General features: G+C 39.7%; 101 protein-coding genes (2 of these 101 cut by a window edge). 42 read left to right on the forward strand and 59 right to left on the reverse strand.

Annotation, left to right across the window (positions count from 1 at the left end; genetic code table 11):
- The 4 genes from AC04Q1_RS06385 to AC04Q1_RS06400 form a co-directional block, all read right to left on the reverse strand.
- Positions 1 to 419, reverse strand: partial view of an ROK family protein gene (locus tag AC04Q1_RS06385; RefSeq protein WP_478362930.1) — the start only. Its footprint begins 475 nt before the window's first position; 419 of the gene's 894 nt are visible here — the first part of the coding sequence; the start codon lies at positions 417 to 419; the stop codon falls past the left edge of the window.
- 132 nt (positions 420 to 551) lie between these two features.
- Positions 552 to 1,202: a glycoside hydrolase family 18 protein gene (locus AC04Q1_RS06390; RefSeq protein ID WP_478363458.1), complete on the reverse strand. Its 651-nt coding sequence runs from the start codon at positions 1,200 to 1,202 to the stop codon at positions 552 to 554.
- Positions 1,203 to 1,204: 2 nt separating this feature from the next.
- Entirely contained in the window at positions 1,205 to 1,582 is a 378-nt protein-coding gene (locus AC04Q1_RS06395) for a glycosyl hydrolase family 18 protein (protein WP_478362932.1), read from the reverse strand.
- Positions 1,579 to 2,445, reverse strand: coding sequence for a ThuA domain-containing protein (locus AC04Q1_RS06400; protein ID WP_478362934.1), 867 nt, complete (start codon positions 2,443 to 2,445; stop codon positions 1,579 to 1,581). Before AC04Q1_RS06400 ends, AC04Q1_RS06395 begins: the two co-directional genes overlap by 4 nt.
- Before the next feature lie 297 nt (positions 2,446 to 2,742).
- On the opposite strand from AC04Q1_RS06400, the gene AC04Q1_RS06405 reads away from it, so the two are divergent.
- Complete coding sequence (locus tag AC04Q1_RS06405; protein ID WP_478362936.1) at positions 2,743 to 3,693, forward strand: alpha/beta hydrolase; 951 nt, start codon at positions 2,743 to 2,745, stop codon at positions 3,691 to 3,693.
- Positions 3,694 to 3,710: 17 nt separating this feature from the next.
- Here AC04Q1_RS06405 and AC04Q1_RS06410 read toward each other — a convergent pair whose 3' ends face one another.
- Genes AC04Q1_RS06410 through AC04Q1_RS06425 form a run of 4 tightly spaced genes read right to left on the reverse strand, consistent with a single transcriptional unit; the run spans position 3,711 to position 10,836 of the window.
- Positions 3,711 to 4,526 (reverse strand): endonuclease/exonuclease/phosphatase family protein, encoded by an 816-nt coding sequence (locus AC04Q1_RS06410; protein WP_478362938.1) that lies wholly within the window; start codon positions 4,524 to 4,526, stop codon positions 3,711 to 3,713.
- 56 nt (positions 4,527 to 4,582) lie between these two features.
- Positions 4,583 to 6,289, reverse strand: coding sequence for a RagB/SusD family nutrient uptake outer membrane protein (locus tag AC04Q1_RS06415; RefSeq protein WP_478362940.1), 1,707 nt, complete (start codon positions 6,287 to 6,289; stop codon positions 4,583 to 4,585).
- A 6-nt stretch (positions 6,290 to 6,295) separates the two neighbouring features.
- Positions 6,296 to 9,664, reverse strand: coding sequence for a TonB-dependent receptor (locus AC04Q1_RS06420; protein WP_478362942.1), 3,369 nt, complete (start codon positions 9,662 to 9,664; stop codon positions 6,296 to 6,298).
- A gap of 50 nt (positions 9,665 to 9,714) precedes the next feature.
- The gene (locus tag AC04Q1_RS06425; RefSeq protein WP_478362944.1) at positions 9,715 to 10,836 is read right to left on the reverse strand and encodes a FecR family protein; all 1,122 of its coding nucleotides are present in this window, start codon (positions 10,834 to 10,836) and stop codon (positions 9,715 to 9,717) included.
- Positions 10,837 to 10,997: 161 nt separating this feature from the next.
- Here AC04Q1_RS06425 and AC04Q1_RS06430 point away from each other — a divergent pair, with 161 nt between their 5' ends.
- Positions 10,998 to 11,678, forward strand: coding sequence for an RNA polymerase sigma-70 factor (locus tag AC04Q1_RS06430; protein ID WP_478362946.1), 681 nt, complete (start codon positions 10,998 to 11,000; stop codon positions 11,676 to 11,678).
- A 14-nt stretch (positions 11,679 to 11,692) separates the two neighbouring features.
- Here AC04Q1_RS06430 and AC04Q1_RS06435 read toward each other — a convergent pair whose 3' ends face one another.
- Entirely contained in the window at positions 11,693 to 11,890 is a 198-nt protein-coding gene (locus AC04Q1_RS06435) for a hypothetical protein (RefSeq protein WP_316848298.1), read from the reverse strand.
- Positions 11,891 to 12,199: 309 nt separating this feature from the next.
- The gene (locus tag AC04Q1_RS06440; RefSeq protein ID WP_478362948.1) at positions 12,200 to 13,084 is read right to left on the reverse strand and encodes an NAD(P)H-binding protein; all 885 of its coding nucleotides are present in this window, start codon (positions 13,082 to 13,084) and stop codon (positions 12,200 to 12,202) included.
- Positions 13,085 to 13,163: 79 nt separating this feature from the next.
- Between AC04Q1_RS06440 and AC04Q1_RS06445 the strand changes: the two genes are divergently transcribed.
- From AC04Q1_RS06445 to AC04Q1_RS06455, 3 genes are all read left to right on the forward strand, one after another.
- Positions 13,164 to 13,523 carry a winged helix-turn-helix transcriptional regulator gene (locus AC04Q1_RS06445; protein WP_478362950.1) on the forward strand — a complete coding sequence of 120 codons (360 nt, stop codon included), beginning with the start codon at positions 13,164 to 13,166 and terminating at the stop codon, positions 13,521 to 13,523.
- A gap of 278 nt (positions 13,524 to 13,801) precedes the next feature.
- Positions 13,802 to 14,776: a Gfo/Idh/MocA family protein gene (locus tag AC04Q1_RS06450; RefSeq protein ID WP_478362952.1), complete on the forward strand. Its 975-nt coding sequence runs from the start codon at positions 13,802 to 13,804 to the stop codon at positions 14,774 to 14,776.
- 365 nt (positions 14,777 to 15,141) lie between these two features.
- Positions 15,142 to 16,884 carry an ABC transporter ATP-binding protein gene (locus tag AC04Q1_RS06455; protein WP_478362953.1) on the forward strand — a complete coding sequence of 581 codons (1,743 nt, stop codon included), beginning with the start codon at positions 15,142 to 15,144 and terminating at the stop codon, positions 16,882 to 16,884.
- Positions 16,885 to 17,267: 383 nt separating this feature from the next.
- On the opposite strand, the gene AC04Q1_RS06460 is transcribed toward AC04Q1_RS06455, so the two are convergent.
- The 9 genes from AC04Q1_RS06460 to AC04Q1_RS06500 form a co-directional block, all read right to left on the reverse strand.
- On the reverse strand, positions 17,268 to 19,667 hold the full coding sequence (locus AC04Q1_RS06460) for a glycoside hydrolase family 95 protein (protein WP_478362955.1): 2,400 nt from the start codon (positions 19,665 to 19,667) through the stop codon (positions 17,268 to 17,270).
- A 90-nt stretch (positions 19,668 to 19,757) separates the two neighbouring features.
- Positions 19,758 to 21,557 (reverse strand): right-handed parallel beta-helix repeat-containing protein, encoded by a 1,800-nt coding sequence (locus AC04Q1_RS06465; protein WP_478362957.1) that lies wholly within the window; start codon positions 21,555 to 21,557, stop codon positions 19,758 to 19,760.
- Positions 21,558 to 21,678: 121 nt separating this feature from the next.
- Entirely contained in the window at positions 21,679 to 22,785 is a 1,107-nt protein-coding gene (locus AC04Q1_RS06470) for a sialate O-acetylesterase (RefSeq protein ID WP_478362959.1), read from the reverse strand.
- The gene (locus AC04Q1_RS06475; RefSeq protein WP_478362961.1) at positions 22,785 to 23,084 is read right to left on the reverse strand and encodes a hypothetical protein; all 300 of its coding nucleotides are present in this window, start codon (positions 23,082 to 23,084) and stop codon (positions 22,785 to 22,787) included. Before AC04Q1_RS06475 ends, AC04Q1_RS06470 begins: the two co-directional genes overlap by 1 nt.
- 46 nt (positions 23,085 to 23,130) lie before the next feature.
- Positions 23,131 to 24,546, reverse strand: coding sequence for a prolyl oligopeptidase family serine peptidase (locus AC04Q1_RS06480; RefSeq protein WP_478362963.1), 1,416 nt, complete (start codon positions 24,544 to 24,546; stop codon positions 23,131 to 23,133).
- A gap of 309 nt (positions 24,547 to 24,855) precedes the next feature.
- The gene (locus tag AC04Q1_RS06485; RefSeq protein WP_478362965.1) at positions 24,856 to 25,437 is read right to left on the reverse strand and encodes a peroxiredoxin family protein; all 582 of its coding nucleotides are present in this window, start codon (positions 25,435 to 25,437) and stop codon (positions 24,856 to 24,858) included.
- A gap of 53 nt (positions 25,438 to 25,490) precedes the next feature.
- Positions 25,491 to 25,754, reverse strand: a complete 264-nt coding sequence (locus AC04Q1_RS06490) for a hypothetical protein (protein WP_478362967.1) — start codon at positions 25,752 to 25,754, stop codon at positions 25,491 to 25,493.
- A 60-nt stretch (positions 25,755 to 25,814) separates the two neighbouring features.
- The gene (locus AC04Q1_RS06495; RefSeq protein ID WP_478362969.1) at positions 25,815 to 26,081 is read right to left on the reverse strand and encodes a zf-HC2 domain-containing protein; all 267 of its coding nucleotides are present in this window, start codon (positions 26,079 to 26,081) and stop codon (positions 25,815 to 25,817) included.
- A 1-nt stretch (position 26,082) separates the two neighbouring features.
- Positions 26,083 to 26,682 (reverse strand): sigma-70 family RNA polymerase sigma factor, encoded by a 600-nt coding sequence (locus AC04Q1_RS06500; RefSeq protein WP_478362971.1) that lies wholly within the window; start codon positions 26,680 to 26,682, stop codon positions 26,083 to 26,085.
- A 129-nt stretch (positions 26,683 to 26,811) separates the two neighbouring features.
- On the opposite strand from AC04Q1_RS06500, the gene AC04Q1_RS06505 reads away from it, so the two are divergent.
- From AC04Q1_RS06505 to AC04Q1_RS06515, 3 genes are read left to right on the forward strand one after another with little or no spacing between them, the layout of a single operon-like run.
- Positions 26,812 to 27,603, forward strand: a complete 792-nt coding sequence (locus AC04Q1_RS06505) for a DUF1223 domain-containing protein (protein WP_478362973.1) — start codon at positions 26,812 to 26,814, stop codon at positions 27,601 to 27,603.
- Positions 27,604 to 27,640: 37 nt separating this feature from the next.
- On the forward strand, positions 27,641 to 28,360 hold the full coding sequence (locus AC04Q1_RS06510) for a cytochrome b/b6 domain-containing protein (RefSeq protein ID WP_478362975.1): 720 nt from the start codon (positions 27,641 to 27,643) through the stop codon (positions 28,358 to 28,360).
- The gene (locus AC04Q1_RS06515) at positions 28,344 to 29,135 is read left to right on the forward strand and encodes a molybdopterin-dependent oxidoreductase (RefSeq protein WP_478362977.1); all 792 of its coding nucleotides are present in this window, start codon (positions 28,344 to 28,346) and stop codon (positions 29,133 to 29,135) included. Before AC04Q1_RS06510 ends, AC04Q1_RS06515 begins: the two co-directional genes overlap by 17 nt.
- Positions 29,136 to 29,143: 8 nt before the next feature.
- On the opposite strand, the gene msrA is transcribed toward AC04Q1_RS06515, so the two are convergent.
- From msrA to AC04Q1_RS06530, 3 genes are all read right to left on the reverse strand, one after another.
- The gene (gene msrA / locus AC04Q1_RS06520) at positions 29,144 to 29,803 is read right to left on the reverse strand and encodes a peptide-methionine (S)-S-oxide reductase MsrA (RefSeq protein ID WP_478362979.1); all 660 of its coding nucleotides are present in this window, start codon (positions 29,801 to 29,803) and stop codon (positions 29,144 to 29,146) included.
- A gap of 6 nt (positions 29,804 to 29,809) precedes the next feature.
- A complete protein-coding gene (gene msrB, locus AC04Q1_RS06525; RefSeq protein ID WP_478362981.1) occupies positions 29,810 to 30,286 on the reverse strand; it encodes a peptide-methionine (R)-S-oxide reductase MsrB in 477 nt (158 codons plus the stop codon).
- Positions 30,287 to 30,403: 117 nt separating this feature from the next.
- On the reverse strand, positions 30,404 to 30,586 hold the full coding sequence (locus AC04Q1_RS06530; protein WP_316848273.1) for a Sec-independent protein translocase subunit TatA/TatB: 183 nt from the start codon (positions 30,584 to 30,586) through the stop codon (positions 30,404 to 30,406).
- A 157-nt stretch (positions 30,587 to 30,743) separates the two neighbouring features.
- Here AC04Q1_RS06530 and AC04Q1_RS06535 point away from each other — a divergent pair, with 157 nt between their 5' ends.
- The 11 genes from AC04Q1_RS06535 (at position 30,744) to moaCB (ending at position 39,025) form a co-directional block, all read left to right on the forward strand.
- Entirely contained in the window at positions 30,744 to 30,974 is a 231-nt protein-coding gene (locus tag AC04Q1_RS06535; protein ID WP_025142808.1) for a hypothetical protein, read from the forward strand.
- A gap of 238 nt (positions 30,975 to 31,212) precedes the next feature.
- On the forward strand, positions 31,213 to 32,328 hold the full coding sequence (locus AC04Q1_RS06540; protein ID WP_478362983.1) for an XdhC family protein: 1,116 nt from the start codon (positions 31,213 to 31,215) through the stop codon (positions 32,326 to 32,328).
- Complete coding sequence (locus AC04Q1_RS06545) at positions 32,329 to 32,919, forward strand: nucleotidyltransferase family protein (protein WP_478362984.1); 591 nt, start codon at positions 32,329 to 32,331, stop codon at positions 32,917 to 32,919.
- A complete protein-coding gene (gene moaA, locus AC04Q1_RS06550; protein WP_478362985.1) occupies positions 32,916 to 33,896 on the forward strand; it encodes a GTP 3',8-cyclase MoaA in 981 nt (326 codons plus the stop codon). The genes AC04Q1_RS06545 and moaA overlap by 4 nt, the downstream gene beginning before the upstream one ends.
- Positions 33,897 to 33,902: 6 nt before the next feature.
- Positions 33,903 to 35,081, forward strand: a complete 1,179-nt coding sequence (locus AC04Q1_RS06555) for a molybdopterin molybdotransferase MoeA (protein ID WP_478362987.1) — start codon at positions 33,903 to 33,905, stop codon at positions 35,079 to 35,081.
- 1 nt (position 35,082) lies between these two features.
- Positions 35,083 to 35,823 carry a sulfite exporter TauE/SafE family protein gene (locus AC04Q1_RS06560; RefSeq protein ID WP_478362989.1) on the forward strand — a complete coding sequence of 247 codons (741 nt, stop codon included), beginning with the start codon at positions 35,083 to 35,085 and terminating at the stop codon, positions 35,821 to 35,823.
- 1 nt (position 35,824) lies between these two features.
- A complete protein-coding gene (locus AC04Q1_RS06565) occupies positions 35,825 to 36,322 on the forward strand; it encodes a molybdopterin-binding protein (RefSeq protein WP_478362991.1) in 498 nt (165 codons plus the stop codon).
- Between the two features lie 4 nt (positions 36,323 to 36,326).
- Positions 36,327 to 36,560 (forward strand): MoaD/ThiS family protein, encoded by a 234-nt coding sequence (locus AC04Q1_RS06570; RefSeq protein ID WP_478362993.1) that lies wholly within the window; start codon positions 36,327 to 36,329, stop codon positions 36,558 to 36,560.
- A gap of 5 nt (positions 36,561 to 36,565) precedes the next feature.
- Positions 36,566 to 37,669, forward strand: coding sequence for a ThiF family adenylyltransferase (locus AC04Q1_RS06575; protein WP_478362994.1), 1,104 nt, complete (start codon positions 36,566 to 36,568; stop codon positions 37,667 to 37,669).
- Between the two features lie 2 nt (positions 37,670 to 37,671).
- Positions 37,672 to 38,115, forward strand: a complete 444-nt coding sequence (locus AC04Q1_RS06580) for a molybdenum cofactor biosynthesis protein MoaE (RefSeq protein WP_478362996.1) — start codon at positions 37,672 to 37,674, stop codon at positions 38,113 to 38,115.
- A gap of 1 nt (position 38,116) precedes the next feature.
- Positions 38,117 to 39,025 (forward strand): bifunctional molybdenum cofactor biosynthesis protein MoaC/MoaB, encoded by a 909-nt coding sequence (moaCB, locus tag AC04Q1_RS06585; RefSeq protein ID WP_478362998.1) that lies wholly within the window; start codon positions 38,117 to 38,119, stop codon positions 39,023 to 39,025.
- A 383-nt stretch (positions 39,026 to 39,408) separates the two neighbouring features.
- Here moaCB and AC04Q1_RS06590 read toward each other — a convergent pair whose 3' ends face one another.
- The 9 genes from AC04Q1_RS06590 to AC04Q1_RS06630 form a co-directional block, all read right to left on the reverse strand.
- Complete coding sequence (locus AC04Q1_RS06590; RefSeq protein WP_478362999.1) at positions 39,409 to 40,278, reverse strand: S1 family peptidase; 870 nt, start codon at positions 40,276 to 40,278, stop codon at positions 39,409 to 39,411.
- A gap of 170 nt (positions 40,279 to 40,448) precedes the next feature.
- The gene (locus AC04Q1_RS06595; RefSeq protein WP_478363001.1) at positions 40,449 to 40,871 is read right to left on the reverse strand and encodes a hypothetical protein; all 423 of its coding nucleotides are present in this window, start codon (positions 40,869 to 40,871) and stop codon (positions 40,449 to 40,451) included.
- 57 nt (positions 40,872 to 40,928) lie between these two features.
- Positions 40,929 to 42,029: a redoxin domain-containing protein gene (locus AC04Q1_RS06600; RefSeq protein WP_478363003.1), complete on the reverse strand. Its 1,101-nt coding sequence runs from the start codon at positions 42,027 to 42,029 to the stop codon at positions 40,929 to 40,931.
- 17 nt (positions 42,030 to 42,046) lie between these two features.
- Positions 42,047 to 43,600 (reverse strand): PKD-like family lipoprotein, encoded by a 1,554-nt coding sequence (locus AC04Q1_RS06605; RefSeq protein ID WP_478363005.1) that lies wholly within the window; start codon positions 43,598 to 43,600, stop codon positions 42,047 to 42,049.
- 21 nt (positions 43,601 to 43,621) lie between these two features.
- Positions 43,622 to 44,311 carry a DUF4843 domain-containing protein gene (locus AC04Q1_RS06610; protein WP_478363007.1) on the reverse strand — a complete coding sequence of 230 codons (690 nt, stop codon included), beginning with the start codon at positions 44,309 to 44,311 and terminating at the stop codon, positions 43,622 to 43,624.
- Positions 44,312 to 44,321: 10 nt separating this feature from the next.
- Positions 44,322 to 45,797 carry a RagB/SusD family nutrient uptake outer membrane protein gene (locus AC04Q1_RS06615; RefSeq protein ID WP_478363008.1) on the reverse strand — a complete coding sequence of 492 codons (1,476 nt, stop codon included), beginning with the start codon at positions 45,795 to 45,797 and terminating at the stop codon, positions 44,322 to 44,324.
- A gap of 22 nt (positions 45,798 to 45,819) precedes the next feature.
- Positions 45,820 to 49,245: a SusC/RagA family TonB-linked outer membrane protein gene (locus AC04Q1_RS06620; protein ID WP_478363010.1), complete on the reverse strand. Its 3,426-nt coding sequence runs from the start codon at positions 49,243 to 49,245 to the stop codon at positions 45,820 to 45,822.
- Between the two features lie 158 nt (positions 49,246 to 49,403).
- The gene (locus AC04Q1_RS06625) at positions 49,404 to 50,546 is read right to left on the reverse strand and encodes a FecR family protein (protein WP_478363012.1); all 1,143 of its coding nucleotides are present in this window, start codon (positions 50,544 to 50,546) and stop codon (positions 49,404 to 49,406) included.
- Between the two features lie 145 nt (positions 50,547 to 50,691).
- Complete coding sequence (locus AC04Q1_RS06630) at positions 50,692 to 51,270, reverse strand: RNA polymerase sigma factor (protein ID WP_478363013.1); 579 nt, start codon at positions 51,268 to 51,270, stop codon at positions 50,692 to 50,694.
- A 395-nt stretch (positions 51,271 to 51,665) separates the two neighbouring features.
- Between AC04Q1_RS06630 and AC04Q1_RS06635 the strand changes: the two genes are divergently transcribed.
- On the forward strand, positions 51,666 to 52,007 hold the full coding sequence (locus AC04Q1_RS06635) for a hypothetical protein (protein ID WP_478363015.1): 342 nt from the start codon (positions 51,666 to 51,668) through the stop codon (positions 52,005 to 52,007).
- A 1-nt stretch (position 52,008) separates the two neighbouring features.
- On the opposite strand, the gene AC04Q1_RS06640 is transcribed toward AC04Q1_RS06635, so the two are convergent.
- The 9 genes from AC04Q1_RS06640 to AC04Q1_RS06680 all read right to left on the reverse strand — a co-directional run bounded on the left by AC04Q1_RS06640 (position 52,009) and on the right by AC04Q1_RS06680 (position 66,039).
- Positions 52,009 to 52,680, reverse strand: coding sequence for a hypothetical protein (locus AC04Q1_RS06640; RefSeq protein WP_478363017.1), 672 nt, complete (start codon positions 52,678 to 52,680; stop codon positions 52,009 to 52,011).
- 245 nt (positions 52,681 to 52,925) lie between these two features.
- On the reverse strand, positions 52,926 to 53,114 hold the full coding sequence (locus AC04Q1_RS06645; protein ID WP_055906587.1) for a cold-shock protein: 189 nt from the start codon (positions 53,112 to 53,114) through the stop codon (positions 52,926 to 52,928).
- Positions 53,115 to 53,279: 165 nt separating this feature from the next.
- Positions 53,280 to 53,570: a hypothetical protein gene (locus AC04Q1_RS06650; RefSeq protein WP_478363020.1), complete on the reverse strand. Its 291-nt coding sequence runs from the start codon at positions 53,568 to 53,570 to the stop codon at positions 53,280 to 53,282.
- A gap of 359 nt (positions 53,571 to 53,929) precedes the next feature.
- On the reverse strand, positions 53,930 to 56,365 hold the full coding sequence (locus tag AC04Q1_RS06655; RefSeq protein ID WP_478363021.1) for a DUF4982 domain-containing protein: 2,436 nt from the start codon (positions 56,363 to 56,365) through the stop codon (positions 53,930 to 53,932).
- An 11-nt stretch (positions 56,366 to 56,376) separates the two neighbouring features.
- Positions 56,377 to 58,917, reverse strand: a complete 2,541-nt coding sequence (locus AC04Q1_RS06660; protein ID WP_478363023.1) for a membrane or secreted protein — start codon at positions 58,915 to 58,917, stop codon at positions 56,377 to 56,379.
- 196 nt (positions 58,918 to 59,113) lie between these two features.
- Entirely contained in the window at positions 59,114 to 60,166 is a 1,053-nt protein-coding gene (locus AC04Q1_RS06665) for a glycoside hydrolase family 53 protein (protein ID WP_478363025.1), read from the reverse strand.
- Between the two features lie 128 nt (positions 60,167 to 60,294).
- A complete protein-coding gene (locus AC04Q1_RS06670) occupies positions 60,295 to 61,407 on the reverse strand; it encodes a SusE domain-containing protein (protein WP_478363027.1) in 1,113 nt (370 codons plus the stop codon).
- A gap of 11 nt (positions 61,408 to 61,418) precedes the next feature.
- Complete coding sequence (locus AC04Q1_RS06675; RefSeq protein WP_478363029.1) at positions 61,419 to 63,026, reverse strand: RagB/SusD family nutrient uptake outer membrane protein; 1,608 nt, start codon at positions 63,024 to 63,026, stop codon at positions 61,419 to 61,421.
- A gap of 28 nt (positions 63,027 to 63,054) precedes the next feature.
- Complete coding sequence (locus tag AC04Q1_RS06680; protein ID WP_478363031.1) at positions 63,055 to 66,039, reverse strand: SusC/RagA family TonB-linked outer membrane protein; 2,985 nt, start codon at positions 66,037 to 66,039, stop codon at positions 63,055 to 63,057.
- 192 nt (positions 66,040 to 66,231) lie between these two features.
- Here AC04Q1_RS06680 and AC04Q1_RS06685 point away from each other — a divergent pair, with 192 nt between their 5' ends.
- Positions 66,232 to 70,314, forward strand: coding sequence for a hybrid sensor histidine kinase/response regulator transcription factor (locus AC04Q1_RS06685; RefSeq protein WP_478363033.1), 4,083 nt, complete (start codon positions 66,232 to 66,234; stop codon positions 70,312 to 70,314).
- A 277-nt stretch (positions 70,315 to 70,591) separates the two neighbouring features.
- On the opposite strand, the gene AC04Q1_RS06690 is transcribed toward AC04Q1_RS06685, so the two are convergent.
- From AC04Q1_RS06690 to AC04Q1_RS06705, 4 genes are all read right to left on the reverse strand, one after another.
- Positions 70,592 to 71,482, reverse strand: a complete 891-nt coding sequence (locus AC04Q1_RS06690) for an SMP-30/gluconolactonase/LRE family protein (RefSeq protein ID WP_478363035.1) — start codon at positions 71,480 to 71,482, stop codon at positions 70,592 to 70,594.
- A 69-nt stretch (positions 71,483 to 71,551) separates the two neighbouring features.
- Entirely contained in the window at positions 71,552 to 73,312 is a 1,761-nt protein-coding gene (locus AC04Q1_RS06695) for an ABC transporter ATP-binding protein (RefSeq protein ID WP_478363037.1), read from the reverse strand.
- Positions 73,296 to 75,032 (reverse strand): ABC transporter ATP-binding protein, encoded by a 1,737-nt coding sequence (locus AC04Q1_RS06700; protein WP_478363039.1) that lies wholly within the window; start codon positions 75,030 to 75,032, stop codon positions 73,296 to 73,298. The genes AC04Q1_RS06695 and AC04Q1_RS06700 overlap by 17 nt, the downstream gene beginning before the upstream one ends.
- A 138-nt stretch (positions 75,033 to 75,170) precedes the next feature.
- Positions 75,171 to 75,773, reverse strand: coding sequence for an LURP-one-related/scramblase family protein (locus AC04Q1_RS06705; RefSeq protein WP_478363040.1), 603 nt, complete (start codon positions 75,771 to 75,773; stop codon positions 75,171 to 75,173).
- Between the two features lie 271 nt (positions 75,774 to 76,044).
- On the opposite strand from AC04Q1_RS06705, the gene AC04Q1_RS06710 reads away from it, so the two are divergent.
- The gene (locus AC04Q1_RS06710; protein WP_478363042.1) at positions 76,045 to 76,890 is read left to right on the forward strand and encodes a CvfB family protein; all 846 of its coding nucleotides are present in this window, start codon (positions 76,045 to 76,047) and stop codon (positions 76,888 to 76,890) included.
- Between the two features lie 438 nt (positions 76,891 to 77,328).
- On the opposite strand, the gene AC04Q1_RS06715 is transcribed toward AC04Q1_RS06710, so the two are convergent.
- The 3 genes from AC04Q1_RS06715 to AC04Q1_RS06725 all read right to left on the reverse strand — a co-directional run bounded on the left by AC04Q1_RS06715 (position 77,329) and on the right by AC04Q1_RS06725 (position 80,891).
- Positions 77,329 to 78,000: an MCP four helix bundle domain-containing protein gene (locus tag AC04Q1_RS06715; RefSeq protein WP_478363044.1), complete on the reverse strand. Its 672-nt coding sequence runs from the start codon at positions 77,998 to 78,000 to the stop codon at positions 77,329 to 77,331.
- 96 nt (positions 78,001 to 78,096) lie between these two features.
- Positions 78,097 to 79,530 (reverse strand): ATP-dependent DNA helicase, encoded by a 1,434-nt coding sequence (locus AC04Q1_RS06720; RefSeq protein WP_478363046.1) that lies wholly within the window; start codon positions 79,528 to 79,530, stop codon positions 78,097 to 78,099.
- Positions 79,531 to 79,751: 221 nt separating this feature from the next.
- Positions 79,752 to 80,891 carry a putative sensor domain DACNV-containing protein gene (locus AC04Q1_RS06725; RefSeq protein WP_478363047.1) on the reverse strand — a complete coding sequence of 380 codons (1,140 nt, stop codon included), beginning with the start codon at positions 80,889 to 80,891 and terminating at the stop codon, positions 79,752 to 79,754.
- 230 nt (positions 80,892 to 81,121) lie between these two features.
- Here AC04Q1_RS06725 and AC04Q1_RS06730 point away from each other — a divergent pair, with 230 nt between their 5' ends.
- From AC04Q1_RS06730 to AC04Q1_RS06750, 5 genes are all read left to right on the forward strand, one after another.
- The gene (locus AC04Q1_RS06730; protein ID WP_478363048.1) at positions 81,122 to 81,928 is read left to right on the forward strand and encodes a DUF3822 family protein; all 807 of its coding nucleotides are present in this window, start codon (positions 81,122 to 81,124) and stop codon (positions 81,926 to 81,928) included.
- A complete protein-coding gene (rsmD, locus tag AC04Q1_RS06735; RefSeq protein WP_478363050.1) occupies positions 81,919 to 82,455 on the forward strand; it encodes a 16S rRNA (guanine(966)-N(2))-methyltransferase RsmD in 537 nt (178 codons plus the stop codon). The genes AC04Q1_RS06730 and rsmD overlap by 10 nt, the downstream gene beginning before the upstream one ends.
- Positions 82,456 to 82,578: 123 nt before the next feature.
- Positions 82,579 to 83,040: a pantetheine-phosphate adenylyltransferase gene (gene coaD, locus AC04Q1_RS06740; protein ID WP_478363052.1), complete on the forward strand. Its 462-nt coding sequence runs from the start codon at positions 82,579 to 82,581 to the stop codon at positions 83,038 to 83,040.
- Between the two features lie 191 nt (positions 83,041 to 83,231).
- The gene (locus tag AC04Q1_RS06745) at positions 83,232 to 83,735 is read left to right on the forward strand and encodes an RNA polymerase sigma factor (RefSeq protein WP_478363053.1); all 504 of its coding nucleotides are present in this window, start codon (positions 83,232 to 83,234) and stop codon (positions 83,733 to 83,735) included.
- Positions 83,725 to 84,330, forward strand: a complete 606-nt coding sequence (locus tag AC04Q1_RS06750; RefSeq protein WP_478363055.1) for a hypothetical protein — start codon at positions 83,725 to 83,727, stop codon at positions 84,328 to 84,330. Before AC04Q1_RS06745 ends, AC04Q1_RS06750 begins: the two co-directional genes overlap by 11 nt.
- 99 nt (positions 84,331 to 84,429) lie before the next feature.
- Here AC04Q1_RS06750 and AC04Q1_RS06755 read toward each other — a convergent pair whose 3' ends face one another.
- Complete coding sequence (locus AC04Q1_RS06755) at positions 84,430 to 85,041, reverse strand: NUDIX hydrolase (RefSeq protein WP_478363057.1); 612 nt, start codon at positions 85,039 to 85,041, stop codon at positions 84,430 to 84,432.
- A 656-nt stretch (positions 85,042 to 85,697) separates the two neighbouring features.
- Here AC04Q1_RS06755 and AC04Q1_RS06760 point away from each other — a divergent pair.
- Positions 85,698 to 86,561 carry a hypothetical protein gene (locus AC04Q1_RS06760; RefSeq protein WP_478363059.1) on the forward strand — a complete coding sequence of 288 codons (864 nt, stop codon included), beginning with the start codon at positions 85,698 to 85,700 and terminating at the stop codon, positions 86,559 to 86,561.
- 86 nt (positions 86,562 to 86,647) lie between these two features.
- Here the strand turns inward: AC04Q1_RS06760 and AC04Q1_RS06765 are convergent, their stop codons facing one another.
- From AC04Q1_RS06765 to AC04Q1_RS06790, 6 genes are all read right to left on the reverse strand, one after another.
- A complete protein-coding gene (locus tag AC04Q1_RS06765) occupies positions 86,648 to 87,691 on the reverse strand; it encodes an NAD(P)-dependent alcohol dehydrogenase (protein WP_478363061.1) in 1,044 nt (347 codons plus the stop codon).
- Positions 87,692 to 87,835: 144 nt separating this feature from the next.
- Entirely contained in the window at positions 87,836 to 88,012 is a 177-nt protein-coding gene (locus tag AC04Q1_RS06770; protein ID WP_478363062.1) for a hypothetical protein, read from the reverse strand.
- A 41-nt stretch (positions 88,013 to 88,053) separates the two neighbouring features.
- The gene (locus AC04Q1_RS06775; RefSeq protein WP_478363064.1) at positions 88,054 to 88,428 is read right to left on the reverse strand and encodes a hypothetical protein; all 375 of its coding nucleotides are present in this window, start codon (positions 88,426 to 88,428) and stop codon (positions 88,054 to 88,056) included.
- Positions 88,429 to 88,719: 291 nt separating this feature from the next.
- Positions 88,720 to 89,103: a YybH family protein gene (locus AC04Q1_RS06780; RefSeq protein ID WP_478363066.1), complete on the reverse strand. Its 384-nt coding sequence runs from the start codon at positions 89,101 to 89,103 to the stop codon at positions 88,720 to 88,722.
- Between the two features lie 15 nt (positions 89,104 to 89,118).
- Positions 89,119 to 89,889 (reverse strand): isocitrate lyase/PEP mutase family protein, encoded by a 771-nt coding sequence (locus AC04Q1_RS06785; RefSeq protein WP_478363068.1) that lies wholly within the window; start codon positions 89,887 to 89,889, stop codon positions 89,119 to 89,121.
- A gap of 86 nt (positions 89,890 to 89,975) precedes the next feature.
- A complete protein-coding gene (locus AC04Q1_RS06790) occupies positions 89,976 to 90,788 on the reverse strand; it encodes a DUF6597 domain-containing transcriptional factor (RefSeq protein WP_478363069.1) in 813 nt (270 codons plus the stop codon).
- A 359-nt stretch (positions 90,789 to 91,147) separates the two neighbouring features.
- Here AC04Q1_RS06790 and pyrE point away from each other — a divergent pair, with 359 nt between their 5' ends.
- From pyrE to AC04Q1_RS06830, 8 genes are all read left to right on the forward strand, one after another.
- Positions 91,148 to 91,807 carry an orotate phosphoribosyltransferase gene (pyrE, locus tag AC04Q1_RS06795; RefSeq protein ID WP_478363071.1) on the forward strand — a complete coding sequence of 220 codons (660 nt, stop codon included), beginning with the start codon at positions 91,148 to 91,150 and terminating at the stop codon, positions 91,805 to 91,807.
- A 33-nt stretch (positions 91,808 to 91,840) separates the two neighbouring features.
- Positions 91,841 to 92,239, forward strand: a complete 399-nt coding sequence (locus tag AC04Q1_RS06800; protein ID WP_138821944.1) for an SRPBCC family protein — start codon at positions 91,841 to 91,843, stop codon at positions 92,237 to 92,239.
- Positions 92,240 to 92,379: 140 nt separating this feature from the next.
- Positions 92,380 to 95,049 (forward strand): alpha-L-rhamnosidase, encoded by a 2,670-nt coding sequence (locus tag AC04Q1_RS06805; protein ID WP_478363074.1) that lies wholly within the window; start codon positions 92,380 to 92,382, stop codon positions 95,047 to 95,049.
- 1 nt (position 95,050) lies between these two features.
- Positions 95,051 to 96,757, forward strand: a complete 1,707-nt coding sequence (locus AC04Q1_RS06810) for an alpha-L-rhamnosidase-related protein (protein WP_478363076.1) — start codon at positions 95,051 to 95,053, stop codon at positions 96,755 to 96,757.
- 547 nt (positions 96,758 to 97,304) lie between these two features.
- Positions 97,305 to 99,905, forward strand: a complete 2,601-nt coding sequence (gene clpB, locus AC04Q1_RS06815) for an ATP-dependent chaperone ClpB (protein ID WP_478363078.1) — start codon at positions 97,305 to 97,307, stop codon at positions 99,903 to 99,905.
- 147 nt (positions 99,906 to 100,052) lie between these two features.
- Complete coding sequence (locus tag AC04Q1_RS06820; RefSeq protein WP_478363080.1) at positions 100,053 to 100,721, forward strand: hypothetical protein; 669 nt, start codon at positions 100,053 to 100,055, stop codon at positions 100,719 to 100,721.
- 35 nt (positions 100,722 to 100,756) lie between these two features.
- Positions 100,757 to 101,215, forward strand: a complete 459-nt coding sequence (locus AC04Q1_RS06825; protein WP_478363082.1) for a hypothetical protein — start codon at positions 100,757 to 100,759, stop codon at positions 101,213 to 101,215.
- 154 nt (positions 101,216 to 101,369) lie between these two features.
- On the forward strand, positions 101,370 to 102,005 hold the full coding sequence (locus tag AC04Q1_RS06830) for an outer membrane beta-barrel protein (protein ID WP_478363084.1): 636 nt from the start codon (positions 101,370 to 101,372) through the stop codon (positions 102,003 to 102,005).
- 52 nt (positions 102,006 to 102,057) lie between these two features.
- Here the strand turns inward: AC04Q1_RS06830 and AC04Q1_RS06835 are convergent, their stop codons facing one another.
- Positions 102,058 to 103,260, reverse strand: a complete 1,203-nt coding sequence (locus tag AC04Q1_RS06835; RefSeq protein ID WP_478363086.1) for an MFS transporter — start codon at positions 103,258 to 103,260, stop codon at positions 102,058 to 102,060.
- Positions 103,261 to 103,363: 103 nt separating this feature from the next.
- On the opposite strand from AC04Q1_RS06835, the gene AC04Q1_RS06840 reads away from it, so the two are divergent.
- Positions 103,364 to 103,921: an NADPH-dependent FMN reductase gene (locus tag AC04Q1_RS06840; protein WP_478363087.1), complete on the forward strand. Its 558-nt coding sequence runs from the start codon at positions 103,364 to 103,366 to the stop codon at positions 103,919 to 103,921.
- Between the two features lie 319 nt (positions 103,922 to 104,240).
- A complete protein-coding gene (locus AC04Q1_RS06845; RefSeq protein WP_478363089.1) occupies positions 104,241 to 104,843 on the forward strand; it encodes an outer membrane beta-barrel protein in 603 nt (200 codons plus the stop codon).
- Between the two features lie 82 nt (positions 104,844 to 104,925).
- On the opposite strand, the gene AC04Q1_RS06850 is transcribed toward AC04Q1_RS06845, so the two are convergent.
- The 3 genes from AC04Q1_RS06850 to AC04Q1_RS06860 form a co-directional block, all read right to left on the reverse strand.
- Positions 104,926 to 106,578 carry a M28 family metallopeptidase gene (locus tag AC04Q1_RS06850; RefSeq protein WP_478363091.1) on the reverse strand — a complete coding sequence of 551 codons (1,653 nt, stop codon included), beginning with the start codon at positions 106,576 to 106,578 and terminating at the stop codon, positions 104,926 to 104,928.
- Positions 106,579 to 106,767: 189 nt separating this feature from the next.
- A complete protein-coding gene (locus AC04Q1_RS06855; RefSeq protein ID WP_478363094.1) occupies positions 106,768 to 108,105 on the reverse strand; it encodes an HlyD family secretion protein in 1,338 nt (445 codons plus the stop codon).
- A gap of 93 nt (positions 108,106 to 108,198) precedes the next feature.
- Positions 108,199 to 110,475: a peptidase domain-containing ABC transporter gene (locus tag AC04Q1_RS06860; RefSeq protein WP_478363096.1), complete on the reverse strand. Its 2,277-nt coding sequence runs from the start codon at positions 110,473 to 110,475 to the stop codon at positions 108,199 to 108,201.
- Between the two features lie 296 nt (positions 110,476 to 110,771).
- Between AC04Q1_RS06860 and AC04Q1_RS06865 the strand changes: the two genes are divergently transcribed.
- From AC04Q1_RS06865 to AC04Q1_RS06880, 4 genes are all read left to right on the forward strand, one after another.
- Positions 110,772 to 111,710 carry a hypothetical protein gene (locus AC04Q1_RS06865; protein ID WP_478363098.1) on the forward strand — a complete coding sequence of 313 codons (939 nt, stop codon included), beginning with the start codon at positions 110,772 to 110,774 and terminating at the stop codon, positions 111,708 to 111,710.
- Positions 111,707 to 112,138, forward strand: a complete 432-nt coding sequence (locus AC04Q1_RS06870) for a hypothetical protein (protein WP_478363100.1) — start codon at positions 111,707 to 111,709, stop codon at positions 112,136 to 112,138. The genes AC04Q1_RS06865 and AC04Q1_RS06870 overlap by 4 nt, the downstream gene beginning before the upstream one ends.
- A 46-nt stretch (positions 112,139 to 112,184) precedes the next feature.
- The gene (locus tag AC04Q1_RS06875; protein WP_478363102.1) at positions 112,185 to 113,132 is read left to right on the forward strand and encodes a hypothetical protein; all 948 of its coding nucleotides are present in this window, start codon (positions 112,185 to 112,187) and stop codon (positions 113,130 to 113,132) included.
- A 185-nt stretch (positions 113,133 to 113,317) separates the two neighbouring features.
- Positions 113,318 to 113,788, forward strand: coding sequence for a hypothetical protein (locus AC04Q1_RS06880; RefSeq protein WP_478363104.1), 471 nt, complete (start codon positions 113,318 to 113,320; stop codon positions 113,786 to 113,788).
- 103 nt (positions 113,789 to 113,891) lie between these two features.
- Here AC04Q1_RS06880 and AC04Q1_RS06885 read toward each other — a convergent pair whose 3' ends face one another.
- On the reverse strand, positions 113,892 to 115,343 hold the 3' portion of the coding sequence (locus tag AC04Q1_RS06885; RefSeq protein WP_478363106.1) for a S8 family serine peptidase. 1,332 nt of this gene lie beyond the right edge of the window; only the last 1,452 of its 2,784 coding nucleotides appear in the window; its start codon lies beyond the right edge, outside the window; its stop codon occupies positions 113,892 to 113,894.

Genomic DNA, 115,343 nt, shown 5'->3' on the forward strand with positions numbered 1-115,343 from the left:
TCGAAACCAACAGCTGCACCGGCTACCGCCTCACCGAGAATGAAACATTTTGCATCGTTAAAAAAGTGGATATTGGCAGGCTGAACAGATAATTGTGCAGCAAAAATTTCCCTGATATTTAAACCGTAAAGCGATTCGTATTTATTCATGCCGGTAATTAAACTGATGCCATTTTCATAATCGAAAGGCCCTGGCATAGCAACCGCTACACATTTATCTCCAGTTGTCTGTACAAACACATTTTTAATAGTACTGACCCAATTGGCTATAATGACATCTGCGTCAAGGCCCGAATCGATCTTAGCCAGCGTATATGTTCCTGGGACGAGCTTATTTTGTTCTACAGCTGCCGCAGCAATGTGAGATCCGCCAATATCTACCCCTACCGTAAGATTACTTTTAATATTTACAAAGCCCATTGAAATGATCTGCTTTTAAAAAAATGGAATATCTGGTTATAAATCGTTTTAGCAAAAATAGTATTTTAATTTGCAAATGCAAATTTTGCAACATTTAAGCTTTAGGAATAAATTGTTGAGAGGCACCATGGCTTAGCTCCTGCATTTCTCCATCACCGATTTTTCATCATCAAAGGTCATAAACTCCTTTGTTTCACTATTAAAAATGTAAGGCGCTTTTGCCGATTTATCTACATAATGCTTAAATCCTTTTTTGTTGATCAGGCTATCGCGGATAAAAGTATAACCTTTCCCATAAACCGTAGATTGAACACTGTCTGCCAGCCCGTTTTTCGCTTCTCCTTTTAGCTTAATCATGCGGCCATAAAACGCAATCCCCATTACCAATTTACCGGCAGGTACGCCTGCTTTGTTAAAAGCCTGAAATGCTGCATCGGCACTATTACCTTTATATTTTTGAGAATTGTACAGGTTGGTATGGTGCACCGCTAAGCCATCTCCGGGGTAAAAATCATAGGTCATCAGGTTAACAAAATCCAGATAGGCTTGCACTTTATCCATTTCGGTGTGCGAAATATAATTACTAAAGCCGCCTACAGCAATGGTAAGTAGTTTTTTCGCTCCTGTTTCACTTTCCAGTTTATTCAGTTCATCACGAAGTGCGGCCATTAATAAAGTAAAATTCTTTTTATCTTCCGGCCGGAATATATTCCCTTGTTCTCCGGCCATCCCAGGATATTCCCAGTCGATATCCAGCCCATCAAGCTTAGACTTTCGGGCAATTTCTACCGCACTTTTTGCAAACCTACCCTTGCAGTATCGGTAAGTGCAGCATCAGAAAAATTCTCACTCCAGGCCCATCCTCCTATGGAAATCAGCACTTTAAGTTTAGGGTTTTGCGTTTTAAGCGAAACCAGGTTTCTCAGGTTCACGGTATCTGTTTCAGGCCTGTTGATAAACGCCCTGCTATTCTTCACATTAATAAACGCATAATTAATGTGGCTGAGTTTTTTTGGCGAAATCAGCGTTACATCAACCAAACCACGGTAACCGCCCACATAACCGATAATTACCTTCTCGGATTTGTCTTTTGAGGTCGACATCACCATTAGCACCATAATCAGCAATGGAAAAACGGTTAAAAGCCTTAAATTTCTTTTCATTTTATAGATTTTAAAATTGATGACTTGTGTTTTTTACCATGTCCAAGCCACAAAAGCGCATTGATCAGTAATTTATCCTGGTAAGGGTTTCCGAAAGAGGAGGAAAGTGCCTTATTGGTATTATCATATTGATGTTCATAATCCATATCGTTATGCCCCATATTTACATAAAGCATTTTAAACTTTTTGTTGCGCCACACTACGGGATAAAAGCCACTGTGCCAGATTTCATTTGGCTTTGGCCCCGTACCAAGTGGAAAACTTGCCGGATCGATCGACAACAGGATATCGATATCAGGATTTTTACGCAAATCGTTTTTCCAGCGGTACCATTCGTTGGGCTGTGCTGTAAAGGTTTGTGGCAGGTTTGCCGTAACCGGGTGTTTACTTGTAACCCTTAAAATAGCGCTGGTTGGCCTCCAGGTATTGCTTCCATATTCTCCAGACCCTAAAAATGTATTGTGGTACCAGTCCCAATTCTGTGGCACAGCAGAATGATCTAAACTAAAAGCAGCAAAGTGGAAACCCATCCAGCCACCACCTTTTTCCATGTATTTTTGGAAAGCTTCGCGTTGCTCCTTCTTTTCGGGGCGGGTATCTAAAAAAAGTACCACCTGGTAGTTGGCAAGAAACTTTTCGTTTAAATTTTCCCAGTTTGAAGTAGAATCGTATTCAAAATGATATGCTTTAGCCATTTTCAGAAACCACACATTGGCTTCGTGTACAAAACTGATGTGGGCCAGATCGCTCTTGGCCGTATAAAAAGCAATAACCTTAAATTTCTTTTTCTGCAAGGCCATCACTCTATTTCCATAAAGCAGGGAAATAATCAGGCAGCAGGTTAATAAAAATGCCTTTTTCATAATCATGATTTTATTGACAGATAAGGTTGATATAGCCAATGATGACGAGCAGGAGAAAATTAAAAACAAATTTTATCTTTCTGATAAACATCATGGAGCGCTAAATTCTGGTTAGAAAATAAAACTAAGTTACAGATCCAAATTGGCTTTTTGGATACCTTAAAAAGGTATTTATAAGTCTGTTTTTAAATAACTTCATTCAATCCGTTGTTCGGTAATCGAAAATGCAATAAATTAGCTTAGAAATTCATAGCCGATCTATTTTGGCGAAATAGCGAACCCTTCAAATTAATCGAGATGCCCAGTATCAAAATATATCCGCTAAATATTCTTTTCCTGCTGTTTTTATTCAGTTCGTCATCCTCTTTTGGACAGATTGTACTAAAAGACAAAAAGTACCGCGTTGAAACCAAAACATTTTCTCAAACGGATTCCAATACGCTCAAACTGGATATCTATTACCGCGGCGAACTTACTGAGAACAAACCAACAGTGCTTTTTGTATTTGGTGGCGGTTTTGTAACGGGCCGTAGAGACAGTAAATTATTCGAACAATATTTTAACACCTTAATTGAGCATAATTTCAAGGTGGTTTCCGTTGATTACAGGCTTGGGCTCAAAGGCAAGAAATTCCCTACCCCCTTTAATACTTCCAATTTAAAAGCAGCAATTGATACGGCCACAAAAGATGTTTTTAGTGCAACCTGTTACCTCATCAAAAATGCAAAACCACTGGGTATCGATACGGCAATGATCATCCTTTCAGGCTCCAGTGCAGGTGCCATTACCGCGCTGCACGCCGATTACAATAAAAGGAATGCAACACCGTTATCAGCATTGCTTCCAGCCAATTTCCAATACAAAGGTGTAATTTCTTTTGCGGGTGCAATTTTGAGTTATCATGGCGCGCTAAAATATGCGATTCCACCTGCACCTACCATGTTATTTCATGGCACAGCAGATAATCTCGTGCCCTTCAATAAGGTAAGATTGCTTAACCGGGGCTTCTTTGGATCAAAATATCTTGCACGCACCTTCAAAAAAAATGGATATCCATATTATTTCCAGTATGTGCAAGATATGGGACATGAGATAGCGGGTTCGCCAATGGCAGAGAACCTTCCCGATATTTTATGGTTTATTGAAAATTATATCATGAAACGTAAGCGGTATTTTATGGAAGTAGATTTTAAAGATGCCGACAAAAAGCGTACTTTCAGCATACCGCCCTCCTTTAAAAAACCATAGCTTTTCACGTATTTCGTTTAATGTTTCAGCTCAAGCACCGCCACAACCGGCAAATGATCTGAGGCATAACGTTCAGGAATAACCTCGTGTGAGATCACAGTAAACGGATTTCCCTTTTTAAAACCAATATGATCGATGGTTTTCTTTGGATTGATCACCGGAATGGTAAAACCACAATCGCTACAGGTCCTGGTAAAAGCAGTATCCAATATTTTAATACTTTCCGAACTGGGATCAGCGTTAAGATCTCCGGCAACAATAACTGGCAAAGTTTCTTTTTCTGCCAAACGATTGATTTCTTTAGCTTGTAAAATGCGGTTTTCTTCCGGATGTTGTGCATCAAGATGGGTAGAAGCAAAACGGATAAACACGCCTTTGGCAATTTCGGCAGTTGCAATAGCCAAAACCCTTTGTTCAGCTTTTATATCATTATTTTTAGGGAGCATAAAAGTTTGTTGTGCGGATAAGGGAAAACGTGATAAAATGGCCACACCATAATCACCTCCATCGTGGTCGATAGCCTTACCAAAATAAAAATTCATCTTCAGCTTGGTGGCCAATAACACCGCTTCGTTGATATTGCCCGATCTTTTGGTATTTACATCTACTTCCTGCAGTGCTACCAGATCAGGCTTTTGCAATGCTATCGCCTTAGCAATGGCATCAACATCAATCAAGCCTTCCTTCTCCTTCGATGGTGGATTGCAATGGTGGAGGTTATACGACATGATACGTAGTCTGTTATCGTCTTTTGTTCCCGATGGCGAACTAAGCTTAGGGGAACAAGCGCCTAAAAGGCAAATGCATAATGTTAAAAAAGAATATAATTTCATAGCTGTTAAATTATTATAAAAAGCGTTCTCTACCAAAAAGAGAACGCTTAAATTTACTACCAGCCTGGATTTTGGCCCAATACCGGATTGCGTTGTAATTGTGTAATGGGAATTGGCCAGAGATAATTTTTAGGGGCCACAAATTTTCTTCCTGTGTTTACCACGAAATAACCATTGGCATCCGTCGCAATGGTAGCCACATATTGCTGGTTAAAACTTTCTACCAGGCTTTTTTTGATGCCTTTTACATCCTGCGCCAATAAATCTCCCTGTTTCCACCGAAGAATATCATAGTAACGCTGCCCCTCAAGAGCCAGCTCTATCCTTCTTTCACGTCTGATTTCCGTTCTCAAATCCAACCCTGCTGCTGTAATTTCGGTAATCACCATCCTTTTCATATCTACACGGTCTCTTAATTTATTGATGGTATTGTCTATATCGCCCTGGGTTAATATGCCTTGTTCAAATCTTGCTTCAGCATAAGTAAGCAATACCTCCGCATAACGGATATGATGGATGTCGTTCGAATCCTGACTTACCGTACCAACCGCAGCAACTTCTACATATTTGCTAAAGTAAAACCCGGTGCCGGTGATGCAGCCCTTTTTATCGGCATTCCATTTAGGTGTATTAAAGATTGGGCTCACCGTTGCATCAGTATCGCCATCATCCTGCCCGCCCCAAGCCGATCCAGGTGTTAATATGGTCTGGTTCATGCGTGGATCTCTGTTTTTAAAGATGTCGGCATAGGTACTTTCACTGTAAAGTGGCGATTTATCAATTGGAAGCCCATCCGAGCACAGGTAACTATCTACCAAAGATTTTGTTGGCGAATAACGGCTGGTTTGATCGGGTACCTGTATTTCGCGACTGGTATTGTGCACACTTACCCCTGCAACATTGGGACGTGCAAGGATCGTTTCTTTATTGGCACCCGCCGCTAACTTTCCTTTATAGGTAAAAAGGTCATTATAACATTTCTCAGGACCACCCGTGGTATACAACTGATAAATATTCAGATCCATTACGGCTTTAGCAGCAGTTTCGGCAATATTCCATTTTTCGAAGAATAAGGCCACCCTGGCTTTCCAGGCCAATGCAGCACCTTTTGTAATCCGTCCTAAATCTGCTGCCGTATAAGCAGTTGGTAAGCCCGCTGCCGCAGCATCTAAATCCGCAAAGACAAATTCGAGTACTTCTGCCCTTTTATTCCGTGGACCAAAAACTTCCTCATCACCAATATCGAGTGTTTTGGAAATTAAAGGCACGTCGCCAAAAAGAAAGATCAGATAGGTATACATAAAAGCCCTTAAAAACCTTACCTCACCGGCATATTGCGCCAATGCAGTAGCACTGATATTTGTTGCTTTGGTATAATTTTCGAGAAAATGGTTACAGCGTCTGATTGCGGCATATAAATTTACCCACTCGGAGTTTAGTGTTCCGGAGGTAAAATCGTAATTGCCGGCAGAAATGGCCTGATATTCTGAATTTGGCGGATAAATAGTATTGTCGCCCATGTTTTCCATGGCGATGGTATTGTTGTTTCTTAAATTGCTATAACAGGCATTTGCTGCCAATTTTAACTGTTCTTCTGTTTTCCAGAAACTGATATCTGTTACCGAATCTAAAGGTTCACGGTCAAGAAATCCTTTTTTACAGCTGGCTAAAAAAAAAGATGGGAGGAGTGCCGCACCACTTAACAGGCCTGTTGCTTTTAAAAATGAGCGGCGGCTGTTTATATATTGAGTTTGATTTTTCATGGGGATTTATTTTAACTTAATAGAAAGACCGAAAATGAATGTTTTAACCTGCGGATATAATCCTCCACTGGTGGCCTGCGATTCGGGATCATAAGCATAAAAGAAATTGGTATCAGTAAACAGGTTATCAGCCGAAGCATAAACCCTAAGCCTCTCTACATGGATTTTTTGCAAGAAATTACCCGGGATCGTATAACCCAGTTGCAGGTTCTTCACCCTTAAATAAGCTGCATCCTGAAGCCAGTAATCGGCAAACCTTCCCGTATTACGGGTATCCTTATACACAAAACGCGGATAGGATCCACCAGTATTCTGAGGTGTCCACCTATCTAAATGCACTTCCTGAGGAAATGCAGCATCTGCATTATACGCATGTAAACCGGCTCCGGTAATGTAACCATTGGCCTCACCCACGCCTTGTAAAAATACACTTATATCAAAATTATGATATGCAGCATCAAATCTGAACGAATAATTATATCGTGGATAAGCATCCCCGATTACCTCGCGGTCCAAATCGGCACTGATGATTCCATCGCCATTTAGATCACGGTATTTTAAATCACCTGGAGCCACTTTACCGGCATCAGCACTAAAGATTGGAAACTTTGGCACATATCTTCCTGATGCATCTTTGGTAAAATCTGCTTCCTGAGCCAATCCATCCGTCCGGTAACCGTAAAAAGCATCCAGTGGTTGCCCTACCTGACGGATCCTATCGCCAATTGTTGGTGGCACACCGCCCAGGTCGGTAACCGTATTTTTGATATCGAAAAATTGTCCCGCAATACCATATTTAAAGTTCCCGATTTTATCATTCCAGCCTAAGCTCAGCTCATACCCCTTATTTGATATGGCACCTGCATTCTGATCAGGAACGGTAAGTCCAATCACATCCGGCTGTGGCACTTTAAGTTGAATATCAACTGTTTTCTTGTTAAAAATATCTCCCGTAAAAGTAAGCCGGTTGTTAAAAAAGGCAAGATCCATACCCACGTTGAGCATGGTCGCTTTTTCCCACCTCAAAAATGGGTTAGAAAGTATGGTCTGTGCAAAACCGGTGGTGAGGATATTACCAATCGGCATCGTACCTACACTGGTTAAAACTTTAATATATGGGTACCATTCAGAATAGGCCGGTCCGTCTGCACCATACTGATTGCCCAGTGATCCGTAAGAAGCGCGGATTTTACCATCGCTAAACCAGGCCTGTTTACTATCTTTTATAAAACTTTCTTCGCTAAACCTCCATCCTGCAGAAACCGAAGGGAATAACCCCCATTTTTTACCCGGTGCATATCTTGACGATCCATCATAACGCATATTAAACTCTACCAGATATTTCCCATCGTAATCATAATTAATCCTCGAAAAAAGCGATTGCAGCGCATATTGATAGGCATCGCCCGATGCGGTAGGATTTAATGAACCAATGTTAAGTACAGGTACATCATCACTCACCAGGTTGGTTTTCGCTGCGATAAAGGCATCAAAACGATACGTCTCCTGCTGATAGCCGCCGAGCAATTTAATATGATGTTTGTCTAAATTAAGCGAATAATCGGCCTGCATCGAGAAATTTTGCAGTGTGATAGTGGTGGCCACTTCCCTCAATGAGTTGTTCGGACTGGTGGTATAAATAATGGCATTGGTTACCGGATTAAAATAATCGATCCTTCTGTTAAAGGTTCTCCTTTTTTGAGAAGTGGCAATTAATCCATACTGAGCTTTTAGATCCAATCCTTTTAACAGGTGTGCAGTCCCGGTAACATTACTCGTAAACTCTTTGGAGAAAAAGTTATTGAAACCACCATCAGTTGCTATAGCTAATGGATTGCTGGATCCGCCGCCGTAACCCCAGGTACCTGTTGTAAAACGAACGGGAGTTAAGGGCGAACTGGTAAATGCCGTATATATCGCACCCCCACCGCCTTCAGTATCGGCGGCAGGCTGGTTCTGGTTACGGTCTAAATAACCCAGATTTACGTCAACATCCAAAAAAGATAAGAGCTTAACAGCCGATAACTTCATACGGGCATTGTTTTTGGCAAATTTATATTGGTCTCCGGCAATTAGCCCATCCTGGTTTTCCCTTCCATAAGAAAAATAGTAATTAAAATCACTGCTCCCGCCACTCACATTCACACTGTGGTTCTGTTGTGGCGCATAATCTTTAATCAAAGCATCTGTCCAGTTGGTGTTGGCAAAATAATTTGGATCAGAACCGTTCCGGGCCACCTCTATCTGTGCGTCAGTATACGATTTTGGAAGTCCGGCATTTACCTGCGCTTCACCAAGTAAGGTCATGTAGTCTACCGAGCCCAACATTTTTGGCAGGCGTGTTGGCGTTTGAAAACCGTAATAACCATTGTAAGAAATGATCGCTTTCTGATTAAATTTCCCCTTTTTGGTCGTTACTAAAATAACGCCATTAGCTGCCCTGGAGCCATATATAGATGAGGATGCGGCATCTTTTAAAACGGTTACACTTTCAATATCATCCGGATTGATCCAGTTCATATCGCCCGGTACCCCATCAATCAGAATAAAAGGGTTCGGATTATTGGTGGTACCCGTACCGCGTATACGCAATGAAGAGTGTGTAGCACCCGGCTGACCACTACCACCAATAGTGGTTAAACCTGTAATGGTACCCTGCAAGCCGGTTGATACGGCCGTAATTGGCCTGTCGGCTAAAACTTTGGCATCTACCTGCGATATGGCACCGGTAACATTGACTTTCTTTTGAGTGCCATAACCCACCACTACAACGTCGTTCAAACCCATGCTTGATGGCTTCAGGTTTATCGTAAATACCGTTTTATCACCAACCGTAAAGGTAAAATCTTCATAGCCAATCATCCTTAACCTGATTTTGTCGCCAGCAACGGCGGTAATTTTAAATTTCCCATCACTGTCGGCCGAAACGGTTTTTTTGGAGCTTTCATTTACAATACTTACACCGGGTATCGCTACACCATTCTCATCCAATACCGTTCCCGTGATATCTATTTTTTGTGCAAAAAGCTTTCTTTTGATCACAATGGTATTCCCTTCGATGGCATAACTTAGGGGTAGGTTTTCCAGGCTTTTGTCGAGCGCCTGCTCAATGGTTGCGTTTTTAACATTAACCGTTAAGGTACCGATATGGTTAAACATCTGGTTGTTATATAAAAAACCATATCCGCTCTGTTTTTTAATTTCGAGAAAGATCTCCTTTAGCGGAGCATCTTTAAAGGCCAGATTGATATTCTGTGCATAGAGCGAGGCCCTTACCTGAACACAGAACATAAATAATATAACAGCTGTTAATTTCATAATCTTAAATGGAAATGAAAGGTGAAGCTTATTTCTTTTTGGATAAAAAAATTTCATTTTGTTTAGTTTGTTTTATGGATGGTTAGTCCTTTTTTACTCAGATAGGGTTAGTTAATTGCGGTGATCCTCCTTTCTTCGACATTAAAGTTTACGGTTCCGGTGAGGCTGAGCACTTTTAATACTTCAGCAATATTTTTAAACCGGGAAATCGATCCGGTATAAGTGAGGTTTTGATTGTGCGTACTGTAGGCAATATCCACGTCGTACCAGCGTGATATTTTACGCATTACGGATTGTAGGTTCTCTTCGTTAAAAATAAAATATCCGTTTTTCCAGGCCATTTCCTGATCGATATCCGCTTTACTCACTGTAAATCCGTTGGAAGCCCATACCCCCTGCTCCCCTGGATTTAAATAAGCTGTTGCTGAGCCGGAAGAGAGCATTACCCTTCCTTCCAACAAAGTGGTTTTGGTAAAAACCTCATCACGATAAGCCATCACATTAAAATGTGTACCCAGCACTTTTACTTTCATGTCGTGGGTGTTGACGTAAAATGGCATCTGTTTATTTTTTGCCACTTCAAAGTAGCCTTCACCATCAAGTTCCACCTCCCTGCTGTCGCCGCTAAAGCGTGTTGGGAACCTTAAACTACTCGCTGCGTTTAACCATACTTTTGATCCATCTGGTAAGGTTAAGCTATACTGCCCGCCCCTTGGTATCGTGATGGTATTAAAAACAATCTTTTCAGAAGCTGTAGCAACCACATTATAGGCCAGTTCATCATTTTTGGTTTTGCTTACTGCGGTACCGTTTTCAGAAGCAATCTGACCTTCACCTGTACGGTTCAGGATAATGGTATGCCCATCGCCAAGAGTAAGTGTGGCTTTGTTAGAACCTGGCAGAATAAGCGAACGTTTGGTTGTGGCATAACTTTCTGCCTGAGGAACCGTTTTCTGTCTTGTAAAATATAGCAGGGCAGCCAGCATGAATATCAGGATTGCCGCTGCAGCCGATAATTTTTTCCAGTTAAAAAATGAACGGGGCTTTTCGCGTTCGGCTATAGCTTTCATCAGACTTACATACATATGCGCTTGCTTTTCCAGGTCAACTGCACCGGGTTCAATAAGTTCAAAATCGTCTGTATAATTCTGCAACTGTACCAGTTCATCAGGTGTACAATTTCCCTGAAGTGATTTCTGATATAAAATAATGTATTCTTCTTTTGTCATAGCTGAGCGCTTTTAAGCATAGAGACAAAAAGTTAAGCACACACACATCCTTTTGAAAAAAAATATTTAATTTGGTATTTATCAGTAGCCGATCCCTCCCGTATCAATATGTTCACATTTACTTAACAAATTCTTTATCGCGATTAATGAACTTTGAATAAATGAAACTGATCAATTTTAATGCAAGTGATGATGAACTTTGGGAAAGCATTAAATGCGGCAATCATCAGGCATTTAAAATACTGTTCGAAAGATATGTGCCAACCTTACTCGCCACCGCCAATCATTATTTAAAGGACGGACATAGCTGCGAAAATATTGTACAGGATATATTTTTAAACATCTGGCTTAAAAGGGAACGGTTGGAAATCAGAGATTTTAAAAATTACCTAAAATCGGCAACGCGATATCACGTGTACAAGGAATTAAGGGATAAAAAACTAAACAGCAAACTTGTTTTTACGGATGAGGATTTAGAAAATGAATCAGTCCATACGCTAAATAATGGCGAAGAATGGTTTAATGTGGCTTCACTCAAACTGCAGATCAATACTTATCTACAGCAGCTGCCAAAACGGTGCAGGGAAATCTTCCTCCTCAGCAGAGAGGAAAACCTAAGCAATAGCGAAATCGCCGAGAAACTCAATATCTCTAAACGGAGCGTAGAAAACCAGATCACAGCGGCACTTCATCACCTGAGGGTTAACCTCAAAAACTATCTTCTTGTGAGTGGTACTACCTATTTTTATATAATGCAAACACCTTCAGCAAACAAGAATATTCATTTTGTTGTGGAGTCGCTGCTCTTATACCTGCCAACATTTACCGCACCGGTAATGTAGCAGATATAACCTTATCAATCTTCATGTTCTCCGGCTTGCTCGCTTAATATCCTTTCTATTTCCAGCATCATCTGTTCAGCAAGCCGTTGTTTTGCCAACGATTTGGAGAGGTAAGCATCAGCAAAAGTAGCTTCCAGTTCATCCATAATAAAGGCATATTTGGCCTTAAGTTCGATGAGATCAATCTGAAGCTTCTTGGAAAGATTTTGCATGATACAAAGCTAAAAAAAGCGGAACGTAATTTCGGATAACCGCACTTATTTTTTCCTTAAAAAAATTGCAGTTCGTTAAAACAAACTGATCACGCTTTCGTTTATATCATGATTCCGGCGTGGTTTCCGGAATACATTTGTTTGGTTAGTTGATTAGGGATCAATCTCAAATTGAATCCCTTTTCTTTTTTATCGCCAGTCTACCAGGATTTTAGGCCTGTCATTATTCAATAAAAAATCTGTAGAATCAGCAGTCACTGTATCATCCACCAATCAGAAAACTGATGGATGATATTGAACAGATTAATTTTAGCTATTGTAGGCCAGCGCAAATTGTACTGCGAAATCTTCAAGCTTGGTTTTACCAACAGGCGTGATTTTTTTAGCTTCAAAATCTTCCCACAATACAGTGCTTCTAATGGCAGTTCCCATTTCTACATAGTTATTGGCTATTTCTGCTGGTAAACCCGCTCCAACCATTCCATCAAATGCCTGTGTATCATCAAAAGCTACCCAGGGTAAATCTGTTTTTCCGATCGCTGTACCCAGTGCCAGGGCAACCTCGCTAAGTTTACGCTGATCACTGGCGATATAAAGAATGTTTTTTCCGGTAAATCCTTCATTCACTTTATTGGCCGCTGCCGCGGCAATATCTTTCGGATCAACCAAAACAATCGATTGGTCGGCACCATAATTAGAACCGATAATGCCCATATGTTTGATCAGATCGATGTTCGCATAAAAATTATTGTAAAAGAAAGCGGGGCGAAGGATTAATATATCCAGGTTTTCTAAGGAATCGAAAATCTGTTCCACATCGTGTAAGCCTGCAATTGGTCCTGTACCATTCTCCAAATGGGCACCTATGCTACTTAATAGCACTACCTTTTTCACTCCGCTTGTCTCAACTGCATTTGCATAATGCTGCCCAACACTTTTAATATATCCCCTAAAATCGCTTACCGAAAAATCAGGCGGAACCATGAGGTAAACCAGATCTGCACCTGTAAATGTGTTTACCAGAAAACTTTCGTCGCTTACCGAACCTATGGCTGCCTGCGCACCGAGTTGGGTTATTTCTGCCGATTTTTCTGGGTTGCTGCTGATTACGGTTACTTCCTGCCCATCGGCAATTAATTGTGTTGCAAGTGGTCTGCTGATATTACCAAGCGAACCTGTTATAATTATTTTCATGATTTATGGTGTTTTAATATACAGACAAAGTTATATTTGCACTTACTTTTATACAAGTACTTACCCCAAAGTATGTATCATGACAGCCATTAAAGAAAACTCGACTCTAAACGAAAATAAAAAAAGCAGCCAGGCCTCCTGTCCGGTAAGTTTTGTGATGAGCAAAATCGGTGGCCATTGGAAACCGATTATCCTCTACCACCTGCTAAGCGGCACCAAAAGATACAGCGAACTGAAAAAACTGATACCGGCTATCACCGAAAAAATGCTGATCCAGCACCTCAAACAGATGCAAGAGGATAACCTGGTGATCCGCGCGTCGCAAAATGTGGTACCACCATTTGTAACCTACAGTCTGAGCAACGAGGGTGAACAATTACGGACTGTGCTCGACGCGATGGTTGAATGGGCTTTTGCACAGGATTTTAAAATGGATTAATTATTCCGATACCTGTTGCAATACCCTTCACTAAAAGCTTTGTAGTTTCCTCTTTTTCGAAAACACAATTTATTATTCAAAAAAATAAATCACTACTAAAACAATTTAGTAATGTCTGCGTTTATACTATAATTCCGGCGTGGTTTCCGGAATTCATTTGTTTGGTTAGTTGATAAGGGATCAATCTCAAATTGAGTCCCTTTTCTTTTTTATAAAGCTTTCTGAATCCTTTTCCCAACAATATTTTCTAAATTCAAAGCTTTTAAATTAAGGATACAATGGAAGAAATCAGATGGGGCATTATTGGCTGTGGAGATGTAACGGAAGTAAAAAGCGGACCTGCTTTTAATAAGGTAGCCAATTCAAAATTGGTGGCGGTAATGCGGCGTGATGGCGCCAAAGCTGCCGATTACGCAAAACGCCACAATGTTCCTAAATGGTACAATGACGCTTCTAAACTGATCAATGATCCTGAAGTGAACGCCATTTACATTGCCACTCCACCCCTACAGCACGAAGCTTATACCATCGAAGCTTTACAGGCAGGGAAACCCGTGTATGTAGAAAAACCCATGACTTTAGATGCGGCCGCTGCGCAACGCATGAAGGACGCCGCAAGCCAATTTAATGTGAAACTAAGCGTTGCCCATTACCGCCGTGCACAACCGATGTTCTTAAGAGTTAAGGAGTTGTTGGCCAACAATACCATTGGCGATATCCGCCTCGTGCGGTTAAAAATGCTCCAGCCGCCAAATCCGGCGCTCATTGCCAAAACAGACGATAACTGGCGGATCAATCCGGCCATTTCGGGTGGTGGCCTATTCCACGATCTGGCACCTCATCAGTTAGATTTAATGACCTATTATTTCGGAGCGGTAAAAAACGCAATGGGTATCGCGACCAGGCAACAGCAAAATACTGAGGTCGACGATCTGGTTACAGGAAATATTCTTTTCGAAAACGGAATTGTTTTCAGCGGTAGCTGGTGTTTCTCTGTAGCACCGCAAGATCAGGCCGATAATTGTGTGATTTATGGCTCGGCAGGCCACATCAGTTTTCCGATGTTTGGCAATAAAATTACGGTTACCACCAGTCAAACAAAAGAATATGTCTTTGAACCCTTGCAACACGTACAACAACCCATGATCGAAAAAGTAGTGGATTACTTTTTAGGTAAAGGCGAAAATCCGTGCAGTGGTGAAGATGCACTGATTACAATGAAATTGATGGATGATTTTACGACAAATAAATGATGAAAAGGACAATAATCTTTATTGCGACAGCCATTGCATTCTCAATATTTCTTTAGGTTTTTTACAATTTCCATCGGATTTTTTAAAACTTAAGTTCACATAATTTATATTGAGAACTAACATTCAAACTATTGAAATGTTACTTTGTGAAACAGCTACTATCACCGAAGTTTTAAAAACCTGGCTTTGACTTTTCATAATTATCATTGAGATTTTCAACTTTATCGCGCACAACTCATGATCACTTAAGTTTTACCGGTATTTTATTAAAATTGTTCTGAAGGAAAGGGTTAGAAAGCAATCTTATTGAAACTATTACCATCCATTCACGTTTATTCATTGCCGAATCATACCGGTATCAGCAAATGAAGATACTTTTAAAATACCTGCAACCTCACCGGAAGCTCATTATATTATCGCTGCTTTTAGCCGCAGCGGCACAGCTCTTAAGTTTACTCGATCCCATCATTTTCGGTAAAATTATCGATGATTATTCTACCAATAAACATCATTTAAGCGAGCGCAGGTTAATTAGCGAAGTTTTTTACTGGCTGCTTATTGCGCTTGCCATTGCATTGGTGGCCAGACTTTGCCGTTCGGTGCAGGAATTTACCACGCGTAAAGCCGTGGCCCGTTTTGGCATGAATATTTTCAACGATGGTTTAAAACAAACCCTTCGCCTCTCCTTCCAGGAATTTGAAGAAAGCCGCAGCGGCACCACGCTTTCGGTATTGCAAAAAGTAAAAACCGATGCCGAACGTTTCATTAATGCATTTATCAATATTCTTTTTTCTTCCCTGGTTGGGATCGGTTTTTTATTGTGGTACAGCTTAAACAAAAACTGGCTTTTGGTACCTGTCTTTTTTATCGGTGTATTGGTATTGGGTTCTTTAACCGGTCTCTTGTCTAAAAAGATAAAAGCCATACAACGTTCCATTAACCGCCAGGCCGATAAACAGGCTGGTGTAATTACCGAAAGTCTGCGCAACATCGAACTGGTAAAAAGCCTGGGTTTAACCTTTGCCGAAATCAGAAGGCTGAACGTACAGACCTTGAAAATTTTCGACCTTGAAATGTTAAAGGCGCGAAAAGTAAGTATGCTCTCCTTTTTACAGGGCAATCTGCTCAACCTGTTAAAACAATCGGTACTTTTTATTTTACTGTGGTTAATCTTTCGCAAAATTCTCAGCACCGGAGAATTGATTGCGATGCAGTTTATTTCCACCGCCATTTTTACACCATTACAGGATTTGGGCAATATGATTATCTTATACCGGGAGGCCGATGCTTCCCTAAAAACCTTTGATCTTTTAATGCAAAAACCGATAGAAACCCGTCCGGATAATGCGGTAGAATTGGATGCGCTGAAGCGCCTTGAATTTAAAAACGTTGTTTTCAGACATAAAACTGCTGGGTATAATGCCATTGATGATATTTCTTTCGAAATCCAGAATGGTGAGACAGTAGCTTTTGTTGGCCCGTCGGGCTCGGGTAAATCAACGTTGGTAAAACTTTTGGTCGGGCTTTATCTTCCTGTTGAAGGTGAGATCCTCTTTAACGAAACCAGTTCCAAGCGCATCCGCTACAATCCCTTGCGCCGGCAGATTGGCTTTGTTACGCAAGATACCCAACTTTATGCCGGGTCAATCAGGGATAACATGCGTTTTGTAAATCCTACGGCCAGCGAAGAAGATATTATGGAAGCTTTACGAAAGGCCTCAGCCACTGCACTTATTGCCAAAGCTGCACAGGGGATTGATACCATTTTGGGCGAAAACGGCATGAAATTATCGGGTGGCGAAAAACAACGGATTTCTATTGCGCGGGCATTATTAAGAAAACCCCGGCTGTTGATCTTCGATGAGGCCACCTCTGCGCTCGATTCGCTCACGGAAGAAGAAATATCGGCCACCATCCGCGAAATTTCCGATAGAAGAGAACAAATGACCATCCTCATTGCGCACCGCTTATCCACCATTATGCATGCCGATAAAATCTATGTACTCGAAAAGGGAAAGGTATCTGAAACAGGCAACCATACCGAACTACTCGAAAAGAAAGGACTATATTATTCCATGTGGCGGCAACAGATCGGTGAACGCCGGTAAATTCAATAGATTTAATACCGTATAAAATAGCTTTTGGTCCGTTGTAAAAAACCAAACAATGAGAAATTTTATTTCTTTCGGAGCGCAATTGTTCTGCAGCTAAGTCAATTGGTTCCTGTGTTCTGCTTTTACACTTTCCCGAAGGTTCGGGATACCCCGTTGCTGCAGGGTAACGCTTCACCAGGGCTAAATCGCCATTACGGTATTTCATTTGGACGGTTGCAGGGTGCAGAACCTCTGTTCCTAAACCGACAGTAGCGGCACTCTCCGATTTTTCCATGGAAGCTATAGTAAATGGCGCGAGTAAAAGCGGCCAGGAAATTACAGCCCTTCCCCTTCCAACTCATAAAATATTAGCCGCCATCAGCTTAATCGGAGGTTGATTAAAACTTGACCTCATAACTTTTACCGGCAAGGGTATTTATCTCTTTAAATCTCCCATTATAGCTCACCTTACAAATCCCTCCCTTAGGGGCCAGTATTTTCGCGCCCGTTAATTTTCCGTCGATCCAGTTCATATCCACCACGAAATTACCTCGGGTTACAAAACCTTTAATGGCGCCAGTTTTCCATTCGACAGGAAGTGCAGGCAACAATTCAATGTAACCCTGGTGGCTTTGCAACAACATTTCCGAAATACCAGCCCCACCACCAAAGTTTCCATCGATCTGGAAAGGCGGATGGGCACCAAATAAATTGGCATAAACGCCACCACCACCATATTTCACTTCGGCATCTTTCCCTACAAAACGCATTAATTTTTTTACGGCATCGTAAGCACGCTCGGCATTTTGCATCCTGGCCCATAAATTTATGCGCCAGGTAATGGCCCAGCCTGTACCTTCGTTTGTACGCATTTCGAGCGATTTACGTACTGCATCGGCCAGTTCTGGTGTAGCAGCCGTTGTAATGCTATAACCCGGATAGGCTGAAAATAAATGTGATAAATGACGGTGATGCGGTTCTTTATCTTTCCAATCGTGATACCATTCCTGCAGATTACCTGCTTTGCCAATTTGATATGGATACAGTTTGGCCATTGCCAGCTTCACTTTGGCTTGCATAGGCATATCAACCTTTAATATTTCGGCAGTTTTTAAATAATCGGCAAATAATTCCCTGATCATGGCCATATCTGCAGTACTACCATACAAGGTTTGCCCCACATATCCTTTATCCGTAATGTACACATTTTCGGGAGAGGTTGAAGGTGCGGTTACCAGATAACCTTTAGGGTCAGCAGTTAAAAAATCTAAACAAAATTCCACCGAGCCTTTCATTGAAGGATAAGCCTGTTTTTTAAGAAAATCCAAATCCTTGGTAAAGGCATAATGTTCCCATAAATGCGTACTTAGCCAAACACCGCCCATCGGCCAGTTGGCCCAGCACGGATCACCTTCCCCACTATCGCCTACCGGATTGGTCATGGCCCACATGTTACTGTTATGGTGACACACCCAGCCACCTGTTCCGTAAAAGTTTTTTGCGGTAATCGTTCCCGGCTTCACCAGTCTATCGATAAAATCCAGTAATGGCTGGTGCATTTCTGAAAGGTTTGCAGCCTCTGCTCCCCAGTAGTTCATCTCTGCATTAATATTGGTGGTATAATTACTACTCCATGGCGGACGGACAGCTTCGTTCCAGATGCCCTGTAAATTGGCAGGTAAACCACCCTGCCTGGAAGAACTGATCAATAAATACCTGCTGTATTGATAAAAAAGTGCAATTAAACTGTTATCGGTTTTACCAGAAGCAAAACGGTTGAGCCTGTCTATGGTGGATAACTTCTCATTTTCAGTATCACCCAACTGCAAGGAAACACGGTCAAAATACTTTTTAAAGTCATTAAGGTGTGCCGTTTTGATACTTTGATAATTTTTATTTGCCACATTTCCGAAATATGCGGCAGCTATCGTATTTTCAGCTTTACCTGCTAAACCAGGGTTTTTATCGATACCATTATAACTGGTGGCCATAGAAAGTGCCAGCACCACTTCGGTAGCACTATTAATTTTTAAGGTTGTATCTGATAAATTTTGTTTTCCATCCGTTTTTAAAACCCTTAACATCGATACAAAACGCATGGCATTTGTGGTATCATTCACGATGGCATGGGCAATATCCCCTCTATAATTCGGTTCGGTATGTACTGGTGCCCAACCTTTCATTATCAACATCCCCTGTTTAACCAAACTCCTGGCCAGCAGTTTACTATCGAAATTGCACGAAAAGTTAAGTTTATCTTTCCCGGTTGCAGTTAATCTAAATATAATCAGCTGATGTGGATGAGAGGCAAAGGTTTCGCGGGTATAGGTAGTACCGTTAATGGTGTAAGTTACTTTTGATATGGCATTTTGAATATCCAGTTCCCGTTTATAATGGCTAACCTCACCTTTGTTATTGAAATTAAAATACAGATTACCCAAAGGCATAAAGGCTTCAGAATATGGCCCCTGCATAAAATGAGCAAGTGAATCGGCTTTTTGGTAATTCTCCGAAAAAAGTGCGGTTCTGATGGGTCCGAGATAATTTTTAGCATTTGGATTCACTTTCGAAGCATCGATCGGCCCGCCCGACCATAAGGTGGCCTCGTTTAAAGAAATACGCTCATTGTGCACGCCACCATAAACCATAGCACCCAAACGCCCATTACCCAATGGCACAGCTTCTTCAAACTGTGTTGCCGGCTTGGTATACCAGAGTTTAAACGCGTTATTTTCCTGGGCGATAACAAGTGTACAAATACAAGCTAAAAGAGCAGTTAAACAAAATTTCATCTTCATTTGATTCGGAAATAAAATATGCTGTAAATAAAACAAAAAAACAGCCCTAACAATAAGCTGATTTTTGCAAATACATAAACTTAATTATCATTAGTTAAACCTAATGTCTGATTTAATATCATGCTCAAACATTTCTTTTAATGCTATTTCAGGTTTTTCGGCACCAAACTGATTTCCTTTAATCAGCACACCTGTACAAGCTAAAAAGTTAAACGCAGGGCGTTTTTTACCAGCAGGCATAAAATCAGAATTTTCGATCTTGTTATTGATAAAGCTTAATCCACTTGTACTTTTAGCCGATAACAAGGGCGAATCGAAAAGTTTAAAAGTATTGTTTTCGATTCTGATATTTCGGTGGACATAATAATTTTTCAGCAGCTCACGGCTTTCGGGATTGATCTTAATGGCATAACTATCTGGTGCACTGTTAAAACCACATTCGATAAACTGATTATTGCGGATGGTTACATCGGTTACCGGTCCCGATTCGTACCAGCCCATCGCATCATTTTCGATCAAAATGGCATGCATCCCCGTACGGTAATATACATTGTTTTCAATCAGTACCTTGCGCCGTGTGGTAATCAGGGTTCCGCGCGAGATCGTCCCCTCGAACCTGGAATTCGTAATTTTTACAGCCGGTGTCCAGGTTACATTTTCCAAGGCATCACCTACTTTCAGTTTAGCTGAAAAGGGTTTTTCCATTTCTACCAGCATTTCCCTTTCTGAAATTAATTTAGCGGTTTTGATTACACCCTGGTCAAAAATCTGTAATGCGGCACTGTGGAGATAAGCTACCGTATCGCCTTTTATAAAAGCATTAAAGCCATAACTCTGGTGGTGCATAAACTTTAACTTTAAGGTGTTTGGTGATACGATTTCGCTTACTTTTAAATGGGTACCATGCACATTAACCGGATCATCGTGCAGGCCGTTAAACCGGCAATTATTGATCGTGATCTGCCCCTTACATCCCGAAAAGTGCATTCCATCTGCCGAAGAAGCAATTACACGGCCACTTCCAGCTTCCGGAGCTATGAAAACACGATCGTAACTCAGGTTTTCGCAAAACTGCGAAACAATGCCTAAACCATGCATGGAGTACATATTGATATGGTTTAAACTGATATTTTTAGAACGGTTGTTAAAGGCGCCTACATAATCACGATAACGGTCTCTAACCGTTAATACATCGCCAGGCTGGGCATCGAATTTCGAAAAATCACCAGCAAACCTCACTTTAAGCGGTGCAATTTTCTCCGCTTTGCTTTTTAAAAAAGGTTCCCAACTGCTATATGATAAAGTGCCCTGGCTTGGCCTTACCTGTACGGCGTGATGGTTTCTAGCGATCCATTTTTCACCATACCACTCCAATCGGCCATCAACGATGGCAAATTTACTATCGGGGTGGATATTGGCGATAACTGATGTTGGCGTAATTTCCTGTAAGGTCATTTCCGACATCCCCGGCCGCTCATAGTTAATGGATATATTTTGGAGACGGATATTTTCACTGCCATCAATTACCCAGGTGATCATTTTACCGTGAAAAACAAAAACAGATCCGTTTCCTTCTAAAGTCACATTTTTTAAGTCTTTTAGGTACAGTCCGACTTTCTGTTTTTTCACCGGAAATTCTTCTTCCGAAGAGGTATTCGAAATATAGTAGTTTGTTTCGGTAGCACTATCGGGCCAGAAATCGTAGCGTCCCTTTGGGAAGTTTAACACGGATACCGACTGATTTTTAGTGGCATCTATAGCTTTCTTCACACTTGCTGTAGCATCGGCAAAACTGTTTGGCCGGGCACCGTACCGGCTAACATCAATCGTTTGGGCGTTTAATTGCAGATAGCAGCTTAGTAGCGCCAGAATAAAGTATTTTCTCATCATATAATCCAACTTGCAAGATACCATGTGCTAAGCGGTCTGCATAATATAGATAATTGTCTTTTGAAATTTCTATAGATATTATTTGTTTTCCTGTTCCAGCACTGGATTAAATTCTAATGCACTATTTCACCTTACTGGTATCAACCACCCAATTATCAGTTCTAAAAGGCACTACGGGTAAACCTGCATGGCTAAAAAGATTGCCTATACCTGCATTGCTAAACTGGTAGCGTACAGCGATGGGGCTTTTTACCAGTTTACTTGAAACGAAAAGTTTATTCCCTTTTATTTTAACCTTCGCTGGATAAAACACCTTATTTTCATCTGCTATAAAAATCTCTTTTGCGGCTTCCCCTTTTATTGTTAATCCTTTTTCGGCATTTTCAAATTCAATGATGATATTATTTTTATCTATTGTAAACGATTTAAAGACCGGGCTTTTATAGCCTGGTTTTTTCACTTGGTAGGTCTCGGCCAAAGCCAGATTAGCGAGGCGGATACCTACATCCTTTTTATTGGAAGGATGAATATTTAAGGTATCTTCAACCAGGTCGGAAACCACAACCATTCCGGTTTTTGGGGTAGAAAGGTTTTTGCTTTGAGCCTCTCTTAATAATGCACCAACATTATATTTCTCATATTTAAATGGCGCGATCTGAACATAATAAAATGGAAGTTCGGTATTCCATGCCTTACGCCAGGCGCCGATCATGGTATTAATGAGCTCGGTATAACTTGCCGAAGTGTTTTTGTTGCTCTCCCCCTGATACCAGATGGCACCTGCAATATTGTAATTCACGATTGGCGCAATCATGGCGTTATAAGCATAACCAGGGGCTACCGGCCACCAGGCAGTAGGTTCGTTTTTTGCAGCTGCATCTTTTAGAACATCATTACTTTCTACCAGACCGTCGGGCGTCCATACTTCTGCAGGAGTACCGCCCCAATTGCTGTTAATTAATCCTATCGGAACATTTAAATTCTGATTAAGGTGTTTACCAAAATAATAACCAACTGCACTAAAGGCCTTTAACGCAGTACTGTCGCAAACGGCCCAGCTGCTACTGATCTCGTTCTGCGGCGATTTTGAGGTTCTTTTTGGCACATTAAACAACCTGATGTTCAATTTATTCAGCTGCCCGAATTCATTTTTAACACTTTTAATCCCCAGGTTGTAACTCCATTCCATATTCGATTGGCCGCTACAGATCCATACCTCTCCAATCATTACATTTTCGAGTACAATTTTATTTTCGCTTCAAACACAATTGTGTACGGACCGCCCGCCTGTGGCACCCGAATATCAACTTTCCAGTTTGCATTACCATCAGCCGAAGTTGTGATGGTTTTATTGTCCCAGGAAGTGTTAATCTTAATTTTTTCACCGGGCGTAGCCCAGCCCCATAATTTGGTATTTGCCTTTTGTTGCAATACCATGCCGCTACTCAATATACCAGGAAGCTGGATATTGGCATAAAGTGAAAAATTGATAAAGAATGAGAAGAGAAAGAAAAAGTACTTTTTCATTTTGTTTGATTCTGGTTTTGTTGGTTCTATTTAATTATTCCCTTTATTACTTATTTATGACCATAGCTCCGAGTATAAAATTAGTAATCGGCGTAGGATCTTGTAAACTATGCGGATGATGGTTTACACCGGGCTTATGTATTACTTTAATGTTCCCCCCGGCACCTAAAATTCTTTGCTCAAAAGGGCCGGTATTTTCGGCAACAGGTACCACATTATCTGCATCTCCCACTACATGTAACATCGGGAAACCCAGTTTTGCGATCTTTTCGGTATTGTTTAAAGGACTGTTACTGAAGGCTAAAGCCTGTTCTTCTGTCAGTTTATAATCCTGTTTAAATTCTGCCCAGGCTTGTTCTGCTCCATCATTTCTTTTGCCTCCCGGCCAGCTTCTTAAATCAAGAACAGGTGCATCAGCATAAATACAAGCCACTTTACCCGGATTAGCCAAAGCCCAATTGTATACGTATACCCCTCCCCGGCTCATGCCTTCTAAAACTACTTTTTCGGAAAGTCCGGATTGATGCATCCGCTTGTAAAATTTGTTCCACAACTCAATAGCCTCGGCATTGCCAAACAGCTCCGCAACATCACAATATACCACATGAAAACCCCGCTCCAGCAGGGATACATCTGTTTGTGGTTCGTGGCCCCAGAAACGGGCTCTCCACATCCATGGATTACCTTTTGTTGCTTTTTTCGGTTTAACCACCTTGCAGTTCCTGCCGCTGAAAGTAAAATCGGCACACTCAAAACCATAGAAATTACTGATCTTTTTTTCTTCTTTAATTTCAGAAAAGATATCAAAGTCTTTATTTTCCTTTTGCTTAAGCGCTTCATATAACCGGGAAGCCACAAGGGCAGTGCCCGATGAAGAAAGATGTATTTTATCTGGAAACAGCTCTGGCTTATCTATAAATAATGGGTATAGGTTGATTATTTCCAGTTTTTCGTCGAAAGCCACTTGCTGCACTATTGGAATAATGTTCGCCAAAAGAATTTTGTTTGAAATATGATTACTATCCACACGGAAAGCTGGTAACGGTGATAACAATAGGATACGGGGTTTTATAGGCAACTGCTTAAAATCGCTGATCAACGCCCTGTACTTCGCTTCAAATTCACCATAACTACTCCCGGTTGGTGGTTTAATATGGTTAACATCCAGGTTAATGATTACAATATCAGGCCTACTCGCCATCGCATCTCTTTTGGTTTTTGAATAACCTTTATCATTTGGCACATTAGGTGCACTGTGGACAAAGTTTATTAGCTGATATTCATTACCTAACATGTTCTGTAATTGCGCCGGATAGGCATTTTTACCATGCTCAGCTAAACCAATGCAAGCAACCCTAACCTTACGTTGTGCAGAAATGGATGTACAAATGCTTAAAAGCAGTAAAAATATAACTGTAAGCTTTTTTTCATTTATGATCCCTTTATTAATTAATATCTGCATATAGTTTTTGGAATTCTTAAATACATCGTTACAAACAGGGAATATTGACAGCTACCTCTAAATAATTTTTATTGGTTTCTTCCATTAGGGAGATGGATCCACCAAAATTTAAACAGATATTTTCCATAATCATATTTTTAATTAAAATTATGGGACGATGATCTAAGGTATAAAAGAAAGTTTTAATATAAAACACCTAACGGTAAATCCATGCAAAAGAATTTATGCACATAAAAAAAACACCCAGCCTCGTTGTATGAGGGTACTGAGTGTTTTTTCAATTGATCAAAAATTTATTTGATCTTCTGATTAAAGTTTCGACAGTAAAAGTTTTACCGATGCCCGTTTTTGATAATTTGGATCGAAATGAACATATTTAATTTTCCCCGATCGGTCGATGACATAAGTAGCCGGAACAGGTAAAGTATGGCGGTTATTGCCATTATTGGCCTCCAAATCTATTCCATAACCTTTATATTTGGTGAAGGTGGCCTCATCCATCATGAAATTAACCTTATAGGCTTTCATAATCTCATCATCTTTATCCTGAAGAATGGAAAAATCGGCACTTGTTTTTTTAATGGTTTTAACGATATTTTCTTTGCTTTCAGGGGTAATGCCAATAACACTGGCATTTTTTCCCTGCAATAAACTCAACGAATCCTGCAGCTCCTTAATATGTTTATTGCAATATGGACACCACTGTCCGCGGTAAAAAAATAAAACCACAGATTGATGTGTTTTCAAAATATCTTTTAAACTTACTGTTTTCCCATTCTGATCAACACCAGTAAACATCGGGGCTTTATCTCCCTCTTTTAATCCTGTTTGTGCGTTTACCTGAAAGGATAGCGCAACAATTAAGGCGGCAAATAGTATAACTCTTTTCATTTTAGATTTATTTAAAAAGGCAGGAAAGATCAAACTTTCCCGCCCGGTTTTTTCTACATTTTACCTTTCGACATTTTTCCTTTAGCCATTTTAGATTTTTCCATTTTGGCTTTTTTCATCGAATCGGTTTTCATTTTGTCCATCTTATTCTTTTCCATTTTGTCCGATTTCTTTTTGTCCATTTTGTCTTGTTTCATTTTAGACATCTTTTCCTGTAAGGGACTATTAGCCGAAGCAAAACCTGGTAACGAAAGGCTAGCCACAACTAAAGCGGCCATAAACAATTTTCCTGCTGATTTTAAGATTTGATTTTTCATGTTTTGATATGTTTTATTTACCGCTTAGTCGAAGCAACTGCTATAACCTTACAAGAAAAATCAATTTTTATTGATTTCTTTTTCAATCTGCTCTGTTAAGTTTTTTTTAAAGGCTTCATCCAGTTTAAAATCAGTATTTTCAAAGCCTACGAATACCCTGTTGATTAAGATGCTCTGTTGTTGATAAATTTTGCATACCGAACAGCCCGCAAGATGCACATGCAATTGTAGTGTTTCTGCAGCTGTAATTTTCCCGGCAATTCTTTTTTCGATCAGAAAGGTAGCCTGTTTACAATTATAGATAATGTTTTTTAGCGCGTTCGTCATATCAGTTCCAGTTTTTTTGAAGGCAGGCCCTCAGGTTTAGTTTTGTGCGGTGCATAATTACCCAAAAATTTGCTGCCGTGAGTTTAAGTTCGGTGCAGATCAGCTCGGAAGCCAGATCGTCCATGTGTTTCATCGAGAATACCGAAAACCATAATCCGGGTAGTTTGGCCAGACATTCATTTAATATGCTGCCCAGTTCTTTCATCATTAAAGGATTGTCTAACTCTAAACCAAAAGTCTGCGGACGGTATCTTTCATTCCAGTGCCCCGTTTCGGCATCAAAAAAATCTTGCTGTTCGCCTTCAGCATCTGTTATCCTTAAATCGCTCAGCCTTCTGGATGATTGTTTTCGATAAAAATCGGCAATCTTGTTTTTAAGAATGGCCGTTAACCATGTTTTTTCCTCACTGTTCCCTTCAAAACGATCTAAACGCTGCAATCCTGCCAAAAAGGTATCCTGCACCAGATCTTTGGCTACATCTGGATCCCTCAATCTCGACATGGCAAATCCATAGAGGTAATCGGCATATTTTTCGACCCAGCTAAGCGGATCTGACTGAAGACTTTTGGCGGCAAGGCCGCTGCCTGTTCCGTTCTGCATTTTTTTCGTATCTTATATAAATATAGTGCTTAATTGATTAGTCGCGCGGTACAGAGCATCCTTACAAATTATTTTATTTTTTCTGTAAGGATTGCAAACTTCAAACGACTAAGCTTAAAATTGATGATCATGATCAGAAAAATAGCATTCCCTCTTTTGGTAATAAACCTCCTCAGTTCGGCCTTTATCGCAGACCATAAAACTACACCCAAACCTCTTGCAAAAACAAATTTTGCCGTTGTGGAACTTTTCACCTCAGAAGGTTGCTCCAGTTGCCCTCCTGCCGATGCATTATTGGCAGAGATCGAAAAAGAAAACCAGAACAAACCTGTATACTTAATGGCTTTTCACGTAGACTATTGGGACAGGCTAGGCTGGAAAGATAGTTTTAGCAGTGCAAAATTTTCTGCACGACAAAACCAATATGCTGACTGGTTAAGGCTAAAAACCGTTTATACGCCACAGGTTGTGGTAAATGGAAGCAAAGAATTTGTAGGTTCGGAAGGAAACATGCTTCGTAATAGCATTAAAACAGAGTTAGCAAAAGCACCCACAGGCAACTTAGCTGTTTCAATCAGCAAAAGCGAAAATGGAAAACTAAAGCTAAATTATAACACCGATCAGCGGACCGATGATTACGCGCTCGCAGTGGCTCTGGTAATGGCAAAAGCAAGCAATCAGGTTTTAAAGGGCGAAAATAGAAACAAAACGCTAAGGCATGTGCAGATTGTAAGGCAGTTTGAAACCTTTGCCCTGAGAGGAAAAAGCAGTGGGTCGGTAAATTTGCAGATGAACCATTTGAACGGACAACAGCCGACGGAGCTGATTGCCTTTTTACAAAACAATAAAACGGGCAAAATAACTGAAGCGACAAGTCTAAGCAGCTTGCTAGCCATTGAGTTAGGTCATAAATCCGAATAATCTTCGTTTGCGTTTGTACCATAAAAATAGCCACAGCATGAAAGTAATTAAAAAAAAACATTCGCTTTTAATGCGATGGACACACTGGGTTAGTTTCCCGGTCCTGACAGTGATGATATGGAGCGGACTTTTTATTTACTGGGCCAACGATGCTTATGGTATTTCTATTTTTGGTTTCAGCCTGATCAAGTTTTTCCCTGAATGGTTTTACGATTATTTTCACATTTCAGGCCGCCTTGCAGAAGGAATGGCTTTTCACTTTCTGTTTATGTGGTTTTTTTTTATTAATGGGCTGCTATACATTCTTTATACCATATTTTCGGGTGCCTGGCGTGAGTTATTACCAAACAAATATTCTTTTAAAGAAGCCTGGCTGGTATTGCTTCACGATCTCCATATCCGTAAAACTATTCCACCGCAGAAGAAATATAATGCAGCACAGCGCATCGCTTATACCGCCATCATATTGATGGGCATGGGCTCTGTAGCAACAGGCCTGGCCATTTACAAACCAGTACAATTTTACTGGCTCTGCTGGTTATGTGGCGGTTATCACTTCGCCAGGATTCTCCACTTTACTTTAACCATTGGTTATGTATTTTTCTTTTTAATCCACATTGTCCAGGTAATGCTTGCCGGATGGAATAATTTCAGGGCGGTAGTAGCCGGATTTGAAGTTGCGGAAGAACAACCTCGACTTAAACACGAACCTTTAATAGCTGAAAAAACCGAAGATCAGAATGAAAGCAAATCATAACAAGAAAGTTAAGGCTCCGCTAACGGTTGAGCAGAAGATCAGGAGACGCACCTTTATATCATTTGGGGCATTCGCGGCGCTTGGTGCTGGTGCAGTTACCGGCTGGAATTGGCTTTTAGATGCACCTGAAGAAACGGCTGGCATTACAGGAGGTACAAGGGCACCTTTGCGCAGAGCGTTGAATAAAACCGAGCTCTTTTTCCGCAATTTCTTTAGCAACAAACACCTGGTTAAAACTTATCCGATAACTTATGCTGTTAAAACACCCAGGGTAAACAGTCTGATTGGTATTGAAGACGATGAAGACTTCGATGTCCGCAATTGGAAACTCAAGGTAAAACTCAACAACCAGAAAATCCAATACATTAGTATCGAAGAAATAAAAGCATTGCCCAAAACAGAAATTGTTTACGATTTTAAATGTGTAGAGGGCTGGGACGAAATCCAACACTGGGCAGGTGTAAAACTAAGTGATTTTTTAGCACATTTTAAGCTTGAGGAAGCGGCCCAAAAACCATATATGGGATTGGAAACACCCAATGGAGCGTATTATGTAGGATTGGAACGAGAAAGTATCCTGCATCCGCAAACGCTATTGGCTTATGAAATGAACGGCAAGCCGATCAGTCTTGACCATGGAGCTCCTTTGAGGCTCATAGTGCCCGTTAAGTATGGCATTAAAAATCTGAAAAGAATCGGAACCATGAGTTTTAGCAACAGCAGACCAAAAGATTACTGGGCAGAACAGGGTTATGATTACTATTCAGGTTTATAAAAATTACATTATCTTTTAAATTCGGGTTTTAAATATGCGTTCATATTTTTTCTAAGTTTCATCACTTTGGGTACCGATACACCTTGAATATACGAATCGCCGGGATGGAGCTTATAATAATCCTGGTGGTAATTTTCTGCCGGATAAAAAACTTTAATCGGCATTACCGCTGTTACAATTGCATCGGGATAATGATGGCTGCTATTTACCTTGGCAATTACGGCTTTTAGTTCCTGTTGTTCTTCAGGCGTTCGGTAAAAAGCTACAGATCGGTAATCTTCACCTTCGTCGGGTCCTTGTCTGTTTAAGGTTGTAGGGTCGTGCGCATAAAAAAAGGCTTCTGCCAGTTCGGTATAACTGATCACTTTAGGATCGTAATACACTTGTACAGATTCGGCATGCCCGGTACGGTCGCTACAAACTTCTTCATAGCTTGGATTTTTAACGGTACCTCCGGCGTAACCTGAAACCACTTCGTTCACACCATTGAGCTCACCAAGTCCTTCTGAAAGTGCCCAAAAACAACCTCCAGCAAAGGTGGCTACTTTTTCACCAGGCTTTGCAACCGGTAATTTTGCAAAAGCATTTTCACTTTTATGATTTTGGCCATTGGCACAAGCGCTTAGAAAAATCAGTCCAAGTAGCCATATATTATTCCTTTTCATCATGGCAGCTTATTTAGCAGGAATAAACTTCAATGCGTAAGAATTTATACAGTACCGTTTACCAGTTGGCTCAGGTCCATCATCAAATACATGGCCTAAATGTAAACCCGTACCGGCCTCTACCACCTCATCGCGCACCATACCATCAGAGGCATCGCTTACGATTTTAATGGCTTTTGGATCGATCGGCTTGAAAAAACTAGGCCAGCCTGTGCCAGATTCGAATTTGGTATCCGAAGTAAATAATGGTTTACCGGTTGCAGCGCTTACGTAAGTCCCTTTTTTATGGTTGTTCCAGTAAGGGTTTTTATAAGGCGTTTCCGTTCCGCTGTTTACCATAATTTCGTACGCATTTGCAGAAAGTATTTTTTCCCAATAAACAGCAGGTTTAGCTTCTGGATACAAACTGACTTTGCTGTCCATTTTTATTCCGGTTGTTTTACCCTGGCTACAGGCATTCAGCGCGAGTGCCAGGAGTGGTATCATCAATAATTTTAACATTTTCATATTACTTTAGTCGTATGGCAAGGAAAATCCTTACAAATGAGTTAAACTTAAAATTGAATACCTATCGAATCAGCAAATGCAGATGAAAAGTAGAAATTAAACGCTCTTTGGCACTTCAGGTTTTTCTTCTTCCTGACCTGCCTTAAATTCTTTTATGCCCTTACCCAGGCCTTTCATTAATTCGGGGATTTTTTTTCCGCCGAACAATAATAAAACAGCAACTCCGACAAGGATCATTTCAGGGCCTCCAAGCAAGGCAGCGATGGTTGTATTCAACATTTTGTTTTTAATTTATGGATATGTTACACTTACGCATAAACCAGGCCTTTGGTTCTTTGACCGCAACATTTAAAATAGTTAAAAAAATCTGCTTCTATTTAAAGTAATTTTTAAAGTTGTACGTCTACTGCTGATAACAAACCTAAAATTCTTCTTTATGATAGCCGTTTTCAAAACAAATGTATCCTCAGATAGCGAGTTAAATGAAATTAGCCCGCTGTTAAACAGTCGTTTCAAGGAAATCAAATGGAACATCGATCTGTGGGATTCCGATAAGATCCTGCGCGTAGATTCGCCAAGAGATTGGACAAAAGAAATAACCGAACTCTTTAACAGTATTGGTTTACGCTGCATTAATCTGGAAATTTTCCATTCGGAGCCTTTTTAAGCATGTAAAAACGGTTTACCTAGGGAAAATTTATCTTTTAATGGTGTCAGATATTACAATCTGACACAGCATTTCATCTCTAATTTAATCGTACTGCATTTCATTAAGATTATATTTATTAATCAGTCAGATGGTAACATCTGACTGAACAAATTAAACCCACCTTCATATCATTCCTCTTTCTTATCATTTTCTGATAGATTATCGTTAAATTGCCTTTCTATTGCATCAATCCCTAATGAAAGAAATTACCGATATCGTCAAGGCGTACCAAAAGGCAACGAAGGAAAAGAAGAAAACGGCTCTGGCTACGGTAGTTAAGGTAGAGGGTTCTTCTTACCGCAGGCCAGGTGCGAGGATGCTCATCACCGAAGATGGCCAGCTAACGGGTGCTATTAGTGGTGGTTGCTTAGAGGGAGATGCGCTCAGAAAAGCACTTTCAGCAATTGTACAGCAAGAAAACAAACTGATTACTTACGATACTACAGACGAAGATGATGCCAAATTTGGTATTCAGTTGGGTTGTAACGGCATTGTACATATCCTGTTCGAACCCATTATCAAAGAAGATGACTTAAATCCAATATCGATTTTAATTGCATTGCAAAGCACGAGAGAAATTGCGGTCTTGGCAACGCTTTTTTCTTTGAGGGATAAACAACAATTGGGCACAAGCCTGCTATTTAAGCGTGAGATTATACAATCAAAAGTTCCTGCAGCCATTCAGGATGAGATCATTAAAGATGCAGAAGCGGTTTTCACCAATAAAACAACTGCCTTTAAAGTTTACGCCACTGGCAATCAACAGGTTGATGTTTTTCTGGAGTTTATCCAGCCTCCTATTTCATTAATTATTGCCGGTGCAGGCAATGATGCACAACCTTTAGCCGAAATGGCTTACCTTTTAGGCTGGGAGGTGACCGTAGTTGACGGAAGACCTACCCACGCCACCGCACAACGTTTCGCAAACGCTTCCCGCATACTGGTCAGTAAACCCGCAAATGTGTTGGCTCAAGTGCATATAGATGAGCAAACGGCCTTTGTGCTGATGACGCACAATTACAATTATGACCTGGAACTGCTTAAATATTTATTGGACACAAATGCACCATATATCGGAACGCTAGGTCCTAAGAAAAAACTGCTTCGGATGTTAGATGAATTGGAATTAGCAACACCCGAAAATGAAAAACGGGTTCACGGACCAATCGGACTGGATATTGGTGCTGAAACAGCTGAGGAAATTGCCATTTCTATTCTGGCAGAGATCAAATCGGTTTTTACAGGTGCTTCGGCAACTTTCCTGAAAGAGAAAAAGAGTCCGATCCACGTTTACGGATTAACCAATAACTAAATGCAAACGGGCATCATCATATTGGCAGCAGGCAGTTCTTCACGAATGGGAAGACCAAAGCAACTTTTAGATTATAAAGGAAAAACACTATTGCAAAGCGTGATAGACGAAGCCTTAAAAACAGATTGTAAACCAATTGTGGTAGTTTTGGGTGCAAATGCGGACGAAATAGCCGCCAAGCATCAAAATGATTGGGTCAGTTTCGTAATCAATGAAAACTGGCAAAACGGAATGGCATCGGGCATTGTGGCCGGACTTTCGACGATCATCAAAAATGACAGCGAAATCGAAAGTATCATTATTGCTGTCGCCGACCAGGTTTTTATTAAAATGATTAACTTTAAGAACTTAATCGAAAAGCAAGCAGAAACCGGTAAAAACATCATTGCCAGTAAATATGCCGAAACGGTTGGGACACCTGTTCTATTCAAAAAAGATTATTTTGAAGCGCTTTTATTGCTCAAAGGTGCCGACGGAGCAAAAAAGATATTAAAAGAGTATCCTCAAGATGTAGAAACTGTAGTTTTCGAAGGTGGAGAAATTGATATTGATACGGAAACAGATTACAACAATTTAATTAGTCAGCAATGATAGCAGATTCTTTTGGAAGAATACACGATTACCTGCGGATATCGCTCACTGATAACTGCAATTTTCGCTGCTTTTATTGCATGCCGGAAGAAGATTACGACTTTACCCCAGCTTCAAGGCTCATGCAAACCGATGAGATTATTAAACTGGCAGAAATTTTTGTGGCCAATGGCGTAAAAAAAATCAGACTTACCGGTGGTGAACCTTTGGTGAGAAAAGATGCAGCCGAGATTATTGCTGCGTTAGGTAAACTTCCGGTCGAATTGGTGATCACCACCAATGGGACCCGCATTGCTGAAATGCTCCCGATATTAATAGAAGCAGGCATTAAAACCATTAATATTAGTCTTGACACGCTACAGCCTGAAAAGTTTTTTATGATTACGCGGCGGGATGTTTTCCATCAGGTACGCAGCAACATTGAATTACTTTTACAGCACAAAATCAAGGTGAAGGTAAATATGGTGGTCATGAAAGGCCTTAATGATAACGAAATCAATGATTTCATCACCTGGACCAAGCACAACCCCATTCAGATCAGGTTTATTGAATTTATGCCCTTTAGCGGCAATAAATGGACGAGCAACAAAATGTTTTCTTTAGATGAAATACTGGCGGCCGTTGAAAAGGATTTTGCTGTTCTACCCGTTAAAGGGGAACCGCATGATACTGCCAAAAGTTTCATGATCCCCGGGCACGAGGGTTCATTTGCCATCATCAGCACCATGACCAACCCCTTTTGCGACACTTGTAACCGCATGCGTTTAACTGCTGATGGCAAAATAAAGAACTGCCTGTTCTCTGATAGTGAAACGGATCTGCTTACCGCCTTAAGGAAAGGTGAAGAAGTATTGCCATTAATCCAATCGGCCATTTGGAGTAAAAAGAAAGCACTGGGTGGGCAATTGGTACCCGATTTCGAAAAAATCGATACCACTACCATTCAAAACAGAAGTATGATTACCATTGGAGGATAAATTTTCATGATCAGCGTTAAAGAAGCAAAAGCCCTCATTTCTCAACATATAACAGCACTAAATCCCATAACAATAGACTTGGCAAAGGCTTCAGGGCATGTTTTGGCTACCGATATTTACGCACAATACGATATTCCGGCATTTAGTCAATCCTCAATGGATGGTTATGCGTTAAAGTTTACTGATCACGAAAAAGAACTCACTTTAGTTGGCGAAATGGCCGCTGGAACAGCAACCAATATCACCATCCAAAAGGGCGAAGCCAGTCGGATATTTACAGGCGCTCCACTACCTCAAGGTGCCGATACGGTGGTGATGCAGGAAAAAATTACGCGGCTAAACGGAAAAATCAGTATACAGGATCCAAATTTAAAACTGGCTTTAAATGTAAGGGATAAAGGTTCTGAAGTTAAAGCCGGAGCTTTAGCCATGGAAAAAGGCAGCATACTTAGTCCCGCAGCCATCGGTTTTCTGGCCGGAATTGGCGTTAACAAATTAAGTGTCTATCCAATGCCAAAGGTTGCCATTATTGTAACCGGAAAAGAGTTACAACAGCCTGGAAAAATGCTTGAGTTTGGACAGGTATACGAATCAAACTCCTATTCCCTTTCCGCAGCCCTAAAACAGGAAAACATTGAACAGATAGTGATTTACGAAGCCGATGATGACTTAGATATCCTTAAAAACATATTGCAAACCGCAGTAGAAAGCAGTGATCTAGTGTTGTTAACAGGTGGAGTGAGCGTAGGCGATTACGACTTTGTAATCGAAGCAGCAACGCATTGCGGCATTAAAAAGATTTTTCATAAAGTAAAACAGAAACCTGGTAAGCCATTGTTTTTCGGCACAAAAGATCAGAAACTAATCTTTGGTCTTCCGGGCAACCCTTCATCCGTACTCAGCTGTTACTATAACTATGTGTTGCCGGCGCTTAAATCTTTATCCCTTAAAAACAACAGTGTAATGGAGGTCGAGGCCGAACTTACCCACCCCTATAGCAAACCTGCCGGACTGGCGCACTTTCTGAAAGGGAGATATGAAAACGGGAAAGTTACGCCCTTGAGCGCCCAGGAGTCTTACCGCTTGAGTTCTTTTGCGCAGGCCAATTGCCTGATCTGCCTCAACGAAACACAAGAACACTTCGAAAAAGGCGATACCCTAACTGTAATGATTTTACCAAACTAATATGCAAGAAAGTTTTATCTTATTTTACTGCCTACTCTTTATTGTAGCCTTTTTATATGCTTCTGTAGGGCATGGTGGGGCCAGCGGTTACCTGGCATTGATGGCTATTTTTGCCATTTCACCTGCGGTGATGAAACCTACTGCATTATTGCTCAACCTGTTTGTTTCTTCCACTTCCTTTATCCAGTTTTACCGTGGTGGCCATTTTAAGTGGAAAACCTTTTGGCCTTTTGCGCTTGCCTCTATCCCGCTCTCCTTTGTTGGTGGCATGATGGCGATCGAAAGTTCCATTTATAAAAAGATTTTGGGCCTGCTTTTACTTATTCCGGTTATCCGTTTTTTCTTTTTTAAAAACACCGATCCAAAAGATTTTAAACCATCAAACATTTCCTTATCGCTAGCCATTGGAGGCATAATCGGTTTACTTTCGGGCATGATCGGTATCGGCGGTGGCATTATCCTTTCACCTATCCTGTTACTCTTAAAATGGACCGATCAAAAACAAACTGCGGCCATTAGTGCTGCATTTATCTTCGTAAATTCGGTTGCGGGCTTGGGCGGTCAGCTCATCAAAGGTTTCGAGTTTAACAGCCATATGCTCGCCTATGTTGGGGTCGCTTTTGTTGGCGGCATCTGTGGTGCTTATTTTGGTGCTTTAAAATTCCCGCAAACTGTTTTAAAAAACGTGCTGGCCTGTGTATTGGCACTGGCTGCTTATAAATTATTATTTACACATGCATAATATGAAATACACCCTTATCGCCCTATTATTTTTAGCTTTTACCGCAAAAGCCCAAGAAAGCAAGCAATTTATTATCGAAGGAAAAGTTAAAACGCCATTAACAATCACTTTAGATAATTTAAGTGCTTACAAAACCGTTAGATTGGATAGCATGACAATTTTCAACCACTTGCTGCAACGTAAAAGCAGTATTAAAAATATCAAGGGCGTACTTTTAAAAGACATTTTGGCCAAAGTAGAGATCGATGCTGCTTCGCCGAAAACACTTAGCGAATACTACCTTGTTTTTACCGCAACGGATAACTATAAAGTAGTGTATTCCTGGAACGAAATATTTAATTCACCAACAGGAAATCAAATATTGGTCTTACAGGATTACGATGCCGATCCTGCCAAGGCCGAAAAAGGAAATATTGCCATTATTACACCAAGCGATTTTGCTACAGGAAGAAGATTTGTAAAAGGATTGAGTAAAATCAGCATCTTACAGGTAAATTAGCCGCATGAAAATCAAAATGATCAGTTTTGGCCAAATTGCCGAGTTTATCAACAATCAAAAAATTGATGTTGATGGTATTTCGGATACTGATGCCTTTAAACAATATCTCGAAAATCAGTTTCCTGCTTTAAAAGGCATGAAGTACAAACTGGCACTGAACAAAAACATCGTTCAGGAGAATACCGAAATCACCAGCAATGCTACAATAGCTATAATGCCGCCTTTTTCTGGGGGATAAACGATATGAGTGCAGAAAGATATAATAGGCAGATCATCCTGAAAGGATTTGGAGAGGAAGCACAACAACTGCTTTTAAGGGCAAAGGTGCTGGTAATCGGTGCAGGCGGTTTGGGCTGCCCGGCATTACAGTATCTCGCAGCAGCCGGAATCGGCCATATCGGTATTGTTGATGACGACACCATTTCTCTATCCAATCTGCACAGGCAGATTTTGTTTACCACGACCGATATCGGAAAGTTAAAAGTTGAGGTTGCGGCAAAGCGCCTGCAGGAAATGAATACCCAGATCGGAATTATCCGCCACCCGATCCGTTTGCAAAAAAACAATATCCTTGATATTATATCCAGATACGACTACATATTGGATGGTACTGACAATTTCGAATCGAGATACCTCATTAACGATGCCTGTGCCCTACTCAATAAGCCGCTCATATTTGCTGCTGTATCAGGTTTCGAAGGTCAGTTGGCCATATTTAACGCACCAGACTATTTACCCAGCACCAATTATCGTGATATTTTCCCCATTCCACCAGATAAGGGTGAAATACCAAATTGTGCTGAAAATGGTGTTTTAGGCGTATTACCTGGCATACTGGGTACAATGGCCGCAGCAGAAACTATTAAATTAATTGCGGGGATCGGGCAGCCCCTCAGCAATCAAATATTAAATTATAATTTACTTACACAAGAACAATATACCATCAACGTCAGTCATGGCGGAGGTTACACCCTACCCAAAACTGTTGATGAATTTTTAAATATGGATTATCAGGATACCAGTGAAGGACCACAGGGATATATAGAAATTGATGCCAGCGAACTGGTTAAAATTCAACAGCTAGAGTCAGTTATTTTAATAGATGTACGCGAAAGACACGAACTGCCGGTATTGGATAAACAGATTTTTACACAGATACCAATGTCGGAGTTTGGTGCTTTTATGAGCAAGGAATTTTACCAAAAACACGTGGTTTTAATCTGCCAGCACGGAATCAGAAGTGTAGCCGCAGCTGAGGCATTGCAGGAAAAATATGGTGATGCAAAAAAAATATACAGTTTAAAAGGTGGCATTGTAAAGTGGAGAGATCATTTTCTCCGATCATAAATATGAGCGAAAAGAAGATAAAAAATATATTTGTAAACGGCCGGATAGAACCTGCTTTTATAGCCGCGAGCATCGCCAAACACAGCAGTAAAACAGCGATTGGGGGCCACAGTATATTTATGGGCCAGGTGAGAAAGGATGAAATTGAAGGCAAATTTGTTGCTGCAATCGAATATACCGCTTATGAAGAGCTTGCGCTCAAAAAAATGCACCAGATCAGGGAAGATATTTTCGCGAAATACCCGCTAAACTGTATGCATATTCATCACAGTTTGGGCACGGTAAAAGCTGGCGAAATCTGCCTCTTTGTTTTTACTTCATCCGCGCACCGCAAACCTGCAATTGAGGCTTGCAGCGAAGTGGTAGACCGTTTAAAGGCAGAATTGCCGATATGGGGCAAAGAAATATTCGAAGACGAAACACACCAATGGAAAGAAAATACATAAAATGGTAAACATCACAAAAAAATCCAACACCTTAAGGATTGCTATTGCAACTGCTACCGTTAAGGCATCGAAACAGGAAACTATTGATGCCATTGAGCAACGTAAAATACCCAAAGGTGATGTGTTTGAATTTGCCCGTGCAGCAGGCTTATTCGGTGTAAAAAAAACCAGCGATGTCATCCCTGATTGCCACCCGCTCCCAATAGAATATACAGCTATTACCTACGAAATTGTGGGTTTAACGATTATCATTACCGTAGAGGTACATACCATTTACAAAACGGGTGTTGAAGTTGAAGCCATGCATGGCGCTTCGGTAACGGCTTTAACGATATACGATATGCTGAAGCCAATTGATAAAGGCGTTGAGATTGAAAATATCAGGTTACTGAAAAAATCTGGGGGAAAATCAGACCTTAAAAACGCGAGGTTCCCCGAAATAAAAGCTGCAGTTGTGGTATGTTCAGATGCTGTTTTCGAAAATAAAGCACAGGATAGTTCAGGAAAAGCGATTGTCTCACATTTAACACAATGGGACATCAATGCCGAAAAATATGAAATCGTACCTGATGAGCTGAATATCATCAGGGATAAGGCCAGCGAGTTAAGCAAAAGTGGTTATCAACTGATTATTTTTACAGGAGGAACGGGGCTTTCGCCACGCGATGTAACGCCTGAAGCCATTGCACCGCTAATCGACCGGAACATTGAAGGCATTATGGAAACCACCCGCCGTTATGGGCAGGAACGTATGCCCTATGCCATGCTTTCGCGCGGTGTAGCAGGATTTATCGGAGAAACTTTGGTGCTTACCTTCCCAGGTTCGAAAAGAGGCGTAGAAGAAAGTATGGATGCGTTATTTCCACAAGTGTTGCACTTGTTTAAGGTGATAAAGGGAGAAAAACATTAAATCGCTAGTCGGGATTTGCAATCCCGTCTCAAGAGCTAAGGATTTGTAATCCTTAATAAGATATAAGTCAAAAATGCGGATTGAAAATCCGCAGCACGGAAGGTCGGGATTATAAATCCAGACCAACAATATATTTAAGCTAAAATTTATTCCGCCAGCAACCCCACTCCCATGGCTGGTGGCTCGCCAGCAAATCCAGCATCCAATTATTAGGTTGGTGAGCCACCAACCTTGAATACAGTTAGTCGGGATTTGCAATCCCGTCTCAAGAGCTAAGGATTTGTAATCCTTAAATAAGATATAAGTCAAAAATGCGGATTGAAAATCCGCAGCACAGAAGGTCCGGATGATAAATCCGGACCAACAATATATTAAGCTAAAATTTATTCCGCCAGCAATCTCTTAATGGCAATTACCGGAATCGCATTTTTAAAGGACATCTGAGGATTAACCTTTTGTTGTGGATTTCCATACAAAGCCAGGGCCGAAGAAACTAAACCGATCAGGTTTCCACTGCTATCTACTATTGGCCCACCGCTCATTCCTAAACTGTAATCGGCCGTTACCGCCATTCTGAAATCTTCATCTTCTTTTTGGTTTGATGGATTTCGGATAAAATTCCGGGCAACAATTCCTTTGCTAAAAAAGTAGGTAATATGTGCGGGATGTCCCATAACGTAAATGTCCGCGCCTTCCGGGGCTGTATCTCCAAGGGATACCGCATTCAGTTTAAGCTTTCCTAAATTACCTATTTTAACAATGGCCAGATCATTTACTTTTGAGCAGGCCAAAATCCGGGTAATGGGGTAAAAGATACCCTCACTCGTCATGGCGAACATGGGTTGATTGTTCTTTCTTAGGGTATCACCAAACATTTCCAATACGTGATAATTGGTTAATAATATACCATCCTCATCCAATATAACAGCCGTTGCACGCAATCCACTCGAGATCAACACCAAAGTAGAAAGTTTCAAACTTGGGTAAATCTCTTTACCCGAAAGTTCCTTTTTCGAAGGTTTGATAGGGGTTATTTTAATTTTAGTATTGACTGTTTTGTTCAATTGGCCTGCTACATCGGCCGATTTCAGGTAAGCACCACTTTGTGCTAATTCTTTAATCAAAGGTGCTACACGATCGAAACTAATCGCCCCCATTTCGTTCTCTACTTTTGTAATCTGGGCAAAGCCGGTAGAAGCCAAAGCCGAAAGAAGAAAGATGGTGATCAGTTTAATGCTTAATTTATTTTTCATGCCCTATAAAAAGTAATTGTATCATCAATATATAATTGTCATCCTGAGCCCGTGGAAGGACGAACTTCAATATCTTATAAAGCGTTTCGACTATTTGCCCCGATTCTTCTGTAAGCTCAACCTGACAAATTTATATGAGATTTTAATTAGCCAGGATTTGTAATCCTTAATTAAGATTCAGGATCTAAAAGATCCGGTAATCGAGCTAAAAGCATCAATAACGCATCTAAAAGCTCCGATCGACCACTTAAAAGCTCCGATGCACCACCTAAAAGCATCGATGCACCACCTAAAAGCATCGATTCGCCACTCAAAAGCATCGACTTGCCACTTAAAAGCTCCGATCGACCACCTAAAAGCTCCGATGCACCACCTAAAAGCATCGATTCGCCACTCAAAAGCATCGACATGCCACTCAAAAGCTTCGATGCACCACTTAAATGCTCCGATCGGCCACCTAAAAGCTCCGATGCACCACCTAAAAGCATCGATTCGCCACTCAAAAGCATCGATGCACCACTTAAAAGCTTCGATCGGCCACTTAAAAGCTCCGACGTCGGACCTAAAAGCTTCGATAGACTAGCTAAAAGCATCAGCGATGAACCTAATCACACCAAATTGGGGTGATTAGGTAATTCAGACATCAACCATTATTTCAAAATGCTTTCCAATTTCTTATCCAGTTGATCACCTCTTAAATCTTTTGCGATGATTTTTCCTGATGCATCAACCAGGAAACTCGTTGGGATTGATTTAATACCATATTCAGCGGCCAGATCGCTTTTCCAGCCTTTAAGATCAGAAACATGCATCCAACCCAACTGATCCGCCTCAATTGCTTTCAGCCAGGCATCTTTTTTATTATCCAAAGAAACACCGATTATCTCAAAACCTTTGTTATGATACTTGGCGTAAGCTTTTACCAAATTCGGATTTTCCTTACGACATGGTGCACACCAGCTTGCCCAAAAATCGACCAATACTACTTTTCCTTTTAAAGAGGAAAGCGTCACGTTTTTCCCATCGCGATCTGGCAAGGTAAAATCAGGCTTTACACCAATTCCCGTTTTAGCGCTAATGGCTAAAGATGCCGCGATTTCCTTTCCATAAACAGAATTTTTTCCTGCTGTTGTTAAGGCTGCGTAGGTACTCTTTGCTTTTTCCAGGTTTGGGTAATTGATAAACCTATCGATGATGATATAAGGTGTGACCCCAGAAGATGGGTATTTTTTCACCATTGCTTCCACTGAATCCACTAATCTTTGATTTAGTTTACTAAACTCAGCATCAACATAGGTCCGATCGCCATCCTTACCTAAACTATCCAGCTTTTTATATAATTGCCCGGCCCGGGCTGTTATCGTTTGCCAGCCTTTAGTCCACTCCTGCCAGATGTGCTGGTCTTTTGCTCCAGTAATCGAAACTTCATTCAATTTTGCAAGGCTACCATTAATCACGACCTTTTCATTAGGCTGAACAGCCAATACCAGATGTTTTTTTTCTGCGCGGATGGCATAAATTAAAGTACCGGGAGCCGTTCCTTTAAAAGTAAAACTTCCGTTCTGTGCAACAACCGAATCGGTTATATTTTTATTATCGTAAGAGGTGCTTAAAAAAACCTTATTGTTACCAAGACCGTCTAATTTTCCGCTGATCTGATAGGTACCCGCAGTTTGCGCGATAGCAGTTGATCCGATCAGGCATAAAGCGCTGAATAAGATCGATTTGAATGTTGTATTGTATAATTTCATTTTTTTAAGGTTTTAGATTAATATTTATAAGCTACATCAACAATTTTCCCAAAGCCGGTAAATTGTTTGGTGGGTTCGCCCATGGCCCCTGTTTGACTAATGGCAAAGTAATAAAGCTTGCCTTCGGTACCATTCCAGGTACCTACAACCAGGCGGGATTTTTTAACTGCATCTTTATCGTTAAAATTGTATTTGGCATACTTAACTACCGTAACCTGTTCGTTGGCGGGGAAACTGTAAGTTTCTACAATGGTATTTGATCCGGTTTCATATCTGGATAATACATTGTTATTGCTATAATAAATGTGTCCGGTATTGGTAGAACCGGCAGCAGCAGTATAATTTAAAATACCCGGTGCGTTCATCAAGGTTTTGCTCACCGATAGGTTTGGGGTTGCTGTACTGGTATTGATAGTTTTGAAGCGCAACAGGTAAGCATCACTTCCGCTTTTCATAATGGCATTGTAGTTATGCACCACATCGGCCGAATCCTGAAAAATCATCGTCATACCCACATTGTTCATATCAAAGGCAGGCGAACTTGCATTTGCAGGCAGTGGTGTTAACGATCCTGCAGCAGGTGTGGCACTAAAGGCAATAATGGTATAGAAACGCTGTGCGGTGTTATCATAAACAATAGAGGCTACATTTGGTCCGCCAGCGGTGTACGGTGCCAGAGCATAATTGGTATTGCCCTGATCGTTTAAAGCAATATCTCCCCATTTTTTCACGCCCGGAAAACCGCCCACCAGGTTTGAATGTGCTTTTCCATTGTTGATTACAATACCGATGTTTGGTGATCGTGTAGCTCCAGACGTGGTGGAAAGCCAGGTCATTACTTGCGGTTTGATGATACCCGGCGCACTAAAAAACTCAAAGCTGTAATCGAACTTTTTAACCATCGTTAAATAATTATACTCCTGGCTTCCGCTTTCCGCAAGGATATACAGCCTTTTCCCAACAGCAGAAATATCATCCGTGACCACAAAAGGGGTTAATTCCAGCTTTTTCGGGCCAAGTAAAGGCGTAGTATTTCTACTGCTATAAATCTGGTGTTCTACTGTACTATCGGGAAAAATGAACGACATATCGCCTTTTCCCGCCTGATCTTCAAGCACGAGCCAGCCATTTCCATATTTATTACCGATCGTAACCCGGTAGTTAAAATACGAGCTTACCCCTGTTTCAGTGTCTTTCACCTGTAAGCGCAGTACATAGGGCTCGCCAAGGATAAAGGGATCGCCTTTTATTGGATATTTGAGCTCATACTGATCGGATATTTGAGTGCGCGGAGAAGCTAAACTGATGGCGCCATTGCTATTGTATACTAACCAGGAAAACTGAAGTTTATTTATTTTCTCCGCCATGCTTAGGGTTAATGCAGGCTTTAATTTAAGGGTGTCGCCCTGAAAAACGGTGATATTGGTTAATGAAAGCGGATCGCTGATCAATACGGTATTGATCGGTGTAAGCCCTTCATTACTTTCATCTTTAGTACAACTTTGCAGCATTGTGGCCACCATGCATAGCAAAGTGCCAACTAACTTATAGTTTTTTATATTGATCTTCATGTTATGTTTGATAGTGGTTGATTAAGGAAAATAAACCTGTGCGCCGTTCTCGTCAATCAACGGACCATTTTGCTGGTTATATTCTAACAGGGCATTTCTGGCTCGCTGCGATAGGTATCGCGAATCTTGTGGAAGCGGCGAACTGTTCCAGTTGGTTTTACCGGTAACCGTAAGCAAAAATCTAAATTTCACCTGTGAATATTCGCCGAAATAGTTTTTCCAGGTGGTTTCCCAATTGGTCGGTTTCGATAAAATATCTGTAATGGTTAATTTGTAACGTAGTTTTGTAGGAAAACCAGCTTTAAGCTCGGTATTGTCTTTGATATCGAAAATCACCTGAACCGTACTATCCTTTAAACCAGCTTTACGGTACACATATACTGGCACCGTTGCTGCAAACTCATTGGCTTTCACAATTGCAGGTCCTAATTTATAATGATAACCTGCTTTTGCGGTTGCCCCGTTTCTCACGACTAAGTTTATGGCCCGGTCTACAGGAGCAGCATTGCCAATAATCCTGTAAGTCATGAGTACAGTATCGGTTACCTTTGAGGTTGGCGCCGTTGCAAAGGTATATTCGGTACTATCAGGTAAGGAATATACATAAATAGCCGTTGACTCATCAAACAAGAGTGTTTTATCTTTACTACAGGAAACAATAATGGATAAAATCACCAATATTGCAAGCCCGTTTTTTAAAATTGATTTCATAGTCATAATCTTAATTTCCAGATGATCCAAATTCCAATTCTGTGTTAGGCAGAGGGAAGATATATTTAGCCTTCGTCATTGCTACCATACCGCTGCCATTGGCTATAGATGCCAGATTTTTGCGTTTATAGTAAAACCAGAGCTGCCCTTCTGCATAAAACTCTTTTCTATACTCCAGTAAAATCTGTGTGTCTAAGGCTTCGGTAGATGCAGGGACAGTAATCTCCGGGATCAAACGGTTTGTGCGTACCACATTCAGGTATTTTGCTGCATCCGTAAGTGTTGCTGCCGATTCTGCTGCGATATAGTACATTTCGGATAATTTAATAACCGGAATAATCCTTTGCGCCACATTGCTTGCATTATCACTATAGTATTTTTTGGTGTAAACAATGTTAGCCGAAACTTCGTTCCACAAACTTTTTGATGCCGTGATGGATCTGATATCGGTGCCATGGTTAGGGAGCGTTGGCTGATAAATGGTGGTTAGGTTTGCCTTTGTGGTCCATAAATCTGTTGTCTCTCCCGTTGCCCCGGTATTTTTAAATACATCATCAGCAACCGCCTTTAAACCTGAAACGTAAATTGAAAAAACATGTTCCCTGCTAAAGGTAAGATCGGAAGTAGTGGCTGTAGGATCTATATTTAGCGTGCTCTGGTTTGTGAAAGTAAATTTCGCGCTATTAATAACATCGGTAGCATATTTAAGCGCATTCACTTTATCGCCTTTATATAAATATAACCTCGCCAATACTGCTTTTACAGCCCAATAGTTTAAATGGTTCTGACGGAACTGCAAAAACACATCAGGGTTGGTGCTTCCCTGATTATCGGGAATGGGATCTATCGTTTGATTGATAGACAACAACTGTTCTGCTTCTTTAAGATCGGCTTCGCAAAGCAACAACGCTGCACCAACCGAAACCCTCGAAGTGGGTGACACCGTAAAAGCTTTTAAATAGGAAATGGATTGTGCATTTGCATTTGTCCCATCTGCATACACATCAGAAAAAAGGCGGATCAGATCAAAGTGTAAAAACCCGCGCATGCCAAGTGACTCGCCTTTAACTATTCTTTTGGTGGTTTCATCCAATACTCCATTATCTACATTTTTAAGCACATAATTGGCCTGTGCAATACTGGAATAACTGTTGGCAAAAGTGGCGTCAACAATGGCTTGAACCTCCGCATCGGTATAATTATAAGCAGCCAGTTTTGCGTATAAGCTGGTTCCTATAGATTTGTTCTCATATTGTTGTGCAAGAATGTCCAACAGTCCAAAGGTTAAATTGCGGCCATAACCCGACGATTTTGCCGAATTTTGATAGATCCCAAATAAGGCATCTGTAAAGCCCTGTTTAGTACTAAATTGGGCATCCTCTTTAATCTGTGTTTTTGGTGTTACATCAAGCCATTTTTTGCAGGATGTAAACAACAACAGCACCGCCAGGATAAATGCCGGAAATAGTTGTTTAATAGATTTCATATCATTTAAAATTAATGGTCGGTTAAAATGTGGTTTGCAACTGTAGCGTATAACTTCTGCTGAAAGGATAGTCTAAACCGCGTTCGCGTTTGATACTGGCTATCCTGAATACATCACTTGTAAACAGCGTGATTTTGGTATTCTGCAAGCCTAAACGTTTATTCAGTTTGTCTGGTAAGCGATAATAAGCCGACATACTTTCTCCTGTAATGAAGTTGTTTTTCTGCACAAAGCGCGAAGTAACATAAGTAATGTTGGTGTTTACAGCACCCGCAAAATTCACAATTGCACGGTAAAGCGCTACATCACCCGGCTTTTGCCAGCGTTCTTCTGCAACTCTTCTATCCACATTGTACTGGTTTACATTCACATTCTCAACCCGGTCTACAAGCGTTTGGTTATAAGCATCGCCACCCACATTAAAGCGGAGGTAAACATTTAATCCAATCCCTTTAATTTCTAAATTGGTTCCAAAAGTACCTGATAACGTTGGTGTTGCATCTCCGATAATCACCTGATCGGCAGGATCGTAAGTGGTGGTGATGGTGCCATCGCGTTTTTTAAACAGTTCATTTCCAGATGCCGGGTCAATGCCCAATGATTCTACGCCCCAGATTACATTAACCGATTGCCCCTCGGCATATCGTGGTAGCGGCGTAGCGGATAACGTGGTATTTGCCCTATCGTTTAAGGCTTTTATGGTAGAAGAAATCTTTTCAATTTTATTGGTTACATGGAATACATTGGCAAATACCGAGAGATTGTTCCTGCTGGATGGAGTGGCAATGATATTGTAACGGCCATAAAGCTCATATCCCTTGTTCACCACATCGCCCATATTATCGTAGTAACCTGTAAAACCACTTGAGGGTGCACTCGAAATGAAGGCAATACTGCCTTTAGTACGCTCGTTAAAGTAATTGGCATTTAAGGTAAACCTGTTAAACAAGGTGATATCTAAACCGATATTGCTTTTTAGCGTTTTTTGCCAGGCCAGTGCCGAATTACCATAACCCAGTAAATAAGAGGCTATCACACCACGGTAATCGCGATCGGTATAATATTGGCTTGTGGTTATCCCCTTATAACTTTCGAAACTTTCAGAGCCGGTTGTACCAATGGTATACCTTAACCTTAACTCGTTTACGGAACTGTTTCCTTTTAAAAACGCTTCATTGTGTGCGTTCCATCCCGCGCCCAACGACCAAAAAGGCGCAAATCTTTTGTCTGATCCAAATAGTGAAGATCCATCCAAACGATAAGTTGCATCTACCAAATACCTGTTATCGTACGCGTATGCCAAACGTGCAAGCGTACCAACCGATCTGGAGAGGCTTTCGGTACCAGTTGGGTGGGTATTGGCGGGATATTGGTTCCCTAAAATCAATTCACTTAAATTTGGGTTCGGAAAACCGATTACACGGATACTTTGTGTATTGTAAGAATTTTCCTGAATGTTAAGCGTTGCCGAAGCCGAGAAGAAATGTTTACCAAAACTTTTATTCGCCTCACCGGTTAAAAAGCCTTCCACACGTTGCGTTTTACCATAACCTTTGGTGTAAGAACCTTTTTCGAAGGTAGTTACATTGGCAAAAGAACTGTGTTGGGCCGGCAAGAAAATATCCGATTCATCCGACTGTTGGTTATAAGATAACCGGGCGGTTAATCTTAACCAATCTTTTGGTTGCCAACGGGTTTCAAAATTATTGGTTATCCTTTTATACGAAGTCTGATCTGTTATATTAAGTGATGCATTGTAAAGCGGATTTACCGGACGGCCAACATATCCGTTTAAATTATCATAAAAATCGGTTAAATTTGATCCAACCCTTAATCCTGTTTGAGGATCGATCACTTCTTCCAGATAAACCTTAAGATTTCCGGCGTCATCATAGGGGCTCCAATAAGGGTTAAGTTGCGCATATTGTCTAAAAGAACCATATGGCGAGTTATTCGATTTGTTAAATGCCAGTGTTAAATCGTTTCTAAACTGAAAATTCTTGATCCTATAGCTTAAAAAAGAATTGCCAGTTGTAGTCGTTCTATCTGATCCTTTCATGGCACCACTTTTCTGGTCGTAGGTAAGATTTAGGCCATAGGTAACGGCTTCAGCCCCACCTTCTACATAAATATTATGCTTTTGGCCAACGCCTGTTTGCAAAGGTTTAGCAATCCAATCGGTGTTAACCCCTTTTCTGATGGCAGCCAAACGATTTTCCCTTACCAGATCGAGTGCATTTTGAGTGGTGTTAAACGTATTCTTAAATACACCGGTGCGGTCTTCCAGATCGAATTTCTCCTGTGCGTTTAATAAATCGTAACCGCTTATATCCGGCTGCTCTACCACTACGCTTGCGTTGTACGAAACGCGGAGTTTACCTTCGGCAGGCCTCACCTGTTCAATTACAATTACACCGTTTGCTCCTCTGGATCCGTAAATCGCTGTTGCACCTGCATCCTTTAAGATGGTTACACTGGCAATCCGGTTCATATCGAGATCGTTTATTCTTTGTAGAGAGGTTTCAAAACCATCTAATATGAACAGCGGTGCATTTGGTGCTGACTGATAATTAAACGGATCGGCCTGTGCGCTCTGTCTGATATCAACTAAAGTATTTCCTCCGCGTAAAACAACATCAGGCAGCACATTCGGATTAGAACCTGTATTTAGGTTTTCGGGCAACTGAAAAGATGGATCGAGCGATTTTAACGCCGTAAGCACATTATTATTCGAAACTTTCGACAGCTCTTGCGCACCAAAGGTTTTTGCTGCACCTGTAAAGGTAGATTTAGATTGCGCAAAAATACCGGTTACCACCACTCCGCTTAGCGATTGAGCCGTTTCATTAAGTGCAATATCCAGTTTGGTACCGGTAACAGTCACTTCTTTCGATTCGTACCCTACATAACTCACCTGTAATATGGCTCCTCTAACGGCCGTAATCCGGAAATTACCACGCGCATCGGTAACTGTTTTTGCGCCCGAGTTTTTTAGCTTTAGGTTAACACCAGGGAGACGATCTTTCGTTTTGGCATCGTAAACCGTTCCGCTAATTACAGAATCTACTACGGCTGATGGAGATCGGTCTAATTTTCTGATCACCACGATGCGGTTATCAACAGAAAAGGTTAAGGGCAAACCGGAAAGTGTTTTTTGAATGGCCTGTTCGATAGATGCATTTTTGATGCTCAGTTCATTGATATTTATATTACGGACAAGATCCTGGTTATAAAAAAAATCATATCCGCTCTGCAGCCTGATTTGCTTTAACACCTTCTCCAGCGGAACATTTTTTTCAGTAATATTAATGTTCTGGGCAAAAGTTACGGCAGCACTGGTTTGCATTATCGTTATAATAAGGATAACAACGCTTAACTTCATAATAAGCAGTAATTTAAGGGCATAGCCGGGCGGCTTACCGATATTTCCGATAAAATTTTTATACATTTGAATAGTTTGGTCTCTACGTGTTACCGCCTATTTTAAGGTTCGCGGTAAACGTAATTGGTTGATAATCTTCACAAATTTTCAGTCTGGTTCCAATCTGTCGCCGGGTGATGTTTGCAGCATTCCCGGCTTTTTTATTGAACCATTATAACGTAACATTATTTAATCATAATGATCCTCCTTCCTTCAACTTTAAATTTCAGGTCGCCGGTGGCTTGCAACATCTTGATTACAGCCGATAGGTTCTGCGATCGGGAAACTACGCCACCAAAATGTAGGTTTTTGAGGTTTTCAGAATCATCGATCTCTACATCATACCAACGGCTTAACATCCGTAATGAAGTTTCCCCATCCTGACCGTTGAAAACAAAATCGCCGTTTTTCCAGGCAACAGCTGCCTCTGGGTCTGCTTCGGAGATTTTAATCTTATTGTTTTCAAAAACCGATTGATAACCAGGTTTTAACAGTTGTTCGTTCACTTTTACCGATCCTACCAACAAAGTGGTTATAATGGCAGGTTCATCAGCGTAAGCGTTGATGTTAAAATGTGTTCCCAATACTTCAACCTCATGTGCTTTACCATTGGTTTTTAAAGCCGGGGTAACTACTAAAAATGGCTGCGCTTTATTGTGTGCAACTTCAAAATAAGCTTCACCTTTTAATTCCACCTGCCTTTTATCAGCGCCTAAAAATGTAGTTGGGTATTTTAGCGACGAAGCCGCATTCAGCCAAACTTTAGTCCCATCAGGTAATAAAATCTGGTATTGCCCACCGCGTGGGGTTTCTATCGTATTGTAAGCCACCATTTGAGCGTCTTTTTCAACGGAGGCATGGTCATTTTCAATGGTGTAAACCAACTGACCATCGGCTGCTTTGGTAATCTTTATGCCCGCCTGTTCCGCGAGTTCTCCATTGCCAACATCGGTTAAACTAATTTTCCGGCCATCCGCAAGGGTTAAAAATGCCTTATTGCCACCAGGTGTAATTTCTTGCACGACATCTGCCCTGGGTGTTTGTACGTTGTGGTTAATTACATAAAAATAAATGCCAATGCTCAACATGAAAAGCACAAGTGCCGCAGCAGAAATACTTAACCACAAAGGCCTGGGTTTATGTTTAATACTGGAATTGATAAGCGCCCAGTTGTTTGTACGATCCTCAGCGAGTACAACCGAAGGCACACTTTCTTTGGAAGTTTCGTTTAGGGTTAAATACCAGGATTCTAACCAAGCCTCTTCTTCATCAGTGCATAGGCCTGACTGATATTTTTTTAAGAGATCTTTAAATTTATTGTCTTCCATAACGGAGCATTTGTTGGCTGCTTTATAGTAAGACTGTTCAGAAATATAAATCGGGGATATAAAATGTTAAAAAAGATGGATTTATTTATTTAGTGTTTCAAAAACAAGAATAATAGACCCGTTATGCAATAATATTTAAATAAAATTATCTATTTAGCAAATAAAAAATGATGATTGCAGGCCCACCAACCTTTAATCTCAATTGTTTTAGTGCTTTTTTAATCTGATCAGCAACGGTGTGCTCTGATAAATTTAATTTTTCGGCTATTTGTTTATTGCTTAGGTAATCTTTTCTGCTTAATTCAAAAATTTCGCGCATTCTTGGTGGTAAAGCGGCAATTTCTCTATTAATAATTTCGTTAAGCTGTTTTTCGCGGATCAGATAATCTGCTTCCATCGATCCGCTTTCTTTAAAATCCTGAAAAGATTTGCTGTAAACACTTACTACTTCCTTGTGTTGGATTAAAGAAAAAATCTGATTTCTAACCATCGTATACAAGTAAGCTGACAGATTTTGCACCTGAGTACCGGCCTTCATGTTCCAGAGTTTTACAAAAACCTCCTGAATCACATCATTTGCTTCGTCCCTATCCCTTAGTTTATTATAAGCATGTTGATAAAGAAGATCATGATAACGCTCAAAAATCTCAGCAAAGGCTTTTCTATCGCCTTCCATCGAAGAAGCCAGTAATGCTAAATCTGTACGCAACTGTAAATTATCCAAAATGGGATGTTTAGAATTTATAGGGATAATAAGCTCATCATAGGGGGTAGACTAAGAGCGTTGCTACGGTAAAACTAATAAATTTATAGACTTTACCATATTTTAAAGTGTCATTTTTTAAAACAAGCTTAAAATAATGAAATATTTTAAGCGAATTAGTCCATTAAGCCGGTAAAAATAAACACAGCAAAGAAATTAACCTATTTATTAGTAACCGATATAATATATTTCAACCTACAAAAAAAAACTGTATTGTCATTTTACGCATACAGAAATCCGATGGCATATAATTAATTGGACAAAGAAATTGTTGATATAAATCAAAGATCAAGAATATTAAATCTAAACAGTAAAAATCTCTTTTGTGATAAAAAATTAAGTCCTATTTTTGCGGCATGTCGTCTAAATATAAGATTTTATACTTTTTCCAGAATACAGATACTGCTATATTAGAAATCAAGCGTTTGGACCTGCCCAACAATGCAGATGCCGAAGCAACTTTTCATTGGCTTTATTTCGATAAAATCACAGGCTCTTTAATCAAGCTATGGTTTAGATCGATGGATTCTTCTACCGAAATTGAAGAACGTTATTTTGAACAGGGTTATCTAAAATTTAATAAAACAGAGGCTACCTATATCGAAAAACACAATTCTTCGCAACAAAAACTTAATAATATGGGCAATAGGGCGATTGGTGACGACATCAGCGAATTATTGGAAAATTACCTGAAATAATTCAGGCCATTTCTGGCAATTCCAATGCTAAACCAATTTTACTTAAAGGATACCGCGAAGCATGGAAGGTTTTAAGCGATGCACAAAAGCCAGGATACCATTCTTGCTTTTGCATACTTTCTAATAGCTGTGCGCAGGCCAGTACATCAGCATCTGCCTGGTTGATGGCATGGGCTACAAAATTAACGACGTCCCAAATGCCATCCATCATAAAAAACCTGAAGGTGGAGAGGATTGCAGACCATTGTACTTTTTTAGCCTGTAGCAAAAAGAACCGCGACACAGGACTGCACAAACGTTTAAAGGCCATATAATCTTCTTCTGCACCCTCCAGATTTAAAAGCCCATCGCTATAGGGAAGATTTACAATTTCTGCAGCAATTTTATCGCGGCCGTAGAAATAAGCACTTCCCGCACAGATGGAAGAAATCGATATCAGGGCTAAATGATCATAAATTTGAGGATGCATTTTCAATTTGCCATTACGCACAAAAACTAACCCACCTTTTTTGGCATTACCCAATTGATTATTCATTGCCGAAAGACTCAAAAGTTCAAATTCGCCAGCAAAATTAAGTGCGGTTACAAACTGCGCCGCAGCCATAAAAGTACCGCGATCAAGAGCTTTGTTGTTGATAACGGGTTCCTGAATTGAAAAAATAGAGAGTTGCAAAAATATTTAATTTGTTTGGTTCTGGCCGATTATACCGACACTAGCAAAAATAAAAATCCAGTCCAGAAAATAGCCATTCAAAACCTTTTTAAGGCGAATCAAAGCGGTAATTAACTAGAAATCAGCAGGAAATTTTTTCAACCTTTTTGTTCAGTAAATGATGTGTGCGGGTTAGCTATGGTTTTACCAAAATGCGGGCAAAAAAAAAGCAGGACTAAATCCTGCTCAAAATCTTTTGGGAAGAATTAAACAACTCTTACTTTCACTGCATTAAGGCCTTTTTTGCCTTCCTGAACTTCGTATTCAACTGTATCATTCTCTCTGATTTCATCAATCAGGCCTGATGCATGCACAAAAATCTCAGATCCGCTGTCTTCTTTAATAAAGCCAAAGCCTTTTTCTGAGTTAAAAAATTTTACTGTTCCGTTTTTCATTATACTGGATGTTTTTAAATTAAAAATCAAAAATAAGATTAAAACCCAAAAACCAAAATTACTGACAAAATAAAATTGAGAATTAAACATAAAAATATTTACAGCTGCGAAAATTGTTACGGCTATTTCACAGCTCCCGTATTTAAACACGAATATTTACCGAACTTATAAAGATTTCCTTTGTGCGATGGAAGAGTACCAATTAATGGGGTGCGATCTTAAATTCATGCCATCACTTTCGATGTGGTATAAAATGATCGGCATACTGAAATCGACAAAACGCTCTACCTGCCTGGAAAGTTTACCGAGAAAATCCATACTGGATATACCTTCTTTTAGATGAACATAAATTACACTGCCTGTCTTAAACTCAAAGCGCTCAACAACTCCTGGCCACTCTGCTTTTATCCTGGTGAGGAAAGCTTTGATTTTGGTCTCTTCTTTTAGATTTTCCATAAGCTTATCAGGTTTTTTGATATATGCTAATTTAAAAAATTATTCCTAATAAGATTAATTGTAACAGGACCTATACAATGACGTGGCAAAAAAACAATAAAAACAAAAAATTAAATTAAAACCAAGTGACTTGAGGGTAGTTTTTAAGAAAAAACATCCCTAATCAACTAAAAAACAAATACAGTATAAATAGCAGCTACTGTTCTTTCTTTTTGTCATTCTGAGCGTAACAAAGAATCTTTACATTTTAACCCTACAATAAACATCATACCATGTAAGCCTATACGATACAAAAGCTTCAAAACCTGTATGGATTGCATGGAGATTCTTTATTGCATTCAGAATGACAGTACAAAAACTTAATTTATAACCGAAACAATTTCTATATTTCCGCTTTCTACCCCTTTTCCTTTAACGCTCAGTTGTATTGCCCCATCCTTTTTACCTGATTGCAGCACTACCACCAGTTTTCCACTAAATAGTTTCATGGTTGGTTTTACAAACGATTCTAAAGAAGTGGCGTCACCGTTACAAACTGCTTTAAATAGCCCAGCTCCTTTTACCTCAAAACTTAAGGCATTGGTAGCTGTAGGACAAGGAATTCCATCTTTATCAACCACCGATACCGTTACAAAAGATAAATCTTTTCCATCGGCCGTAATTTGCTTTCTATCCGGCGTAAGTACAATTTTATAAGGTTTGCCTGCTGTGGTGATTTTTTCTTCTGCTACAGGTTTTCCATTGCCATCAAGGGCAACTACTTTTAATGTTCCGGGTTCGTATTTTACATCCATCCACATCAACCTGTAGCGGTTCTGTGGTGATGATTTATCTTTTTTCCGTATGCCCAGACTTTTACCATTCAAAAAAAGTTCGGCACTATCATAACTGGTATACACAAAAACAGGCGTAGTTTGACCTTCTCTTCCCGCCCAGTTCCAATGCGGAAGCAAATGCAGTGTTGGCTTTGTTTTATTCCAGCGGCTTCTGTATAAGTAATAGCGGTCTTTAGGTAAACCCGCAAGATCGGAAATCCCAAAATACGAGCTCCGCGACGGCCAGCTGTTATCGTAAGGCGTAGGTTCGCCAAGATAATCGAAACCTGTCCAAACAAATTCCCCGATTACCCATGGCTTATCGTCCTGCATTACAAAATCATCATCAGGTACGTTAGACCAGCTACAATATTCGAGATCATACGATGAAGACTGAAAATCAGGATACTGCTTATCAAATCCTTTTACCACCGGAAATTTATAAATACCTCTCGAGCTTACTGTTGACGCCGTTTCGGATCCCAAAATAAATCCCTGCGGAAAAACCTTGTTGGCTTCTTCATACAAATGCACCCTGTAGTTTAGTCCTGGAATATCCATAAGCGCACCAAAACCCGATTGCATGGTGGCCTTCACCTGGTCCATCCCTACGGTAACAGGGCGTGTAGGATCTTCGCGGTGAAAAATTTCCTGAAGCCATTTGGCCCTTTTTACACCTTCGGCACCAAACTGATCCGGCACTTCATTTCCAGAGCTCCACATCACGATACAGGGGTGATTTTTGGTCGCCTTTACCAGGTTAACAATATCTTTTTCAGCATCGGTATCAAAGTAAAGGTGATAACCATTTTCTACTTTCGCCTTTGCCCATTCATCGAAACTTTCGGCAAGGAACATAAATCCCATTTCATCACAGAGTTCCAGTTGCTCTGGCGAGGGCATATTGTGCGAACTCCTGATGGCATCGCAGCCCATCTCTTTCAAAATTGTTAATTGCCTTCTTAAAGCTGCTGTATTGATGGCAGCACCAAGCGGCCCCAGATCATGGTGCAAACAAACACCCTTAAATTTTCTCACCTGACCATTCAAACTAAATCCCGTTGCTGCGCTAAAGCTGATTGATCTGATTCCTACTCTTGTTTTCACCACATCCTTTAAAACAGTCCCCTCATACACACTCGATACTGCCGTATACAGGTAAGGCCTTTCCGGACTCCAAAGATTAGGCTTTTGGATTTCTATATTCTGATCAGTTTCATTGCCAAAGCTATTTTTGGCTGTATCAATCGCCACTTGTTTTCCCAAACTATCTATAATCTGCGTCACCAGGCGAAGGCCTTTACCGCTCAGTTTGGTTTTGATATTTATTTTAGCAAATTCTTTATTTACGATTGGCGTGGTAACAGTAATACCCCATTGCTCGATGCTTTTTTCGTCTTTGATGATCAAATGCACATTCCGGTACAAACCTGCACCCGGGTACCAGCGCGAAGATTTGGGCATATTCATCAAGTGAATGGCCAATACATTTTCATTCGCTTTTAAATCGTTGGTGATGTCGATATAAAAGTAATTGTAACCATAATTCCACTGTCCAACCTGTTTTCCATTCAGGTAAACGCGTGGCTTGCTCATGGCGCCATCTATCTGGAGCAACACCTTTTGGTTTGCCTGAAGTGCTGGCAGATTCAGTTTCTTCCTATACCAGCCCTCGCCGATATAAGGTAAAGCTCCGGTCCTGCCCGTTTTCTCACTCGCCTTGGTTTCATTATTCTGCGTGATGGCAATAAGCTGTTTGTCTATTTCTTTGTCGAAAGGTCCGCTAATGGCCCAATCGTGCGGAACAGAAACAGTTTCCCAGCGTGTATCATTAAAGGTAGCTTCGGCAGCATTTGGAAAATTTCCTTTCGAAAATTTCCAGCCTTCATCTAACAAGATTTCGGTTCTTTGCGCAATGGCTGTTAAATGGGAAAGCGCAGCTATAAAAAAGAGTGTGAATATTTTTTTCAATCGGAACATGTAACTGACGGTTATTTTAAATAGATAGATTCGATACTGATATTGACTGGTTTGGTATTAACACCATAACCAAAAGTAACTTCAAGTTTCTCGGCATTTTTTATACTGAATGCCATTTGATTTGATGATGGATAATAAAGTGGCAAAAAGCCTGGATAAGGACGCGGCAACAACAGTTGTGAATCGTTTTTAAGTTGATTTAAAGGGATTTCGATCAATTTAAAATCTTTTCCGGCAAGAATTTCAGTTGCAAAGAAATGTGCATCTGTATCGATTAAACCGACCTTAACTTTTGTATTTTCAATATTCGCCTTAACTTTAACGACTAATGTTTTTAAACGATTCAGTTCTGTAATCCTGCCTGTCATTTTATCTGCAAAGAAACTTTGGAAACCCATTAAGCGGTCTTTTTTAGGCATATTTATGGATAGTTTCATCTGCAATACAGATGGATTTTCTGCGGAAACATAATCGACCTTATTATTCCCCCAATCGGGACTATAGATGTTGCTGTTTTTTCCATCGATACCCGCATTGAAGATTTCCAAAAGGGCATCCTTTGCAGCTACATCAGTTTGGTAACTTTCTGTTTCGAGTTTATCCCAGGCATTGGGATTCCCCTTTACATCGGCAGGAAAAGTAACATCATCACCATTTGCTTTATGAACAATGATCTGGTATTTGAGTAAACCATTTTTCACCAGCTCGGCTGGGACCGATGCAGCATATCGGTATTCCTGCGTTTTTTGCAATGGGATATTTTTCCAGCGGTTTGCGTTATTGAATTGAATAAAAGCAGAATCTTTTAAGCTTAAACCTGTTATCTCTGCATTTACCTGAAAGGAAACATCTTCTGAAACCGTTGATAATGGCTGATGTTTAACGAACACCTCCGCTTGTGAAGCTTTAGGGGCAACAAATTCGCCTAAAGTGATGTTTTGATAGATGTTCTGACCGTTTAAGTTGCTTTTCAGGTTTTTCCTTACCAGTAAATATACACCAGGGCTAACCATGAAATGATGTCGCGCTGCTTTCGAATCGAAAGTATTGCCTGTGTTTAATCCTTTGACCGTAAAATCAGAACCTAAATCAGGAAGATCAATTTCGATTGGTAAATTGGCCCAAATAATCCGTGTGACTTCTTTTTTGGGTGATGCCTTTTCAAAAGGATCTCTGATCTGAATGGCATCCGGCATCACTTCCAAACGCCAAATCCCTGTAGTAACTCGATCAATAAAGTAGGCTCCCCTGCCCTGATACTGAACAATTTCGGAACTTCCAACGCCAGCAATATGTTTTAGTTTTTTGACATCGATTATTTTCGAGGGAGTTGTATTCGAATAATAAAATTCCTCCGGGCTATTCATTTCGCTTAACGAACTTTTGTAATCGATTTTGAAAGGGCCAAAAACATTGCCGTTGTTCAAACTATCTATACGGGTAGCTTGGTGAAAAACCTTTGAAGCAATCAACATACTGATTGCCTTTGACGGTGTGTATGCAAGGTTTAAATAGTGCGTTTGATATTCGGTATTCGCATAGGCTGTTGCCATCGGATCGTAGGCAAACTGGGTCGCCCATTGAAAACCCGCAGTCCTGAAACTTCTGGCCATTGCAGGGTACATGATCGGAGCCATAACATCGCCTGCATCAAATTCATATACCGCTTTAGCACGGTTTTTAAAAACAGGAATGGTATCAAAAGGAATTTTATATTTCGCCACGTTCGGCAGATAATTCCCCTGTAAAGTATGTCCGGCAACCAAACCTGTTGGATACCACTGGAAGGTATGGCCCTGAACATCCGCTTTTACAATGGCATCGGCATACCAGGGCGATTCGCTGATGTTATAAAAAATGGGTTTCGTCCAACCGGTACTTTTAATGGCTGCCGTCATGCGGTTAACGTATTCGGTTGCTCTTTCTTTAGGGCCGCTGTGATGCGGTTCGTTATTGATCTCAGTGGCTAAAACATCAACATCCTGTTGGTAGGTTAAACCGGTATAAGGGTTTTTATGTTTAAAAAATTGTTTCAGGTAATTTTCCTGCGCTTTAAAAGCTTCTTCACTCACTACTGATTTATCCTTACCGTATTTATTGGCAAAGCTGCCTGTGCTTTCATCTTTCTCCGGATAACCATTTCCCCAAAAGGCTATTGGTGTAACCAGGGTTTTAATCTTGCGTTTTTTAAGTTCCGCTAACAAGAAATCAAATAAACGTAAATGTTCATTATTGATCAGATTACCTTCAGCATCTGATATTTCCTGATCCCAAACATGCACGCGGAAGGCATCTAAACCCAATCTGGAGAAATGATATACATCGTCTTTTATCGCTTGCTCAGCTGTAATGCCCATTCTCAAAATGGCCCGATTACCATAAGCAAAAGGTGCGGTATAATTTGTACCGAAAAAAGCGGCCTCTTTATGGTCTTTCTCCCAGCGGATTACACCTGAGGCATCTACATAAATACCTTGTTTATTTTGGGCATGGGTAACCATTGCCATAAATGTAAAAGCAGCTGAAAGAGATAGTTTTTTGAGTGAAATCATAAATAAAGTTTGTTGGTCGGGATTTGTAATCCCGACTTTATTAATATACGATTCATTTCGACCAGACTAGCCGAAATGATGCTTTCTGCCTGTGAATATATGTCTTTTTGTTAGTCGGGATTTGCAATCCCGACGCCTTTACTGCGGATTTTAAATCCGTGTCCTGCTAAGTCCGGATTGCAAATCCAGACCAACTCTAAGGCAGAAACGCATCCATGGCAACTGTTGGTTTGCCTGAATCATCAAAGGCACCCAATTTATAACCGCTCCAGCTGTTGTAAGATTGCGGTTCCCAATAAAAAACGCCTAAGCCTTTGTTATTTGGCAAGGATTTATTTTTCGCGATTAAATCTTTGATAAAGGCTTTGCAGGCCACTGCTTCAGAAACCGGCATCCCCAACTCACAAATCATCACTTCTGATCCATAACGCGAAACCATATCCGTCATATTGGCCAAACATTGTGTGTTTTTTGCCGACCAATCTGTAGCTCCAGGATACATCGACATGCCGATAACATCCCATTTGGCGCCATTATTTTTTAATCCATCGAACATCCATCTAAATAAACTGTTATCATAACCATTAGAGATATGCACCACCACTTTCGAACTTGGATTTACTGCTTTTACGCCATTATAACCCGAAAGCACAAGTTCTGCAAAGTTTTTCATGTTTACAGATGCTTTTCCATCGTTCCATAACATACCATTATTCGTTTCGTTACCTACCTGCACCCATTCCGGCACAATTTTATTGTTTTTTAAAACCGTTAAAACGTCAACGGTGTGGTTGTATACGGAAGCTTTTAAGGCAACAAAATCTTGAGATACCCATGCGGCCGGTTTATTTTGTTGGCCCGGATCAGCCCAGGAATCACTATAATGAAAATCGATCAGCAAACGCATGTTCATGGCTTTTGCCCTTTTCGCTTTGGCCAAAACGTCAGCAGTATTGCAATAACCTGCAGCTGGATTTACCCAAACCCTCAGGCGGATGGTGTTGATGCCCTTGTCTTTCAAAATCTGTAGCAGATCTTGTTGTGTTCCTGCAGCATTATAAAACTTTTTACCAGCCGCTTCCATTTCTGTGAGCCAGCTTACATCGGCACCCAAAGCATAAGTACCTATGGGATCTGGAGCTGGATAAAGCTGCGTTTCACCTTTGATTGATTTTTTGCAGCCTGCATTAATCAGGCTAAGCAGTAAAATAAGGCCTAGCCAGTTTATGGTTTTTATTTTTTTAAACATCTTTATATTCTTAAGCAAGTTTGAACTTAATTTTCAGTTGTTCTTATTTCAACTTTTCGCGATGTATTTAACCACAGATGCTTAGGATAAGTACAGATAAAACATCTGTGGTTAAATTCCATCTTTATTTATTTAACGGAATAGGTATAATTTCCATCACCCGCACTTAAATCCAAAGTAACCGTGAAAACACCTGTTTTGGCAACTGGGATATTGATACCGCCCCAGGTTGGCGCACCGGCATAAACCAATGCACCATTGGCATCAACTTTATAACTGATATCATATCCACCATTACAGGTAAATACAAATGTTTTGCCCGCAGTTAACGAAACATTGGCAGCAACCCATTTATCGGTTGTAGCATTGTAAATTAATGGTGTTGATGAGGTGCTCCAGGCATTGTCATCACCTGAAATAAAGAATTTAACAGGTGTATAGGTGATGGTTAACGCGTCTACATCGGCATTTACTTTCATATAGGCAGGTGCGGGCGAAAGATATAAATTACCTCCTGTTAAACTCATTGTGGTTGAAGTGCCTCCCCAACCGTAAACTTTACTGGCATCTTTGGTTGATACCAATTGAAAGGCATCTCCTCCATATCCATCCGCATTTGGAAGATTTAAGTATCCCTCATATTTAGAATTGAATTTGGCCGAGGTTAACACAAAACCATTGGTCCGTGTTGTTGGTGTTTTCCAGGAGTTGCCACCTTTTACGATTAGTGCAGGATATTCTATAGTGGCTTTGTATGGGTTAACCACCATGCTTAAACTAGAATAAATGGGTTTGATGGTAGAAGCTGTTCCGGTATTCTGTGTTACTTCGGCTTTTAAGCGTACCACTAGCGTGCTTGCAACGCCTGTTGGCAACAATAACTGATTGGCCAAAAGAGAATTGAAATCTGTTCCTAAATATGCCTTTTCAAAAGTACCCACAGCAAGTTTAACCACTACGGCATTCGCCCAGGCATTTGCGCCAACAGTATCAGCAGGCACATCAAATTCGAGAGAATAGGTTGGGATAACGCTTACGCCAAAATTTGCAGCCTTAAAGCTGAAAGTAGCTACATGGCTTGCATCATTGGCAGATGTTAATACCACATTGGCCGCCGAACTTTTAAAAGCCAGACTAGCCGCATCTGGCAGGCTAACTATATTTGTACTTTCTTCTTTTTTACAACCAAAAAACAGGCTGATTAAAAACAAAGTATAGATGATCTGAATAAATTTTTTCATAATAATTTAGATTAATAACCTGTATTCTGATGAAGATTTGGATTGGCCGAAAGATCGGTTGGCGGCAATGGATAAAGGTTGTATTTGCCATTTACAGCAGTCCCACCTTTAACACCACCTTTCCATGCCCATAAATAGGCCGCAGTAGTAAATTTTCCGTAACGGATTAAATCTGTTCTGCGACTGGCTTCGTACCAAAGTTCACGTCCGCGTTCATCTAAGATAAAATCGGTAGTTAAAGCACTCAAGGCAACGTTTCCGGCATTACTTCCATTGTAGGCACGGGTGCGCAACTGGTTGATGTAGGATAAAGCCTGTGTTAAACTACCACCGCTACCACCACGCAAAACAGCTTCGGCATACGTTAAATAGGTTTCGCCTAAACGAAATAACGGAAAATCGATATCTGAAAAGTCTTTCGCAACATCCTGATGTGGCGCGGGACCGCCTGAGCGTGTTTTATTGCGGAATTTGGTGCTTGAATATCCATCGTTAGAAGTATATAAATCGTTCACTTCCATATTTTGGCCCGACATATAGAACTGCGCCCTTGCATCTGTTGCGCCTGTCTTATCGTCAAACAGATTGACAAACTGCTGAGTAATCCTTAAACCGCCCCAATCGCCGTTCGATCCTGAAACTTCAGCAGGAACATGTGCCGGACCATGCATCAGGTAAGTTGTACCACCAAAATTTTGGGTACTTGTACCATCGTAATTGATGGTGAAAATATTCTCGTCGGTGTTTAAATGGTTATCGGCAATGGTCAATTCACGGTAGTTGCCATGTAGCGTATAACCTGCAGCAGTAATTTTGTTGCAGTAAGTAATCGCATCAGTATACCTGGCAGTACCTGTATATATTGCTGCATTCAGATAAATTCTTGATAACAAGGCCCAGGATGCAGCCCTGTCTGCACGGCCATATTCGTTGGTTTTTGGTGCAGCCAGATCATTTTCAATGGCCTTAAGCTCTGATTCCACATAGGCGAATAAATCTTTACGGGCAATCTGTTTTGGCAAATCCTTGCCCCCAATTTCAGTAGTTTCGGTAACGAGTGGCGGATTGCCATAAATATCCATCAATACCGCATATTGATAAGCCCTGATAAAACGGGCTTCGGCCCTAAAACTGCGCACCTGATCTGCATCGGCCCCCACAATTCCCCTTTTACTTAAATTATCCTCAGAAGATTGATTGATAAAATCGTTACAAAGTGTAATCTGAAAAAACGAACGGTAATATAAACCATTAATAATCGAATTGATTGACGACCAGCTCATTTCGTGCAAACCCTGAATGCCTGCATCGTTTTGCCACGACCAAACCGCCTCATCGGTTGTTAATTCCTGCAGATTCCAGTACAGACGGAGAAAATCGGAGTTGCCTTCATCTTTGATAATTTCGACAGGGATATCTGGCTGACCAACCGATGCATTTCCGGTAAGGGCAAAAGCACCATAAACCTTTGCCAGCGATTGTTTGTAACCAGCTGCCGAGGTGTACACTTTATCTGCGGTAAGATCATTCGTAGGTACTAAATCTAATTTGTTGCACGACGTGGCAAGCATACCGATGGCACAAACGAGTGTGAATAATTGTAAAACACTTGGTTTCATATATTTTGTATTAAAGCAGTTCATCATCTTAGAAATTAACATTTAAGCCTAAAGAAAATATTCTTGGTCGTGGATAGATGTTGTTATCCACCCCTGAGGCTACCTCTGGATCCAGACCTTTGTATTTGGTCATTACAAACACATTCTGCACACTGGCGGTTAAGCCTAAATTTGCTTTGGTTTTTAAGATCTTACCAAAGGCATAACCCAGATTAACATTGTCCATCCTTAAAAAAGAAGCATTTTGAACATAATAATCGCTCAATAACTGCTGTGTTTTAAAATTGGTAGTCAGATAATTTGGTGAAGCGTTTAAAATAACTGCCGTACCCAAAATCTGGTTTAAATTTCCGTTTTGGCTATAATTATTGTTGTACACATAATTGCCTAAGTTGGCCCTCAAAGTGAAAGACAGGTTCCATTTTTTGTAGCTTAAATTGTTGCTAAAACCCAGAAATACTTTGGGATCGGCCTGTTTTCCTTTTTTGAAATCATTCTGATTGATTACCCCATCACCATTCTGATCTACATATACCCCCTCAATTGGATTTCCGCTCTGATCGTAAGTCTGTTCAAACAGATTGAAAGTATTTTTAGGTCCACCAACGGCATTAATAAAGGCATTTTGCCCCCCAACACCACCAGCAATGGTTCCACTCGGAAAGCCAGCATAATTTGGATCATTTGGTACAACCGTTAAATTGGTGATGGTATTTTTGTTATAAGTGGCATTAAAGCTAAAATCCCAGTTGAAATCTTTCTCTCTGATGGGGTTAAAATTCAGGGTTAACTCCGCACCTTTATTTTCCATATCGCCCACATTCACAATTGCCGTTGCGGCAAAATTGGTTCCTGCAGGCTGGGGAATTAAATTCAACAAATCGCTGGTTTTCTTGCGGTAAACTTCGAGGGTACCCGTAATGCGGTTATCCAAAAATCCGAAATCTAAGCCGATATTGGCTGTTGCGGTTTCTTCCCACTTAATATTTGCGATATAGGCGCTTGGGCGGTACATCTGGTAAAAAGCGCTGCCAAACTGGTAAGAGGCATTTAAGGCGCTCAAACCATAGGTAGACATGTATCCGTAATTCCCAATCCCGTCTTGCTGACCGGTGATGCCGTAGCCCACACGCAGTTTTAATGCAGAAACGATTTTGCTGTCCTTCAGAAAAGATTCATTTTTAACCGTCCAGGCTAAGGCCGCAGATGGGAAAACGCCGTATTTAAAAGAAGGACCGAAACGGGATGAGCCATCTCTACGGATTGTTCCCGTTAACAGGAACCGATCATCATAATTATAATTTAACCTTCCAAAATAAGAGATTAAACGGTATTGCGGTTTATTAAAAGCAAAAGCAGGATCAGAATTCACTACCTTATTCCCATAAGCATCAAAACTTGGGTAGTTGTATTGTGTGGTTAAATAATCATTGTAAGAGTAACCTGCTGTGGCATCTACCCTACTTTTAATCGATTTAAACTCTTTAATGTAGTTCAGGTAGAAATCCAGAACGGTATTTCTTCTGTTCTGCTTATACTGATTGTTTACGCCATTGCTTAAAATCGATTCTGCAGCATTTGGGTCTACATAAACCGTTCCTTTACCCGAAGCTACATCATAAGCAGCATTTAAATTGGCATGCAATTCTGGTAAAAAGTGAAAACTATAATCCAGTTGAAGGTTACCGATGCTGCGCATCGGTTTCGCACGATCTTCTCTTTGTTCCAATAATCCAACCGGATTACGGCCAACCAAATTCACCAGACCGGTTGGTGTACTTGGATCTAACCATTCCCAATAGCCATTATAATCAGACCGGTTGGTGTAAGTAGCTTGAGTGGGGTCGAAGCTCACCGCCCCGCCAATCGCCGAAGTATTTGCAAAACGCGTTTTCTGCATACTTCCCTTTAAGTTGATATCCAGTTTTAGGTGATTGTCAAAAAACCTTGGATTGAAAACAACAGCCGCTGAAGTTTTTTGCAATTCGTCCGTCCTCAATACGCCGGTTTGATTTTGATAACCCAGCGATAAACGGTAAGGCAATTTTTTAATCCCCCCGCTAATGCTAATGTTGTTATCGGTAGAAAAACCATCCTGATAAATCAAATCCTGCCAATTGGTATTAAAGGTACCCAACTGTGCTTTTTGCGCTGAAGTGCCTTTTGCATTTACTATCGAGCGGATTTCATCAGCACTCAATACATCTAACTGTTTGGTTAATGTAGAAACAGAATTCACTGAATTGAAAGTCACTTTTAAGGCGTCGCCCAAACCTTTTTTTGTGGTGATGATAATTACACCATTTGAGGCCCTTGCACCATAAATTGCTGCTGCTGATGCATCCTTTAAAACTGTAAAGGTTTCAATATCATTAGGGTTAATAAAACTCAATGGGTTTGATGCGCCCGAGACCCCACCGCTCTCTAAAGGCACACCGTCTATAACAAACAAAGGATCGTTACTGGCATTTAACGAAGAACCGCCTCGGATCCGGATGGTACTGCCACTCCCCGGCTGACCACTATTAGACGTAATCGAGACTCCCGATACCTTACCCGACAACATCTGCTCCGGTGTACTGATACTCCCCTTTTGGAAATCTTTCACACCAACAACAGCTACAGATCCCGTAAGGTCTTGTTTTCGCGTAGTGCCATAACCTACCACAACCACATCGTTTAAAGTAGAGGCGTCTTCAATTAAAGTGATGTTGAGTGCTGTAGATTTAGAAACAGGAACTTCCTGTATTTTATAACCTACCGAGCTAAACTCGAGGATGCCCGCCTTAGCAGGTATCTTAATACTAAAATTTCCATTTGCATCAGTTGAGGTAGCAATCGCCGTTCCTTTTAAGCGAATACTTACGCCGGGCATACCCAAATTATCGGGGGCTGTTTTAACAACACCGGTAATGATAGCCTGTTGAGCAAAAAGATATCCATGGGTAAAAATCAGTAGTAAAAGCATTAACATCCGCTTGTTACTCTTGATGAAAGATGTAAAAATGTGCATAGAATATTATGGTTAGAATTAACGATACAAATGAAGGTTTTATGGTTTTATCTGCCTTGTGCTATCGTTCATTTCTTTTGTGCTAATCGACATATTATTGGTTTAAATCGCTATAAATCACATCCATCAACCTAATCCTGATAAAAAATCAATTATCTTTATCGCTTCAGAACTCCCTGACCAAACAATTAAATGAATACGCTAACGAAAACCTTTTTCCTGCTCTTCTTTATTTTTTCAACAGGAAATATTAGCGCACAAAATTTAAAGTTTAAACATGTTAGTGTAGAAGACGGATTATCGAACAGCACTATCGAATGTATCTTTCAAGATCACCGGGGCTTTATCTGGTTTGGCACACGTGATGGTTTAAATAAATACGATGGGAACCAGATTACTGTTTTCAAACACAACAATAACGAAAACAGTATCAGCGATAATTTTATCAGGTGCATCTTTGAAGATCAAAACCATACCTTATGGATCGGTACATCAGATGGTCTGAACAGATTTAATGCCGAAAAGAACAACTTTGTAACCTATAGGGCCAAAGAGAAAAAAAACCAGACCAATAACATCATTACCTCGGTTAAAGAAACTGGTAAAGGAATCTTGGTGGGCACTTATGGCGGCGGACTTAATCTACTCGACCAGAAATCAAATACCTTCAGCCGGTATCAGTACCAGTCCGATCAGTTAAAAACCGGCCGAAGGGATTACATCAACGATCTTTACTGCGATGCTAAAGGAAACATCTGGATCGCTACCGACGCAGGAATACATGTTTTAAATTTGAATTCAGGCAGATCTACAGTCATAAAAGCATTAGGAAATGAATCCTTTAGGGTAATCAAAAAAGCTCCAAATGATACTTTTTGGTTTGGAACAGAGGAAAACGGCTTAATCCATTACGATCCTGACAAAAACACCGTTAAAACCTATCAGCATCAGGAAAAAAATGGCACCAGTATCGGCAGTAACCTGGTGAGGGCCATTGCTTTCGACAAACATAAAAACTTATGGATTGGCGGCATTAATGGGGGTTTAAATCTTTTTAATTCAAACACCGAAACATTCACACATTACCAGAACGAGCCTGGTAATGCCTCCAGTTTATCGCAACGTACCGTTTCGGCCCTTTTTATCGATCGGCAGGAAAACTTATGGATTGGAACACACCGCGGTGGAGTAAACCTGTACAGCCCACAAGCTGAAAAATTTAAGCTGGTACGTCAGGAGCCCAACAAAAACAGTTTAAGTTACAATGATGTGAGGGCTTTCCATGAGGATAAATCTGGCAATATCTATATCGGAACCGATGGTGGCGGACTCGATATTTACAACAAAGCCAGCAAAGCCTTTATCCATCACCGCTATAATCCATTTAACCCAAATAGTATTGGTGCTGATGCCATCCTGGACATTACGGAGGTAAAAAATAGTATGTTGCTGGTGGGCACATGGGCAGGTGGATTAAACCTCATGCACAGTGATGGCTCTTTTACCCGTTTTAACCATAGCGCCAATCCGAGCTCCATTTCATCGGATTATGTGCAAAAAACGTTCGAAGACAGCAGTGGAAACATTTGGATAGGCACTTATTATGGTGGCTTGAACCTTTTTGATCCCAATACCAAACAGTTTAAACGCATTACAGCAGGAAAAAATGGCAGTCAATTATCGGGCAACAACATTGTCTCCATTAATGAAGATCAATATAAAAACCTGTGGATCGGCACTGACGATGGTGGTTTAAACTGTTATAACCTCCATACGCAAGTGTTTACCCATTATTTTATGGGTAATGGAAAAAAGCCGGATTTAAGGGTGATTTTTATCGACAGCAAAGGGATTTTATGGGTCGGACAGGCCGGACTTTACCGTTTTAACCGGACAAAAAATAAATTTGAGCTTTACACCACAAAGGCAGGCTTATCTACCGAGTTTATAAAAGGAATAATTGAGGATGACAAAGGCAACTTCTGGATTTCGACCGCGCATGGACTTACAAGATTTAATCCCCATAACGAAACCTTTAAAAAGTACAATACGGGCGATGGTTTGCAGGGACTTGAATTTGAAACCAATGCGTATTTAAAAACACGGGATGGCGAAATGTTTTTCGGCGGGATAAATGGTTTCAATTCATTCTTTCCTGACGATATCAAAACCAATAAGTTTATCCCGCCCGTTTACCTTACGGAGTTTCAGATCTTCAATCAAAAAATTCTGCCCAATACAGAAGGGTCTGTTCTGGAAAACGACATTAGCTATACGAAAGAAATCGAGCTGGATTATGATCAGGCCTCCATATCGTTCCGTTTTGCCAGTTTAAATTATGTAGCGAACGAAAATAACAATTATGCCTACCGCTTAGAAGGTGAGGATAAAGACTGGATTTTTGCGGGCCATGTGAAGCAGGCCTTTTACACCAATCTTGATCCCGGTACCTACACATTTAACGTAAGGGCATCGAACAACGATAATGTGTGGAATACCACCGCGACTAAGCTAAAAATCATCATTTCTCCTCCTTTTTGGGCTACCTGGTGGTTTAGGCTCATTGTTGTTGCCACAGCCCTTTATTTAACATATTTGGCGCTAAGTTTTAAACGCAGACTCGAAATTAGAAAAATCGAAGAAGAAAAAAGAGAAGAAATGCATCAAACACAGCTTCAGTTTTTCACCAATATTTCGCACGAGTTCCGTACCCCTTTATCATTAATATTAGGCCCCATAGAACGCCTGTTGAAAGAAGATACACAAGAAAGTTTCCAGAGTTATTATAATACCATTCACCGCAATGCAAACCGTTTATTGAGGCTCATCAACGAACTGATGGATTTCAGAAAAACGGCTTCAGGTGCTTTAAAGTTAAACGTCGTAAATGGAAACCTTAACCTTTTTATTGATGAGGTTGCCGAAGAGTTTTCAGAAATGGCCGCTGAAAAAGAAATCAGCTTTACCGTAGAAAAGGAAAATATCCCTGCCGACATCTGGTTCGACAGGCAGGTGATCGAAAAAATTATCCTCAACCTGATCAACAACTCCATCAAATACACTAAATCGGGTGGAACACTTAAACTTCAGGTTTTTCATGATCTTAGTGCGCACAAACCAGCTTTCGAAAACCAGTTGGTGATCAAAAGTGATTATGAAGCCAGTGCTTACATCTACTTCAGGGTGATTGACAGTGGCATTGGGATCTCAAAAGATTCTATCCAACATTTATTCGAACGTTATTACCGGATTACCGAAACACATCTGGGATCGGGAGTAGGCCTGGCTTTCGTAAAAAGCCTAACTATCCTCCATAAAGGGCTGATTCAGGTATCTAGCGAAAGAAATAAAGGAACTGAAATAATTATTGGCATCCCAGGTAGCAAAATAGATTATACGCTAAACGAACAGTTTAGCCAAAACAACGAACCCGGAGGAACACGTTTGGAAAGTATCAATTATCGATCGGAAACGGAAGTACCACAAACCGATATAGAACCAACACCAGCAGATGTTGCCACAAGTATCCTGATTGTGGATGACAATGAAGAGCTGCGAACATTTTTAAAGGATACCTTAAGTCCGTTTTACAGCATTTCCGAAGCTTCGGATGGCCATTCAGGACTTGAACAGGTTAAAAACAATTTGCCAGACCTGATCATCAGTGATGTAATGATGCCTGGAATGAATGGAACCGATTTTTGCAAGCTTATTAAGGAAGATATCGAAACCAGCCATATTCCATTTTTAATGCTTACGGCAAAAAATAGTGTTGAAGCTGAAATTGAAGGTGCCGAATCGGGTGCTGATCTCTATTTCACCAAACCCATCAACATTAACCTGTTGCAGCTCACCATCAAAAACATTTTCGAGCAGAGGCAGAAATTGAAAGATCATTATTTAAAAAACAAAGACACCGAGCCTAAAGCGCTCGCTTACTCTGAAAGAGACAAAACTTTTATCACTAAGTTATTGTCGATTATTGATGCCGAAATGATCAACCCTGAAATGGATATTGATTATTTATGTAAAGAAATCGGCATGAGTAGAACCAAGTTATATCAAAAAATAAAATCGATAACAGGTCAGTCTATCGGTGAATTTGTACGATCTGCCAGGCTCAGAAAAGCGATTGAGATTATGAAAACCGAAGATGTATTAATGACAGAGGTGATGTACCGGATCGGTATACAAACACAATCATACTTCACAAAGGCCTTTAAAAAAGAATTTGGAGTAACACCAACAGGTTATATGCAGCATTTGAAATCCTAATATAAATGATGATAAACACATCATCTAAGCATAGTCGCAGCATCTTTCACTACCTTGCCTAGAAATCTTATTTTAAGGATACCCGTAAAAGTAAAAAAGCCCTTCAATCCTGAGAGGGCTTTTTCATAGTCGTCTATCCCTATAAGTAGGAAGCCCAAAACTAATTAATGCGTTTAATATTTTTCGGGTTTGAATAAACTGAACAGAAAAAAATTTCCACTCAATTTATCTTTATTATTTCAGGCTTATTGTGCTTTTAAACGGCTATAACGAATGATTACTCTATTCCTTTTGCGTTCATTGGAATCACATAAAGCGATTTTGAAGCTGTAATAAACAGCATATTTTTATCCTTTCCACCAAAACAAATGTTCCCGCACCACTCTTCAGGCACATCAATATGTCCGATTTTTTCTCCGGTAGCCTTGTAAATATTCACTCCTTTTCCAGTTACGTAAACGTTCCCGTTGCTATCTAAAGTCATCCCATCAGAATGTTGGTTCAGAAAAAGCTGCCTGTCTGTTAATCTGGCATCGGCACCAATACGATAACGGTATGTTTTATTGGCGTTCATATCGGCTATATATAAAAATTTACCGTCTGGCGTACCCACAATACCATTAGGTTTAATCACATCATCAGCAACTACAATGGCTTCTTTTTTTCCTTTTGGAAGATAATATACTTTCTGCCCCTCGATTTCAGACGATTTACGCGTCCAGTAATCGCGCTGATAATAAGGATCAGTAAAATAAATACCGCCTTTATCATCTAACCAGATATCATTTGGTCCGTTAACCTTTTTTCCCTCATAATCACTAAAGAGCACCTTTATCTTTTTGTTTTTATCGATAGACCAGATCTGGTTGTTTTCATCCGCACAAACAATCAGGTTACCCTTTTTATCGAAATAAGTGCCATTTGCCCTCCCCGATTTATCCATATATAGGCTCAGTTTGCCATCTATACCATATTTCCAGATCTTATCGTTGGGTTGATCGGTAAAGAAGACATTGCCTTGTTTATCAACCGATGCACCTTCCGTGAACTTAAACTGTGCAGAAATCACCTTTAAACTGTCCTGAACAAAAAGATTTTGATTATTAGTTTGCGCAAAAGAGGCAATGCCTATGGCAGAAAATGCCAGAGATAAGAAATATTTTTTCATTTGTGTTTTTATTATTTGTATAGACTTCGCAGATATTACAAACCTGCGAAGTCTATAATGGTAAAGATATTAACTTACCCGCTTTCCTTTTAGTAACATATCTAATGCATCATTCAGCGTACCGGCCTTTTGCACCTCCCCTTCGTTTACAAAATAGATTTCATCAGCATTTTCGATGGTATTTAAACGGTGGGCGATGATCACAAGAGTAGTTTCTTTTGAAAGTTTATTTAATATGCTTCCCAAAAGTTGTTCGGTTATGGTATCGATGTTTGCCGTAGCCTCATCCAGGATCAACAGTTCTGGATTTCGCAAAACCGCACGCATAAAGGCAAGCAGCTGTTTCTGCCCCAAACTGATACTGTCCGATCCTGAAGTAATCTGTGTATTTAATCCTTCATCAAATATGGCCAAAAGGGCGTTCAGATTCGCTTCTTCGATTATTTTCTCCAGCTGTTCGTCAGTTACCTCTTTGTACAGACTGTTGCCATATAAAATATTTTCTTTTACCGTTCCGGTAAATAAAAATGGTTCCTGCAAAATGAACCCAATTTTTTGTGTTCTTTCTTCTGCAGAAAATGAACGGATATCTTTGCCGTTTAAGAGCACTGTTCCTTTAGTCGCATCGTACAAACGCGAAATCAAAGAAGCTGTGGTGGTTTTTCCGCCTCCTGTTGGACCAATTAAGGCATAAGTTTTACCTTTTTCAAACTTTAAGTTAATGTTGTGGAGGATTTCTTTACTATCGTCGTAAGAAAAATGAACATTTTTAAACTCCAGTAATGCATCAGAAGTGATGGTTTCGTTAACGTCTGACTGTTTCAGGTTGCTCTCCAGTGATAAGATCTGAGAAATCCTGTCCCAACCAGCCATAGCAACCTGAAAACTGGTCCAAAGGGCAGCCAACTGCCTTAACGGATTATAAAAATTAGTAGTATACGCAATGTAACTCACCAATAAACCTAAAGTAAAGTTGCCTTTAGAAATTAAATAAATACCAAACAGCAAAGTAATTAATTGTGCTATACTCGATAAAAGGCCATATACCGGCACAAAGATATTATTGGCCAAACCTGCACCAATGGCTGTTTTATAATTTTCCGTATTGGCTTCATCAAAACGTTTTCTGAAATAATCCCTGCGGTTAAATGCAATGATCACTTTAAAATTGTTCAGGCTTTCCTGTATTTCGGCACTCATTCCGCCAACGCTTTTCAAGTTTTTGGTATTTTTTCCTTTTACCCAAGGCGATAAAGCCACCGTAAAAAGTACAATAACCACCGCAGGCGAAAGTGTCGCGGCACCAAGCTCTACATTGATCGAAAGCAGGAAAATACCGGCACCGATCATCGTTACGATGCTACCGATAAACTGCATTAACGACTGAGAGAAAAACTGATTGAGCTTATCGGTATCGTTATTCACTCTTGAGATCAGATCGCCGGCTTTATTCTGGTTAAAAAACGAAACGGGCAATTCCTGTAGTTTATTAAAAATGGCATTGCGCAAAGTATACAGCATTCTTTGTCCTACGCCCCCCATCAACCTGGTTTGGGTATAACCGGTCACCATGGCAACCATATACATCACCAATAATATACCGCCGAAAATAAGCACACCATGAAACTGTTTGGTGCGGATATAGGTATCAACAGTATGGCCAACCAATAATGGGCCTAAAAGCAATAAACCCGAATTCACCAAAATGGCAATCAACGCCAGCCAAAGATTTCTCCGCTCAGCAGAGATGAGTTTTAGCAGACTCTTTAACGCCTTATAAGTTGATTGCTTTTCCTGCTTGTTGCTAAGCTGGTTAAGATTGTAGTTCATAATTGCTGGTGCTCTGTTGTGAATTGTAAATCTGAACATATTCAGGACTGCTTTTCAACAATTCCTGATGGGTTCCTTCTGCAATGATTTCGCCTTGCATCAGCAAAATCACTTTGTCGTAATGTTCAACAGAAGCTATTTTTTGGGTAATCGAAAGTAAAGTTAAACCTGGATAATTCTGCTGGATATTCTCTAAAATCCTTTTCTCGGTATTGGTATCTACCCGCGCTGTAAAATCATCGAGCAATAAAATTTTAGGATTCACAGCCAGGGCTCTGGCTAACATGATGCGCTGTTTTTGTCCGCCCGAAAGGCTGTTTCCCCGTTCCGAAACAATGGTATTCAATTGGTCGGGCAAAGCATCTACAAAATCTTTAAGTTCGGCAGTGGCAATGGCTTTGGCCAGAGATTCATCCGTAACGGTATCGCTAAAGGCAATATTTTCCCTGATGCTCATGTTAAACATAATACTGTCCTGAAACACAAAACCTACCTGCTGGTGAAAATTCTCCTGGTTGTATTGTTTGATTTCTTCGTCATCAAATAATACCGCGCCCGAATCCGCATCGATCAATCCCGTTAAAATATAGAGCAGTTGTGTTTTTCCCGCAGCAGTTGGACCAATAATGGCCGTTTTAGAACCTGCTTTGGCAGAAAACGAAACCGATTTTAAAACTGGTTTTTGTCCAAAATTTAAGCTAATATCTTTTACTTCCACATCACCCCGTAATTGTGTCGTTAATGTACCGGGATGATTGATCTCCGCAGCATTGAGCACACTTTCTATCCTTTGGTAAGAGGCGGTGGCCTGGGCAATCACATTACTCATAAACCCGATTACCAGAATGGGGAATATAATCAGCGTAAGGTAACTGCTAAAAGCGGTAAACTCTCCCAGGGTCATCGAATTGGTAATTACAAAGTGACCACCCAATACCAAAATACATAATCCTGATAAATTAGCGGTGAAAACAATAACCGGAATCAGTGCCGCAAACATGCGAAGGATGGAAATTCCTAAATCCCTGGCTTTGGCATTTGCATCTAAAAATTTATTGTACTCTAAGGCTTGCGAATTAATTACACGGATTAGGGCTGATCCCAAAATACTTTCGCTGATGACCTTGTTCAACCAGTCGATCACTTCCCTACTTTTCTTGAAAAGTACCCTAACCTTGCTCAACACATAGAAAAATGCACCGCCTATAATCGGTACAATGGCAATCACGCAAAGTGCCAGTTTCCAGTTGATCATCAGGAGCAGAATACTGGCCCCAACAATTAAAAAGATAGACGAACAAATAGAAACGATAGCCTGAGAAACAAACATCTTGATCGAATCGGCATCTGCAGTAAGATTGGTGAGCAGTTTCGAGGGATTAGCCTGAATGATATAGGCATGGCTCTGTCGCGAGATCTGATCAGATAACCTGGTCCTTAAATCTCTTGCCACACGTTCCGATGCATAGGTTTGCACAATACTCTGTAAATAAGTAAAGATAAAAACCAGCACAATCGCCAGCGAAAACTGGAAAAGAATGAATTGAAGGTTAAAAGTTTTGTTGGTATAAGAATCGATACCGCTAGCAATAATCTTCGGTAACAGCAAGTTGATACCGTTACTGAGTAATGCAAAGAGGATCAGCATAAAAATTAAGCCCCTGTAATTTCCAAGTAAACTGAAGATACTCGGCTTTTTGGCTCCTTTGGTTTTTTCCATATCAATGAAGATACCTTAAATTGTAGATTCCAAATTTAGCCGAATTTATTGATATCGTTTGTAAGAAAGTTATAGAAGAAAGGGTTTATTATAAATAGGCGGGTAACTAGGTTACTCGCCCATTCAACAGTTAACCACTTATTTGCTTTCCTTCAAAACCATATCAATGGTAATCGCAGTGGCTACGATCGCAACCTTTTGATTGCTTTCAGCATAACTGGGATCAATAGAAACGTTGTATTTATCGGCGGTGGTAAAAACCTCTTTCAAAGCACCAGCCCATTTTTTGTTGATTTTGCCCATTTGAGCTCCTGCATGATTCGTAATGCTAAAGTTCCAGGCCTTCCAATCGCCAGAGATTTTTGCAATCTCCTCGCCCGATGTTGGGCTCGAAATGGTAAAAGTTGGTTTAAAAAACTTAAATTTTTGTTTAATAATGCCCACTTCAACGCCCATCGGATCGGTAACAATAATTTTCGACATCCAGAACGTCCAGCCTCTGGTAATGGTAGCCTGCAACTGGTCGTTGGTATCGGTAATTTCGAGTTTAAAAGGCATCATCCGCTTATCAACCAATAAGGTTAAAGCCTTTTGCCAACCTGAAATACGCTGTTTAATAATCCCGATCTGTACACCCTGATCGTTGTACACTTTGTACTCGTTCGCAAACTTCAAAAAGTTTACCTTCTCATCAATAAAATACTCATCGCTTAAAAAAAATGGAGGGATCTGCTTGTTCATACTTTAGATTAAATATTAGATAAGCGGCTAAAATATATATATATTTTCACTGCAGGTTCTAATTAGGTGTATTCGCGGCACAAGCACTCATTTTAAACGGGATGGCAGCGATATCCCCCGATTTTTCATCGGGGATTTAGCGAACAGCCCGTCTACATTTCCCGATGAAAGACTACAGTACCTTTCCAAACGATTTAAAAACCTATTTGCAACTAAACATTGTTAACTTTGCAGCAAAAGCCATTGAAGAAAATGGTTAAACCCAAAACACATGATTGAAATAGGAAAATACAACGAGTTAAGGATTTTAAGCAAAACAGAAGCTGGATTAAACTTAACCGACGGCGATAAACTGGTGATCCTGCCTTACCAATACGTTCCGAATGGCGTAGAAATTGGCGATAACATTAATGTTTTTGTTTTTGTACAAAAAGATGGCCGTTTAACGGGAACAACCCAAAAAGCATATGCCGAAGTGGGCGACTTTGCTTTTCTAAAAGTGGTTTCTGATGGTGATGATGGCGTATTTATGGACCTGGGGATCGACAAAGACGTATACGTACCAGACCGTGAACAAAAAAGGCCGATGCAAAAGGGCTATAAATATGTAGTGTATTTATACCTCGATGAAAGTAACGACCGCCTGCTGGCTTCATCTAAACTCTACGATTTTGTGGAAGAAGACGGCTTCGATTTTGAAGAAGGTGATGAAGTGAGTTTATTGATTACCGAAGAAACCGATCTTGGTTTTAACGCTATTATTAACAACACGTATATTGGTTTACTGTATAACAATGAGGTTTTCGATAACATTCAACCGGGCGAGATGCGCAAAGGCTGGATCAAGAAAATCCGTGTGGAAGGCAAGATTGATTTAACCCTGCAGCCAAGTGGTTATGGCCATATCCTCGATTCGAAAGAGATGATGCTGAAAGAATTGAAAAAGAGTGGTGGCATAATCGAACTGGGCGATAAAAGTTCTCCTGAAGATATTTATCACCGTTTCCAGATCAGTAAAAGCGCCTTCAAAAAAACCATTGGCTCATTGTACAAAGAGCGCCTGATTATGCTCTCTGACGATTCGATCAGACTGATTACAGACGACGAAGCGGAGTAAAAGTAATTAGCCCCGCCTGCCCGATTGTTCAGGCGGGGAAATACAGATTAACATGGAATCGGCTCATTTCTCCGTGATTTCCGTATCTCCGTGGCAAAAAAACAATGCCCCCCTCACCATAGGTGGCGACCAATCATAAGGGTCATGAAAGCTCCCTACCATGGGCAGCGACCAATCATGAGGGTCATGAAAGCTTCTTACCATAGGCAACGACCAATCATGAGGGTCATGAAAGCTTCCTACCATGGGCAGCAACCAATCATGAGGGTCATGAAAGCTTCCCGTCATAGGCAGCGACAAATCATGAGTAATCAAAAAATCTATTCTACAGACCTCTTTAATACGGTTGAGGATGACGAAACTTAGTTAGCCACGGAAACACAGATTAACACGGAATTGACATATTTTTCCGTGATTCCCATACCTCCATGGCAAAAACTAATTCAAATTAAACTTCTCGCTCTGTACTTTCACAGCATTTGAAGCCGAAATTATAGCCACAATCATAATCCCGATCACGATGGCCAGAATGACCTGTAGTGTAGAGTAAACTTTTGTGCCCGAAACAAATATTTCTGATCCTTTAATTAGTTCGTTGCCTACTTTTGATTGTATTTTAATGAGTGCAGAAAGTTTAGCTAATGTTTGGTTGGCAGCATTTCTGCCCATAGATTCGTAAATCTCCCTACCCTCCGTTCCGGTAATATTCAATATTTTCACTTCTAAACCTCGTTGTACAGCCAATGCTTTTTTAAGTTCGTTCAAAAAGCTTTTCTCTTGCTTCACCAATAAGGTAAGCTCGTATTTATTAATCACCGAATCTATTTTACGGTTATGCTTGTTCATCTTCACCATACCGGTTGAGGGATGCACAGCCGTATTTCCTAATAGTATTTCCTGAAGAATTTCATTTTTATAATAGAGGTTTTCGGCAATAAAGTATAAGTCTGTTGCCGGTACAAGTCTGTCGTTGTACATCGAAATAAAAGATTCACTAATCTTTTCTACACTTTTATCTTCCAAAAATCGGATTAATAAAGTGCAGCACATGATACAGAAAAGCAAAAAAGCAATTTTCAGCTTATTTTTGAGGCTAAAGGCAAATTTCATCGTATAATTGGTTAGTTTCTAAACGTCTTAGTAATTATATCTCATTTAGATCGTCATGCTGATCCGATAGCTATCGGATCAGCATGACGGTATCCCCTAAAAATAGTCCTCCAGCGCCGTCTTGGCAAAAAGCTGTGGCGCAAAATTGACTAAATATAGCTCTTTTTTGGCACGGGTTACTGCGGTATACAGCCAGCGGAGGAAATCAAGATCGATCATTTCTTCAGTAAGGTAGCCCTGATCGGCAAAAACGGCATCCCACTGTCCACCCTGTGCTTTATGGCAGGTAACGGCATAAGCAAATTTAATCTGCAGGGCATTATAAAAAGGATCGGCTTTAATGGCCAGCATCCTTTGCCGTTTATTGGCAATGTGTTCGTAATCTTCATTAAGGCCGTCAAAAAGCTTTTTATTCTGTTCATATGGTAAATTTGCACTTTCTAAATTAAGGGTATCCAGCATTACTTTGCAGCTGATCTGCCCAGCGGCAGGGAAATCCATAAACTCTAAAGTAGCATCCGCAAAACGGAATCCATAACGTTCTTCTTCTCCCCTTACACGGATCACCTTTGCCATATCGCCATTGGCAATAAAAGCGGTATCCTCATTTTCGGGCAGCCAGAAATAATTGTTGCGTACCACCATAATCTGATCGCCCCCCGTTAACTCTTCTTCACGGTACAGTAACCTTGCCCTGATCTGCTGGTTATATACATTGGCCGATTTATTGGAACGGCAAACCACCAGGGTGTTCTCCATACCGAATTTCCGGTATGCATATTCCAATCCCTCAACCAAACGTGCACCAGCCATGTTGTAAATATCGGTGTAGTTTTTAGTGAGGAACTTGGGCAATGGATGTTCAGGATTCCTGGCAATCTGGTTCCGCAGCATCGTGGCATTGGCCAAAATACCCGATTTCTTGCCCTGGCGCACCACCTCCTTTAACTCGACAGAAGAAACCGTTAAAGCAAATTTATCTTTAAGGTACTGTTCGTTCAGCGCCGGGCTATCTAAACTTCCAACAGGTGGCAATTGCGCGGTATCGCCCACGAAAAGCAAAAAACAGTTTTTGCTATTGTACACGAACTCGAGCAGATCTCTTAATATCGAAGAGCCCGTTTCGTTAAATTCATCTGCAATCATCGAAGCCTCATCGATAATAAAAAGCGTATTTTCAGAGAGGTTAGGTGCCAGTTGAAACTGCATTTCGGGCGATGCCGCCGATCGTTTACGGTAAATCCGTTTGTGTATGGTTAAGGCTTTTCGGTACGAATATTGACTCATTACCTTTGCAGCCCTTCCCGTTGGCGCCAACAGTTCGCTACGCAGGTTAAATTGCTTCAAAACCTTTACCAAAGCCGCTACTGAAGTGGTTTTACCCGTACCAGCATAACCTTTCAACACAAAACAACGGTACTCATCGTCCTGTTGCAAAAACACCGACATCCGCTCACAAAAAAGCAGCTGCTCCTTAGTTGGAGTATGTTCGTATGCTGAAGCGATAAGCTGACTTTTATTGAGTATCATCTCTAATGTTAATTGGTTTAGTGGTTAATTGTTTCATCCCGTATTAAATAAAACCTAAGTTTTGAACACTGGACTATGTTAATTAAACCGTATTGAAGCAATATCCCCGATTCTTCATCGGGAATTTAGCGGAAAGACGGACTATTGCAACCGATTGGCAGTGCAATACCTTTTCCAAAGCAATATAATCACTATGCCCTATGCTTTCTGCTCCTTACTTATTACAAAAGTAAGGTTTCGATGCGATGTGCCATTACCATATTTTGTTTTTTGCTATAGCTGAATATGGTAAAATGGCCATCCTGGGAAGCGACCAAACCGATAGACTGGGGCTGATCGTTAACAAATTGTGCAACAGAGAAATGCCGAGTGCCACCTAATTGGCCGGGATAGAGTATCTTATCTTCACCACCAACAATGGGTTCTGAAAAGGCGATCTGCTCTACCGTTGGTTTGCCTTTTGCACGGCCAATTTTTGCACCAAAAGCAATCAGACCAAACTCTTCGTTGATGATGGTTGCCCCATCTACAGCCGTTAATCCGGCTAAGTGATCAACCTCACGGCGCACAGCACCCTGCGAGAAAATTTCACTTTGGTTTCCACTTTGCTTCGCCAGATTGGACAAACCACAAAATGGGGGCTCTACCAGATATTGTATCGGATGGATGATAGACTCTTCCCACTTCGTATCGCCTTTGGGTACGATTAACAACGCTCCCCCACGTCCATGGGCACGCATAGAAACCGAAAACTGGATCAGGATGTTGATAGGATCGTTCCAGCTGGCCAAAACCGTTAGATCTAACAAGGCCTGCAAAATAGGCGGACAGTCTTTATTTGTGCAGCTCCGGTCGTCCACAATCCGGATCTGCTCTCCTTTTAATACCGCTACGTTGGTAAATTTACCTATGCCATAAATCCTGCGGTGTTTGATTACGATTAATCCTGGTTCAGACACATCAACAACAAAACAAAAATTAGGAATGTTTAAGGTTGTGCCCCAGATATACAATTCGCCATCCTCCTCCCAAACGCCTAAGTGGATTCCGGAGCGTTCGATCCCAGGCGCTATTTTGGTTAAGGTATTAGCATTTAGAGCTAGTTTTTTGGCAAAACGCAAAGGTTTTGATGCTTGTTCAGGAGGTAAAAATGCGATCGAAATCCGAGGTGAGTGCCCTTCTTCTTTACGCAAACTGCTCCAAAAAGCAACATCAATTATCGCTTCGATTATTTTTCTGTCCGGTTGAGTTGCCAGATCTATCTCACCCTGTGCAATTGCATTTTTGTGCAGCTTAACAAAATGTTGCTCAATAGTAGCTGCAATCGTGTTTGCAGCTTTATAGGTAGGCTTGTAACTCATGTTCCGAATTTAAGCTGAATATTTCGATTTTTGAATAGCTAAAAGGTTTGATTTTGGTAAAAAAACATGGATTGGTTCACTCGTTCATTGGGCAATTGGTTGGCATGATGCAGAAAATTATTCCGTTATAATCCTAGCCTTCGTGGCAAAATTTCAGGTACATCTGTGTTAAAACCAAAAAAATAAGCGCTTCTTACCGTTAATCCTTAAAAAACTCTATTTTTGTTTCAATGAGTAACAACAGTCTCTTATTAGTCGACCCGAGTTTTAAAGCTGATGCATCTGCAAACTGCCATTTATTATTAAAAATAACAAATGACAGCTTTTCTTATGCAGTGGTAAGTAAGGATGCTGAAGAGATCCATGTCATTTTTGATAAACAGGGTTGCGAAGATGTACAGAAAGAACTAAAATCTGCTTTCGAAGCCGGTAGTTACCTATCTTTAAATTATGCTGCTGTAAAGGCAGCCATTCATACCTCAAACTTCATTTTTATTCCTGACGAGTGGTTTGATGATGAGAATTTATCCGTTTATTCCAAATATTTAGGCTCTGACAGCAAGGTTTATACTAAACATAACACTAAGCTGGGTTTTAATACTGTTTTCTGTTTAGATGAAAATGTGAAAGCCCATTTGCCCGAAAAAACCAATGTGTTCCCACAATCAGAACCCTTAATGGTTTTATTCAGCCATTTGGCTGATGAATCACTACTGATCGATTTTACAGCAGTATCTTTCAATGTACTGTATACTAAAGATAAAAAAGTTGTTTTTCAGAACCACTACGAATCAGAAAACGCCGAAGAATTTAATTATTTCTTACTGTTGATGATCGAGCAACTGGGTTTAAATGAAGCTGTTCCGGTTTATATACAAGGCATCATAAACGAAGATGATGAGCATTATAACTGCTTATTAAAATATTTTAATCAACTTTATTTCTTCCTCCCTGCCGAAAAACAGCATAGCGAATTATTAGACGATATGCCTAAACACTATTTCAGCGGCCTGCTTGCTTTAGATTTATGCGAATAATTGGTGGCAAATTAAAAGGCATTCGTTTGCAGCCCCCTGCAAATTTACCGGTACGCCCAACAACGGATATGGCCAAAGAAGCCCTTTTCAACATCCTCAACAACAAATATGATTTTGAAACCTGTACCGTACTCGATTTATTCTGTGGAACAGGGAATTTAACTTTCGAGTTTGCCTCCCGCGGTGCAGAAAGCATCTTAGCAGTCGACATGGATTATGGCTGCGTAAACTGGGTAAAAAATACCGCAAAACAGCATCAGTTTGACCAGGTGGATGTGCGTAAAGGCGACGTTTTTAAGCTATTAAAACAAATGACAGGCGCCTACGATCTGATTTTTGCCGATCCGCCTTATAACATGCCCAATATCCCACAGATTCCGGTGATGGTGAAAGAACAACAGTTGCTAAAACCTGATGGTTTATTAATTGTAGAACACCAAAGCAATATGAAACTGAATAGTCAGCCTGGGTACACCGAAACCCGAAAATATGGCAATTCATCATTCAGCTTTTTTGAATTTAGTTAAATTGGTCATTCGCTCATTGCGAACTGCAGATTGTTAACTGCAAGCTTTTTTTGTTCTGCTCCAAACGCCAGCACTTAGCGCTAAGCTCTTTCTCCTTTCAGCATAAAAATCTATATTTGAATCATGAAGATAGCGCTATTTCCAGGCTCATTTGATCCGATCACCATTGCTCACGTAAACATTTTACAACGTGCCACCCCACTTTTCGATAAAATTGTAGTCGGCATTGGATTAAACAGTTCCAAGCAGAATTTCTTAAGTGCTGAGCAACGTCTTCAGATTTTACAGACGGTTTTTAAAGGTTATCAAAATATTGAAATCCAGACCTATGAGGGCCTAACGGTCGATTTTTGCAGAAAAATTGATGCCAGATACATGGTTCGGGGTATCCGTTCGGCAGCAGATTTTGAATATGAAAGAGCGATTGCGCAGATCAATCAAACCATGATGCCCGAGGTAGAAACGATCCTGCTCTTAAGCAAGCCCGAATATTCGGCCATCAGTTCTACCATCGTCCGCGATATTTTAAGAAACCACGGCGATGTAAGTCCGTTTGTACCCAAAGAGGCGCTTAGTTTTTTATAATTGTGCTGCCAGGTGTTACCACCTGACCGGTATTTACATTATTTCCCTCTTTCAGAGGGGTTTCGGAAGGACAGGGTGTTTTCGAACACTTTTACCCTATCTCTGTTCATCTTCCTTTCCGCAGTTAAATATTATTTAAATTTAAAATGTAACGTTTTAATAAATCTGTTACCAATGGGTTATAATATGCAATGAAAGAAACAGAAAACATATTTCTCACCCTCATCAATCAGCACAAAGCGATTATACATAAAATTTCGAAAATGTATATGAACGGTGTTGAAGAACAGCGTGATCTGTTTCAGGAAATCGTATTACAGTTGTGGAAGGCTTACCCAACTTTTAAAGGCGATGCTAAATTTACCACCTGGATGTACCGGGTATGCTTAAATACGGCATTGATTTATTTCAAGAAGGATAATAGAAAAGTTGATAAAATACCTTTAGACGAAAATATTGATGTAATAGATATAAATGAGAGCGAGGGAAAAGAAGAAAAACTGGCCTATTTATATACTGCCGTAAAAGAGTTAAATGTGATCGAAAAAGCATTGATATTTCTATATCTCGAAAATCAATCCCATCGTGAAATCGCCGAAAACCTGGGCATCAGTGAGGTGAATGCAAGGGTTAAGCTCAACAGAACAAAAGAAAAATTACAATTCATTATAAAGAAAAACGGTTATGAATTTTGACGACATCAAAAATGAATGGAGCGCTGAGCAACCTGAGGGCGACAGCATTTCTACCGATATGCTTAAAATAAAGCAAGCACATACCCCAATTGACAGGATCAGGGGAAAAATGAAACATGAGTTTTTTTACCAGCTGTTCTTTTTGGCCATCATGGCCTTCATCCCATATTTTTTTAACTTTTCATCGGCAATGAATCAGGTATTTCTGATGTTTTACGCCATCACCTGCGGTTTTACAGCGTATTACTTTTTCAAGTTTTATCTATTCTATAAAAACTCTTACGACATGAGTTTGGATACACGCAAAAATATCCTCTGGTTTTATTACGAAATGAAACTGAATATCGAACTCTATAAAGCCTTAACCTACATTGTTGCCTTTATCGGGGCCGCATTTCTGGCGGTTTACCTCTTTGTAGAAAAGGCATCTATTTTCGCCAGGATTTTAAGCAAACTATCATCTGTGTATATTCTATTGAACTGCTTCATTTCCATCCTCATTATTGGTGCAATTACCGAATTATGGGCCTGGTATTATTATGGAAAGCATATCAGACAGATTAAGGCCGTTGTGGATGAGTTGGATTATGAGTGATGTGCAGTCAGATGTCACCATCTGACTGTTAAACTAGATTACAATCTAAATCTAGAATCTGATCGATATCTGATGGTAACATCTGACAACATGGATACATTATAGTATACCACCTGCCCTTAACACATCCATAATGGATGGAAAAGTGTTTTTAACCACCGGCGAGAGGTGGTTTTTATCAAGCCATACGGCTTCATCAATTCCCTCTTCTTTTTGGGGAACCAATTTCGGCTCGCCTTTAACCTTCATTTTGTACCAATTTGTTTTTTTGATCACCATTTTAGAACCAATCGGATAAACATGATAGGTTTTACAAAGCTTTTCTTCGCGTTTAAAAACCCTGATCCCACATTCTTCTTCCACTTCGCGAACGGCGGTTTCTTTCATTTTTTCACCTTCTTCGAGTTTTCCTTTGGGTAAATCCCATTTTTTATTTCTAAAAATAAACAGGTAATTGCCATTTGCACTCTCCACTAACCCACCCGCAGCCTTAATGATGGTGCAATCTTTCTTTAACTTTTTAAAGGTTTCCTGGGGATTCTTTGTCAAAAAAATATAGCTCTTTTTAGATCCATTTTTTAGTTTTTTGTAGAATGTCTGCAAATCAAAATCCTGAAATTCAAGCTGTTGAATTTTCTCCTTTTGCTCCGGCAGAAAATCTGAGATAAACAAAGTATTGTCGTTGATATAAATTCTATAATTTCTTGGCATATATTTAAAAACACATTAAAATGGCGCTAAAGCTACCGCCTATTAATTCCCTTGTATTATTGTAATATTAAATGTGAGTGTTTGCTTTCCCTAAAGTAGAAAAAATGTTGAGTTATTATAGGGTATAAAAAAAGGTTACAACAATTAAATGTTGTAACCTTATCTAAATTAACGCTCTCAATCAAAGATTGATGCAAGGCTCTCACCCCTTGCTTGCTACAAATATATAACTTTTTATTAAAAATGCGAAAAAATTCAATTTTTAATTCCGTATAAATACTTAAGTATCGTATTAATAACATATTTATCTTCTTTAAAATTGCATCTGTTATCTTTCCCAATCATTTTTAATCAAATAAGCGTTCACATTTTACTGGTATTGAAGCACTTAATATAAAAAAAAAAACGGTAATGGAATTGAATTCTGTAGCAGATTAGAAATAATATACGGGATTATTTATTGTATTTTAAGCACAAGCAATTATGATCATCTAATATGGATAACGAAAAATCAACCTATTCTTTTCAGCATTGAGATACACCAGATTGTAAAAAACGATTTACTGATTGGATATTGTAATCTCTTCAAGGAAAACTATAGCGAATAATTCACTTAACGGTAAATATTTTTTATAATTTTAACGTTTTAATCTACCATGCCAATACCTCCATTATCAGAAACAGACCTGGAAGCTTATCAGAATGATCTTTCTAATCCAGAAAAATCAACTGGAGCACTTTTTATCACATTAAATGAACTTTATCAGCGCTTTGCTAATAATGAACAGCTCCTGGCAGATTTTGAATATGTTTCGGAACTTAACAGTCTGGAAAACAATTATGCTTCTAAAAAAGAGCATTATACCAAAGAAATTAGTGAACTTAAACGGCAGTTTAAACAACTGGATAACCGCATTGTAGCTGCAGAACAAAAATTACGTCATGGTATCCCCGAAGATTTGATGGTAATGGACAAGATTATTGCCGAGCAGGAATCTATTGTAGAAGATCAGGAAAAGCTGAACAATGCTGAAACCTATATTGTAGAGCAGGTCAGAAAAATTGATATTGAACACGGTAAAGATCTACAGAAGCTGGAACAACAACAAAATAACAGAAGTATCCCTTTTCAAAGTAAGTTTTCGGCATTTAACGAACAGATGAAGCTGGCAGAAAAAAGGATCACCTTAAAGGTTAGTGCTTTTTCGCTGGTAGCAATTATTGGAATTCCTTTGATAATAGATATAATTTTCGTGTCTTTAGGCATGCCAGCACTAGGAAAGAACAGTAATAACCTGATCCTCACGCATTATATGTTTCTGATCTGCCTAATCCTGGTCGAATTATTTATGGCCGATAAAATAAGAAGCACGATTTCGCGTATGCTGTCTATCTCCTATCTTAAAGATTCGCTCAGCGTCCTTAGCAATCTGCTCGCTGAAAATAAAAAACAAATCTTCAAAGTAGAAACCAATCATAAGATTCGCTTAGCCGACTTTATGAGGAATATTGAAAGTTAATTCTTTCTTTAAACAAAAAAGGGTTTAGAAGCTTTAATATATTGCCCCTAAACCCCAATTATAGATTTTTCCAGTTGATTTTAAGCTTATAACGTTGCCATATCAATCACGAAACGGTAACGAACATCGCCTTTTTCCATCCGCTCGTAAGCTTTGTGGATATCTTTCATATCTATCATTTCGATATCCGATACAATATTGTTTTCAGCACAGAAATCCAACATTTCCTGAGTTTCGGCAATTCCTCCAATACCCGATCCAGCAAGGCTTTTTCTGCCACCCAATAAACTAAAAGCTGCAATTTCTGCTGGTTTAGGCGGAACACCTACACAAATATGCGTACCGTTTGTTCTCAGCAATGAAAGATACATGTTAAAATCGTGTTCTGCAGAAACAGTATCCAATATAAAATCGAAGGTACCTCTGGCTGCTTTAACCTGTTCAGGGTCGGTAGTCACCACAAAATGATGCGCACCGAGTTTTTTGGCATCTTCTTCTTTTTTTGGTGAAGTACTCAATACGGTTACCTCAGCACCGAAAGCTACACCGAACTTCACCGCCATGTGTCCTAAACCGCCTAAACCCAATACAGCAAGTTTATGTCCTTTTCCTACTTTCCAATGTCTTAACGGAGAGTAAGTTGTAATACCGGCACATAAAAGCGGTGCTACGGCTGCAAGGTTTAATTTATCCGATACATGCAGGACAAACTCTTCACGCACTACGATAGAATCCGAATATCCACCATAAGTAGGTGTTTTCCCATCTCTTTCTAAACCATTATAAGTCTGCGTATTGCCTTCTAAACAGTATTGTTCCAGATCTTGCTTGCAGTTTTCGCAAACCTGACAAGAATCCACCATACAGCCTGTACCAGCAAGATCGCCTACTTTAAATTTCTTAACATGATCTCCTACTTTTGTTACCCTGCCCACAATTTCGTGCCCTGGAACCATTGGGAATATCCCAGGAAACCAATCATTTTTAATCTGGTGCAGATCGGAGTGGCAAACTCCACAGAAAAGTATTTCGAATTGAACATCATGAGGTCCTACTTCCCGGCGCTCAAAATTCCAGGGGGCAAGATCTGTTTCGGCATTTTGTGCCGCATATCCTTTTGTTGCTGTCATAAAAATTTATATTTATTTTACCATAACAAATGTAAACAGCCCTTTGTTAGTAACGATTACACAAATCAAATAATTCATTGCAAAATTCAAACAATAGCAAGTTGCACTGTAAATTTTATGTGGCAACAGACCGATTAATCTGTACTAGGAGAACATGCCGTGTGTAATTTCTTTTATAGCATCATCAGCGTAAAAAAAGATGGAAAACATCCCCTGGTCCTGAGTGATTACTAAGATATCTTCGCGTTTAATACGGTTCTCGTTAATAAAACGGGTAAGACGTTCGTGCGAACTAAAATAATCTGATTTTAAAATAATCATAAATTAGGGATATTAATTATGATAGTTAATTTTAAGAATTGTTACAGCATATATCGCTTAAAAGTTAATCTCCACATTTCAATTATGGTCTTATTTTTACTGTTAAACATTGCTTCATTTTCCCGCATTATCTTATCTAATAATACATAAAAGATTTTTTTAATAGCCTCATTAGAATTAGGATCTGAAAAATATTTTAAGTATCCGTCAGTCAGCTGATCATTTATAAAACGTGTAACTAAATCTGATGGCGCTTCCTTCTCAAATGCTTCGAAAGCATGATCAATTCCTTGTACAGTTTCTGATAATTTTTGTTTGCCTGTGATGATTCCATTGATCTCCTTATCGAAAATTTCTTTTGTGCGGCATGCTGTGATCACAAGTAAAATGGCCAATAAAATTTTTGTCGTTTTCATAAAATATCTTTTTATTATCAACCAAATTAGCATGGTCAAAGCCAGTATAATAGGATGAATCGGAACGGAATTTAATATGATTTGAGGTATAAAATTGTCAGAAATGGCTTAAGTGAAAAGATCTGAAACAAGTTGAGGATGACGAACCGTAAGGAATAAGGTGCTGCAAATCCTCAGACCTTTTAAATAAAAAAGCCACAGGGCAAACCGGTAAGATTTGCTCCTGCAGCGTTTAATAGGAAATATTAAAATTAAAAGACCGGTCATTCATTTTAATGCCCTCCTTTTTATTTAAGAAGTCAAGTCTACCTCCGCCCCAAAAGCATGGTCGATCAAAATTTTCCATGTACCATCTTCGTTCTGCCTCATCAGTTCAATGCCTTTTGCCCTTATCTTCACTTCATTTCCATCTGTAATGTTCCATTCCGATCTTCCAATTGCAAGATTTCCGGTTTGCATACAGTAAACTGTTTTTATTTCCATCTTCCCTTTAATGGATAAAATGGCTTTAACGGCTTCTTCAAATTGTGCTTTGCCTGTTACAGGTTTCCCAGGTTCGGGAACAATAATGCCGGATGTATCGTACATGTTCAATACAGTGGCGACGTCGCCAGTATTAAATGCGGCAGCTAATGCTGCATGGGCGTCTTCTGCCCTCCTTGGTAAATTCATCATAATTTTTGTTATTGTTTAAGAAAAAATGCTTGAAAATCCTTGCTCTTTCCATATTCTGCGTGCAAGTATGCCTGCCTGATCATATATTTTATTGAAAAAGAAACCACCCATGCTAATGCGTTTAACACCAATCGATTCCAACACTTTAAATCCAGGAAGATCGGACATGCACATTACGTTAACGGGAAGTGATGTAGATTGAACTACGGCCTCAATATCAGCTCTATAGGTGATGCAAGGCACAAAAATCCCATCCGCCCCAGCCTCCTGATAAAATTTAATTCGGTTTTGGGTTTCTTCCAGGGCATTTGGCAGTCCCAAAAGAAATGCATCTGTTCTGATATTCAGAAAGATGTTCAGTTTCTTTTTTTTGATATGTTCTGCAACAGCAGCAATTGTTTCAGCAAATGAGGTAACCGCCACCAATGTTCTGTTTTCTCCCGGTAAAGTATCTTCGAGGTTGATCCCAACTGCACCACTATCATGCAATTGTTCTATATTTTCTAAAATACCCTGAAGATTACGGCTATAGCCAGCCTCCATATCAACAGTAAGCGGGATGTTTACTACTTCGGTAATGCGCCTGGTTACCCGTAGCAGTTCTTCAAAAGGTAGGTTTTCCCCATCTGCATAACCCAGGGCATTTGAAATGGCCTGACTGGAAATACCGATGGCCCTAAAGCCATTGGATTGAAAGATTTCTGCGCTTTTTACATCCCATACATTACCGATCAAAAGTGGGGTGGTATTCTTGTGCAGATGTTTAAATGTTTCAAAAGAATTCATATGCTATATCTTGTTTTAATTGATTATACATCAAAGATATAGCCCTTAAAAACCCAGGGATTGTACAAATCCGAACAAAATAAAATTTATGGAAAGAGGAGCTGGTTTACCGGAGTAAGGTTATCCAGGTAACTCGAAGGGGTAAGTCCGGTAAAGGATTTAAAATCCCTTATAAAATGCGATTGATCAAAATATCCGCAGGCATAAGCAATATTGGTAAATGGCTCTTCGTTTTTTGAGATCATTTTTAAACTTTGCTGAAAACGGTTAATTTTATCATAAAATTTTGGCGAAAGCCCGGTATGCTGATGCAATAACCGCTGCAAATAACGTGTAGTAATATTGTGCCTCGATGCGATATAGGTAATATTGCTTCCTGAAGCATCTTTTAGGATACTATTTAAAATATCGGCTACCTTGTTGATATGAAACGACTTTTTTTCGTGACTGATCAGTCTTTTCAACAGAAACGTTTCTAAAAGGCAGATCCTTTTCTGGTCACCTTCTGTTTCCAATAATTTTTGATGGATTGCATCTGCACCTGCTCCAATTACCTCCCTAAGATCGGTAATCGAATCGTTAAAAACGCCCATCTGATCATTAAAAAAGTAAGATGCCGAATGGGTGTAAAATTTAATACCGAGCATCGAATGTTTACCTGCCGATCGGATTGCAAGCGGCTTTGTAATCTGACCCCAAAGTTCAATCTTTGGCGTTTTCTTAAAGCCATCGTTTACAAGAGATTCCCAGCTTCCATTGCCCAGATTAAATATCAGCTCCATATCCCCACTTGGAAATACTACATCTTCAAAAGTCGTATCCGCGTCCGATTTGAAAATATAGTAGTGCCTGATATAAGGTTTTAAGGTATCCGAAGGTAAAAATTGTTTAAATTCCATACGCTAATTGCTTTACAAGATCGTAAATTTAGGACAATTATTACCCTTGAAATTGTAAAAATCGGAACAAACCAAGTCTTAATCAGGTAAAGCACTCATATAAGTTAACCTCCCGACCACGAAATTATTTTTTGTTCAATATAAAATAATCAGCATGCAATTTTAAGCCTGGCTATTCTTTATCGTGCTGATTTACAAGCAGTGGCAAGAAATAGCTTTTACCATCCATCGAAATTTCCGATATTCGGAGCATTTGAATGTCGAAATCGAATTATTTTTCTACATTTTTCTATCCCTGCAAAACAAGTAGGGCTTAATAAACGTTATGACAAACACAAATAAATCTGTAATTTTGAGCCATGTATAATAAAAGTGATATTGAATTAAAGGTAGCGGAATTTTTATTACAGATAAAAGCAATCAAATTACAACCAAGCAATCCCTTTACCTGGGCTTCTGGTTGGAAATCGCCAATTTATTGCGACAACAGAATTACCCTTTCCCATCCACAGGTTAGAACGTACATCCGTCAGAAACTCGCGCAGGCCATCCAGGAAGAATTTGGTTCTGTAGACGTTATTGCAGGTGTTGCAACCGCTGGAATTCCTCAAGGTGTTTTAGTAGCTCAAGAATTGGGTTTACCTTTTATCTATGTAAGAGCAAAAGCCAAAGAACATGGCACAGGAAGTTTAATAGAAGGTGAAGTAGTAGAAGGACAACGTGTAGTGGTGATCGAAGATTTAATCTCTACCGGAAAAAGTAGCTTACAAGCCGTTGATGCATTAAGAGCAGCTGGCTTATCGGTAGCTGGTTTAGCCGCAATTTTTACTTACGGTTTTGAAAAAGCAGATGAAAATTTCGCAGCTTCAAAATGCCGTTACATCACTTTATCTAACTATGGTGCGCTGATCGATTATGCTGCTGAACACAGTATTATCGCTAAAAGCGATATGGAATTATTGGGTAAATGGCGTTTAAATCCTTCAGAATGGGGACAAGTTTTAAGTTCGGAGTCTTAAGTTTTGAATCAAAACTAAAAATTTATATATATAATGACTGTTATTGAAAGTACAGTAGAAGTTAATAAACCAGTTGCAGAGGTTTATACTTTTCTATCCAATATGAACAACCATCAGCAATTGATGCCGGAAAACATTTACAACTGGGAATCAACTGAAGATGATGCACGGTTCACCATCCAGAATATGGCAAAACTGGCCATTAAAATTTCGAACAGGGTAGAGAATGAAGAAATAACAGCAATTCCAAGCGAAAAAGCACCTTTTGATGTAGAGTTAAAGTGGACAGTAGCCGATAACGGAAACGGAACCACCACTGCTAAACATATTATTTCTGCAGATCTGAACATGATGATGAAAATGTTGGCATCTGGTCCCTTGCAAAAGCTGGCCGATCACCAAACGGAAAAACTAAAAGAGATCTTAGGGTAAATTTAGATTTCACAGATCATAACGATTTCACAGATAAAAAAGCGAAGCCAATGCTTCGCTTTTTTTGTGTGTAAAATTCCATTGCTGTTCTTTATCAGCCTATTATTTTAATACCTTAGTTTTTGAATAACCTTTAAACTATGAACCTCAGATTGCTACAGGTAACTACCTTACTATTTACCCTTACCCCCATTACCAAAACGCTTGCCCAATCATCCCTTACAGCCCTAAAAACCGAATACCTGGTCAATCCAATTGGCTTGGATAATCCCAATCCACGTTTTACCTGGCAAATGGATGATGCCAGTCAAGGGGCAAAACAAACCGCTTATCGTGTTTTAGTCGATACCGATTCTACTTCGCTCTTAAAAGGCGATGCAAAACTTTGGAATACAGGCTGGATGAAGTCAGATGATCATCTCGTTATTTATTCGGGTCAGTTACTAAAACCTTTTACCAAGTATTTCTGGAGGATTGACATTGCCGATGGAAATAAAAAGAAATCCGACAAAATCTTTATTGCCAGTTTTGAAACCGGGATGATGAAAATGGAAAACTGGGAAGGTGCATGGATTTCGGATAGCGAAAATACAAAACTAAAACCTGCCCCTTATTTCCGCAATACCTTTAACACGAATAAAAAAATCAAATCAGCACGGGCTTATATTGCAGCGGGAGGGCTCTATGAGTTATCTATCAACGGAAAAAAAATCGGTAACCATCGAATGGACCCGATGTATACCCGGTATGATAGGAGAACACTATATGTTACATATGACGTAACTGAAGCCATCAGCCAGGGTAAAAATGCCATTGGCGTATTACTGGGAAATGGATGGTACAACCATCAATCTACCGCGGTTTGGGATTTCGACCGTGCACCCTGGCGCAACAGGCCTACATTTTGCCTCGATTTACGTATCACTTACGAGGATGGAACTACCGAAACCATTAAATCGGGCAAAAACTGGAAAACAGCTTTGAGTCCAATCGTTTTTAATAGCATTTATACTGCCGAACATTATGATGCACGATTGGAAAAAGCAGGCTGGAACATGCCAAATTTCGACGATAATGATTGGAAGGAGGTGATATACCGCACGGCGCCTTCGAAAAATATTGTTGCGCAGGCTTTGCATCCCATCCGTAATGTAGAAGAAATAGCAAGCAAAGGTTTAAGAAAATTTAACGATACCACTTATCTGTTCGATTTGGGCAGAAATATTTCGGGTGTAAGCAAAATCACCATAAATGGTCCTGCCGGAACTACGATAAGACTGAAACATGGAGAACGCTTATATAGCAACGGCCATGTGGATATTTCCAATATCGATGCCCACTACCGTCCAACTGATCAAACAGATCCTTTTCAAACGGATATCCTGATCCTAAGCGGAAAAGGCCCACAAAGTTTTATGCCACACTTTAATTATAAAGGTTTCCAATATGTTGAGGTAAGCAGCTCTGCTCCCATTCAATTAAAAAAAGAGGATCTGGTTGGCTATTTTATGCACAGTGATGTGCCGGTTGTTGGTGATGTTAAATCGTCGGAACCAATTATCAACAAAATCTATTACGCCACCAACAATTCTTACCTGTCGAATCTTTTTGGCTACCCAACAGATTGTCCGCAAAGAGAAAAAAATGGATGGACGGGAGATGCACAGATTGCCATAGAAACAGGCCTTTATGGTTTTGATGGCATTACCATTTACGAAAAATGGCTAGCCGATCATCGCGATGAGCAACAGCCTAATGGCGTTTTACCTTCCATCATTCCTACCGATGGCTGGGGTTACGAATGGGGAAATGGACCAGACTGGACCAGTACGATTGCCATTATCCCATGGAATATTTATCTGTTTTACGGCGACAAAAAATTGTTATCCGATTGTTATGAAAACATCAGAAAATACGTCAACCACATCGACGAAACTTATCCAGCAGGCTTAACCACGTGGGGTCTCGGCGACTGGATTCCGGTAAAATCAAAATCACCCGTTGAGCTTACTTCTACCTGCTATTACTACGCTGATGTAATGATCTTAGCCAAAGCAGCCAAAATTTTAGGTAAAAATGATGACTATGAAAAATATATAGCTTTGGCTAAAAAAATCAAAGATGCTTTTAATGCCAAATATTTAAATAAGGAAAAAGGAATTTATGCTTCTGGTGTACAGACCGAGATGAGTGTTCCGCTTTATTGGAAAATCGTTCCGGAAGAATCAATTGCTTTAGTTGCCAAAAATTTAGCGAAACGCGTGGAAGCTGATGGATTCCATTTAGATGTAGGCCTATTGGGTACAAAAGCCATTTTAAATGCTTTAAGCGAAAATGGTTATAGTAATATTGCCTACAAAGTTGCCGCACAAAAAACCTATCCCAGCTGGGGCTGGTGGATGGAAAATGGAGCCACTACCTTATACGAAAACTGGCCTATCGATGCAAAATCGGATATCTCGATGAACCACATTATGTTTGGGGAGATTGGTGCCTGGTTATATAAATCGCCAGGTGGCATTAAACCGGACGAAATGCAACCTGGTTTTAAACATGTGATATTAAACCCGCATGTTATGGAAGGGTTAAATTCATTCGAGGCTAGCCATATCGGTCCTTATGGCAAAATAATTTGTGCGTGGAAAAGAATAAACAACGGACTTAGGTACGATATCACCATCCCTGCAAATTCTACCGCTACCCTAAATTTAGAAATGCTTAGGGATCAGACTATTCGTTTAAACGGGAAAACAATTGCTGGTGGACAAGTCAACCTATCTTCAGGCACACACATTATTGAAACGAATTAGTATGAAATTTACCAAAATCGTAATGCTTATTGCTGCATTTAGCATTGGAAGATCGCTGGCACAAAGCAACAATCAAAAAATTACTGAATATATCAGTCCTAAAAGAATTTTGTGGAAAGCTGGTGATGTTAAAAATGAAGGCCGACTTTTGCAGGAAGGCGTTGGTCAGGCAGATGTACGCAACCAAAACATGTGCATCCTTGAAAATAAACAGGGTATAAAGGCCAGTATTCTTTTGGATTTCGGCAAGGAACTTCAAGGTGGTATCCAGATTGTAACGGGTATCTGGGGGGGAAACAAACCCATTAAAGTGAAGATCCGGTTTGGAGAATCTGCAAGTGAAGCCATGTCTGATGTAGGTGGCAAAGGCGGTGCAACAAATGATCATGCCATTAGAGATCAGGAAACACTCCTACCATGGCTGGGTATCGCAGAAATTGGCAATACGGGTTATCGGTTTGCAAGGATTGATCTCCTGGATAACAATGTTAAACTCATTTTAAAAGAAACACGGGCGATTTCTAAATACCGGAATCTTGAATACAAAGGTTCTTTTAATTGCAGCGATACTTTACTTAATAAAATCTGGAAAACAGGTGCATATACCGTTCAGCTCAATATGCAGGATTACCTTTGGGACGGCATTAAACGCGACCGGCTGGTATGGGTGGGCGATTTAAATCCTGAAATCGCGACGATTAATGCTGTTTTTGGTTATAACGAGGTAGTGCCTAAATCGCTTGATTTTGCCAAAGGAACCACTCCTTTGCCTGAATGGATGAATGGTATCAGCGCCTATTCCATGTGGTGGATTATTAACCAAAGAGACTGGTACTATCACAATGGCGACCTGAAATATTTAGCGGCACAAAAAGATTATTTGGCCAAACTGCTAAAGCTGTTGGTGCAAAAAATCGGATCAGATAATCAGGAAAATTTAGATGGGCAAAGGTTTTTAGACTGGCCATCGAGTGAAGATCCGAAAGCCATCCACGCAGGCCTGCAATCGATGATGATTTTAGCATTAAATGCGGGTGCAGATTTAATGCTAAAGCTCAATGACAAAGAAACCGCCAACCAATGCAGTCTCGCTGTAGAACGCCTTAAAAAACATATACCGGAAACCAACGGTTCTAAACAAGCGGCCGCGTTGCTTTCCCTATCCAACTTAATGGATGCACAACGCGCAAATATGATTCTATCCGATGGTGGCACGAAAAATTTCTCTACCTTTTTTGGTTACTATATGTTACAGGCCAAAGCGAATGCAAAAGACTATCAGGGTGCTTTGAACATCATCCGCGAATACTGGGGTGCCATGTTAAATCTGGGTGCAACCACCTTTTGGGAAGACTTTAATATGGACTGGATCAAAAATGCGGGAAGGATTGATGAACTTGTCCCTGAAGGTAAAATTGATATCCATGGTGCTTATGGTGCATATTGTTACATTGGTTTCCGCCATAGCCTGTGCCATGGCTGGGCCTCCGGACCTACGCCCTGGTTAACCGAACATATTCTGGGTATCTCGGTAGTAGATCCGGGATGTAAAGTGATCCGTATCAAACCCAACCTTGGCGATTTAACTTTTGCAGAAGGTACTTTCCCTACACCTTATGGTATTTTGACTGTTAAACATACGTTGGTAAACGGGAAAGTTAAAACAGAGATTAAGGCTCCAAAGGGTGTGAAGGTATTAACTAAATAATTTTGTAATTTGATAAATTAAAATTGATCAAATTACTCCAATGGCAAACACCAATTTAAATGGCAGGAAGGCTATGGCGCTTTTAGGAATAGTCACTCACAGATTGATGCAGTGGTTAAATACGTTCTAAATCAGAAAGAACATCATCGAAAAAGAAATTTTAAAGAAGAATACCTATCCATCCTACGCGCCAACAAAATCGGGCATAACGAAAAATATTTATTTACTGACCTAGTTGATGATTAAAGGGTAGCCCCTAACGGGGTAAAAAGATGCATTTTACATTTTTATAGAGGGATAGGCACAGAGTGGCTAGTCGACAAAAAACAAAACCATTCCGCTACATCAGAAGGGTTACCTATTTGTAAATCCCCATCCTTCCGATATTTGTGCGCTGTAGGTGCTAGCCAATTGTGTATTCAGACAAATTTTCAGCATAAATTACTAATTATCAGCAATTTAGTCATTAAAAATAAAAACTTACCGACAAAATTTCCGATTTAAAAATCAAAATTAATATGGCATTTGTTTTGACTTAAAAGGGAATATGAACTTCAACAATTTTACCATAAAAGCCCAGGAAGCAGTTCAACAGGCTTCTGAAATAGCCCAGGGCAATCAGCAACAGGCTATTGAAACGGCACACCTGCTAAAAGGTTTGCTTACTGTTGATGAAAACGTAGTTTCTTATGTTTTAAAGAAATTAAATGTTAACCTAAATTCATTGAATCAAAACTTAGATGCAGAGATTGCCAGGTTTCCGAAAGTGAGCGGAAGCAATGTCTATCTGTCATCAAATGCCAATAGCGTTTTACAGAAAGCGCAAACATTTTTAAAAGAATTTAAAGATGAATTTGTATCGGTAGAACATTTATTGTTGGGCATCCTCGCTGTAAACGATAATACTTCGAAATTATTAAAAGAGCAGGGTGTTAACGAAAAAGACCTTAAAAAAGCCATTGTAGAATTGCGTGGCGATAACCGCGTAACCGATCAGAATGCCGAGGCTACTTATCAGGCTTTAAGCAAATATGCCAGGAATTTAAACGAATATGCGGAAAGCGGAAAATTAGATCCGGTAATTGGCCGCGACGAAGAAATCCGCCGTGTAATTCAGATTTTATCGCGTAGAACCAAGAATAACCCTATTTTAATCGGTGAACCAGGTGTGGGTAAAACTGCCATTGCAGAGGGAATTGCCTTTAGGATCATTAAAGGCGATGTACCCGAAAATTTAAAAAGCAAAGTGGTTTACTCATTAGATATGGGTTCGCTTATTGCTGGTGCGAAATATAAAGGCGAGTTCGAAGAACGCTTAAAAGCCGTAGTTAAAGAGGTTACACAGAGTGATGGCGAAATTGTACTGTTTATCGATGAAATCCACACTCTAGTTGGTGCCGGCGGTGGTGAAGGTGCAATGGATGCCGCAAACATTTTAAAACCTGCCCTTGCCCGTGGAGAGTTACGTGCTATCGGTGCCACAACCTTAGATGAATATCAAAAATATTTAGAAAAAGATAAAGCGCTGGAGCGCCGTTTCCAAAAGGTAATGGTAGAAGAACCTGATACCCAGGATGCCATTTCCATTCTCCGGGGACTAAAAGAACGGTACGAAACACACCATAAGGTAAGGATTAAAGATGAAGCCATTATTGCGGCTGTAGAAATGAGCCAGCGGTATATTGCCGATCGTTTCTTACCTGATAAAGCCATCGATTTAATGGATGAAGCTGCGTCGAAATTGCGCATGGAAATGGATAGCGTTCCAGAAAATGTGGATGCCTTAGACCGTGAGATTATGCGTTTAGAAATTGAGCGCGAAGCCATCAAACGTGAAAAAGACGATAGAAAAGTTAAAGAACTTTCTGAAGATATCGCCAATCTTTCAGCTGAACGTGATCAATTGAAAGCCAAATGGCAAGGTGAAAAAGACTTGGTAGATGCAGTTAATAATCAACTCGAACAGATAGAACACTATAAATTAGAAGCTGAGCAAGCTGAACGTGCCGGAGATTATGGTAAAGTAGCCGAAATCCGTTATGGAAAAATTAAGGAAGCTCAGGATAAAGTTGAAAAGCTTAAAGCCGATTTAGAAAGTCAGCAGAGCGATAGCCGCATGCTTAAAGAAGAAGTAACTGCAGATGATATTGCAGGTGTGGTTGGCCGTTGGACGGGTATTCCGGTTACAAAGCTCATTGCAAGTGAGCGCGAAAAACTACTTCATTTGGAAGAAGAATTACACCAGCGTGTAGCTGGTCAGGATGAGGCGATTGAAGCCATTTCCGACGCCATACGCCGTTCCCGTGCAGGTTTACAGGATAAACGCAAGCCAATTGGTTCTTTCATCTTTTTAGGCACAACCGGTGTAGGTAAAACGGAATTGGCGAAGGCATTGGCCGAATTTTTATTCAACGATGAAAATGCCTTAACGCGTATTGATATGAGTGAGTATCAGGAACGTCATGCCGTTTCCCGCCTGATTGGAGCGCCTCCGGGATATGTGGGTTACGATGAAGGTGGTCAGTTAACTGAAGCCGTTAGACGGAAACCTTATTCGGTAGTATTGCTAGATGAGATTGAAAAAGCACACCCTGATGTATTTAACATTCTGTTGCAGGTATTAGATGATGGCCGGTTAACTGATAACAAAGGCAGAACGGTGAATTTCAAAAACACGATCATCATCATGACTTCTAACATTGGAGCGCATTTAATTCAGGATAATTTTAAAAATTTAAGCGACGAAAACCGCGATGAAGTAATTGCCAAAACCAAAAACGAACTGTTCGAAGTATTGAAACAGACCATTCGTCCAGAGTTCCTAAATAGAATTGACGAGCTGATTATGTTTACCCCGTTAAACCGCAGCGAAATCAGAAATATTGTAAGCTTACAATTTAAACACGTACAGCAAACATTGGCCGAAATGGGTATAGAAATGGATGCCAGCGATGAAGCTTTAGATTGGTTGGCACAATTGGGTTACGATCCACAGTTTGGTGCCAGACCGTTGAAAAGAGTAATCCAGAAAAGAATCTTAAATGAGTTGTCGAAAGAGATATTGGCGGGTAAGATAGATAAAGACAGCAAAATTAAGTTGGATATGTTTGACCATAATTTTGTGTTCCTGAACCAAAACGCTGGTTAATATATGCCGATCAAATCCCACGGATTAATTTCTGTGGGATTTTTTTGTTTAAAATTAAGCGATTTAGGTAACTAACATGATAGTTCATTTTCTTGTTTTTTATTTCAATAATGATTATTATTGATTACACACAAAAACACAAATAAAATGAAACCTAGATTAATCATTACGGCGCTGCTATGCGCCGTCAGTTGGCGCTGCTATGCCCAAACTGAAAAAGGCTCGGGCTTTGCTGGCATGAGTGCCAGTTTTGGAACTTCCAAACAAAATAATTCTTCACCAAGCCTTAACACTTTTACCCTAACACCACGTGGCGGCTACTTTTTGGCCAATAATTTTGCCATAGGTTTAGAAATCCCTTTAAATCTCTCCAAACTTAGAAGAGAAGATTATATTGTATGGGACGAACAAGAGGGCAGGTACGAAGACCGCCAAGGGGTAAAGGAATTTAGTATTGGTATCTCTCCTTTCGTACGTAAATATATTGATGTTAAAGAGCGTTTTAAGTTTTTCATGCAGGCCAATGTATTGCTCCAATTGAATACTTTTAACCGTATTGATGAGGATGGTTACCTGATCCGTACCGATGCCAAAGTAAAGGGATATGGAGCCAGCTTAAGTCCTGGCTTTACTTACTTCGTGTCAGACCATTCTGCCATTGAGTTTTCGTTCCCAATTGTAAACTTCTTTCACCAAAATTATTATTCGGAAGGTTCACTCTACAATTACGACAAAACCAATAACCTGAAACTGGCCCTGCAGAATTTCACGCCAACATTTACGTTCAACTACCATTTTAAACATTCAATAAAATGAAAAATATATTCACAAAAAATTTAAGTCTAACATGTGTGAGCTTATTATTTTTTTTAAGCCTTGCCAATCAAGCAAATGCGCAACGCCTTAGCGGAGACATAGAATATTACAGCAGTGTATTTCCTTCTGAGGATGGGAAAATCAAATCGATTGATGGTACTAAAATCGAATATTATAATTCTGTTTTTAAATCAGAAAACGGAAAGGTAAAAACCATTGGTGATACCAGAGTGGAATATTATAGCAGTGTATTCCCTTCTGAGAATGGAAAAATCAAATCTATTAATGAGATTAAAATTGAATATTACAATTCGGTTTTTAAATCGGAAGATGGAAAAATTAAATCAATTGGTAATATCAAATTTGAATACAATAACATTGGCTCCCAACAAAGCGAAGGTAAGGTAAAATCAATCCGTAATGAAAATAATGATCCCGAATCGGAAGACGCATTAAACATGTACTACTTTATTGAACGGCTTAACCATCAATAACTTACAAGATTACAAGCAGTTAAATCCAGACTAACATTTAGGCTGGATTTTTTTTTTGCACACTGATTTTCAAATATTTACAAATAAAACAACTAAAGATATAGTTTGTTTCATTTTTTTTATTTATAATTGGATACACAAAAACACAAATGAAATGAAAAAACAATTATTAGTTACGGCTATGGCCGTGGGTATCTCCCTATGCGGCTTCGCGCAAACAAAAGGAACAAACGCTTTAAGCTTTGGTGTTAACTCTACTAAATCTAAAAGCAGTGGCAACAACTACGAAACCGAATCTAAAAATAATTCTTTTACGCTTGGTTATGGCTATTTCTTTAAAGACAATGATAAGATTGGCTTAGATTTAACCTATGGAATAAATAAAAATTCCTCTGGAAATAACAATAACCAAGAACAAAAAAGTTATGGTGGGAACCTAAGTTACCAACACTATTTTCCTCTTGTAAAAACCTTATTTGCCTATGCGGGTGGAAAAGCAAGCTACACCTATGCTAAAAATAACAGTTTATACGACAGTAGTTATCCTCAGGTAACAGACTTCACTTCCAACCAATACGCTTTAGGCGCTTATGGTGGTATTACCTGGTTTATATCAAAAAGATTCGCCCTGGAAACAAGTTTATTATCAGCTGATATTGTTTATAACAAAACAGAGCAAAATGAAGTCAACGCCAATAACTTTTTTACCAAAAATGAATACACTTCATTCAATTTAACAAGTCAGGGTTTTATCAACAACCTCGGCTTTAAGATCTATATCCTATTTTAACTTCTCAAAAATTAAACTTTGGCCTATCTCCTTTTACGGAGATGGGCCTTTTTTATTTTTTCTTTGTTTCTATATTCGGCAAGAAACCTGTTAACAATCCGATTAGAGGCAGAAAAGCGCATACATTAAATACATATTCAATACTCGTAGAATCAGCCAGTTTTCCCAATAGCGCCGATCCAATGCCCCCCATGCCAAAGGCAAAACCAAAAAATAACCCTGCAACCAAACCTACCTTTCCCGGGATCAGTTCCTGTGCATAAACCAAAATTGCAGAAAATGCGGATGCCAAGATCATCCCGATGGGAACGATCAGTACACCTGCCCAAAACAGGCTGGCATGTGGCAACAACAGCGCAAATGGTGCTGTACCCAATATCGAAGCCCATATCACATACTTCCTCCCTATTTTATCCCCAATTGGCCCACCCAATAAGGTTCCGGCAGCAACTGAGAATAAAAATACAAACAGATAGATCTGCGAAGTCTGTACAGAAACATGGAACTTATCGATCAGATAAAAAGTGAAGTAGTTGGTTAAACTCGCCATGTAAAAGTATTTGGAGAAAATCAACAACAATAGGATACATACAGAGAAAATCACTTTACTTCTCGAAAATTGGTTAACAACGGTTTGTATATTAATCTTTTTACTTCTCGAAAGCATAAACCCCTTATACCAATTGCCTACATAAGTAAGGATGATGATGGCTAAAAGTGCAATAACCGAAAACCAGACTACACTAAACTGGCCATAAGGTACAATGATCCAGGCGGCCAATAAAGGACCTAAAGAACTCCCGGCATTGCCGCCCAACTGAAAAACAGACTGCGCCAGTCCCCTCTTTCCGCCTGATGCGGCATGTGCCATTCTGGATGCCTCTGGATGAAATATAGATGAACCTATCCCGATGAAGCACACCGAAATTAATATGGTATAAAAATGGGTTGATTGTGAAAGCGAAACTAAACCGATCAATGTAAAGCCCATCCCTGTAGCCAACGAATATGGCTGGGGCTTTTTATCGGTATACAGCCCAACAAAAGGTTGTAGTAAGGATGCGGCCAATTGAAAGGTAAGCGTAATTAAACCAATTTGCGAAAAGCTTAAATGGTAACTGGTTTTAATGATGGGATAAATTGCCGGAATTAACGATTGGATAGTATCGTTTAGCAGATGCGAAAAACTTAAAGCAAAGAGTATCGGAAAAACGGTTTTTTCAATAATTGATGTTGTAGATGTATTCTCAGTCATAACGGTATCTTGTACCGTCAAAAATAGCGATTATAAATTTTTAAACTACACGAGTTGTCCTTGCGAAAGCCAAACATTTTTATAAAGTTCCGGTTTAATAGCTATGGAAAAGAATAGAAAAATTGTGGGTTTATGTGGCAGTCTTAGAAAAGGCTCCTATAATGCACTTTTACTTAAAGTTGCGGGCAGTTTAATACCCGAAGGCATTGAATTCGAAATTGTAGCTTTTGATGAGATCCCGGTTTATAATGCAGACCTCGACCTACCAGAAACTGAAAAAAGACCAGCAAGTGTGGTGAAGTTCAGAGATGCCCTTGCAGCTGCCGATGCTTTTATTATTGCCTCTCCCGAATATAACTATTCTATCCCTGGTGGATTGAAAAATGCCATCGACTGGGCAAGCCGTGGCAAGGATTCGCCATTGATGCATAAACCCGTTGCCGTAATGGGTGCAACTCAGGGCATGTGGGGTACGGTTAGGATGCAAACAGCCTTTCTGCCCGTTTTTACTTTTTTAAATATGAACCCGGTTTTACAACCAGAAGTTTTGGTTGCACAGGCACAAAACAAGTTTGATGCAGAAGGAAACTTAAGCGATGAGAAAACCATCAGTATCATCAAAAAGAAAATCGAAAATTTAATTTCAGCCTGTAAGGTTTAAATAAAACCCGCGATAAAGGTTTCCTCCCAACCTGCCATTTCTGCTACAATAAAATCTGACATTTATACAAAAAAAGTCAGATTGTCAATCTGTCATGCCTTAAAAGTTAATCAACCGATTAACTTTTAGTCACACGAAAATAATATTGACTTAACATTAAATTTATATCTGATTATCAATTAAGCAGTTGACCAAAAACTGATTTTTTGATGACGCAGGCCAAGTTTTTTGGCACAAGTGTTGACTTTTAGGCGAATATAGTCAGACATTAAAATAACAGAATTGACTATATTTTAATAACAAATAAATAATAAAAAAGATGAAAAAACTATTATTATCTTTAGTAGCAGTAGCAGGTTTAGTTTATGGTGCACACGCACAAACTGAAAAAGGAAATTTTATGTTAGGCGGTAACGTAGGTGTAAACTCTACAAAAGTTGATGGCGCTCCAAAAGCCGATTTTAGCTTTACCGTATTGCCAAGTGTTGGTTATTTTATCAGCAATAATTTTGCGATCGGTACCGGTGTTGGTTACGAATACAATAAAACAGTTAGCGAGAAAACGCAAGATGGTGCCTTTAAAGTTGCTCCATTCGGTCGTTACTATGTTGGTTTATCTGATCAATTCAAATTCTTCGGACAATTATCTGTTCCATTGGCTTTTGGTCAGTTAAAAGCAACCGATGCAAACGGCGATAATTCAGTTAAATTGGGTACAACTACTAAAATCGGTGTAGAATTAGCACCAGGTTTTGCTTTCTTCCCAACTAAAAGAATCGGTATCGAACTTTCTGTTAAAGGTTTAAGTTATGAAAACTATACCATCAAAGCTGAAGGAACAGGTGCCAAATTAAAAACAAACAGCTTTGGCTTAAACGCTGATACTTTTGCACCAAGATTAGGTGTACAGTTCTACTTTTAATTAAGCGTTTCCAAAAGGAAAAACTTAATAAATGACTTTTTTTCAAGGAGCGTCCCGATTCATAAAATCGGGACGCTTTTTGTTATTTCTTTTCCCTGATGGCTTTAAATTCGGATCCCGCCTTCCATTTGGGATAAGCATCTTCATTGCTGATGCGGTAACCCAAATCAAAAAGCATCCTTACATCTTCAATAATGCCTGATAAATCCCATGTTTTGGCATCAAAATTATCCTGTGGCGAATGGTAACGGAATTTGGTAAAGTCGGCCACCTGCTTTAACCCCCACTCCCTGCCGTTTTTAATGTTATCGACACCTGAACCCGTAAATAATGAAGGCACACCAACCTTGGCCAGGTTAAAATGATCCGAACGGTAATACAGGCCTGATGACGGGACTGGATCTGGCACAATCACCCTGCCCTGTTTCTTAGCGGCTTCTGCGGCATAATCTTCCAACTCCGATTGACCAAAGCCATATACCACAATATCCTTTGTTTTACCCGCTATGCCCATCATATCCATATTGATATTGGCCACCGTTTTGGCTAAAGGAAAAGTAGGGTGTTTGGCATAATACTCTGATCCCAGTAAACCCTGCTCTTCTGCGGTATAAGAAATAAACAGAATAGTACGTGCAGGAGCTTTAGGCAGTTTTTTAAAAGCGGAAGCAATTTCAAAAAGAGATGCTACGCCTGTTGCATTATCAACCGCTCCATTATAGATCGAATCCCCCTGAATTTTTTCGCCCACTCCTAAATGATCCCAGTGTGCCGAATAAATGATCGCTTCATCCTTACGTGTATCACCCGGTAGCTTAGCCAGAACATTATAAGTAACCGATTTCTTGATGGTGTTTTTTACTTTTATAGAAGTTGTGATTCCTAAATCAACTGCTTTAAAACTTTTTTTCCGGGCATTTAACGCCAGCTCATCAAACGATTTTCCATCCATTGCGAATAACTGTTTTGCCTTATCCAGCGTGATCCAGCCTTCTACTACACTCCTGTTCATGCCATTATCTTCACTTTGCAGGGTAAGTTTAGATTTCGACCAGCCACTTCGAACAACCGTCCAGGGATAAGCTGCTGGTTCGGTATCGTGTACGATGATGATCCCGGTAGCGCCCTGCCTCGCGGCTTCTTCAAACTTATACGTCCAACGGCCATAATAGGTCATGTTTTTTCCCTTAAACAGAGTTGAATCGGCAAAACCAGGATCGTTGATTAACACGACAACGGTTTTCCCTTTGACATTGAGATTGGCGTAATCATTCCAGCCGTACTCGGGTGCAATAATGCCATAACCTGCAAAAACCAATGGCGAATTGCGGATACTCACCTCGTTTTGTACACGCCTGGTACCTGCTACAAAGTCTGTTAAATAGTTTAATGTTAAAGAATTTGTTTTTCCTTTAAATACCATTTTAGCTTCCGGAACGGATTTGATCTCAACCATAGGCACTTCTTGAAAAAAACTATTCCCATTACCCGGTTCCAGGCCCAATTTTTCGAACTGTGCCTTTAAATAATGAATGGTCTTGGTTTCGCCAGCAGTAAAGGGTTTTCTTCCCTGCAAACTATCTGCTGAAATTACCGCAAGATATTGGGTTAAACTCGAATCATTGATCGCTTTTATGGCCAAGGAATCCGTACCGCCATCAGTACTTTTTGTGCTTTGCTTACAGGCACTTAAAAATAAGAGTGTACAGCCTGAAAATAGTATGAGTTTTTTCATTTATAAGGATTAGTCTCTGGTTTACTTGTTAATATGTTGAAAATACAAAGAAATTAGGAATTATCGGGTGGCTATCTTTTCAAGTCTGCACGCACAAAATAACATATGAAATTCTGACAATCCTATTAATACATTAAAGTTTCACAGCAGATGATCCAACTTATGTTTCTTCGAATAATTTGGTCTCTTTTATTTTTTTGCAGCATACTTTAAATTATCAAACAGCCTTTCGATCAACCGTCTGTCATTGGTGATAATTTCTGCTGATCCCTTGCTTTCATATTTAAAATCTAGCTTACTCCCATAATTTGTGTGTAAATCATTAGGAAAATCGACCGTAACTAGATAGGTTTCTATACTTCCATTCTGTGTTTTTTCAGTATTGGTAGTTAAAGAGATTGTTTTCACTCGCCCCTCTACAGAGCCGTATTCCATATATGGAAAGTTATCTAATTTAACAATAACCTCCTGACCTATTTTTACCTTCCCAGCACCATTGGCAGGAAGCAATACCTGACCATATGGTTTATTGTTGACAGGTATTATGGTAAAGATTGGATCACCTAATTGTATAAACTGGTTTTCGTTATAAAACTTCAAGTATTGCAACTTACCACTAAAAGGTGCTTTGAATACATATTTCTGTTCCCATAATTTAATATTATCAATGAGGTCGTTGTAGGACGAAATTAGATTGAGGTGCAGTTCCTTTTCTTTCTCAGGGTCTTCTATATGCAATTGCTGTATCTTATTCTGGGTTTCTTGTATGCTCTGTTTTGCCATAATTACAGCATTGGTCGACAACTGCACTTTATCCTTAGCAGAAAGATAACTCATCTCTGTTTGATCAAGTTCTGATTCACTTATTACTTTTTTCTTAAATAAAGAAGAATCTCTTTTATAGAATTTGTAAACATAACCCAATGAACTTTTGGCCATACGCAACTGGCTCTGAGTACTGATGATGGCCTTTCGCTGCTCAGCTAAAATATTATTAAAGCTAGCCTTCTGGTTATCGTAAAATTTATCCTCTCTGTAATTCAAAAATTGCTGGATAGCGTTAACGAATGAATAATATTTGCTATTCAGTTCACCGATTGAAACATTTTCAGGAAAATGGCTACGCAACAAGGCGATTTCATCTGAAGAGGGATTATACTTTTTAAGTAGTCTGCTGATTGAATCAACAGCAAAAGGTGTGGTCGAATTTTCAAGATAAGCAATTACCTGGCCCTCTTTTACCTCATCTAAAGAAATGACGCCATTAAGTTTGAGTTTGCCGCTACCATTGGCAACCAGCTTAATCGGTGCATTACTGGCATTCACAACGATCTGTCCCAGTGCAATATCCGGATAACGTCCAATCCATCCAAAAATGGTCATTAGGATAAAAAGAAACAGCACTATTGCACTAACGGCCAAACCGAAACGGGTTGGCATACGTTCAATAATGGCTGTCACCTCCTCAGAGCGCTGTGATTGAAGCGCAATTTCGAGTTTGTTATGTTCGGTAGGAAGCGTTTGCATATCTAATTGTTTTAATATTGGATCACGTATTCCACTCAGAATTAATTTCTTTCTGCTTAAGAGGTTTGCTTAGCCAATAACGAATATTATAATTTAGTTTTCTAAAACTGTTGTTGGTAAAACCGCACTAGTTAAATCCATTTGTGATTGTACAAGTTGATGGTATCGTCCCTTTTTTTCCATCAGAATATCGTGATTTCCGATCTCCACAACCATACCGCCCTGCATTACCACAATCTGATCTGCTTTGCGGATGGTACTTAACCGATGCGCTACAACAATTACTGTTTTTTCTTTAAAAACATCATCCAGTGCAGCCGTTATCTTTTGTTCATTTATAGTATCAAGCGAATTGGTTGCTTCGTCGAAAAACAGGTAGTCGGGATTTTTATACAAAGCCCTTGCAATTAGTATCCGCTGTTTCTGTCCACCGCTCAATCCTCGACCCTGTTCGCCCATTATGGTTTCATATCCCAATGATAAAGCTTCTATCTCTTGCGAAATATTGGCCGTCTGAAGGGCTTTCTTCAATCTGTCATAATCTACTTTTTCATCATCCAGAATAATATTGTTTAAAATGGTATCGTTAAATATTTTTCCATCCTGCATTACCGCTCCACATTTATCCCGCCATTGCCGCAAACTGATATTGTTGATGTTCATATCGCCAATCCTTATATCGCCATAGGTGGGTTTGTATAATCGGAGTAGTAATTTCAATAAGGTCGATTTGCCACTTCCACTATCCCCTACAATGGCCGTTACTTTTCCTTCTGGGATCATTAGACGGATGCCTTGTAAAATAGGTTTACCTGCTGGGCTATACTGAAAACCTACATTATTAATAATCAAGCTCTTTTGCTCCGGAAGTTTCATACTGTTCTGGCCAACATTGTCATGTTCATCAGGCAGTTGGTGAATCTCGTTAAGCCTTAAAAAGCTGAGCTGGGCAAACTGGAAACCGATGATAAACTGGATAAACTGACTCACAGGTGCGTTTAGCATTCCGATAATAAACTGTGTCGAAATCATTACACCGAAAGTAATGTCACCTGCAATAACAGCTTTTGCACAATAAAAAGTGATAAATAGATTTTTCAATTGATCGATAAACTGCGCACCAAGATTCTGGCTATTGGTTACACTCATTACCCTTAAGTTAACCTTATATAACCTGGCCTGTATGCCTTCCCATTTCCAGCGTTTTTGTTTTTCGTAGTTATTTATCTTTATATCCTGGATATTGGCTATGGTTTCTACCCAGTAACTCTGATTTTTGCTTACCAGATCGAAGTACTCCCAGTCAAGTTTTTTTCGCAGCTTTAAAAAGGCAATTACCCAGCCCACATAGATCGAACTTCCAGCCAAAAAGATGTAAAAAATAATAGGATTGTAAATAAACAGAATGACGCCGAATACTACAAAGGTAAGCACGGAAAAAATCATACCTATTGAGTTGTTCATTAAAAAGGACCGGATGCGCTCGTGGTCCTGTGCTCTCTGTAGGATATCGCCGGATTTCTTGTTCTCGAAGAAAGTAATGGGCAGCCGCATGAGCTTGATAAGGTAATCTGAAATCAAGGCAATATTGATCCTGGAAGTAATATGCAGTAGAATCCAGTCCCTAACCATATTGCTCAGTAATACACTGATAATGACAGCTATATTGGCTATCAGGATAATATTGATAAAATTAAGGTCATGTGTCTGAATACCCACATCTATAATTGCCTTGCTGATAAAAGGCATCATTCCTTGCAAGATAGTTACCAGTAGCATGACAAAAAACAGGTTGACAAAACTTTTTTTATATGGCCTAAAATATCCGATAAAATTTTCGAAGGTTTTTAAACGTTCTATCTTCTCATCGGCCAGACGTTCATAAAAATCGGCTTGGGGTTCAACCGCCATTAAAACCAGTTTATCCTGTGCACCGCTATCTTTTTTTATAGTTTTTGCTGCAAATTCTTCAGCGCTATAGGTAAGATATCCTTTTGCTGGATCTGCAACATAGAATGTACCTATATTCTTTTTTTTTGGATGACGCCGCTTGTCTTCTACTTTTTTGACTAAACCTCTAACATTATACACCACAACAAAATGGCTATTGTCCCAATGTATTATGGCTGGTAGGGGTATTTTATACAACAAATCTTCTACTGTGCATCTCAAAGCCAATGAACGCAGACCAATCCCCTCTGACGCATGACTTATATCTGCAAATGAGATCCCCTCTTTCGTAATGCCGCATTTATCGCGCAGATGCTGTAAAGAGTAGAATTTTCCATAATATTTTGCAATCATTTTAAGACAGGCAGGACCACAGTCCATCATATCCATCTGTCTATCTATAGGAAATTTATTAGGCATATAAAGAAGATATTATCGTATGCTAATATAGCATCAACATTGTAGTATAAAATCTTTCATAGGTAGTTATTTTAAGACAAACGTTTGTCCTTACCTAATGTTGTTTACGCTAACCATATTTTGATAATTAAGCAAATTGTTTACTTGTAATTATTGTAGAATCACACTAATAAAGTTTACATTATCGTTTTAGTAGAGGGAACAAGCACGCAAACGTTTGCGCGTTAATTGTTGTTGAGTTTTGCGTTCATACAGCTATCTTCATATTTAATAAAGTTAAATTCTAAATCGCAGCTATGAAAACAAAAAGAAAAGTTTTACCATTCGATCAACTTGGATCTGAAATGGAATTGCTCACAACAAGTGAAAATAATGAAATAAATGGAGGAATGACAATTGCCGATCTCAGTCAGATAGTTAAGGTTATGGATACTATGGGTATTACTTCTCTCACCAGTAGCGACCTCGAAAACAATGGTCTTTCATTTGATATGTTGTTAGATTATTCTAATTCGGGTATACAGCATACGCTCAGTATTAACGGAACACCTGTATCTATCGGCGGAGGTGCTGCATGGACTACAACTGTTTATCATGGTTCTGCAAATCCGCTTGCAGGTGATGAGCCGCTAGTGAAGAGGCAGAACGGATATAACCTTGTTAGCTTTGATGAAGGTGAAACTTGGCAGTACATGCTGGATACTGTAGAAGTAACCGCTAGTTCAACTCCTCCTACTTTTGCCTTAGAGGGTGATCCATATTATAATACAAATAACGATACGCTTAATTTCCAAGTAACAACTTTAGCAGATAAATTTTCCGATGATTATCAAAGATGGACCATGAATACACTATCATCGATACTCGGGCAGTCCCGCTATGAAAAAATAATCTTTCCTTTCGTCACTAACAGTGTTTTGCCAGAAACAGAGTATGTTAGAGCAGCAGTTAATGATCTGTTAATAAAAGCAGTACAATATCAGATAGGTGCGCGGGTTATACCTCATGCTTCAGGATCAACAACTGTTGAGGTTTCGAACTGGTATTCTGGAGGGACTCAGTTTCAAACCTGGCTAGAAAACAATAATTCAAACATCTATAATGACATGAGAAACAGAGGTATTATAACTGATTCACCTAGTGGGGGAAGAATGCTCGATACAACAAAATATAATGAATATACCAAGTCGGGAGGTGCTTTTGAAAGATTCATACGAGACGGGGGTGTAGAATGAAAAATTTCTTAATAACAGCTTTTTTTCTTTCCCTTCCTTATTTTGTGTTATCCTCTTTTGCGCAGGAGGGCACCAGGCTTGATATTGAGCAAAAGTTGTACGGGAAATGGGAAGGTGAAATTAAGAGCTACAATGGAAAGCGTGTTAAAAAATATAAACAAAAAGCCAGCTTCGACAAAAACGGTCTTCAGATATATTCTGAGAATGGGGAGGGAAATTATCTTTATCGCGTCTTCATACACAAAAATAAAGATACCATATTGCAACGTACAGAAAAATCATCAATTGGAATGAAGAATGAACCTTGGTATGGCAGGATTCATTTTATTAATAAGAATGAGATCAAAATAATTTTTTTGTTAAAGATGAGCGAAAGACAATTTGTAGATGACAAAAAATCGGGATATTATTTAAAAAGGATAAAATAATTTTAAAAGTGATTTTGATCAATTTGATAGTATTCAAAATAAAACCATGATTTTTCTATCAGCCCAACCTGACAGCTCTTATTTTATTTGGCAGTTAACGCTACAGTTACATAACTTTAATAAACTTAAAATAGCACCTGGAGATATTCAGGTGCTTATTGGTTATAAGGAAGACACAGGTATTAGTGCTTCTCTCCAAAGTTTTATTTCTTTAAACAAACAGGCGCTATTTTTCACATATCCAGATACAAGAACAGAGAAATTCTATCCTTCATCGTTGCGTCCACATATCATTAAGAAACATTTTGAAAAATTTCCGAACCTTGGAAAAGAGCAAATTTTCTACCACGATTCGGACATTATTTTTAGAGAATTGCCTAATTTTGATTTATTAATCGAAGATCAGGTTTGGTATCTCTCAAATACAAAATCATATTTAGATACTAAATATTTAAGAGCAAAGGGCAAAGAACTTTTAGAAAATATGTGCACGCTGGTTGGCATTGATAAAGAAATTGTTGTTAAAAACGATCAACATGCCGGTGGCGCCCAATACTTAATAAAAAATGTTTCTTATCAATTTTGGAACAAGGTGGAAGAAGATTGCGTAAAACTTTTTTTCATTCTAAATATTTATGAAAAAAACAAAGACAAAATAATAGATTTAGATGCAACTGATACTACACCAGTTCAAGCTTGGTGCGCTGATATGTGGGCGCTATTATGGAATGCTTGGAAATTTGGCCATGAGACTAAAATACATGCTGAATTGGATTTTTGTTGGCCACAGGATCATATTAATCGATGGTACGAAACCAAAATTTATCATGATGCTGGCGTTCTTGAGCATCAGCAAAATCAGTATTTTTGTAAAAATTTATATAAAAATAAAACTCCTTTAGATCAAACCTTTGATAATGTAGACTGTAACTCCTGTTCCATAAAATATGTGGAGAATTTAAAAAATTTATTAGTTTACCTTAAAAACAACTGAGATTGAGCGATAGGGAATTTATAATTTAGTTAAAAACACTCTAATAAAAGAAACATCAGATGAAAATTAACAAATTACGACCTCACTTTATTGATATATGTTTTCTAACCTATTATATAGTAATTAGTAAAAAAACAAGTAGAAACCAAGTATAATAATTAACCAATAATACCAACTTGAAAAACATGCAAATTAAAAAAAACATGATCTACCCATTGCTTGCTCTTTTGATGTTATTATTATTTATTGACCATTACGGCCGTATTATTTTAACAAGCATATCCGAGGATGACGGAACTAAAAATTTCCGCAACAAATTGATTGGCACCTGGGTATTGGTAGAAAAACAGGGTTTTACGGATAATTCTATTAAGCCTGAAGATTTAACTGAAGTGACTTATTTTAAATATTTTGTATGTAGTGTCGGAAAGCTGATTCCCGACCCGTATTTTATAAAAGCTTATAATTCTAAAGCAACTAAATGGTTTCGAAATCGAGTTTTCTTTATTGATTCGAATAAAGAAGCACAAAGAACTTCAGAAATTATTACATTATCGGAAGATTCGCTGATTATAGGAGACCGTTATCCGCATACGATTAAGAAAAACAACAAAACTGTTATGCCAATGAGGCACCTGTATTTACGGAAAAAATAAAATATTTAAACGGATAGGATTGGAAAACTTTAATATTTAAAAGGGCGTAGGATATTTAACAGAGCCATATTCACATCCCTAAAGCTTTTATTACTGAGAAATTCTATTTCTTAATCAACTTAAACTTCTTCAACTGCTGCCCGTTTTTATTAATCACCCCTACATAAACACCGGTGGATAGCGCATTAAGAGCAAACTTGTTGGAGCTGGTGGCCTTTTCTTCAAAAACCTTCTGCCCTAAAATGTTAAATATCGATAAGCTATAATCTTCGAAAGAGCCACTCAGAATAGTTAAATAATCTGCTACAGGATTGGGGAAGAAAGAAAACTCATTCTCTTTAAGATAGACCACCGAAACCAGATCACTCTGCACCCGTCCGCCTGCAGTTTCAAAAGTAACGCGGTAAAATTGGATCCCTGTTTTGGGTTTATCATCGAAAATACTGTAATCAAATTGATTTTGAACCGGTTTGGTCTGCTGTAAAGCCGTGTAAGTATTCACACTTGTCTGTTTTTCCCAAATGATGTTTTTTAAATCCAGGGTGGTCCCAATACTCAGATCGAGCCTGATCTTATCTTCAGCCACCGATGCCGAAAGACTTTTTACATAACAGGCAATTCCCTGCTGGGTATAATCGATGGTATAACTTTTTAAACCGGTAAATCCAGTTCCGTTGGCCGACACTGCAAAATATTTTCCCGGAACCTTAGTGATATCAAGTTTTGCAATCGTATCGGTAAGGGTTAACACCGGCGAAAGCACGTTATCTACCACACTATAGAGTGTATAATCTTTGGCACCGCGCTGAGGGTTCCAGTTTAATACAACCCCATCTTTGCAGGCATACCCCACCTTTAATACCCTCGGGCTCGATATTACAAAAGACTTGCTCATGATTACATTCCCCTCTACTTCCATTTTTATCATTGCTTTCGAAAACAGATCAGGAGCAAGCCAATTATAAAAGCCCTTGCCTAAATCTAAGCCAGAAGCAATTAATTTCCATGTAAGCCCATTATCATAACTTACCGATAGATTTCCGCTTTTGGTGGAGTAGCTGTTTTCCCATCTGATGTAATTTCCCTCATTGCCAAAAAAGTACTCGTTTTCCTCTGGGCTAATAAAAGAAAAAGTATTCTTCAATTTGTAACGATAAGCTAAAGCAAAACGCTGATTGTTTCCCTGAGCAATCCTGTTTCCTTTGACATGGACATTATAAGTTCCTGCAGTTGGATTATCCAGACTAATCTGCTGAACAGTATTAATTACATCTGCCCTGCGTACTGCTGGCTTTGATAATGAATCTAAATGCGGGAAACTGCTTAACGACCATGGCAATATTAAACTCCCTGATGGACTTTCAAGACTTAAATCCAAACCATTAACCAGACTTTGAGCGGCATTGACAGTGGCAGGAGGATCGTTCCAGGTAATCGTGAGTTTAATTTCCGCCACATCGGATGGAACAATTAAAGGGATCACCAGATCCTGGCTTTTGGCTACATCATACATAGAAACGCGGTTTTCATCTAAAGTTTTTAGCGATTGGGCAAC

The sequence above is a fragment of the Pedobacter humicola genome, from assembly GCF_056490705.1.

What these genes read in the sequence shown, in the direction of transcription:
- AC04Q1_RS06395 (WP_478362932.1), bottom strand. Translation starts at nt 1,582, where the DNA reads ATGAAAAGAAATTTAAGGCTTTTAACCGTTTTTCCATTGCTGATTATG.
- AC04Q1_RS06400 (WP_478362934.1), bottom strand. Translation starts at nt 2,445, where the DNA reads ATGAAAAAGGCATTTTTATTAACCTGCTGCCTGATTATTTCCCTGCTT.
- AC04Q1_RS06405 (WP_478362936.1), top strand. Translation starts at nt 2,743, where the DNA reads ATGCCCAGTATCAAAATATATCCGCTAAATATTCTTTTCCTGCTGTTT.
- AC04Q1_RS06410 (WP_478362938.1), bottom strand. Translation starts at nt 4,526, where the DNA reads ATGAAATTATATTCTTTTTTAACATTATGCATTTGCCTTTTAGGCGCT.
- AC04Q1_RS06415 (WP_478362940.1), bottom strand. Translation starts at nt 6,289, where the DNA reads ATGAAAAATCAAACTCAATATATAAACAGCCGCCGCTCATTTTTAAAA.
- AC04Q1_RS06420 (WP_478362942.1), bottom strand. Translation starts at nt 9,664, where the DNA reads ATGAAATTTTTTTATCCAAAAAGAAATAAGCTTCACCTTTCATTTCCA.
- AC04Q1_RS06425 (WP_478362944.1), bottom strand. Translation starts at nt 10,836, where the DNA reads ATGACAAAAGAAGAATACATTATTTTATATCAGAAATCACTTCAGGGA.
- AC04Q1_RS06430 (WP_478362946.1), top strand. Translation starts at nt 10,998, where the DNA reads ATGAAACTGATCAATTTTAATGCAAGTGATGATGAACTTTGGGAAAGC.
- AC04Q1_RS06435 (WP_316848298.1), bottom strand. Translation starts at nt 11,890, where the DNA reads ATGCAAAATCTTTCCAAGAAGCTTCAGATTGATCTCATCGAACTTAAG.
- AC04Q1_RS06440 (WP_478362948.1), bottom strand. Translation starts at nt 13,084, where the DNA reads ATGAAAATAATTATAACAGGTTCGCTTGGTAATATCAGCAGACCACTT.
- AC04Q1_RS06445 (WP_478362950.1), top strand. Translation starts at nt 13,164, where the DNA reads ATGACAGCCATTAAAGAAAACTCGACTCTAAACGAAAATAAAAAAAGC.
- AC04Q1_RS06450 (WP_478362952.1), top strand. Translation starts at nt 13,802, where the DNA reads ATGGAAGAAATCAGATGGGGCATTATTGGCTGTGGAGATGTAACGGAA.
- AC04Q1_RS06455 (WP_478362953.1), top strand. Translation starts at nt 15,142, where the DNA reads ATGAAGATACTTTTAAAATACCTGCAACCTCACCGGAAGCTCATTATA.
- AC04Q1_RS06460 (WP_478362955.1), bottom strand. Translation starts at nt 19,667, where the DNA reads ATGAAGATGAAATTTTGTTTAACTGCTCTTTTAGCTTGTATTTGTACA.
- AC04Q1_RS06465 (WP_478362957.1), bottom strand. Translation starts at nt 21,557, where the DNA reads ATGATGAGAAAATACTTTATTCTGGCGCTACTAAGCTGCTATCTGCAA.
- AC04Q1_RS06470 (WP_478362959.1), bottom strand. Translation starts at nt 22,785, where the DNA reads ATGATTGGAGAGGTATGGATCTGTAGCGGCCAATCGAATATGGAATGG.
- AC04Q1_RS06475 (WP_478362961.1), bottom strand. Translation starts at nt 23,084, where the DNA reads ATGAAAAAGTACTTTTTCTTTCTCTTCTCATTCTTTATCAATTTTTCA.
- AC04Q1_RS06480 (WP_478362963.1), bottom strand. Translation starts at nt 24,546, where the DNA reads ATGCAGATATTAATTAATAAAGGGATCATAAATGAAAAAAAGCTTACA.
- AC04Q1_RS06485 (WP_478362965.1), bottom strand. Translation starts at nt 25,437, where the DNA reads ATGAAAAGAGTTATACTATTTGCCGCCTTAATTGTTGCGCTATCCTTT.
- AC04Q1_RS06490 (WP_478362967.1), bottom strand. Translation starts at nt 25,754, where the DNA reads ATGAAAAATCAAATCTTAAAATCAGCAGGAAAATTGTTTATGGCCGCT.
- AC04Q1_RS06495 (WP_478362969.1), bottom strand. Translation starts at nt 26,081, where the DNA reads ATGACGAACGCGCTAAAAAACATTATCTATAATTGTAAACAGGCTACC.
- AC04Q1_RS06500 (WP_478362971.1), bottom strand. Translation starts at nt 26,682, where the DNA reads ATGCAGAACGGAACAGGCAGCGGCCTTGCCGCCAAAAGTCTTCAGTCA.
- AC04Q1_RS06505 (WP_478362973.1), top strand. Translation starts at nt 26,812, where the DNA reads ATGATCAGAAAAATAGCATTCCCTCTTTTGGTAATAAACCTCCTCAGT.
- AC04Q1_RS06510 (WP_478362975.1), top strand. Translation starts at nt 27,641, where the DNA reads ATGAAAGTAATTAAAAAAAAACATTCGCTTTTAATGCGATGGACACAC.
- AC04Q1_RS06515 (WP_478362977.1), top strand. Translation starts at nt 28,344, where the DNA reads ATGAAAGCAAATCATAACAAGAAAGTTAAGGCTCCGCTAACGGTTGAG.
- msrA (WP_478362979.1), bottom strand. Translation starts at nt 29,803, where the DNA reads ATGATGAAAAGGAATAATATATGGCTACTTGGACTGATTTTTCTAAGC.
- msrB (WP_478362981.1), bottom strand. Translation starts at nt 30,286, where the DNA reads ATGATACCACTCCTGGCACTCGCGCTGAATGCCTGTAGCCAGGGTAAA.
- AC04Q1_RS06530 (WP_316848273.1), bottom strand. Translation starts at nt 30,586, where the DNA reads ATGTTGAATACAACCATCGCTGCCTTGCTTGGAGGCCCTGAAATGATC.
- AC04Q1_RS06535 (WP_025142808.1), top strand. Translation starts at nt 30,744, where the DNA reads ATGATAGCCGTTTTCAAAACAAATGTATCCTCAGATAGCGAGTTAAAT.
- AC04Q1_RS06540 (WP_478362983.1), top strand. Translation starts at nt 31,213, where the DNA reads ATGAAAGAAATTACCGATATCGTCAAGGCGTACCAAAAGGCAACGAAG.
- AC04Q1_RS06545 (WP_478362984.1), top strand. Translation starts at nt 32,329, where the DNA reads ATGCAAACGGGCATCATCATATTGGCAGCAGGCAGTTCTTCACGAATG.
- moaA (WP_478362985.1), top strand. Translation starts at nt 32,916, where the DNA reads ATGATAGCAGATTCTTTTGGAAGAATACACGATTACCTGCGGATATCG.
- AC04Q1_RS06555 (WP_478362987.1), top strand. Translation starts at nt 33,903, where the DNA reads ATGATCAGCGTTAAAGAAGCAAAAGCCCTCATTTCTCAACATATAACA.
- AC04Q1_RS06560 (WP_478362989.1), top strand. Translation starts at nt 35,083, where the DNA reads ATGCAAGAAAGTTTTATCTTATTTTACTGCCTACTCTTTATTGTAGCC.
- AC04Q1_RS06565 (WP_478362991.1), top strand. Translation starts at nt 35,825, where the DNA reads ATGAAATACACCCTTATCGCCCTATTATTTTTAGCTTTTACCGCAAAA.
- AC04Q1_RS06570 (WP_478362993.1), top strand. Translation starts at nt 36,327, where the DNA reads ATGAAAATCAAAATGATCAGTTTTGGCCAAATTGCCGAGTTTATCAAC.
- AC04Q1_RS06575 (WP_478362994.1), top strand. Translation starts at nt 36,566, where the DNA reads ATGAGTGCAGAAAGATATAATAGGCAGATCATCCTGAAAGGATTTGGA.
- AC04Q1_RS06580 (WP_478362996.1), top strand. Translation starts at nt 37,672, where the DNA reads ATGAGCGAAAAGAAGATAAAAAATATATTTGTAAACGGCCGGATAGAA.
- moaCB (WP_478362998.1), top strand. Translation starts at nt 38,117, where the DNA reads ATGGTAAACATCACAAAAAAATCCAACACCTTAAGGATTGCTATTGCA.
- AC04Q1_RS06590 (WP_478362999.1), bottom strand. Translation starts at nt 40,278, where the DNA reads ATGAAAAATAAATTAAGCATTAAACTGATCACCATCTTTCTTCTTTCG.
- AC04Q1_RS06595 (WP_478363001.1), bottom strand. Translation starts at nt 40,871, where the DNA reads ATGCTTTTAGCTAGTCTATCGAAGCTTTTAGGTCCGACGTCGGAGCTT.
- AC04Q1_RS06600 (WP_478363003.1), bottom strand. Translation starts at nt 42,029, where the DNA reads ATGAAATTATACAATACAACATTCAAATCGATCTTATTCAGCGCTTTA.
- AC04Q1_RS06605 (WP_478363005.1), bottom strand. Translation starts at nt 43,600, where the DNA reads ATGAAGATCAATATAAAAAACTATAAGTTAGTTGGCACTTTGCTATGC.
- AC04Q1_RS06610 (WP_478363007.1), bottom strand. Translation starts at nt 44,311, where the DNA reads ATGAAATCAATTTTAAAAAACGGGCTTGCAATATTGGTGATTTTATCC.
- AC04Q1_RS06615 (WP_478363008.1), bottom strand. Translation starts at nt 45,797, where the DNA reads ATGAAATCTATTAAACAACTATTTCCGGCATTTATCCTGGCGGTGCTG.
- AC04Q1_RS06620 (WP_478363010.1), bottom strand. Translation starts at nt 49,245, where the DNA reads ATGTATAAAAATTTTATCGGAAATATCGGTAAGCCGCCCGGCTATGCC.
- AC04Q1_RS06625 (WP_478363012.1), bottom strand. Translation starts at nt 50,546, where the DNA reads ATGGAAGACAATAAATTTAAAGATCTCTTAAAAAAATATCAGTCAGGC.
- AC04Q1_RS06635 (WP_478363015.1), top strand. Translation starts at nt 51,666, where the DNA reads ATGTCGTCTAAATATAAGATTTTATACTTTTTCCAGAATACAGATACT.
- AC04Q1_RS06645 (WP_055906587.1), bottom strand. Translation starts at nt 53,114, where the DNA reads ATGAAAAACGGAACAGTAAAATTTTTTAACTCAGAAAAAGGCTTTGGC.
- AC04Q1_RS06650 (WP_478363020.1), bottom strand. Translation starts at nt 53,570, where the DNA reads ATGGAAAATCTAAAAGAAGAGACCAAAATCAAAGCTTTCCTCACCAGG.
- AC04Q1_RS06655 (WP_478363021.1), bottom strand. Translation starts at nt 56,365, where the DNA reads ATGTTCCGATTGAAAAAAATATTCACACTCTTTTTTATAGCTGCGCTT.
- AC04Q1_RS06660 (WP_478363023.1), bottom strand. Translation starts at nt 58,917, where the DNA reads ATGATTTCACTCAAAAAACTATCTCTTTCAGCTGCTTTTACATTTATG.
- AC04Q1_RS06665 (WP_478363025.1), bottom strand. Translation starts at nt 60,166, where the DNA reads ATGTTTAAAAAAATAAAAACCATAAACTGGCTAGGCCTTATTTTACTG.
- AC04Q1_RS06670 (WP_478363027.1), bottom strand. Translation starts at nt 61,407, where the DNA reads ATGAAAAAATTTATTCAGATCATCTATACTTTGTTTTTAATCAGCCTG.
- AC04Q1_RS06675 (WP_478363029.1), bottom strand. Translation starts at nt 63,026, where the DNA reads ATGAAACCAAGTGTTTTACAATTATTCACACTCGTTTGTGCCATCGGT.
- AC04Q1_RS06680 (WP_478363031.1), bottom strand. Translation starts at nt 66,039, where the DNA reads ATGCACATTTTTACATCTTTCATCAAGAGTAACAAGCGGATGTTAATG.
- AC04Q1_RS06685 (WP_478363033.1), top strand. Translation starts at nt 66,232, where the DNA reads ATGAATACGCTAACGAAAACCTTTTTCCTGCTCTTCTTTATTTTTTCA.
- AC04Q1_RS06690 (WP_478363035.1), bottom strand. Translation starts at nt 71,482, where the DNA reads ATGAAAAAATATTTCTTATCTCTGGCATTTTCTGCCATAGGCATTGCC.
- AC04Q1_RS06695 (WP_478363037.1), bottom strand. Translation starts at nt 73,312, where the DNA reads ATGAACTACAATCTTAACCAGCTTAGCAACAAGCAGGAAAAGCAATCA.
- AC04Q1_RS06700 (WP_478363039.1), bottom strand. Translation starts at nt 75,032, where the DNA reads ATGGAAAAAACCAAAGGAGCCAAAAAGCCGAGTATCTTCAGTTTACTT.
- AC04Q1_RS06705 (WP_478363040.1), bottom strand. Translation starts at nt 75,773, where the DNA reads ATGAACAAGCAGATCCCTCCATTTTTTTTAAGCGATGAGTATTTTATT.
- AC04Q1_RS06710 (WP_478363042.1), top strand. Translation starts at nt 76,045, where the DNA reads ATGATTGAAATAGGAAAATACAACGAGTTAAGGATTTTAAGCAAAACA.
- AC04Q1_RS06715 (WP_478363044.1), bottom strand. Translation starts at nt 78,000, where the DNA reads ATGAAATTTGCCTTTAGCCTCAAAAATAAGCTGAAAATTGCTTTTTTG.
- AC04Q1_RS06720 (WP_478363046.1), bottom strand. Translation starts at nt 79,530, where the DNA reads ATGATACTCAATAAAAGTCAGCTTATCGCTTCAGCATACGAACATACT.
- AC04Q1_RS06725 (WP_478363047.1), bottom strand. Translation starts at nt 80,891, where the DNA reads ATGAGTTACAAGCCTACCTATAAAGCTGCAAACACGATTGCAGCTACT.
- AC04Q1_RS06730 (WP_478363048.1), top strand. Translation starts at nt 81,122, where the DNA reads ATGAGTAACAACAGTCTCTTATTAGTCGACCCGAGTTTTAAAGCTGAT.
- rsmD (WP_478363050.1), top strand. Translation starts at nt 81,919, where the DNA reads ATGCGAATAATTGGTGGCAAATTAAAAGGCATTCGTTTGCAGCCCCCT.
- coaD (WP_478363052.1), top strand. Translation starts at nt 82,579, where the DNA reads ATGAAGATAGCGCTATTTCCAGGCTCATTTGATCCGATCACCATTGCT.
- AC04Q1_RS06745 (WP_478363053.1), top strand. Translation starts at nt 83,232, where the DNA reads ATGAAAGAAACAGAAAACATATTTCTCACCCTCATCAATCAGCACAAA.
- AC04Q1_RS06750 (WP_478363055.1), top strand. Translation starts at nt 83,725, where the DNA reads ATGAATTTTGACGACATCAAAAATGAATGGAGCGCTGAGCAACCTGAG.
- AC04Q1_RS06755 (WP_478363057.1), bottom strand. Translation starts at nt 85,041, where the DNA reads ATGCCAAGAAATTATAGAATTTATATCAACGACAATACTTTGTTTATC.
- AC04Q1_RS06760 (WP_478363059.1), top strand. Translation starts at nt 85,698, where the DNA reads ATGCCAATACCTCCATTATCAGAAACAGACCTGGAAGCTTATCAGAAT.
- AC04Q1_RS06765 (WP_478363061.1), bottom strand. Translation starts at nt 87,691, where the DNA reads ATGACAGCAACAAAAGGATATGCGGCACAAAATGCCGAAACAGATCTT.
- AC04Q1_RS06770 (WP_478363062.1), bottom strand. Translation starts at nt 88,012, where the DNA reads ATGATTATTTTAAAATCAGATTATTTTAGTTCGCACGAACGTCTTACC.
- AC04Q1_RS06775 (WP_478363064.1), bottom strand. Translation starts at nt 88,428, where the DNA reads ATGAAAACGACAAAAATTTTATTGGCCATTTTACTTGTGATCACAGCA.
- AC04Q1_RS06780 (WP_478363066.1), bottom strand. Translation starts at nt 89,103, where the DNA reads ATGATGAATTTACCAAGGAGGGCAGAAGACGCCCATGCAGCATTAGCT.
- AC04Q1_RS06785 (WP_478363068.1), bottom strand. Translation starts at nt 89,889, where the DNA reads ATGAATTCTTTTGAAACATTTAAACATCTGCACAAGAATACCACCCCA.
- AC04Q1_RS06790 (WP_478363069.1), bottom strand. Translation starts at nt 90,788, where the DNA reads ATGGAATTTAAACAATTTTTACCTTCGGATACCTTAAAACCTTATATC.
- pyrE (WP_478363071.1), top strand. Translation starts at nt 91,148, where the DNA reads ATGTATAATAAAAGTGATATTGAATTAAAGGTAGCGGAATTTTTATTA.
- AC04Q1_RS06800 (WP_138821944.1), top strand. Translation starts at nt 91,841, where the DNA reads ATGACTGTTATTGAAAGTACAGTAGAAGTTAATAAACCAGTTGCAGAG.
- AC04Q1_RS06805 (WP_478363074.1), top strand. Translation starts at nt 92,380, where the DNA reads ATGAACCTCAGATTGCTACAGGTAACTACCTTACTATTTACCCTTACC.
- AC04Q1_RS06810 (WP_478363076.1), top strand. Translation starts at nt 95,051, where the DNA reads ATGAAATTTACCAAAATCGTAATGCTTATTGCTGCATTTAGCATTGGA.
- clpB (WP_478363078.1), top strand. Translation starts at nt 97,305, where the DNA reads ATGAACTTCAACAATTTTACCATAAAAGCCCAGGAAGCAGTTCAACAG.
- AC04Q1_RS06820 (WP_478363080.1), top strand. Translation starts at nt 100,053, where the DNA reads ATGAAACCTAGATTAATCATTACGGCGCTGCTATGCGCCGTCAGTTGG.
- AC04Q1_RS06830 (WP_478363084.1), top strand. Translation starts at nt 101,370, where the DNA reads ATGAAAAAACAATTATTAGTTACGGCTATGGCCGTGGGTATCTCCCTA.
- AC04Q1_RS06835 (WP_478363086.1), bottom strand. Translation starts at nt 103,260, where the DNA reads ATGACTGAGAATACATCTACAACATCAATTATTGAAAAAACCGTTTTT.
- AC04Q1_RS06840 (WP_478363087.1), top strand. Translation starts at nt 103,364, where the DNA reads ATGGAAAAGAATAGAAAAATTGTGGGTTTATGTGGCAGTCTTAGAAAA.
- AC04Q1_RS06845 (WP_478363089.1), top strand. Translation starts at nt 104,241, where the DNA reads ATGAAAAAACTATTATTATCTTTAGTAGCAGTAGCAGGTTTAGTTTAT.
- AC04Q1_RS06850 (WP_478363091.1), bottom strand. Translation starts at nt 106,578, where the DNA reads ATGAAAAAACTCATACTATTTTCAGGCTGTACACTCTTATTTTTAAGT.
- AC04Q1_RS06855 (WP_478363094.1), bottom strand. Translation starts at nt 108,105, where the DNA reads ATGCAAACGCTTCCTACCGAACATAACAAACTCGAAATTGCGCTTCAA.
- AC04Q1_RS06860 (WP_478363096.1), bottom strand. Translation starts at nt 110,475, where the DNA reads ATGCCTAATAAATTTCCTATAGATAGACAGATGGATATGATGGACTGT.
- AC04Q1_RS06865 (WP_478363098.1), top strand. Translation starts at nt 110,772, where the DNA reads ATGAAAACAAAAAGAAAAGTTTTACCATTCGATCAACTTGGATCTGAA.
- AC04Q1_RS06870 (WP_478363100.1), top strand. Translation starts at nt 111,707, where the DNA reads ATGAAAAATTTCTTAATAACAGCTTTTTTTCTTTCCCTTCCTTATTTT.
- AC04Q1_RS06875 (WP_478363102.1), top strand. Translation starts at nt 112,185, where the DNA reads ATGATTTTTCTATCAGCCCAACCTGACAGCTCTTATTTTATTTGGCAG.
- AC04Q1_RS06880 (WP_478363104.1), top strand. Translation starts at nt 113,318, where the DNA reads ATGCAAATTAAAAAAAACATGATCTACCCATTGCTTGCTCTTTTGATG.